The sequence below is a fragment of the Ancylobacter polymorphus genome (assembly GCF_030813495.1).
GTDB classification, from domain to species: domain Bacteria; phylum Pseudomonadota; class Alphaproteobacteria; order Rhizobiales; family Xanthobacteraceae; genus Ancylobacter; species Ancylobacter polymorphus.
Genome location: NZ_JAUSUI010000002.1, coordinates 450489 through 563529, shown reverse-complemented (window position 1 = coordinate 563529; position 113041 = coordinate 450489). Strand labels below are relative to the sequence as shown.

General features: G+C 68.9%; 103 protein-coding genes and 1 other RNA gene (2 of these 104 only partly in view). 43 read left to right on the top strand and 61 right to left on the bottom strand.

Annotated features, from left to right (window positions below):
* The 3 genes in view from J2S75_RS06855 to ampC are tightly spaced (at most 50 nt apart) and all read left to right on the top strand, a layout consistent with a single transcriptional unit that may run on beyond the window.
* On the top strand, positions 1-187 hold the final stretch of the coding sequence (locus J2S75_RS06855; protein WP_307019051.1) for a linear amide C-N hydrolase. 875 nt of this gene lie to the left of the window's left edge; only the last 187 of its 1062 coding nucleotides appear in the window; its start codon lies beyond the left edge, outside the window; it ends in the stop codon at positions 185-187.
* A 50-nt stretch (positions 188-237) separates the two neighbouring features.
* On the top strand, positions 238-1191 hold the full coding sequence (gene pip / locus J2S75_RS06850) for a prolyl aminopeptidase (RefSeq protein WP_307019050.1): 954 nt from the start codon (positions 238-240) through the stop codon (positions 1189-1191).
* Positions 1192-1221: 30 nt separating this feature from the next.
* Entirely contained in the window at positions 1222-2400 is a 1179-nt protein-coding gene (gene ampC / locus J2S75_RS06845) for a class C beta-lactamase (protein WP_307019049.1), read from the top strand.
* A gap of 10 nt (positions 2401-2410) precedes the next feature.
* On the opposite strand, the gene J2S75_RS06840 is transcribed toward ampC, so the two are convergent.
* Positions 2411-3784, bottom strand: a complete 1374-nt coding sequence (locus tag J2S75_RS06840; protein ID WP_307019048.1) for an APC family permease — start codon at positions 3782-3784, stop codon at positions 2411-2413.
* Positions 3785-3866: 82 nt separating this feature from the next.
* Entirely contained in the window at positions 3867-4766 is a 900-nt protein-coding gene (locus J2S75_RS06835; RefSeq protein WP_307019047.1) for a class I SAM-dependent methyltransferase, read from the bottom strand.
* A 312-nt stretch (positions 4767-5078) separates the two neighbouring features.
* Between J2S75_RS06835 and ffs the strand changes: the two genes are divergently transcribed.
* From ffs to J2S75_RS06815, 4 genes are all read left to right on the top strand, one after another.
* Positions 5079-5176, top strand: an RNA gene (gene ffs / locus J2S75_RS06830) — signal recognition particle sRNA small type.
* A gap of 192 nt (positions 5177-5368) precedes the next feature.
* The gene (locus J2S75_RS06825) at positions 5369-7348 is read left to right on the top strand and encodes an autotransporter outer membrane beta-barrel domain-containing protein (protein ID WP_307019046.1); all 1980 of its coding nucleotides are present in this window, start codon (positions 5369-5371) and stop codon (positions 7346-7348) included.
* A 123-nt stretch (positions 7349-7471) separates the two neighbouring features.
* A complete protein-coding gene (locus J2S75_RS06820; RefSeq protein WP_307019045.1) occupies positions 7472-9436 on the top strand; it encodes a DNA polymerase III subunit gamma/tau in 1965 nt (654 codons plus the stop codon).
* Positions 9437-9452: 16 nt separating this feature from the next.
* Positions 9453-9773 carry a YbaB/EbfC family nucleoid-associated protein gene (locus J2S75_RS06815; protein WP_307019044.1) on the top strand — a complete coding sequence of 107 codons (321 nt, stop codon included), beginning with the start codon at positions 9453-9455 and terminating at the stop codon, positions 9771-9773.
* A 256-nt stretch (positions 9774-10029) separates the two neighbouring features.
* Here J2S75_RS06815 and J2S75_RS06810 read toward each other — a convergent pair whose 3' ends face one another.
* From J2S75_RS06810 to ccoN, 11 genes are all read right to left on the bottom strand, one after another.
* Complete coding sequence (locus J2S75_RS06810; protein WP_307019043.1) at positions 10030-10665, bottom strand: TetR/AcrR family transcriptional regulator; 636 nt, start codon at positions 10663-10665, stop codon at positions 10030-10032.
* On the bottom strand, positions 10662-14069 hold the full coding sequence (locus tag J2S75_RS06805) for an acyl-[ACP]--phospholipid O-acyltransferase (protein ID WP_307019042.1): 3408 nt from the start codon (positions 14067-14069) through the stop codon (positions 10662-10664). The genes J2S75_RS06810 and J2S75_RS06805 overlap by 4 nt, the downstream gene beginning before the upstream one ends.
* Positions 14070-14195: 126 nt before the next feature.
* On the bottom strand, positions 14196-15353 hold the full coding sequence (locus tag J2S75_RS06800; RefSeq protein ID WP_307019040.1) for an MFS transporter: 1158 nt from the start codon (positions 15351-15353) through the stop codon (positions 14196-14198).
* A complete protein-coding gene (ccoS, locus tag J2S75_RS06795) occupies positions 15350-15550 on the bottom strand; it encodes a cbb3-type cytochrome oxidase assembly protein CcoS (protein ID WP_307019039.1) in 201 nt (66 codons plus the stop codon). The genes J2S75_RS06800 and ccoS overlap by 4 nt, the downstream gene beginning before the upstream one ends.
* A complete protein-coding gene (locus J2S75_RS06790; RefSeq protein WP_307019038.1) occupies positions 15547-17805 on the bottom strand; it encodes a heavy metal translocating P-type ATPase in 2259 nt (752 codons plus the stop codon). Before J2S75_RS06790 ends, ccoS begins: the two co-directional genes overlap by 4 nt.
* A 117-nt stretch (positions 17806-17922) precedes the next feature.
* Complete coding sequence (locus J2S75_RS06785) at positions 17923-18420, bottom strand: FixH family protein (RefSeq protein WP_307019037.1); 498 nt, start codon at positions 18418-18420, stop codon at positions 17923-17925.
* 21 nt (positions 18421-18441) lie between these two features.
* Positions 18442-19911: a cytochrome c oxidase accessory protein CcoG gene (gene ccoG, locus J2S75_RS06780; protein ID WP_307019036.1), complete on the bottom strand. Its 1470-nt coding sequence runs from the start codon at positions 19909-19911 to the stop codon at positions 18442-18444.
* Positions 19912-20072: 161 nt separating this feature from the next.
* Positions 20073-20957 carry a cytochrome-c oxidase, cbb3-type subunit III gene (gene ccoP / locus J2S75_RS06775; RefSeq protein WP_307019035.1) on the bottom strand — a complete coding sequence of 295 codons (885 nt, stop codon included), beginning with the start codon at positions 20955-20957 and terminating at the stop codon, positions 20073-20075.
* 2 nt (positions 20958-20959) lie between these two features.
* Positions 20960-21115, bottom strand: a complete 156-nt coding sequence (locus J2S75_RS06770; protein ID WP_244379205.1) for a cbb3-type cytochrome c oxidase subunit 3 — start codon at positions 21113-21115, stop codon at positions 20960-20962.
* Between the two features lie 10 nt (positions 21116-21125).
* Positions 21126-21881, bottom strand: a complete 756-nt coding sequence (gene ccoO / locus J2S75_RS06765) for a cytochrome-c oxidase, cbb3-type subunit II (RefSeq protein WP_244379207.1) — start codon at positions 21879-21881, stop codon at positions 21126-21128.
* 12 nt (positions 21882-21893) lie between these two features.
* Entirely contained in the window at positions 21894-23528 is a 1635-nt protein-coding gene (gene ccoN / locus J2S75_RS06760; protein ID WP_307019167.1) for a cytochrome-c oxidase, cbb3-type subunit I, read from the bottom strand.
* 454 nt (positions 23529-23982) lie between these two features.
* On the opposite strand from ccoN, the gene J2S75_RS06755 reads away from it, so the two are divergent.
* From J2S75_RS06755 to cysG, 5 genes are all read left to right on the top strand, one after another.
* Entirely contained in the window at positions 23983-24282 is a 300-nt protein-coding gene (locus tag J2S75_RS06755) for a hypothetical protein (RefSeq protein WP_307019034.1), read from the top strand.
* Between the two features lie 93 nt (positions 24283-24375).
* A complete protein-coding gene (msrA, locus tag J2S75_RS06750) occupies positions 24376-25029 on the top strand; it encodes a peptide-methionine (S)-S-oxide reductase MsrA (RefSeq protein ID WP_307019033.1) in 654 nt (217 codons plus the stop codon).
* 169 nt (positions 25030-25198) lie between these two features.
* On the top strand, positions 25199-25927 hold the full coding sequence (locus J2S75_RS06745; RefSeq protein WP_307019032.1) for a hypothetical protein: 729 nt from the start codon (positions 25199-25201) through the stop codon (positions 25925-25927).
* A gap of 180 nt (positions 25928-26107) precedes the next feature.
* A complete protein-coding gene (locus J2S75_RS06740) occupies positions 26108-26605 on the top strand; it encodes a TIGR00645 family protein (RefSeq protein WP_244379215.1) in 498 nt (165 codons plus the stop codon).
* Positions 26606-26693: 88 nt separating this feature from the next.
* Positions 26694-28196, top strand: coding sequence for a siroheme synthase CysG (gene cysG / locus J2S75_RS06735; protein WP_370874093.1), 1503 nt, complete (start codon positions 26694-26696; stop codon positions 28194-28196).
* A gap of 232 nt (positions 28197-28428) precedes the next feature.
* Here cysG and hisG read toward each other — a convergent pair whose 3' ends face one another.
* On the bottom strand, positions 28429-29400 hold the full coding sequence (gene hisG / locus J2S75_RS06730; protein WP_307019031.1) for an ATP phosphoribosyltransferase: 972 nt from the start codon (positions 29398-29400) through the stop codon (positions 28429-28431).
* On the bottom strand, positions 29397-30515 hold the full coding sequence (locus J2S75_RS06725) for an ATP phosphoribosyltransferase regulatory subunit (RefSeq protein ID WP_307019030.1): 1119 nt from the start codon (positions 30513-30515) through the stop codon (positions 29397-29399). The genes hisG and J2S75_RS06725 overlap by 4 nt, the downstream gene beginning before the upstream one ends.
* A 208-nt stretch (positions 30516-30723) precedes the next feature.
* Between J2S75_RS06725 and J2S75_RS06720 the strand changes: the two genes are divergently transcribed.
* On the top strand, positions 30724-30951 hold the full coding sequence (locus J2S75_RS06720; RefSeq protein WP_307019029.1) for a hypothetical protein: 228 nt from the start codon (positions 30724-30726) through the stop codon (positions 30949-30951).
* A 92-nt stretch (positions 30952-31043) separates the two neighbouring features.
* Here J2S75_RS06720 and hisS read toward each other — a convergent pair whose 3' ends face one another.
* The 3 genes from hisS to J2S75_RS06705 all read right to left on the bottom strand — a co-directional run bounded on the left by hisS (position 31044) and on the right by J2S75_RS06705 (position 35813).
* Positions 31044-32645 carry a histidine--tRNA ligase gene (gene hisS, locus J2S75_RS06715; RefSeq protein WP_307019028.1) on the bottom strand — a complete coding sequence of 534 codons (1602 nt, stop codon included), beginning with the start codon at positions 32643-32645 and terminating at the stop codon, positions 31044-31046.
* A 96-nt stretch (positions 32646-32741) separates the two neighbouring features.
* Positions 32742-33857, bottom strand: coding sequence for a TIGR03364 family FAD-dependent oxidoreductase (locus tag J2S75_RS06710; RefSeq protein ID WP_307019027.1), 1116 nt, complete (start codon positions 33855-33857; stop codon positions 32742-32744).
* 96 nt (positions 33858-33953) lie between these two features.
* Positions 33954-35813, bottom strand: coding sequence for a tetratricopeptide repeat protein (locus tag J2S75_RS06705; RefSeq protein ID WP_307019026.1), 1860 nt, complete (start codon positions 35811-35813; stop codon positions 33954-33956).
* A 303-nt stretch (positions 35814-36116) separates the two neighbouring features.
* On the opposite strand from J2S75_RS06705, the gene aptA reads away from it, so the two are divergent.
* The 4 genes from aptA (at position 36117) to J2S75_RS06685 (ending at position 41335) form a co-directional block, all read left to right on the top strand.
* Positions 36117-37454 carry an omega-aminotransferase AptA gene (aptA, locus tag J2S75_RS06700; protein WP_307019025.1) on the top strand — a complete coding sequence of 446 codons (1338 nt, stop codon included), beginning with the start codon at positions 36117-36119 and terminating at the stop codon, positions 37452-37454.
* Between the two features lie 419 nt (positions 37455-37873).
* A complete protein-coding gene (locus J2S75_RS06695; RefSeq protein WP_307019024.1) occupies positions 37874-38287 on the top strand; it encodes a hypothetical protein in 414 nt (137 codons plus the stop codon).
* 49 nt (positions 38288-38336) lie between these two features.
* Complete coding sequence (gene hrpB, locus J2S75_RS06690; protein ID WP_307019023.1) at positions 38337-40823, top strand: ATP-dependent helicase HrpB; 2487 nt, start codon at positions 38337-38339, stop codon at positions 40821-40823.
* 332 nt (positions 40824-41155) lie between these two features.
* The gene (locus tag J2S75_RS06685; RefSeq protein ID WP_307019022.1) at positions 41156-41335 is read left to right on the top strand and encodes a hypothetical protein; all 180 of its coding nucleotides are present in this window, start codon (positions 41156-41158) and stop codon (positions 41333-41335) included.
* A gap of 108 nt (positions 41336-41443) precedes the next feature.
* Here J2S75_RS06685 and J2S75_RS06680 read toward each other — a convergent pair whose 3' ends face one another.
* Positions 41444-42763 (bottom strand): hemolysin family protein, encoded by a 1320-nt coding sequence (locus tag J2S75_RS06680; RefSeq protein WP_307019021.1) that lies wholly within the window; start codon positions 42761-42763, stop codon positions 41444-41446.
* A gap of 157 nt (positions 42764-42920) precedes the next feature.
* Here J2S75_RS06680 and aroC point away from each other — a divergent pair, with 157 nt between their 5' ends.
* The 3 genes from aroC to J2S75_RS06665 all read left to right on the top strand — a co-directional run bounded on the left by aroC (position 42921) and on the right by J2S75_RS06665 (position 47128).
* A complete protein-coding gene (gene aroC, locus J2S75_RS06675; RefSeq protein WP_307019020.1) occupies positions 42921-44033 on the top strand; it encodes a chorismate synthase in 1113 nt (370 codons plus the stop codon).
* Positions 44034-44854: 821 nt separating this feature from the next.
* Positions 44855-46159: a 3,4-dihydroxy-2-butanone-4-phosphate synthase gene (ribB, locus tag J2S75_RS06670; protein WP_307019019.1), complete on the top strand. Its 1305-nt coding sequence runs from the start codon at positions 44855-44857 to the stop codon at positions 46157-46159.
* Positions 46160-46321: 162 nt separating this feature from the next.
* Entirely contained in the window at positions 46322-47128 is an 807-nt protein-coding gene (locus tag J2S75_RS06665; protein ID WP_307019018.1) for a DUF1194 domain-containing protein, read from the top strand.
* A 6-nt stretch (positions 47129-47134) separates the two neighbouring features.
* Here the strand turns inward: J2S75_RS06665 and J2S75_RS06660 are convergent, their stop codons facing one another.
* Positions 47135-48394: a class I SAM-dependent RNA methyltransferase gene (locus tag J2S75_RS06660; protein WP_307019017.1), complete on the bottom strand. Its 1260-nt coding sequence runs from the start codon at positions 48392-48394 to the stop codon at positions 47135-47137.
* Between the two features lie 214 nt (positions 48395-48608).
* On the opposite strand from J2S75_RS06660, the gene J2S75_RS06655 reads away from it, so the two are divergent.
* Entirely contained in the window at positions 48609-49145 is a 537-nt protein-coding gene (locus tag J2S75_RS06655; protein ID WP_307019016.1) for a DUF1097 domain-containing protein, read from the top strand.
* A 35-nt stretch (positions 49146-49180) separates the two neighbouring features.
* Here the strand turns inward: J2S75_RS06655 and J2S75_RS06650 are convergent, their stop codons facing one another.
* Both J2S75_RS06650 and dxs read right to left on the bottom strand, forming a co-directional pair.
* Positions 49181-49936, bottom strand: coding sequence for a TlyA family RNA methyltransferase (locus tag J2S75_RS06650; protein ID WP_307019015.1), 756 nt, complete (start codon positions 49934-49936; stop codon positions 49181-49183).
* An 18-nt stretch (positions 49937-49954) separates the two neighbouring features.
* Entirely contained in the window at positions 49955-51877 is a 1923-nt protein-coding gene (dxs, locus tag J2S75_RS06645) for a 1-deoxy-D-xylulose-5-phosphate synthase (protein ID WP_307019014.1), read from the bottom strand.
* A 208-nt stretch (positions 51878-52085) separates the two neighbouring features.
* Here dxs and J2S75_RS06640 point away from each other — a divergent pair, with 208 nt between their 5' ends.
* From J2S75_RS06640 to J2S75_RS06630, 3 genes are read left to right on the top strand one after another with little or no spacing between them, the layout of a single operon-like run.
* On the top strand, positions 52086-53417 hold the full coding sequence (locus J2S75_RS06640) for a hypothetical protein (RefSeq protein ID WP_307019013.1): 1332 nt from the start codon (positions 52086-52088) through the stop codon (positions 53415-53417).
* Positions 53418-53432: 15 nt separating this feature from the next.
* Positions 53433-54020 carry a protein-S-isoprenylcysteine O-methyltransferase gene (locus J2S75_RS06635; RefSeq protein WP_307019012.1) on the top strand — a complete coding sequence of 196 codons (588 nt, stop codon included), beginning with the start codon at positions 53433-53435 and terminating at the stop codon, positions 54018-54020.
* A gap of 16 nt (positions 54021-54036) precedes the next feature.
* Positions 54037-54288: a DUF1272 domain-containing protein gene (locus J2S75_RS06630; protein WP_307019011.1), complete on the top strand. Its 252-nt coding sequence runs from the start codon at positions 54037-54039 to the stop codon at positions 54286-54288.
* On the opposite strand, the gene J2S75_RS06625 is transcribed toward J2S75_RS06630, so the two are convergent.
* The 3 genes from J2S75_RS06625 to J2S75_RS06615 form a co-directional block, all read right to left on the bottom strand.
* The gene (locus J2S75_RS06625; protein ID WP_307019010.1) at positions 54254-54715 is read right to left on the bottom strand and encodes a DUF1284 domain-containing protein; all 462 of its coding nucleotides are present in this window, start codon (positions 54713-54715) and stop codon (positions 54254-54256) included. The genes J2S75_RS06630 and J2S75_RS06625 overlap by 35 nt on opposite strands.
* Before the next feature lie 28 nt (positions 54716-54743).
* A complete protein-coding gene (locus J2S75_RS06620) occupies positions 54744-54989 on the bottom strand; it encodes an exodeoxyribonuclease VII small subunit (protein WP_307019009.1) in 246 nt (81 codons plus the stop codon).
* A gap of 65 nt (positions 54990-55054) precedes the next feature.
* Entirely contained in the window at positions 55055-55984 is a 930-nt protein-coding gene (locus J2S75_RS06615; RefSeq protein ID WP_307019008.1) for a histone deacetylase family protein, read from the bottom strand.
* A 247-nt stretch (positions 55985-56231) separates the two neighbouring features.
* Here J2S75_RS06615 and J2S75_RS06610 point away from each other — a divergent pair, with 247 nt between their 5' ends.
* The 3 genes from J2S75_RS06610 to J2S75_RS06600 all read left to right on the top strand — a co-directional run bounded on the left by J2S75_RS06610 (position 56232) and on the right by J2S75_RS06600 (position 59550).
* Positions 56232-57212, top strand: a complete 981-nt coding sequence (locus J2S75_RS06610) for an L-threonylcarbamoyladenylate synthase (protein ID WP_307019007.1) — start codon at positions 56232-56234, stop codon at positions 57210-57212.
* 181 nt (positions 57213-57393) lie between these two features.
* A complete protein-coding gene (locus tag J2S75_RS06605) occupies positions 57394-58668 on the top strand; it encodes a cell wall hydrolase (RefSeq protein WP_307019006.1) in 1275 nt (424 codons plus the stop codon).
* Between the two features lie 309 nt (positions 58669-58977).
* A complete protein-coding gene (locus J2S75_RS06600) occupies positions 58978-59550 on the top strand; it encodes a carbonic anhydrase (RefSeq protein ID WP_307019005.1) in 573 nt (190 codons plus the stop codon).
* A gap of 367 nt (positions 59551-59917) precedes the next feature.
* On the opposite strand, the gene J2S75_RS06595 is transcribed toward J2S75_RS06600, so the two are convergent.
* The 7 genes from J2S75_RS06595 to J2S75_RS06565 all read right to left on the bottom strand — a co-directional run bounded on the left by J2S75_RS06595 (position 59918) and on the right by J2S75_RS06565 (position 67551).
* Positions 59918-60400, bottom strand: a complete 483-nt coding sequence (locus tag J2S75_RS06595) for a F0F1 ATP synthase subunit B family protein (RefSeq protein ID WP_307019004.1) — start codon at positions 60398-60400, stop codon at positions 59918-59920.
* A gap of 10 nt (positions 60401-60410) precedes the next feature.
* Positions 60411-61013, bottom strand: a complete 603-nt coding sequence (locus tag J2S75_RS06590) for a F0F1 ATP synthase subunit B (protein WP_307019003.1) — start codon at positions 61011-61013, stop codon at positions 60411-60413.
* Positions 61014-61100: 87 nt separating this feature from the next.
* On the bottom strand, positions 61101-61328 hold the full coding sequence (locus tag J2S75_RS06585) for a F0F1 ATP synthase subunit C (RefSeq protein WP_131833791.1): 228 nt from the start codon (positions 61326-61328) through the stop codon (positions 61101-61103).
* A 65-nt stretch (positions 61329-61393) separates the two neighbouring features.
* A complete protein-coding gene (locus J2S75_RS06580) occupies positions 61394-62143 on the bottom strand; it encodes a F0F1 ATP synthase subunit A (protein WP_244450779.1) in 750 nt (249 codons plus the stop codon).
* A gap of 130 nt (positions 62144-62273) precedes the next feature.
* The gene (locus J2S75_RS06575) at positions 62274-62660 is read right to left on the bottom strand and encodes an AtpZ/AtpI family protein (RefSeq protein ID WP_307019002.1); all 387 of its coding nucleotides are present in this window, start codon (positions 62658-62660) and stop codon (positions 62274-62276) included.
* A gap of 251 nt (positions 62661-62911) precedes the next feature.
* Positions 62912-66364 (bottom strand): chromosome segregation protein SMC, encoded by a 3453-nt coding sequence (smc, locus tag J2S75_RS06570; protein ID WP_307019001.1) that lies wholly within the window; start codon positions 66362-66364, stop codon positions 62912-62914.
* Positions 66365-66480: 116 nt separating this feature from the next.
* A complete protein-coding gene (locus tag J2S75_RS06565) occupies positions 66481-67551 on the bottom strand; it encodes an FUSC family protein (RefSeq protein ID WP_307019000.1) in 1071 nt (356 codons plus the stop codon).
* Between the two features lie 97 nt (positions 67552-67648).
* On the opposite strand from J2S75_RS06565, the gene J2S75_RS06560 reads away from it, so the two are divergent.
* Positions 67649-68824, top strand: a complete 1176-nt coding sequence (locus J2S75_RS06560) for a site-specific DNA-methyltransferase (protein WP_307018999.1) — start codon at positions 67649-67651, stop codon at positions 68822-68824.
* Positions 68825-68897: 73 nt separating this feature from the next.
* Here J2S75_RS06560 and J2S75_RS06555 read toward each other — a convergent pair whose 3' ends face one another.
* The gene (locus tag J2S75_RS06555; protein WP_307018998.1) at positions 68898-69086 is read right to left on the bottom strand and encodes a CsbD family protein; all 189 of its coding nucleotides are present in this window, start codon (positions 69084-69086) and stop codon (positions 68898-68900) included.
* A gap of 87 nt (positions 69087-69173) precedes the next feature.
* Positions 69174-70283 carry an A/G-specific adenine glycosylase gene (mutY, locus tag J2S75_RS06550; RefSeq protein WP_307018997.1) on the bottom strand — a complete coding sequence of 370 codons (1110 nt, stop codon included), beginning with the start codon at positions 70281-70283 and terminating at the stop codon, positions 69174-69176.
* 66 nt (positions 70284-70349) lie between these two features.
* Here mutY and J2S75_RS06545 point away from each other — a divergent pair, with 66 nt between their 5' ends.
* On the top strand, positions 70350-70862 hold the full coding sequence (locus tag J2S75_RS06545) for a DUF721 domain-containing protein (protein WP_307018996.1): 513 nt from the start codon (positions 70350-70352) through the stop codon (positions 70860-70862).
* A gap of 132 nt (positions 70863-70994) precedes the next feature.
* On the top strand, positions 70995-71651 hold the full coding sequence (locus J2S75_RS06540; RefSeq protein ID WP_244379285.1) for a DsbA family protein: 657 nt from the start codon (positions 70995-70997) through the stop codon (positions 71649-71651).
* A 103-nt stretch (positions 71652-71754) separates the two neighbouring features.
* On the opposite strand, the gene J2S75_RS06535 is transcribed toward J2S75_RS06540, so the two are convergent.
* A complete protein-coding gene (locus J2S75_RS06535; protein WP_370874098.1) occupies positions 71755-72198 on the bottom strand; it encodes a VOC family protein in 444 nt (147 codons plus the stop codon).
* A gap of 80 nt (positions 72199-72278) precedes the next feature.
* The gene (locus tag J2S75_RS06530) at positions 72279-73394 is read right to left on the bottom strand and encodes a PA0069 family radical SAM protein (RefSeq protein ID WP_307019164.1); all 1116 of its coding nucleotides are present in this window, start codon (positions 73392-73394) and stop codon (positions 72279-72281) included.
* A 336-nt stretch (positions 73395-73730) separates the two neighbouring features.
* Here J2S75_RS06530 and J2S75_RS06525 point away from each other — a divergent pair, with 336 nt between their 5' ends.
* Positions 73731-74318: a glycosyltransferase gene (locus J2S75_RS06525; RefSeq protein ID WP_307018995.1), complete on the top strand. Its 588-nt coding sequence runs from the start codon at positions 73731-73733 to the stop codon at positions 74316-74318.
* A gap of 3 nt (positions 74319-74321) precedes the next feature.
* Here the strand turns inward: J2S75_RS06525 and moaB are convergent, their stop codons facing one another.
* The 4 genes from moaB to J2S75_RS06505 all read right to left on the bottom strand — a co-directional run bounded on the left by moaB (position 74322) and on the right by J2S75_RS06505 (position 77519).
* Complete coding sequence (gene moaB, locus J2S75_RS06520) at positions 74322-74885, bottom strand: molybdenum cofactor biosynthesis protein B (protein WP_307018994.1); 564 nt, start codon at positions 74883-74885, stop codon at positions 74322-74324.
* An 8-nt stretch (positions 74886-74893) separates the two neighbouring features.
* Positions 74894-75790: a KPN_02809 family neutral zinc metallopeptidase gene (ypfJ, locus tag J2S75_RS06515; protein ID WP_307018993.1), complete on the bottom strand. Its 897-nt coding sequence runs from the start codon at positions 75788-75790 to the stop codon at positions 74894-74896.
* A 103-nt stretch (positions 75791-75893) separates the two neighbouring features.
* Positions 75894-76526 carry an alpha/beta hydrolase gene (locus tag J2S75_RS06510; RefSeq protein WP_307018992.1) on the bottom strand — a complete coding sequence of 211 codons (633 nt, stop codon included), beginning with the start codon at positions 76524-76526 and terminating at the stop codon, positions 75894-75896.
* Positions 76527-76586: 60 nt separating this feature from the next.
* Positions 76587-77519, bottom strand: a complete 933-nt coding sequence (locus tag J2S75_RS06505) for a ring-cleaving dioxygenase (protein ID WP_307018991.1) — start codon at positions 77517-77519, stop codon at positions 76587-76589.
* A 189-nt stretch (positions 77520-77708) separates the two neighbouring features.
* On the opposite strand from J2S75_RS06505, the gene J2S75_RS06500 reads away from it, so the two are divergent.
* Positions 77709-78674, top strand: a complete 966-nt coding sequence (locus tag J2S75_RS06500) for a LysR family transcriptional regulator (protein WP_307018990.1) — start codon at positions 77709-77711, stop codon at positions 78672-78674.
* Here J2S75_RS06500 and J2S75_RS06495 read toward each other — a convergent pair.
* On the bottom strand, positions 78664-79113 hold the full coding sequence (locus J2S75_RS06495) for a MarR family winged helix-turn-helix transcriptional regulator (RefSeq protein WP_307018989.1): 450 nt from the start codon (positions 79111-79113) through the stop codon (positions 78664-78666). The genes J2S75_RS06500 and J2S75_RS06495 overlap by 11 nt on opposite strands.
* A 173-nt stretch (positions 79114-79286) precedes the next feature.
* Between J2S75_RS06495 and J2S75_RS06490 the strand changes: the two genes are divergently transcribed.
* Together J2S75_RS06490 and J2S75_RS06485 are read left to right on the top strand one after the other, a co-directional pair.
* Entirely contained in the window at positions 79287-80309 is a 1023-nt protein-coding gene (locus J2S75_RS06490; protein ID WP_307018988.1) for a sugar-binding transcriptional regulator, read from the top strand.
* Positions 80310-80429: 120 nt separating this feature from the next.
* Positions 80430-81779, top strand: a complete 1350-nt coding sequence (locus J2S75_RS06485) for an NAD(P)H-dependent oxidoreductase (RefSeq protein ID WP_307018987.1) — start codon at positions 80430-80432, stop codon at positions 81777-81779.
* Between the two features lie 78 nt (positions 81780-81857).
* On the opposite strand, the gene J2S75_RS06480 is transcribed toward J2S75_RS06485, so the two are convergent.
* From J2S75_RS06480 to J2S75_RS06450, 7 genes are all read right to left on the bottom strand, one after another.
* Complete coding sequence (locus J2S75_RS06480) at positions 81858-82139, bottom strand: hypothetical protein (RefSeq protein WP_244379300.1); 282 nt, start codon at positions 82137-82139, stop codon at positions 81858-81860.
* A 74-nt stretch (positions 82140-82213) separates the two neighbouring features.
* Positions 82214-85648: an error-prone DNA polymerase gene (locus J2S75_RS06475; RefSeq protein WP_307018986.1), complete on the bottom strand. Its 3435-nt coding sequence runs from the start codon at positions 85646-85648 to the stop codon at positions 82214-82216.
* Between the two features lie 7 nt (positions 85649-85655).
* On the bottom strand, positions 85656-87092 hold the full coding sequence (locus J2S75_RS06470) for a Y-family DNA polymerase (RefSeq protein WP_307019163.1): 1437 nt from the start codon (positions 87090-87092) through the stop codon (positions 85656-85658).
* A gap of 64 nt (positions 87093-87156) precedes the next feature.
* Entirely contained in the window at positions 87157-87999 is an 843-nt protein-coding gene (locus tag J2S75_RS06465) for an ImuA family protein (RefSeq protein ID WP_307018985.1), read from the bottom strand.
* Between the two features lie 78 nt (positions 88000-88077).
* Entirely contained in the window at positions 88078-88512 is a 435-nt protein-coding gene (locus J2S75_RS06460; RefSeq protein ID WP_307018984.1) for a GtrA family protein, read from the bottom strand.
* Between the two features lie 40 nt (positions 88513-88552).
* Complete coding sequence (locus tag J2S75_RS06455; protein ID WP_307018983.1) at positions 88553-90316, bottom strand: glycosyltransferase family 39 protein; 1764 nt, start codon at positions 90314-90316, stop codon at positions 88553-88555.
* The gene (locus J2S75_RS06450) at positions 90313-91350 is read right to left on the bottom strand and encodes a glycosyltransferase family 2 protein (RefSeq protein WP_307018982.1); all 1038 of its coding nucleotides are present in this window, start codon (positions 91348-91350) and stop codon (positions 90313-90315) included. The genes J2S75_RS06455 and J2S75_RS06450 overlap by 4 nt, the downstream gene beginning before the upstream one ends.
* Before the next feature lie 199 nt (positions 91351-91549).
* Between J2S75_RS06450 and J2S75_RS06445 the strand changes: the two genes are divergently transcribed.
* A complete protein-coding gene (locus tag J2S75_RS06445) occupies positions 91550-92389 on the top strand; it encodes a ChbG/HpnK family deacetylase (RefSeq protein ID WP_307018981.1) in 840 nt (279 codons plus the stop codon).
* On the opposite strand, the gene J2S75_RS06440 is transcribed toward J2S75_RS06445, so the two are convergent.
* Complete coding sequence (locus tag J2S75_RS06440; protein ID WP_307019162.1) at positions 92372-92782, bottom strand: DUF983 domain-containing protein; 411 nt, start codon at positions 92780-92782, stop codon at positions 92372-92374. The two genes, J2S75_RS06445 and J2S75_RS06440, sit on opposite strands and share 18 nt — an antisense overlap.
* Before the next feature lie 346 nt (positions 92783-93128).
* Between J2S75_RS06440 and J2S75_RS06435 the strand changes: the two genes are divergently transcribed.
* Positions 93129-93341, top strand: a complete 213-nt coding sequence (locus J2S75_RS06435; RefSeq protein WP_307018980.1) for a hypothetical protein — start codon at positions 93129-93131, stop codon at positions 93339-93341.
* 30 nt (positions 93342-93371) lie between these two features.
* On the opposite strand, the gene J2S75_RS06430 is transcribed toward J2S75_RS06435, so the two are convergent.
* Positions 93372-94034, bottom strand: a complete 663-nt coding sequence (locus J2S75_RS06430) for an exopolysaccharide biosynthesis protein (RefSeq protein WP_307018979.1) — start codon at positions 94032-94034, stop codon at positions 93372-93374.
* Positions 94035-94434: 400 nt separating this feature from the next.
* Here J2S75_RS06430 and J2S75_RS06425 point away from each other — a divergent pair, with 400 nt between their 5' ends.
* On the top strand, positions 94435-95721 hold the full coding sequence (locus J2S75_RS06425) for an Hsp70 family protein (protein ID WP_307018978.1): 1287 nt from the start codon (positions 94435-94437) through the stop codon (positions 95719-95721).
* On the opposite strand, the gene J2S75_RS06420 is transcribed toward J2S75_RS06425, so the two are convergent.
* A complete protein-coding gene (locus J2S75_RS06420) occupies positions 95684-97069 on the bottom strand; it encodes an aldehyde dehydrogenase family protein (RefSeq protein WP_307018977.1) in 1386 nt (461 codons plus the stop codon). The genes J2S75_RS06425 and J2S75_RS06420 overlap by 38 nt on opposite strands.
* Before the next feature lie 243 nt (positions 97070-97312).
* Here J2S75_RS06420 and J2S75_RS06415 point away from each other — a divergent pair, with 243 nt between their 5' ends.
* On the top strand, positions 97313-98794 hold the full coding sequence (locus tag J2S75_RS06415) for a sensor domain-containing diguanylate cyclase (RefSeq protein WP_307018976.1): 1482 nt from the start codon (positions 97313-97315) through the stop codon (positions 98792-98794).
* Positions 98795-98816: 22 nt separating this feature from the next.
* Here J2S75_RS06415 and J2S75_RS06410 read toward each other — a convergent pair whose 3' ends face one another.
* A complete protein-coding gene (locus J2S75_RS06410; RefSeq protein WP_244379316.1) occupies positions 98817-99242 on the bottom strand; it encodes a VOC family protein in 426 nt (141 codons plus the stop codon).
* A 197-nt stretch (positions 99243-99439) separates the two neighbouring features.
* Here J2S75_RS06410 and J2S75_RS06405 point away from each other — a divergent pair, with 197 nt between their 5' ends.
* Positions 99440-100213, top strand: coding sequence for a ferredoxin--NADP reductase (locus tag J2S75_RS06405; protein WP_307018975.1), 774 nt, complete (start codon positions 99440-99442; stop codon positions 100211-100213).
* Positions 100214-100255: 42 nt separating this feature from the next.
* Here J2S75_RS06405 and J2S75_RS06400 read toward each other — a convergent pair whose 3' ends face one another.
* Complete coding sequence (locus J2S75_RS06400) at positions 100256-100567, bottom strand: hypothetical protein (protein WP_307018974.1); 312 nt, start codon at positions 100565-100567, stop codon at positions 100256-100258.
* Between the two features lie 159 nt (positions 100568-100726).
* Between J2S75_RS06400 and J2S75_RS06395 the strand changes: the two genes are divergently transcribed.
* Complete coding sequence (locus tag J2S75_RS06395) at positions 100727-101212, top strand: GNAT family N-acetyltransferase (protein ID WP_307019161.1); 486 nt, start codon at positions 100727-100729, stop codon at positions 101210-101212.
* Between the two features lie 66 nt (positions 101213-101278).
* Here the strand turns inward: J2S75_RS06395 and ahcY are convergent, their stop codons facing one another.
* The 6 genes from ahcY to J2S75_RS06365 all read right to left on the bottom strand — a co-directional run bounded on the left by ahcY (position 101279) and on the right by J2S75_RS06365 (position 106861).
* Positions 101279-102685 (bottom strand): adenosylhomocysteinase, encoded by a 1407-nt coding sequence (gene ahcY, locus J2S75_RS06390; protein ID WP_307018973.1) that lies wholly within the window; start codon positions 102683-102685, stop codon positions 101279-101281.
* Positions 102686-102908: 223 nt separating this feature from the next.
* Positions 102909-103196 (bottom strand): HPr family phosphocarrier protein, encoded by a 288-nt coding sequence (locus J2S75_RS06385; RefSeq protein ID WP_307018972.1) that lies wholly within the window; start codon positions 103194-103196, stop codon positions 102909-102911.
* A complete protein-coding gene (locus tag J2S75_RS06380) occupies positions 103193-103594 on the bottom strand; it encodes a PTS sugar transporter subunit IIA (protein WP_244379328.1) in 402 nt (133 codons plus the stop codon). Before J2S75_RS06380 ends, J2S75_RS06385 begins: the two co-directional genes overlap by 4 nt.
* Before the next feature lie 183 nt (positions 103595-103777).
* Positions 103778-104242: an HPr kinase/phosphorylase gene (locus tag J2S75_RS06375; RefSeq protein ID WP_307018971.1), complete on the bottom strand. Its 465-nt coding sequence runs from the start codon at positions 104240-104242 to the stop codon at positions 103778-103780.
* Positions 104243-104250: 8 nt separating this feature from the next.
* Positions 104251-106155 (bottom strand): sensor histidine kinase, encoded by a 1905-nt coding sequence (locus J2S75_RS06370; protein ID WP_307018970.1) that lies wholly within the window; start codon positions 106153-106155, stop codon positions 104251-104253.
* Positions 106156-106162: 7 nt separating this feature from the next.
* The gene (locus J2S75_RS06365) at positions 106163-106861 is read right to left on the bottom strand and encodes a response regulator transcription factor (protein WP_244379333.1); all 699 of its coding nucleotides are present in this window, start codon (positions 106859-106861) and stop codon (positions 106163-106165) included.
* A 187-nt stretch (positions 106862-107048) separates the two neighbouring features.
* Here J2S75_RS06365 and J2S75_RS06360 point away from each other — a divergent pair, with 187 nt between their 5' ends.
* Both J2S75_RS06360 and J2S75_RS06355 read left to right on the top strand, forming a co-directional pair.
* Positions 107049-107801 (top strand): HugZ family pyridoxamine 5'-phosphate oxidase, encoded by a 753-nt coding sequence (locus J2S75_RS06360; protein WP_307018969.1) that lies wholly within the window; start codon positions 107049-107051, stop codon positions 107799-107801.
* Between the two features lie 117 nt (positions 107802-107918).
* The gene (locus tag J2S75_RS06355; protein WP_307018968.1) at positions 107919-109403 is read left to right on the top strand and encodes a phosphoenolpyruvate carboxykinase (ATP); all 1485 of its coding nucleotides are present in this window, start codon (positions 107919-107921) and stop codon (positions 109401-109403) included.
* Between the two features lie 15 nt (positions 109404-109418).
* Here J2S75_RS06355 and J2S75_RS06350 read toward each other — a convergent pair whose 3' ends face one another.
* Positions 109419-110870, bottom strand: a complete 1452-nt coding sequence (locus J2S75_RS06350) for a sodium:proton antiporter (protein ID WP_307018967.1) — start codon at positions 110868-110870, stop codon at positions 109419-109421.
* Between the two features lie 229 nt (positions 110871-111099).
* Between J2S75_RS06350 and recR the strand changes: the two genes are divergently transcribed.
* Complete coding sequence (recR, locus tag J2S75_RS06345; protein ID WP_244379339.1) at positions 111100-111705, top strand: recombination mediator RecR; 606 nt, start codon at positions 111100-111102, stop codon at positions 111703-111705.
* 16 nt (positions 111706-111721) lie between these two features.
* Here the strand turns inward: recR and J2S75_RS06340 are convergent, their stop codons facing one another.
* Positions 111722-113041, bottom strand: the 3' portion of a protein-coding gene (locus tag J2S75_RS06340; RefSeq protein WP_307018966.1) for an AmpG family muropeptide MFS transporter. Its footprint extends 27 nt past the window's final position; the window shows 1320 of its 1347 coding nt (coding positions 28-1347); the start codon falls outside the window, past its right edge; its stop codon occupies positions 111722-111724.

The following is a 113041-nucleotide window of genomic DNA, read 5'->3' as shown; positions in this document are numbered from 1 at the left end:
GTATTTCTTCGAGTCCGCGCTGACACCGAACACGTTCTGGGTCGACCTGAAGCAGATCGATTTCTCCCCCGAAACCGGCAAGGTGAAGAAGCTCGAACTCGGCCCGAGCCAGGACATCACCTATGACGGCGATGCCACGTCGCAGTTCAAGGAATCCGCGCCATTTCATTTCATGGGGGTAAACTAGCGGGTGAGTCGGCCCCGCGCCGGCGCCCATCCCCAACACGCACGGCCCCCATGAGCGAACTGCGCAGCCTCTACCCGCCGATCGAACCGTTTGAGACCGGCATGCTCGATGTCGGCAACGGCCATTCCATCTATTGGGAGCGCGTGGGAACGAAAGGCGGCAAGCCCGCCGTGTTCCTGCATGGCGGGCCGGGCGGCGGCATCTCGCCCGCTCATCGCTCGCTGTTCGACCCCACCCGCTATGAGGTGATCCTGTTCGACCAGCGCGGCTGCGGGCGCTCCACCCCCTATGCCGAGCTGGAACACAACACCACCTGGGATCTCGTCGCCGATATCGAGCTTCTGCGCGAGACCTTCGGCTTCGAGAAATGGCAGGTCTTCGGCGGGTCCTGGGGCTCGACGCTGGCGCTCGCCTATGCCGAGACCCATCCCCAGCGTGTCAGCGAACTGATCCTGCGCGGCGTCTACACCCTCACCCAGGCCGAACTCGACTGGTATTACCGCTTCGGCGTCTCGGAGATGTTCCCGGACAAATGGGAGCGCTTCCTTGGCGTGCTGAAGACGCCGGAGGAGCGCGCCGACCCCGTCACCGCCTATCGCGCCTTGCTCACCGGCGCGGACGAGGCATCGAAGCTGGAAGCGGCCAAGGCGTGGTCGAGCTGGGAAGGCGAGACCATCACCCTGCTGCCGCATGCCGGCTACTCCGCCGACTTCAGCGACGGGCATTTCGCCCTCGCCTTCGCCCGCATCGAGAACCACTTTTTCGTCCACAAGGCCTGGCTGCGCGAGCGCCAGCTGCTCGACGACGCGCATAAGCTCAAGGGCATTCCCGGCGTCATCGTGCACGGGCGCTACGACATGCCCTGCCCGGCGCGCTATGCCTGGGAACTGGCGAAGATCTGGACCGATGCCGAGCTCTATCTGATCGAAGGTGCCGGCCACGCCTATTCCGAGCCCGGCATTCTCGACCGGCTCATCCGCGCCACGGACACATTCGCCCGTTAGGGCGGGAGTGTCCGTGCCAAGGAGCCTTCCATGATCCAGCTGTCCCGCCGCGCTTTGCTCGCCTCGGCCCTGCTGCCGCTCGGCGCCGCCGTGGCGCCGGCCCGCGCCCAGACCGCCGCCGCCCCGGCCGATTTCGGCAAGGTGGCGGCGCCCCTCTTCAGCGCGCTGGCCAAGACCCATGGCATTCCCGGCCTCGTGGTCGGGATCACCCGCAACGGCCAGCACGAAATCCTCGCCATCGGCCAGACCGCCCGCACCGACGGCAGACCGGTGGACGGCGACACGCTGTTCGAGCTCGGCTCAGTCAGCAAGACCTTCAACGTGACGCTGGCGGCACTGGCGGCGGAGCGCGGGCGGCTCGATCTCAACGCGCCGCTCGACAAGGTGGCGCAGCGCCTCACCGGCACCGCCTTCGGCGCCCTCACCCCGCTCGATCTCGCCACCCATGCGACGGGCGGCATGCCGCTGCAGGTGCCCGACAGCGTGCGCAACGAGAAGGAACTGGTGGAGTGGCTCGCCGCCTGGAAGCCGGCTGCGGCCCCGGCGACGCGCCGCGCCTATTCCAATATCAGCATCGGCGTGCTCGGCCTCGTCACCGCCACCGCGCTCGGCACCAGCTTTCCCCGCGTGGCGGAGAACGACCTGTTTCCGGCCCTCGGCCTCAGCAGCACCTTTATCGACGTGCCGGAAGCGGCGATGGCGCGCTACGCCATGGGCTATACCGCCGCGGACAAGCCGACCCGGGTGACGCCGGGCGTGCTGGCGCCGGAAGCCTATGGGGTGAAATCCACCGCGATCGACATGCTCACCTTCCTCGACGCCAATATGGGTGTCGGCAAGGTGGCGCCTGAGATGGCGCGGGCGCTGGCCCGCACCCATACCGGCTATTACGAGACATCGAGCTATGTGCAGGAGATGGTGTGGGAGCGCTATCCCTGGCCGGTGACGCGCGACCGCCTGCTGGCCGGCAATGCGCCGGACATGGCGCTGAAGCCGCAGCCGATCAAGAAACTCGACCCACCCTCCCCGCCGGCCCCGGTGAGCTTCATCAACAAGACCGGCTCGACCAGCGGCTTCGGCAGCTATGTGGTGATGCTGCCGGCGGAAAAGCTCGGCATCGTCGTGCTGGCCAACCGCTATTACCCCAATGAGGAGCGGGTGAAGGCGGTGTATGCGCTGGTGGAGGGCCTGCTCGGCGGCGCGGGCTGACCCGCGGCCCTCACGCCGCCCGTGCCGGCGCGCCGCCCCAGCGGATGAAGGGCACGCCCGCCAGCAGCACGGCCACCCCGACAAGGGCGCCATAGCCGGTATAGGCGATGCTGGCATAAAGCAGATAGGCGCAGGTGAGGCAGAACAGCGCCGGGGTGAGCGGGTAGAGCGGGGCGCGGAAGGCCCCTTCCCGCCCGCCCTCGCCCCGGCGCAGCAGGAAGAACGACACCCCCACCAGCAGCAGGAAGAACCAGAACACCGGCGCGGTATACTCCACCATGGCCTGGAAGCCGACGCGGGTGCCCGCGCCGAAGGTCACCAGCGCCAGCGCGATGGCGCTCTGCGCCAGAATGGCGTTGACCGGCATGTTGCTGCGCTCCTCCCACAGGCCGATACGGCCCAGCACCGGGAGTTCGCGCCCCAGCGAGTAATACAGCCGCGCGCCGGTGAAGATGGTGGCGTTCATCGTGCTCAGCGCGGCGAAGCACACCAGCAGCGCCACCGCCAGCGAGGCGCCGGGGCCGAACAGACGCTGCAGCGTATCGGCGGCGACCACGTCGCTGGCGCGCAGCCCCTCAAGGCCGAGCACGTTGAGATAGGCGAGGTTGACGAGGAAATAGAGCCCGGTGATGACCGCGACGCTCACCACCAGCACGCGCGGCATGTTGCGCCGCACATCCTTCATCTCGCCGGAGAGATAGGCCACCTCGTTCCAGCCGCCATAGGTGAGCAGGATCAGCACCATGGCGAGGCCGAACGCCCCGCTCGCCGAGCCCGCTTCCGACACCGGCGGCAGGGAGGGGGCGCTGCCGAGCGCGAGGCCGAAGCCGGCAATGGCCAGCACGGCGAGAAGGGTGAGGATGGTGAAGCCGAGCTGCAGCCGCCGGCTCTGGCGCGAGCTGGTCAGGTTGATGGCGGTAAACACCAGGATCGCCCCGGCGGCATAGAGCGCCGGCCCCCAGGGCCCGAGCGGCAATATGCCCTGCGCGTAGTCGCCGAACACGAAGGCCACCGCCGCAATGGCGCCGGTCTGGATCACGGTGAGCCGGGCCCAGGCGAACAGCAGCGCCACATGCCGCCCGAGCGCGCGGCGCAGATAGTGATATTCGCCGCCGGCATGGGGATGGGCCGAGCCGAGTTCGGCATAGACAAAGGCGCCGATGAGGGTGACCAGGCCGCCGATCACCCAGAAGCCGACAAAGGCCCATTCGCTCGACACGTTGAGCGCGACGATCTGCGGGGTGCGGAAAATGCCGATGCCCACCACGATGCCGACCAGCATGGCGATGCCGTCGAGCGCGGAAAGGGCCGGTTTCGGCATGCCCTGCACGGGGGCGCGGCCGGCGGCCACAGCGGAATCGCGCGCGATCGCGAGGGGCTTCACGGGGCTCTCCATGTCGGAAGGGATGGCGCGGGCGCGGCGCCCGGCCGGCGGCGCGGGCCGGGGCGACACTCGCGCGCAGGGTCTAGCTGCGGATGGCGGTCCAGTTTTTCACCGGCCCGTCCGAGGCGGTGCCGGACAGGCTGTTGCCGACCACCGTGCCGACATAGTCGATACCGTCGACGGTGAAGCGCAGTTCCTTGCCGACGACGCGGCCCTGCTCGATCGGCGTGCCGCCGAGGTCGCCGGTGACCTTCTGGTAGCTCTGCTTGAGCCGCAGCGGCTGTTCGCCGAGCTGCCACGCGCCCTCCACCTTGGCCGGCACGATCCACATCAGCGCCGTGCACCAGCGGGCGCAATTGTCGTCGAGACGATCGACCCGGTCGGCCTCCCAGTCACCCATGTCGAAGCTGTTGGAGACGACGCGGGTACCCGGTTCGAGGTCGAGAATCTGCGGCCGCAGCCGCTCGTTCAGTTCGGGCAGCAGGAACAGGGTCAGCACCTGCGCCTTGCTGAAATCGGTCTCGAAGATGTCGGCCTGCTCGAAGCTGGCGCGGTCGGCGACCCCGGCCGCCTCGGCCCGCCGCTTGGCGAGCTCCACCAGTTCGGGATTATATTCGATGCCATGCGCTGTGAGGCCGCGCTGGGCGGCGGCGATCACCGTGCGCCCGTCGCCGGAGCCGAGATCGATGAGGTGGTCCTGCGGCGTCACCTCGGCCATGTCGAGCATGCGCTCGACCAGCGTGTCGGGCGTCGGCACCCACACCACATCCTTGCCCGGCTGGCCGGATTGGGGCGCATAGCCTTCCTCGGCCGAGGTCGTGACCTCGGGCGGGGAGTTCACCGGCGGTGCCGTTTGCGCCGCGGCCGGGCCGTCCAGAGCGAGCGCACTGGCGGCGACCAGCGCGGCGAGGCCGGCGGCCGTGACGTATCTCCGCCGCGCCGCGCGCTCCTGGCTTTGTCCCGCATTGGCGAACGATGACACAACGAGCCGCGCCGAATGATGACAATCAGATGAATTCTCGTCGAATGCACGTAGCAACTTACCTCTCCTTCGGTTGATACTTGCTCTATCGACTCCTACAGATACCTTCCTCTTGGTAACATCTGATATTCAACGCGACCACTCAATTAACCTTGACGCCCCAGGGGTCACAACGGTTTGAGCGAGCACTTTCCGCAGCGCAGCGACGCCCTAGGCGCCTCGCCTCGAAGACCCAATCCCCGCCCCGACACAGGCCGCCCGCACAAACGTCGCCCCCTTGCATCCCCCGCGCATCTGGACGATATAGGCGGCGGGAGGTTGGCGGTGGACGAGCCACTCGCCAACCGGGTCAGGTCCGGAAGGAAGCAGCCCCAACGAGCCCGGATCGGGTCTCTGTCCAGCCTCCCACCCCACGCCGCCTCCTTCGGGAAAGATGCCAGCCGCTCTTTCCCGGCACGCGGAGCCGGGCGACCCTTCGGCTTCAGCCAAAATTCGATAGCGCCGAACGTGTGAAGTGCGCCCGCAACCGGGTTGCGCCTTGCCGCGCCCGCCGTCATTTTCGGCGCCGAGGAACCACAGAAGGAAACCTTGGGGAGATCGGCGTGCGGGAAGACAGGGAACGGCGTAGCGCGTGTGCGACGGGCGGGCTGGCGGCTCTCATCGGCGCGCTCCTCCTCTCCCCGGCGGCGCAGGCGCAGTCGATCTGGGACCCGCTCCTCAGCAACAGCTACTGGTATGTGACCGTACCGCAGATGCTGGCCTATGCCGCACCCAGCACCAGCTTCGCCAACCCGTTCCCCATCGGCGACCAGACGCTGTGGGCGCTGGGCACCTCCACCGACGGCGTGTTCACCGGCACCAGCACCGGCACGCTGGCCATCGGCCCCATCGTCTCCACCTCGGAACTGACCATTCAGGGCACGGTGACGCCGGCCGGACAGATTTCCATGGTGTTCACCTCCACCGATGGCGGCCCCGGCACCATCGGTCTCGGGCGGATGGTGCCGATCGGCGACACGATCAGCATGGAAATGCAGATGATCATCGGCACCGACCTGCTGGTGAGCCACTGGGCCTATATGCTGCCCTATGATCCCGACGTCTTCACCCCGCCGGAAGCGCAGGTGGTGCCGAGCAATCTCTCGCCGCAATGGGCGTGGTCGCAGGGCACGCCGTGGCGGATCGTCAGCCCGGAGGCCTTCGGCACCACCCAGCCCGGCACCTTCATCATCACCGGCTACAAGAGCGGCTATTTCTGGGGCGAGGGGCTGCGCCCGGACGGCACCGCCTTCACCCTGCTCGGCTCGATCACGCCGGAAGGGCGGGTGCTGTTCAACACCATCACGAATGGCGAGCTCACCAGCCTCTATGGCGGCATCGAGGGCGACGCATTGAGCGCGCACATGCTGCTCGGCACCTATGATTCCTCCGCCATTTTCACCGGCGACATCACCAATGCCAGGGTGGTGCGGCCCTATGCGCAGACGGTGGCGGCGACCGGCACCACCGCCGCCCTCGGTGCGGCCCGCACGCTCTATGCCGTCGCCGGCACCACGGACGGGCTGTTCGGCGCCATGGCGCCGGTGACGCTCACCCTCAACGATCTCGCCGGCCCCGCTCTGTCGGGGGCGATCAGCCAGACGCTGCCGGTTCTGGCCGGCGCCACCACCGAGGCGACGGCGAACGTCCAGCGCATGCTGGGGCAGGTCGTGACCGACCGGCTGGACACGGCGCCGGAGACCAGCCAGGCCTGGGTGCGCCCGCTCGGCGGCGGCGGCCATCAGGGTGCCATCGGCGGCGTGCCGGGCTACAGCTTCGACGGCGGCGGCGCCGCTTTCGGCGTCGACCGCCATTTCGATGGACCGTTCCGCGCCGGCGCACTGTTCGCCTTCACCTCCACCAGCGTTTCCGCCGACACCGACGCCGCGCGGGCCAATCTCGCCACCGGCACGGCGAATCTGCATGCCTACACGCTCGGCGCCTATGGTTCCTACGCCCTGACGGAGACGCTCGACCTCAGCGCGCAGGCCAATGCCGGGCTGGTCGACACCGACACCACCCGCAGCATCGGCTTCATGGGCACGCAGGCGCAGGCCGATTATCAGAGCCGCGTGCTGCAGCTCGGCGCGCGGCTGCGCGGCACCCTGCCGGCCGGCGAGGGGCTGACGCTGATGCCGGCGCTAAGGCTGGATTTCCTCGGCGTCGACACGGACAACTACCGCGAGACCGGCGCCGGCCCGCTCAGCCTCGCGGTGGACGGCGCGACGTATCGCGAACTCTTCCTCTCCGGCGAACTCGCTCTGCGCTACGCGCTCACCGAGACGCTGGCGCTGACGGCGCGCGGCAGCGTCGGCTATGATCTCATCGGCGACACCGGCGGCGTCACCGCCGCCTTCGCCGGCGGCGGCAGCCCCTTCGTCACGCCCGGCGCCGACCTGTCGCCCTGGCTGTTCACCGCCGGGCTCGGCCTTCAGGCCCGCCATTCCGAGACACTGACCTTTGAAGCCCGCTATGACGTTGAGGCGAGCCCCTCCGACTATCTCAACCAGACCGGCTCGCTCGCGGTGAAATGGCGGCTGTAGCGCGCCGCACGCGCCTGCCGGGCGGGGAAAGGCCGGCACGCCGGCCGTCCCGTCCCCGGAAATTTCCCGCGCGCGTCACTGCGCCGTTGTGCCCGGCACCGCCCGCGATGCTATGAAGGGGCCATGAGCGCCGACACCCCCGACATGCCCGACCTGACGCACCCCGGCGATGACGGGCCGGCCTTCGACCTTGGGCCCGCGCCGCACGTGCCGGCCGTGGCCCCGGCGGCGGCCGCCGCCCCCTATCGCGTGCTCGCCCGCAAATACCGGCCGCAGACCTTCGCCGATCTGATCGGCCAGGAGGCGATGGTGCGCACGCTGGGCAACGCCTTCGCCTCCGGGCGCATCGCGCAGGCCTATATCCTCACCGGCGTGCGCGGCGTCGGCAAGACCACCACCGCCCGCATCCTCGCCCGCGCGCTCAATTACGAGCCGGCCGATGGCCCGGCGGGCGGCGGCGCGCCGACGCTCGACATGCCCGTGCTCGGCCGCCACTGCCGCGACATCATCGAAAGCCGGCATGTCGACGTGCAGGAAATGGACGCCGCGTCCAATACCGGCATTGGCGACATCCGCGAGATCATCGAGGCGGCGCGCTACAAGCCGGTGCTGGCGCGCTACAAGGTGTTCATCATCGACGAAGTGCACATGCTCTCCACGGCGGCCTTCAACGGCCTCTTGAAGACGCTGGAAGAGCCGCCCGAGCATGTGAAGTTCATCTTCGCCACCACCGAAATCCGCAAGGTGCCGGTCACGGTGCTCTCGCGCACCCAGCGCTTCGATCTGCGCCGGGTCGAGGCCGGCACGCTGGCGCGCCATCTCCAGGGCATCTGCACGGCGGAAGGGGTGGGCATCGACGCCGAGGCGCTGAGCCTCATCGCCCGCGCGGCGGAAGGCTCGGTGCGCGACGCGCTCTCGCTGCTCGATCAGGCCATCGCCCATTCCGGCGGCCAGGCGACGGGGGGCATGGTGCATGGCGAGCAGGTGCGCGCCCTGCTCGGCCTCGCCGATCGCGGGCGGGTTATCGACCTGTTCGAGGCGCTGATGCAGGGCGACATCGCGCAGGCGCTGACCGAACTGCGCGAGCAATATGATTCCGGCGCCGACCCGGCGGTGGTGATCGCCGATCTCGCCGAATTCACCCATCTCGTCACCCGGATGAAGATCCTGCCCGAGACGGCGGACGACGCGGCGCTGGTGGAGGCCGAGCGCCTGCGCGGGCGGGAGTTCGCCCGTGGCCTGTCCATGCGGGTGCTCTCGCGCGCCTGGCAGATGCTCACCAAGGGCCTCGGCGAGGTGCAGCAGGCGGCCAAGCCCATGCAGGCGGCGGAGATGGTGCTGGTGCGCCTCGCCTATGCCAGCGATTTGCCGACCCCGGACGAGGCGCTGCGGCGCCTGCGCGACGGGGCACCCGAGGCGCCCGCCGCCCGGCCTTCCGGCGGCGGCACCGCGATGAGCGGCGGTTCGGGCGGTGGCGGTTCGGCGATGGCGGCGACCGCGCCGCGCAGCTTCCCCGCGCCCTCGAACGCCCCTTCCGCCGCGCCCACTGCCGCCAGCCACCTGTCCGTCGCCTCGCGCGCCACGCCGCGCCCGGCCGCAGCGGCACCCGCGCCCACGCCCGGCCTCGCCGTGGCGAGCTTCGAGGATCTCGTGGCCCTCGCCGCCGCCCGGCGCGACCTCAAGCTGAAATTCGCGCTGGAAAACAGCGTGCGCCTCGTCGCCTTCGAGGACGGGCAGATGGAAGTGGCCCTCGCCCCCGGCGGGGCGCCGAACCTCATTCAGGAACTGCAGTCCAAGCTGTCGGAATGGACCGGCCGGCGCTGGCTGGTCGCCCTTTCGCGTGAAGAGGGCGAGCCGACACTGGCCGAGAAGGCCGCCGCCCAGCGCGACGCGATGATGACCGGCGTGCGCGCCGACCCCTTGGTGGCGGCGGCGCTGGCGCGTTTTCCCGGCGCCACCATCGTCGATGTGCGCTCCCTCGCCCCGGAGGAACCGGCCAGCTTCACCGGCGATGCCGACATGACCGACGCCGATCTGATGGCCGCCCGCGACGACGGGCCGGGCGCGGATGACGAGATCGAATTCTGATGACAGGAGTTTCCCGATGAAAGACCTTCTCGGCATCATGTCCAAGGTGAAGGAAATGCAGTCCAAGATGGAGCAGCTCCAGGCGGAGCTTGAAGCCATCGAGGTCGAGGGCGCCGCCGGCGGCGGCATGGTCACGGTGCGGGTGTCCGCCAAGGGCGCGCTCAAGGCGATCCATATCGACCCGAGCCTGCTCAACCCGGACGAGGCCGAAATCCTCGAAGACCTGATCGTGGCCGCCCATGCCGATGCCCGCGCCAAGGGCGAGCGCATCGTGCAGGAAAAGACCCAGGCGATCACCGCCGGCCTGCCGATCCCGCCCGGCATGAAGCTGTTCTGAGACGGGCCGGCGACCTCTCCCCGACGGGGTGAGGTGAAGAACGGCAGGGCCCGTTTCGACGCCGGGCGCCGCCGCCCCCTTTCCCCGACGGGGGAGAGGGCTGGGGTGAGGCGAGCGGGCCATCCATTGGCCGTCATTCCGGCCAAGCGAAGCGCGCGCCGGGATCGCTCCCCGCCCTTCCTGCGCGCGATCCCGGATCGGTCCTGCGGACCGTCCGGGATGACGGACGTCTGAAACGGCCCGCATTCGCGCCGCCCTATCCCGCCTTCGCCCGTTCCACCACGCCCAGCACCGCCGCCGCGATCGCCTCCGCCTGCGCCGCCAGCGGCCCTTCGATCCGGCCATAGAGCGCGAACACCGCCGGCTGCACCACGCAGCCGAGCGCCATGGCGCTGGCCAGTGTGACGCGCGCGGGCGGCACCCCGGCGCCGCGCAGCATCTGCGCCACCGCCTCCACCACATTCGCGTCCGGCGCATCCGGCACGGTGCCGAGATGCTCGTGCTGGTGGATGAGCAGATAGGCGAACAGCGCCGGCTCGGCGTCGAACAGGCCGCAGGCCAGCCGCACCACCGCCCGCAGCTTCGGCTCCAGCTGCGGCTCGGCGGCGTCGAGCTGGCAGATTTGCGCCGCAAGCCCGGCATAGCGGGTGAGGAACAGCTCGCGCGCCAATTGCTCCTTGGAGGGGAAATGGCGGTAGAGCGCCCCCTCGCTCACCCCGACGCCGAGCGCGATGTCGCGCACCGAGGTGCCGGCGACGCCCTTCTGCGCGAAGAGTTCCAGCGCCACCGCCTCGATGCGCGCGCGCGTATCGGCGCCCCGCGCCCGCGGGTCGGGTCCCCGCGCGCGGGCCGCCCCGCCCTCGCGCCCGCGCCGGGCGGGGGCCGCCCTCATGCCCCGTCTCCGGCCGGCGCGCGGGCGGCGAGCATTTCCAGCGCGATGCCGCGCGCCTTGGTGAAGTCCACCTTGCCCGAACCGAGCAGCGGCAACACGTCCATGCGCAGGATTTCCGCCGGGATCATCAGCTCGGTCACCGCCCGCTCGCGGCCATAGGCCTGAAGCGCGGCGCGGGTGAGGTCGGGCGCCGTGGTCATGAGGATGATGCGCTCACCCCGCCGCGCATCCGGCACCGCCACGGCGACATGCTCGGCATCGGGCCGCAGTGTCGCCACCATGGCGTCGATGGCGGCGAGCGAGATCATCTCGCCGGCAATCTTGGCGAAGCGCTTCACCCGGCCGCGAATGGCGACGAAGCCTTCCTCGTCAAAGCTGACGATGTCGCCGGTGTCGTACCAGCCATGCTCCGGCGGCTCGATCACGCCGGGCTTCTCCGCGCGGAGATAGCCCAGCATCACATTCGGCCCGCGCACCTGCAGCCGCCCGCCTTCCTCAATGCCGGCCATGGTCTCCAGCCGGTGATGGATGCCCGGCAGCATGCGGCCCACCGTGCCGACGCGGTTGAACATCGGCGTGTTCACCGCCAGCACCGGCGCGCATTCGGTGACGCCGTAGCCTTCCAGAATGCGGTGACCGAACTTCTCCATCCACACCCGCCGCGTTTCCGCCTTCACCGGCTCGGCGCCGGCCACCACGAAGCGCAGCGAGCGGAAATCATAGGGGTTGGCGGTGCGGGCATAGCCCATGAGGAAGGTGTCGGTGCCGACAATGGCGGTGGCGTTGGTGGCGTAGACCAGTTCCGGGATGATCCGGTAGTGCAGCGGCGAGGGGTAGAGATAGGTCTTCAGCCCCGACACCATCGGCAGCACCAGCCCGCCGGTGAGGCCGAAGGAATGGAACACGGGCAGCACGTTGAACATGATGTCGGCGGGGGAGAAGTCGATCCGCGCCGCCACCTGCGCCACATTGGTGAGGATGTTGCGGTGGGAGAGCACGACGCCCTTCGGCGTGCCTTCCGAGCCTGAGGTGAACAGCACGAAGGCCGGGTCATCAGGGTGGGCGGGCTTGGGCGCGGGCAGCGGCAGCATGGCGCGGATCTTGTCCGGCGTGGTGACGGAAGCGCGGATATCCTCGCTCATCAGCACCCGCACATGCTTTTCCAGCTCGGCCACCTCCGCCTCCAGCCGCGCCTTCTCGATGAAGGCGCGCGAGGCGACCACCAGCTTCACCTGCGCCGCCTTGCAGGCGATGACGAGATTGGTGGCGCCGGCGGTGTAGTTGAGCATGACCGGCACGCGGCCATGGCGCGAGAGCCCCATCAGCACCACGGCGATGCCGGCGGCGTTGGGCAGCAGCACGCCGACCTTCTCGCCCGGCGCGGTCTCCCGCGCCAGCTTGTCGCCGAGGATCTTCGCCCCGAGCAGCAGTTTGCGATAGGACAGGATGGTGCCGAGCGGGTCTTCCAGCACGATGCGCTTCATGCCGAGCCGCACCGCCGCGTCCTCCACCGCCTGATAGATGGTGACATTGGTGTGGCTGGTCTCGAAGACGAGATCGCTCATCACGTCATACAGCGCCGCGCCCGCCGCCCGCCGGCGCTTGCGGCCGAACAGTTCCTTGTCGACCTTCAGCTTGCGCGGCGGCAGGATGGTGACGCGGACCTTGGGAAAAAGGCGCTTGCGGGTCTGGTGGCCGTCGAGGCGGGAGAAATAGGTCTGCTCCAGCCCCTCGATGCGCACCGGCACCACGGGGGCGTCCGCCTTGTCGGCGATCAGCGCCGAGCCGTCATAGATCTTCATGATCGAGCCGGTGACGGTGATGCGCCCCTCGGGGAAGATCACCAATTGCTCGCCCTGCTGCACCTGGCGGATCAGGTCGCGGGTCGCCATCGGCTTGGTCGGGTCGAGCGGGAAGGCGCGCACCAGCTTGAGGAAGGGCTTCACCCACCAGGCTTCGGCAATGGCGCGGTCGACGGCGAAGACCGGGTCATTGTCGAGTAGCGCCATGATCAGCGGCGCATCGAGAAAGCTCACATGGTTGATGGCGATCACCGAGCCGGGGCCGGCGGCTTTCAGATGCTCCGCCCCCGTCACCTCGACCCGGAACAGCACCCGGAACACCAGCTTGATCAGGTCGCGCAGCACCTGCCCCTGAAAGGCGCGGCCGGCGAGGATGGCGACGACGAGGCTCGCCGCGCCGATCAGCCCGAGCAGCGCCGGGGCGGTGAAGCCGGCGAATTGCAGCGCGGCGACGATGACCGCCCCCGCCACCATGAAGGCGGCGTTGAGCACATTATTGCCGGCGATCACCCGGGCGCGCCGGTCCTCGCCCGCCGCCGCCTGCACGAAGGCGAAGGTCGGCACCACGAAGGCGCCGCCGGCCGCCGCAAGGCCGATCAGCCCGATGGCGGCGTGCACGCCCGCGCCCGAGGTGAGGAAGTCGTACCAGCCGATCGGCTGCGCGGCGGGGGCGAGCGTGCCCATGAGCAGCGCCAGATCGAGCGCGAACACGCCCATCAGCAGCCCCGCCGCCGGCACCAGCGCCAGCAGGATGCGCCCCTCCGACAGTTTCGCCGCCAGCGTCGAGCCGATGGCGACGCCGATGGTGAACAGCACCAGGAACAGGGTGACGACGCTTTCCAGCCCGCCGATATTGTCCTTCACCAGGGTGGGCAGCAGCGAGAGCACCACGCCGCCGACCAGCCAGAACCAGGAGACGATCAGCGCCCCGCGCCAGATCGGCGTCTCGGCGCGGATATCGGCGAGCAGCGTCATCGTGCTGCGCCAGATGTTGGGGTCGATCTTCAGGTCCGGCGCGCCGGCCAGCGTCGGGGGGATGGCGCGGGCGGACAGCCAGGCGATGACGGCGAGCACGAAGGTGAAGCCGGCCACCGCCCATTCGCCGGTATGGGTGAAGGCCAGCGCCCCGCCCACCGTGCCGCCGAGAATGGCGGCGAAGGTCGCCATTTCGATCAGCGCATTGCCGGAGACCAGCTCGTCCTTGGCGAGGTGGTCGGGCAGGATGCCGTATTTCACCGGCCCGAACAGCGCGCTCAGCGTGCCCATGAGGAACAGGCCGACGAACAGCAGCGGGATCGACTGGATGACGAAGCCGGCGCTGGCGATCAGCACGATCCAGATTTCGGCGAACTTCACCCGCCGGGCGATCAGCGACTTGTCGTAGCGGTCGGCAAGCTGGCCGCCGAGCGAGGAGAACAGGAAGAAGGGCAGGATGAACACGCCGCCCGCCAGCGTCACCAGCGCGCCGCCATTCACATGGGCGATACCGTAAAGGATCAGCAGCGCCATGGCGTTCTTCACGAAATTGTCGTTGAACGCCGCGAAAAACTGGCACCAGAACAGCGGCGCGAAGCGCCGTGCCGTCATCAGCCGCGTGAACATGCCCGATCCCTCACCGCAATGTCAGTGAACGATCACTTACATAAAGCATCGCGGGCGTCAATATCGCGAAAACGGCCGTCATCCCGGATCGGCCGGCGCCGTCCGGGATGATGGGAGCTGTGAGGGCTAGACCAGCACGCCGAGCAGCGCGGCGCCGAGCAGCAGGCCGTCATGGGCGGCGAGTTGCAGCCGGGACGGCGTGCCCGCGCCATGCAGCATCAACGTGGTGGCAAGGCTCGCCAGCGCCCAGCCGGCGCCGACCGTGAGAAAGGCGGCAGAGATCATCACCGCGTCGGTCGCCCACCCCACGGCGAGTGCCGCGCCGAGGCACAGCGCCAAGGCGAGCAGTGCCAGCGGCGGCGCGCCGATCCACCGCGCCAGCACCCCGCCGGCCAGCGCCGGCGCATACATCGCCACCACATGCCAGGCGACGACGCCCGAGATCAGCGGCACGCCGACGCCGCAGCCGGCCAGCGACAGCGGCGCGCCGGCCATGGCTGACGTCATCGCCCCCCAAGCCAGCGCGCCGATCAGCGTCGGCAGGATCAGCGCCCGCCAGGCCAGCGGCGCGGGGCGCGGGGCTGGGGCCGCGACGGTCATCGCCTCCACGGTGAGATCGGCATGGGAAAAGCGCGCCTCGGGCAGCAGCACGGCGAAAGCCAGCGCACCGAGCTGCGCCAGCGCGGCGAGCAGCAGCGTGCCGGCGAAGGTGTAGGGTGCGAAGGCCGCTTCCGCCGCCCCCGCCAGCAGCGGCCCGGCAAGGCCCGCCAGCGCCCCGGCGCCGATGAGGCGCGCCACCATGCCCGCCCGCGCCCCGGTCGCGGCGCCGAACGCCGCCGCGTGGCGGTAGAACATGCCGAAACCCTGCGCCGCGCCGAGCCAGGCGGCGCCCAGCACCAGCATCGGGAAGGCGCCGAGCGCCATCGCATAGGCCGCCATCAGCCCGCCGGCGACGCCGAGGCTGGCGCCGAGCGCGAAGGCGGCACGCCGGCCGAACGTGTCGAGCAGAAAGCTGGCGGGAAGGCTCGCCAGCGCCGCGCCGAGCAGCAGGGCGGCGAGTGGCAGGGCGGCGAGCTCCGGGCGCGGGGCCAGCATCGCCCCGGCGAGCGGCAGCGCGCCCAGCGTCAGCGCCTGCGCCAGCACTATGAGGGCGAAGCCGCCGGCCAGCCGCCCGATGCCGAGCGAACGGCGCAGCGCGCGCGGCGCGTCTTCCGGGCAGGCGCAGCCGAGCCGGCCGGCGCGGGCCGCTTCCGCTTCAGCGTCGAAAAAATCACTCGCGCTCATGCCCGCGGCTCGCCGGTCAGGGCGTTGCGGTCCGGGCGCTCATGCGCCGCCTCGTGCAGATCGTCATCGGACAGCACGCGCACCGCCGCGCCCTCGATATCGTCATACTGACCGCTGCGCAGCGACCAGAGGAAGGCCACCAGCCCGAGCAGGCCGAGGCTCAGCGCCGCCGGCACCAGATAGAGCAGCACGCTCATGCCGCCTCCTTTTCCCCGGCGGCAAAGCCGCCCTGCCGCGCGCGGAGCGCGTTCAGCGTGACGATGACCGACGAGCCGGACATGGCCAGCGCCGCCACCAGCGGGGTGACGTAGCCCGCCACCGCCAGCGGCACGGCGATGAGATTATAGACCACGGCGATCATCAAATTCTGCCGCATCAGATGCCGCGCCCGGCGCGCCACCTTCAGCGCGATGGCGACAGGGGCCAGCTTCTCGCCGAGAAACACCGCGTCGGCCTGCGCCCGCGTCACATCGGCGGCGCTGATCGGGGAAAGCGAGACATGGGCGCTGGCGAGCGAGGGTGCGTCATTGATGCCGTCGCCCACCATCAGCACGCCGTGCCCTTTGGCGTCGAGGCTCTCCAGCACCGCGATCTTGTCGCCCGGCCGCATCTGCGCCCACCAGTCGGTGACGCCGAGTTCGCCCGCCACCGCTGCCACCGCCGCGCGCCGGTCGCCCGAGAGCAGCACCACCTTCAGCCCGGCGACGCGCAAATCGTCGATCACCGCCCTGGCATCGCGGCGCAGCGCCTGGCGAATGTCGAGCACGGCGCAGGCTTCCCCCAGCCGCACCGCCACCAGCGAGGCCTCAGGGCTCAGGGCGGCACGTTCGGCCGCGAGCGCCTCGCAGCCGCAAAAGGCCGGGCTGCCGAGCCGGGCCGTCACCCCGTCGATCTCCGCCTCCACCCCCGCGCCGGGCACTTCCCGCACAGTGTCGAGCGGCCGTGCGTCGGGGTGCGCGGCGGCGATCGCCCGCGCCAGCGGGTGGGTGCTGGCCAGCGCCAGCCGGGCGGCGGCGGCGAGCAGCGGCGCCGGCACATCGCCCGCGTCGGAAAGGCTCGGCTCCGGCAGGGTCAGCGTGCCGGTCTTGTCGAAGGCGACGGTGTCGATCTCGGCGAGGCGCTCGAAGGTGTCGCCGGAATGCAGCAGCATGCCGGCGCGCATCAGCGTGCCCGCCGCCACCACCTGCACCGCCGGCACGGCCAGCGCCAGCGCGCAGGGGCAGGTGATGATGAGCACCGCCACCGCAATCAGCACCGCCTGGTGCAGCGAGGCACCGGCGATGAGCCAGCCGAAAAGCGCCAGCAGCGCCGTGGTGTGGACCATCGGCGCGTAGAGCCGGGCGGCGCGGTCGGCGAGGCGGATATAGCGCCCGCGCGCGGTCGAGGCCTTGTCGAGCAGCCGCTCGATCTCGTCGAGGAAGGTGTCCTCGCCGGCCGCGACGGTCTTCAGCCGCAGCACGCCGTCATGGATGAGGCTGCCGGCATGCACCGTGGCGCCGACGCTGAGGCTGCGCGGCAGCGTCTCGCCGGTGACGAGGCTTTCATCCACCGCCGCCGTGCCGGACAGCACGATGCCGTCCACCGGCGCGCGCTCGCCCGCCCGCAGCATCACCTCGTCGCCCGGCTTCACCGCGGCGGCGGGCACGGTGACGAGCCGCCCGTCCGGCTCGATGCGGTTGGCGGTGACCGCCTTCAGCGCGGCGAGATTGCCCGCCTCCGCCCGCGTGCGCCGGCGCATCGCGTGGTCGAGATAGCGCCCCGCCAGCAGGAAGAACAGCAGCATGACAGCCGAATCGAAATAGGCGTGCTCGGCATGGTGCAGCGTCTCGAACACCGAGACGCTGAGCGCCAGCAGCACGCCGAGCGTGATCGGCACATCCATGTTGAGCGACCGCGCCTTCAGCGCCCGCAACGCGCTCTGGAAGAAGGGCTGGCCGGCATAGGCGGCGGCGGGCAGCGCGATCAGCGCCGAGAGCCAGTGGAAGAAATCGCGCGTCTCCGGGGTGATGTCGGTGACATTGCCCGACCACACCGACACCGAGAGCAGCATGATGTTCATCGCCGCGAAGCCGGCGACGCCGAGGCAGCGCAGCAGATGCCGCGAGGTGGAGTTGTCGATCTCCTCCAGCCGGTCGGCCTCGAAGGGATAGGCGCGGTAGCCGGCCTTGGCCAGCGCCTCCAGCACCCGCGCCGGGGCAGGCTCGGCCTTCGCCTCCCAGCCGATGGTGAGGCGGTGGGTAGTGTAGTTCAGCCGCGCCCGGGCGATGCCGGGCAGCGCCTCGCAGCCATCCTCGATCTCGTCGATGCAGGCGGCGCAGTCGATGCCCTCCACCGCGAAGGCCATTTCCGCCTGCCCGGCCGGATCGCGGCGCAGGAACAGCGAATAGTCCTGCGCCACCGGCGTGGCGGGCAGGGAAGCGGTCGCCGGGAGAGAAAGAGCCTGCGCGCCCATGGGATGCCTCCGGCCTGGAGCGTTTTCGAGCGAAGTGAATACCGGATTGCGTGAAGAAAACGCGATAAAACAAAGAACGAGAATCGCTTCACCGTTTCCGCGAAACGGTGAAGCGACCTAACGGATGACGACGCGGTTGGTGGAGCGGAACAGCCGCTCGCCGTCGCGGGAGAGTTCGATCACCAGCTCCCACTGGCCGGCATTGATGGTGTCGCTCGCCCGCCACTGGCCGGCGCCGACCTTGACCGGATCGAGCGTCACGTCGAAGCGGCGGTCGGTGGGGTGGCGCAGCGTGGCGCTGAGCGCGACATCGGTGAGCGGCCGGCCGGCGGCGTCGCGGGCGGCGACATCGAGCCGGCCCGGCTCGACATGGGCGTCGACCTGCCAGTGGCGCGCGGCCTGCGCGGCGGCGGCCTCGCTCTCGGCCTTGAAGGCGAGCCCGGCCTTGTAGGAGCTTTCCGTCTCCACGCCGCCGAAGGTGCTCAGCGCCGCCCGCACCAGGAAGAAATTGGCGGTGAACACCACGCCGAAAAAGGCGATGAAGCACATCAGCACCGTCCGGCCGGTGAGCGGCCGGACCTTGCCGTCGTCGCGCGCGGTCATGAGCGTGGCCATGCGGGTTCTCCGGTCGGGGCGTCAGGGGCCCTTGAAATGGTCGGGAGCGGTCGTGGTCTCGCCGCCGACCACGTCGGTGACGGAGAAAGTGACCGGCAGCGAGGCATTGGCCGGCAGCTTGGCGGAGGTGGAAACCAGCGCCCGCAGCTCATAGGTCTGGTCCGGCCCGACCTCGACCACGGGATGGCCGTTCTCGGTCACGGAAATGCCGCCCACCACTTCCAGCCGCGCCTCCGGCACGCCGTCCACCGCGATGGCGAAGCGGCGCGGCAGCGACTGCTTGTTGACGATGCGCAGCGTGTAGGCATTGCGCAGCGAGCCGTCGGAGAGCCGCACGAACAGCGGGTTGCGGTCATGGATGACTGACACGCCTTCCGAGCCGCGCATCGCCAGCGTCGCCACCATGATGCCGCCGACGATGACGATCAGGCCGGCATAGAGCAGGGTACGGGCGCGCAGCACCTTGGTGACGGGTGCCAGCCCCTTCATGCGGCGCTCGACATTCATCTCGGTGTCGTAGGCGATCAGCCCGGTGGGGCGGCCCACCTTGTTCATCACCGTGTCGCAGGCGTCGATGCACAGGCCGCACTGGATGCAGGCGAGCTGGCTGCCGAGGCGGATATCGACGCCCGTCGGGCAGGCGGCGACGCATTGCTTGCAGTCGATGCAGTCACCCGCCGGCACGCCCGCCGCGCGCAGCGCCTCGGTCTTCTTGAACGAGCCGCGCGGTTCGCCGCGATCGTAGCGATAGGTGACGTTGAAGGCGTATTCGTCGGTGAGCGCCGCCTGGATGCGCGGCCAGGGGCACATATAGGTGCACACCTGCTCGCGCATATGGCCGGCGAGCACATAGGTGGTGAAGGTCAGTATGGCGATCCAGAGATAGGCCACCATCGGCGCGGTGCCGGTGAACAGCTGCCACACCAGCGTCGGCGCGTCGGCGAAATACAGCACCCAGGCGCCGCCGGTCCACCACGCCACCATCAGCCACAGCGTGTGCTTGGACGCCGCCTCAAAGGCGCGCCGGCCGCGCGAGGCGGTCTTCAGCTTCTCGCGCCGCTCGCGCGGGTCGCCTTCCACCATGCGCTCAATGGCCTGGAACAGGTCGGTCCACACGGTCTGCGGGCAGAGATAGCCGCACCACAGCCGCCCGGCCACCGCGTTCATCAGGAACAGCACGAGGGCGGCCAGGATCAGAAGCCCGGTGACGTAATAGATTTCCTGCGGCCAGATTTCGATGAAGAAGAAATAGAACCGGCCATTGGCGAGGTCGACCAGCACCGCCTGCGAGGGGGCGTTGGGCCCGCGGTCCCAGCGCAGGAAGGGCAGGAGATAATAGATGCCGAGGGTGACGATGAGCAGCGTCCACTTGATCTTGCGGAACGTGCCGTGGACGGCGATGGGGTAGATCTTGCGCCGGGCCTCGTAAAGCGGGGCATCGTCGTCATATTCGGGCTCGTCGAGCCGTTCCACCTTGGTCGCCATGTTCATGTCGGTCCCCGAAACCGTGCGCTCTGCGCCTCTCATGGAGGCTTTCTAAACCCGTGCGCGGGGAGCGTTGATCCGGGGCTTGCCGGGCGGAAAAATGCTTATGCGGCGGGACGCCGCTGAGACGCCCCGCCGCATGGCCTCAACCCGTCAGGGTGCGCGCGCTACTGTCCCCCACCGAGCGCATGCACATAGACGGTGAGGGCCTTGATGGTGGTCGGGTCGAGACGCCCCGCCCAGGCCGGCATGATGCCGGCGCGGCCATTGGTCAGGGTGGCGATGATGCTGTCGCGGTCCGAACCGTAGAGCCAGATGCCGTCGGTGAGATTGGGCGCGCCAAGCTCGATATTGCCCTTGCCGTCGGCGCCGTGGCAGGCGGCGCAATTGGCGGCGAACACTTCCTTGCCCTTGGCGAGGTCGGGCGTCACGCCCTTCGGCACCGGCAGGTCGGAGAGCGAGCGCACATAGTCCGCCACCGCCACGATTTCCGGACGCTGCAGCAGGCCGTCGCGGCCGAAGGCCGGCATGTCGCCGACATGGGCGTCGGCATCGGTGGAGCGGATGCCGTGCAGGATGGTCTGCTGGATCTGTTCCAGCGAGCCGCCCCACATCCAGTCGTCGTCATTCAGGTTCGGATAACCCTTGGAGCCGGCGGCACCCGAGCCATGGCACGGGGCGCAATTGTCGCCGAAGGCGGCGCGGCCCTGAGCGCGGGCGAAGGCCAGAAGTTCGGGGCTGGCCTCGATCTGTTCGAGCGAGGCGGCTTCCAGCTTCTCGGCGAAGGCGCCGCGCTGGACGCGCAGGTCCGCGAGTTGCACCTGCACCGCCTCGCGCGACTTCCAGCCGAGCACGCCTGACGTGTAGCCGGAGACGAGCGGCCAGGCCGGGTAGGCGATCCAGTAGAGGAAGGCCCACACGATGGTGGCGTAGAAGGTCCACAGCCACCAGCGCGGCAGCGGGTTGTTCAGTTCGCGAATGCCGTCCCACTCGTGGCCGGTCGTCGAGACGCCGGTGACGGCGTCGACTTCGTTCTTGTGATGCTCGGCCATGATCAATCCTCGCGCAGCGGCATGCGGGCAGCGTCCTCGAACTGCGCCTTGCGCCGCGGCGAGAGCGCATAGGCGAGCACGCAGAGGAAGATGCCGACGAAGTAGAGAAGCCCCCAGGTCTGAGCGAATTCGGCGAGGGCGCGATAGGTCTCGTTCATCCCAGCCTCCTCAGCGGATGTTTGCCTTGTCGTCGTAGAGCTTGAAGTCGACCATGGTGCCGAGCGCCTGGAGATAGGCGATCAGCGCATCCGCTTCCGACAGCAGTTTGGGATTGCCGTCGAAGTCGCGCTGCTGCGCGCCGGGATAGCGTTCCTTCAGCCCGTCGGCATCGGCGTCGGGGTTGGCCTGCGCCCGAAGGTCCGCCAGCGCTTCCGTGACCATCGCCTCGGAATAGGGCACGCCGAGCACGGCGTTCACCTTCATGTCGTCGGCGACCTCATAGGTCTTGAGCGGGGTCTGCGCCAGGAAGGGGTAGCCGGGCATGATCGAGCCCGGGACCACCGAGCGCGGATCGGCGAGGTGCTGGCGCTGCCATTCGTCGGAATATTTGTTGCCGACGCGGGCGAGGTCCGGCCCGGTGCGCTTGGAGCCCCACTGGAACGGGCGGTCATACATGCTCTCGGCCGCCAGCGAGTAGTGGCCGTAGCGTTCCACCTCGTCGCGCAGCGGGCGCACCATCTGCGAGTGGCAGTTGTAGCAGCCCTCGCGGACATAGATGTTGCGGCCGGCGAGTTCCAGCGGCGTCCAGGGACGGATGCCGGAGACCTTCTCGATGGTGCTTTTGAGGTAGAACAGCGGCACGATCTCCACGAGGCCGCCAATGGCGACCACGAGCAGGATGCCGATGACCAGCCAGATCGAGTTCTTCTCGAGAAAGGCGTGCTTGGCCCAGAGGGATTTCTTCGGAGCGACGGCTTCAGCCATGATCTTGCCTCCTCACTCGGCCGGCACGAGGGACGGGTTGGGGACGCCGGTGCCGGCTTCCGCCAGATCCGGCTGGCGGATGGTCATGATCAGGTTGAAGGCCATGATCAGCCCGCCGATCAGGAACAGCACGCCACCCACCGCGCGGATGATGTAGAAGGGGTGCATCGCCTCGACCGTCTCGATGAAGGAGTATTCGAGGAAGCCGAGCGAGGTGTAGGCGCGCCACATCAGGCCCTGCAGGATGCCCGCCACCCACATCGCCGAGATGTAGAAGACGATACCGATGGTCGAGATCCAGAAGTGCCAGTTGACGAGGCGGAGCGAATACAGTTCCCGCTTCTGCCAGAGCCACGGCACGAGGCAGTAGATGGCGCCGAAGGAGATGTAGGCGACCCAGCCGAGCGCACCGGAATGCACATGGCCGATGGTCCAGTCGGTGTAGTGGGAAAGCGAGTTCACCGCCTTCACCGACATCATCGGGCCTTCGAAGGTCGACATGCCGTAGAATGCGACCGACACCACCATCATGCGCAGCACCGGGTCGGTGCGCAGCTTGTCCCAGGCGCCCGAGAGCGTCATCAGGCCGTTGATCATGCCGCCCCAGGAGGGCATCCACAGGATGATGGAGAAGGTCATGCCCAGCGTCTGCGCCCAGTCCGGCAGCGCGGTGTAGTGCAGGTGGTGCGGGCCGGCCCAGATATAGATGAAGATCAGCGCCCAGAAGTGGATGATCGACAGCCGGTAGGAATAGACCGGCCGGTCGGCCCGCTTGGGGATGAAGTAGTACATGATGGCGAGGAAGCCGGCGGTGAGGAAGAAGCCGACCGCGTTATGGCCGTACCACCACTGCACCATCGCATCCTGCACGCCCGCCCAGACGATGTAGGATTTGGGCGAGAACACCGAGACCGGGATCGTCGCGTTGTTGCCGAGATGCAGCATCGCGATGGTGACGATGAAGGCGAGATAGAACCAGTTGGCGACGTAGATGTGCGGTTCCCTGCGGCGCCACAGCGTGGCGAGGAACACGAGCAGATAGGTCACCCACACCACGGTCAGCCACAGATCGGCGTACCATTCCGGCTCGGCATATTCCTTGCCCTGGGTGATGCCCAGGAGATAGCCCGTGCCGGCGATGACGATGAAGAAGTTATAGCCCAGCACCACGAACCACGGCGCGAGATAGCCGGCGAGGCGGGCGCGCGAGGTGCGCTGCACCACATAGAACGAGGTGCCGATCAGCACGTTGCCGCCAAAGGCGAAGATCACCGCCGACGTGTGCAGCGGCCGCAGCCGGCCGAAGGCGGTCCAGGGCAGGTCGAGGTTCAGCCAGGGGAAGGCGAGCTGGAAGGCGATGATGACGCCGACCAGAAAGCCGGCGATGCCCCAGAACATCGCCGCAATGGTGGCGAACTTCACCGGGCCGAAATTGTAGTTCGGCTTGCCGTCGATCTCCAGCGCCGGCAGGGCCGCCGGGCGGTCCACATAGCGGTTGAGGATGACGAACACCGCCGCCAGGCTGGCGAAGGCCGAGAGATAGGCGTGGAAGGCATAGGCGGCATCGTGCGTCTTTGCCGCGACGGTGATGCAGGACAGCGCCAGGACCGCGAAGACGAAGGCGAGGCCGCCCTCGCCGAAGGTCATCTTCTTTCCGCTCTGATCGACGCCCGGCTCGGTGGCACCCGAGCCGCGTCCAGCGGAGCTTTGTAGCTGCGTCATTCGACCCTCCACGTTCCGATCGGCCGATCTGGAACGACTCCATGATGTGGAGGGAGCTTTCGCGCCGCGGGCGAGCGACAACCTTGATCCACATCAAGGCTAAGGGTCTTCACGGACGCGAGAGCCCGGCGGCGCAATGCCGCGCGCACAGGGCCACTCACCGGCCGGCCGCTCGCCTCGCGCACCGGTCATCCCGGCTGGAGCGAGGCGGAGAGCCGGGATCGCTCTCCCATTGGGGAAACGGTCCCGGACCGGCCTGCGGCCGTCCGAGATGACGCCCGCAGGACACCCCTCGCGGACCTGCGCCCTTGCAGCCTTTCGGCGATGGCGTCTAAGACGGGCATGCCGCCGGCGAGGCGGGGTCAGGAGACCGGCATTCATGATCCGCTTTCTCTTCCGCTTCGTCGGCCTGTGGGTTCTGGCCGGGGCCTTCGTGGCGCTGGTGCTGGACGGCGTGCGCTCCATCGCCTCGGCGGAGATCGTCACCACTCCGCTCGGCGTCACCTGGCTCGCCGTGGGACCGGACTCGCTGACGCGCTTTCAGGCCTTCGTCACCCGCACCCTCTCCGCCACGGTGTGGGATCATCTCGCCGTGCCGGTGCTGGGCGCCCCGCTCTTTCTCGTGCTCGGCGTCGCCGGCGCGCTGCTGCTCTTGATCGGCCGCCGCCCGGCGGCGTGATGCCGCGCGCGTGAACAGCGCGGCACGGCTCCGCCCTCGCGCGAAGCGGCGTCAATCCCCATATTGCCGCCATTCCAGCAAGGGATTTGCCCCATGTTCTTCTTCAAGAAGAGTATCGACCTGCCGACCCCCGCGCAGGCGCTGCCCGGCCGCGCCCGCCCGCTGCCCACCGCCGAGACCCATTTCGTCAATGGCCACAAGCTGAAGGGCCCCTACCCCGAGGGCTTGGAGACCGCGATTTTCGGGCTTGGCTGCTTCTGGGGCGCGGAGCGCAAGTTCTGGCAGACGCCGGGCGTGTATGTGACCGCCGTCGGCTACATCAACGGCATCACCCCGAACCCGACCTATGAGGAGACCTGCACCGGGCTCACCGGCCATGCCGAGGCGGTGCTGGTCGTGTTCGATCCCGCGAAGGTCAGCTATGGGCAGCTGCTCAAGCTGTTCTGGGAGAGCCACGACCCGACCCAGGGCATGCGCCAGGGCAATGATGTCGGCACCACCTACCGCTCCGGCATCTATGTCACCTCAGCCCAGCAGCGCGCGGAGGCCGAGGCGAGCAAGGCGGCCTATGAGCCGGCGCTGAAGGCGAAGGGCTTCCCGCCCATCACCACCGAGATCGTCGACGCCCCGGTGTTCTACTTCGCCGAGGATTACCACCAGCAATACCTCGCCAAGAACCCGAACGGCTATTGCGGGCTCGGCGGCACCGGCGTCTCCTGCCCCATCGGCACCGGCGTCACCGCCTGACGAGGCCTGGCGCGGCGGGTTTTCCCGCCGCTCCCTTCGCGCCCGTCGGCGGCGTGTGCCTGTCTGTTCTTTGCCTGTCTATTCTTGGTCGCATCGCCGGGCGCGTCTTCCGCCCGGTGCGCAGGTGGGGGTAGCTTCCCGCCACCTGCCCCGACCGAGGATGTTGCCCATGTTCGCCCGGCTTCCCACGCTCACCCGCTCCGCCCTTCTCGCCCTCGTTCTGCCGCTCTGCGCGACGGCGGCGCTGGCGCAGCAGCCGACGCCGGATGTCACGCCGAAGCTGCCGGCGGTGCTGCGCGACGCGCGCTATTGCGAGCTGGTGGCGGTGCATCTCACGCTGGACGGCCTCAAGGCCTCGGTGTTCAACACGCTCGGCTTTGATGACTGCCCCGCCGACAAATGGGACGCGCTGACCCGGCGCGAACTGCTCCGGGAGTTTGACACGCTCGCCGTGGTCATGAACGGCCCGCGCCATTTCATCATGGACGGCATCACCGCCACCGGCGACACCAAGACCGGCGAGGTCATCACGGTGGGCGGCATCGTGATGGCCAAGCGGGCGGAAGTGTCGCTGTCGCTGCATCAGGCGATGGGCCCCTCCTATACCGAGCAGACCATCGACCGCGAGACCACCTATCGCTTCGACGCCGGCAAGCCGGTGTTCCAGCTCACCGCCCCGGACGGCGCGGTCTATGTGATGCAGTCCTACGCCCAGATCGTCGACCCGACGCTCAGCTATGCCGACCTCGCCGGCCTCGGCAGCCGGCTCAAACTGCCGGCGGGCTGGAGCTACAGCACCCGCACGCCGCAGCAGGACCTGCTGCTCGCCGCCAAGGGTACCGCCATCGTCATTCAGGACGAGCTGAAGAACACCTATCAGAAAGTGACGGCGAACTGACGCTCCGTCACCCAGCGAGGGGTGCGCGACGCCCCGCGCGCGCCCCTCGCGCCCCTTCGCGCACGCCCGCATGCGTCTTCGCCGGCGCGCGCCCTTTGCGCTCCCCCTTGCCGCCGTCGCGGCGCCGTGGCACCCCTCTCGCACCCGCGAGAGGCGGGGTCAGCTCAAGGCGACGGACGCATGGAAAAGGTCATCGAACGCTTCATCTTCGTCAGCCGCTGGATCATGGCGCCGTTCTATCTCGGGCTGGTGATCGCGCTCGCGGTGCTTCTGTTCAAATTCGGCGTCGAACTCCTGCATTTCGTCACCCACGCCAATGAGTTCGACGAGGCCGACACCATTCTCGGCATATTGGCGCTGATCGACCTCACCTTCACCGGCTCGCTGGTCATCATCGTCATCTTCTCCGGCTATGAGAATTTCGTCTCCAAGATCGACGCGTCCGGCCATTCCGACTGGCCGGAATGGATGACCAAGGTCGATTTCTCCGGCCTCAAGCAGAAGCTGCTCGCCTCCATCGTCGCCATTTCCGCCATCGCGCTCCTGAAAGCCTTCATGAATCTCGACCGCGGCGTCGACGAGAAGCAGCTGATGTGGCTCGTCATCATCCATGTCGTGTTCGTGCTCTCCGGCGTGGTGCTGGCCTGGACCGACAAGCTGTCGGAAAAGGCGCACTGACATTTTCCGCAAAATTCCCGTCCATTGACTTTAATCGACGGGAATTTTGTGTGATAAGTCATCCAGCCCCTTTCGGACAACCGCCGCGATGACCGATTCCGCCTCCCCCACCCCGCCCGGCGAGCGCCGGGCCCGCCGCGCTTCCGGGCGCATGGACCCGCTCGCCCGTCTGCCGGTGTTCTTCGCGCTGGCCGGGCGCCGCGTCGTGCTGGCCGGCGGCTCGGAGGCGGCGGCGTGGAAGGCGGAGCTGCTCTCGGCCGCCGGGGCGCGGGTGGAGGTGATTGCCCCCGCCTTCTGCGAGGATCTGGTCGAACTCGCCGCCGCCCCGCCCGACGGCCCGCTCCTGCTCATCGCCCGCGACTGGTCGCCGGCCGACCTCGACGGCGCCGCGCTCGCCATCGGCGCGATCGAGGAGGACGGGGAGTGCGCGCGTTTCGCCGAGGCCGCGCGGCGCGCGGGCGTGCCGGTGAATGTGGTCGACAAGCCCGCCTTCTGCGATTTCGCCTTCGGCGCCATCGTCAACCGCTCGCCGCTGGTGGTCGGCATTTCCACCGACGGCGCCGCCCCGGTGTTCGGGCAGGCGGTGCGGGCCAAGATCGAGGCGGTGATCCCGCAGGGTTTCAAGCGCTGGGCGGAAGCCGCGCGCAGCTGGCGCCCGGCGGTGTCCGCCCTCGCCCTCTCCTATCAGGGCCGCCGCGGCTTCTGGGAGCGCTTCACCCGCGCCGCGCTGGAGACGCCGGAAGCCGAACCGACGGAGGCTTTGCGCGAGAGCCTGCTCGGCCGCGCCGAGGTCGAGCGCTCCGACACGCCCCAGGGTTCCGTCGCGCTGGTCGGCGCCGGCCCGGGCGACCCGGAACTGCTCACCCTGAAGGCGGTGCGCGTGCTGCAATCCGCCGATGTCGTGCTCTATGACGACCTCGTCGCCCCGGCAGTGCTCGATGTCGCCCGCCGCGAGGCCCGCAAGATGCTGGTCGGCAAGACCGGCTACAAGGCTTCCTGCAAGCAGGATGACATCAACGCGCTGATGGTCTCACTGGCCAGGCAGGGCAAGCGCGTGGTGCGCCTCAAGGGCGGCGACCCCATGGTGTTCGGCCGCGCCGGGGAGGAAATCACCGCCGCGCGCAATGCCGGCCTGCCGGTGGAAGTGGTGCCCGGCATCACCGCGGCGCAGGGGGCGGCGAGCCGGCTCACCACCTCGCTCACCCATCGCGACCATGCGCGGCGGCTGCAATTCGTCACCGCCCATGCGCGCGACGGCAAGCTGCCGCGCGATCTCGACTGGCAGGCGCTCGCCGATCCCGCCGCCACCACGGTGGTCTATATGCCCCAGCGCACCTGGGGTGAACTGGCGGGCAAGGCGATGGCGGCGGGGCTCGATCCGGCGACGCCGGCCATCGCCCTGTTCTCCGCCACGCGGCCGGAGGAACGGCAGGTTCCCGCCACCGTCGCCACGCTGCAGGCGGCGCTGGAAGCGGCGGTGGCGGACGGCGCCAGCGGGCCCTGCCTTATCCTGTTCGGCCATGCCATTGGCGAGGCGGCGGCGTTCGCGCAGCCGGAAGTGGCGGAGACGGCGCAGGCCGCGCGGGGCTGATACCCGAACATCGTCATCCCGGACGGCCGAAGGCCGATCCGGGATCGTTACCGGAATGGCGAGCGATCCCGGCTCTCGCTCCGCTCGGCCGGGAAGACGACTCCCTCCCCCATCCCCGGGCTTGCCCCGGGGATCCAGCCTTTGGAGCCGTCAAAGCGGCTCTCTTTCCGGCGGCGCCGTTTCCGGGTGGCCGGGTCAAGCCCGGCCATGAGGAGGCAAGGGTGGCGAAGACCTACCCGATCCGCTCTGCCAGCTTCTCGTAAAGCGGGTTCTCGGCGGCGAACACATAGTCGAGCGGGCCGACCGAGACGGTGGCCGCCCCCTGGTCGCGCAAAAACACCGCCAGAGCGTGCAGCGTGTCCGGCGGGCAGTGCAGCGTCACCATGCCCGACGAGGTCGGCGCGCCGAAGGGCGCCACGGCGCGGAAGCGGCGCACCGCCTCCTGCACCACACCGGCATCGCAGGCGGCAAAGCGCGTCTTCACCTCGCGCATGGTGGCGGCGCGCTTGGCCGCCGTCACCCGGTCGAGCAGCGCCCGCGCCGCCGCCCGCGCCTGCGGGTTCCAGTCCGCGTTGAGCGAGGCGACCAGATTGGCCTCCGAGCGCAGCATCACACCGTCGTCGATCACCTTCAGCGCGTTGGCCGCCAGCGTCGAGCCGGTCGTGGTGATGTCGACGATCAGCTCCGCCGTGCCCGCCGCCGGCGTGCCCTCGGTGGCCCCGAGACTCTCCACGATGCGGTAGTCGACAATGCCGTGGCGGGCGAAGAAGCCGCGCGTGAGGTTGAGATATTTCGTCGCCACCCGCACCCGCCGCCCGCGCGTGGCGTGGAAATGCGTGGCGACATCGTCGAGGTCGCGCATGGTGCGCACGTCGATCCAGGCCTGCGGCACCGCCACCACCACATTGGCATGGCCGAAGCCGAGCCCTTCCACCAGCAGCACCTTGGAATCGGCGTCCGGGATGCTCTCGCGCACCAGATCCTCGCCGGTGACGCCGAGATGCACGGCGCCCGCCGCCAGCTGGCTGGCGATCTCGGAGGCCGAGAGATAGGCGACTTCCACCCCCTCCACCCCGTTCAGCGTGCCGCGATAGTCGCGCGCGCCGCGCGATTGGGTGAGCGACATGCCGGCGCGGGCGAAGAAGCCGGTGGCGTTTTCCTGCAGCCGGCCCTTGGACGGCACGGCGACGATCAGCGCGCTCATAGACGGGCCTCCACGGCATCGAGCCGGCCGAGCCAGACGGCGAAACCGACGGCGGGAATGGGCTCCCCGGCGCCGAGCCGGCCGAGCAGCCCGTCATAGCGCCCGCCGGCGACGAGCGGCGCACCCGCGCCATTCTCATGCAGCTCGAACACCATGCCGGAGTAGTAATCCAGCGGCCGGCCGAAGGCGGTGGCGAAGGAGAGGCGCTCGGGCTCGATGCCCTGCGCGGCGATGAAATGGGTGCGGGTCTCGAAGGCGTCGAGCGCGCCGTCCAGCTCCAGCCCCGCCTCCTCCGCCAGCGCCCGCAGCCGCGCCGCCGCCTGGTCGGGCGTGCCGGCAATGGCGAGATAGCGCTCGATCACCGCCACCTTCTCCGCCGACAGCCCCTCGGCATCGCCCGGCGCGGCCTGTTCGAGAAAGCGCTCGGCGATTTCCGAGACGGAACGCCCGCCGACAGTGGAAATGCCGGCGATGGAGAGCAAATCCGTCACCAGCGCCCGCGCCGCCGCCGGGTCCGAGCCCGCCAGCGCCGAGAGCACGCCGGCATGGGCGGTGACGCCGCCGGCCTCGGGGCGCTGCTTCAGCAGCGCGAGATCGGCACCGAGATCGCCGGAGCGGGCGAAATCCTTGATGAGGCGCCGCCGCCACACGGGTGGCAGGGCCAGCGCGTCGAGCAGCGTGGCGAACAGGCCGGCATCGCCGAGCCGGATGGTGGGGTCGATCACCCCCCACAGCGCCGCCGTCTCCAGCCCCAGCGCCAGCACATCGGCGTCCGCCGCCTCGCGGTCGTGCCGGCCGAGGGATTCGACGCCCGCCTGCAGCAGCTCGCCGCCCGCCACATCCGAGCGGAACACCGGGCCGAGATAGGCGAAATCCCGCGGCTGGGCGGCGCCCTCAGTGATGTAATGGCGGCACACCGGCAGGGTCAGGTCCGGGCGCAGGCACAGTTCGCGCCCTTCCGGGTCCATGGTGATGAACATGGTGCGCCGCATTTCCTCGCCCGAGAGGTCGAGAAAGGCATCGGCGGGCTGGAGCACCGGCGGCTCGACGCGCGTGAAACCGGCGCGCGCATAGAGCGCGAGCAGTTCCTCGGCGTGGCTTTGGTCGGCGGGCATGAGGCGGGTCCGGTCTGCGGGAAACGGGGCGTCGAGAAGCTGCGCGCTTCTAGCAAAGCCCCGCGCGCGGGTCCATGCGCGGGCGGCGAGATGGTTTCGGGGTGGGCGAGGCGCCGCCCGTTCCCGTGCGCCTCTCGCCCCTCTGGCATCCCGGCGGGTCCGCGCCTATCTCCTCGCCGCATTGTGTTTACTGCCAAGGACTTCCGCGATGAAAGGCGCCCTCAGCGAACTCTCCGCCTGGCTTCAGGCCAACGGCCTCAACCCCGCCGATTTCCGCCTGCGGCTGGAGGCGAAGACCATCACCGCCCAGCGCGACGCGCTCAAAGCGTTCAAGACCGAGGTCGAGCCCCACCTCGCGCCCCCCGCCGCGCCCCACCGCAAGGGCACGCTGAACGGGGTGGAAATCTCCGTCGAAGGCCCGCTGCACGGCTTCTGATAGGATGACGGTGCGCGCAATGACCGCCCGTCCGCACGCCCGTCATGCCGAGGTGCCCGGCACAGCCGGGCGTCGACGCACGCAGGCCGCCCTCAGCCTCGCGCCGCCCCGTGCGGCACGCCGTGATGGTCGAGCAGCTCGCGCACCTTCTCCACCAGCTCGGCCTCCGCGCAGGCGAACTGCGCCGGGCGGGCGCTGCGCCATTCGGCATTGTCGGTGATGGCGGCGGCGGCCTTGGCGCCTTCGATCAGATCCTTGATCTGCACCTGACCGGCATTGCGCTCGTCCGAACCCTGGATGACGACGCAAGGCGAATTGCGGCGGTCGGCATATTTGAACTGGTTGCCGAGATTCTTCGGGTTGCCGAGATACATCTCGGCGCGGATGCCGGCCTGCCGCAGCGTGGCGACGAGGCCCATATAGTGCGCCGTCTGGTCGCGATCCATCACCACGACCACCACGGGCCCGAATTCCGGCTTGGCGTCGGTCTTGAGGTAGGACAGCGCGGAAGCCAGCCGCGAGACGCCGATGGAGAAACCCGTAGCCGGCACCGCTTCGCCCCGGAAGCGGCCGACCAGCCCGTCATAGCGCCCGCCACCGCCGACCGAACCGAAGCGCACCGGGCGGCCCTTCTCGTCCTTCACCTCGAAGGTCAGCTCGGCCTCGAAGACCGGGCCGGTGTAATATTCGAGACCACGCACGACGGAAAGATCGACGCAAATCTTCTGGGAAGTGTAGCCAGCGGCTTCAGTTAAGAGAACAATCTCTTCCAACTCGCGGATACCTTCCTGCACAAGCGGGTAGGACGGCAAACTGGAGCGAAGCCCCTTTATCGTTTCGGCGTTGGAGTATCGAACGAACCAAGGCTCTCCATCCGTGTCTTTACCGAATGGTTTTGCACCGATGGCATCTGCAGGAACGTTCTCCATGGGAGTCGGCCGTACAACGAATGCCAATAGGATCGTATCGATCTGCCCCTCATCCAGCCCCGCGCCCTTGGTGAAGTCGCCGCTCTTGGCCTCGGGGTTCTCCCAGCGGCCTTCGCCCAGCAGGTCGCGCACGCCCGAGATGCCCACCTTGTCGAACTTGTCGATGGCGCGCAGCACGGTCAGCCGGCGGCCGGCATTCTCATCGCCGCCGAGGCCGATCGCCTCCAGCACGCCGTCCAGCACCTTGCGGTTGTTCACCTTGATGACGAACTTGCCGGCAAGCCCCAGCGCGTCCAGCGTGTCGGCCATCATCATGCAGATCTCGGCGTCCGCCGCGACGGTCGGGGCGCCCACCGTGTCGGCGTCGAACTGCATGAACTGGCGGAAGCGCCCCGGGCCGGGCTTCTCGTTGCGAAACACCCAGCCGGCGCGGTAGCTGCGGAAGGGCTTCGGCAGCTTGTCGAAATTCTCCGCGACATGGCGGGCGAGCGGGGCGGTCAGGTCATAGCGCAGCGACAGCCACTGCTCGTCATCGTCCTGGAAGGAAAACACGCCCTCATTCGGCCGGTCCTGGTCGGGCAGGAACTTCCCCAGCGCGTCAGTATATTCGATGAAGGGAGTTTCCAGCGCCTCGAAGCCGTAGAGCTCATAGACCTTGCGGATGGTCTCCAGCATCGCCCGCGTCGGCGCGAGGTCGCCCGGCCCGCGATCGGCGAAGCCGCGCGGCATGCGGGCGCGAAGCTTGGTGGGTTTGTCCTTGGCCATGGGCGCCGTCCTTCTCGAAGTACGGCGCGGGTTTAGAGGATGGGGCGACGTGCGGCAATGGCTTGGAGGCTGTGGCTTGCCGGCAATGGCGGCGCTTCAGTCGAACAGCTCCGCCACCGCTTCCTCAGCAATGGCGAAGCCGGTGGAGGCGCCGGTGCCGCTGGTCACCACCACGAGCCGGATATGGTCGTGCGGCCGGTCGATGAAGGCGAGGCGGTCGGCGGCGGAGGCATAGGTGCCGATCCAGCGCTCGGCGACCGCAGGCCGGCGGCCGAACAGGGCTTCATATTCGTCGAGGATCAGCTCATCGACGAAAGCCGGGGCGAAGGGGTCCGGCGTCGCGGCGTAGTGATGGCTGTCGCCGACCACGAGCGAGCCATCGGCCGACTGCACGACGATGAGATGCACGCCGTGCTTGAGATGTTCGGCCTGCTCGGCCTCCAGCACGCGCTTCAGCGCCTCCGCTTCGGGCAGTTCGGCATAGCCGAGATAGCGCCCCAGAGAGAGGTCGGTCATGACCGAGCCCGGCAGCCGGCCGAGCGCCGGGTCGGTCACGCGCAGCATGTGCAGCTTGCAGCGGGTGACGCCATAGGATTTGAAACGGTCCTCGAACAGCGTGTGGAAATCGTCGCCCGGCGCCACCACGATGCGCGCGGCCGAAATCGTGCCGGAGGAGGTGACGACGCGGCCCGGCTCGACGGCGGTCACCGCGCTTTCGCGGCGGAACGCCACGCCCTCGCTCGCCAGCCAGGCGGCGAGGCGGGGAATGGCGTCGCGCGATTCCACCCGCATGTCGTGCGGGCTCCACAGGCCGCCGGAAAGCGCGCCCGTGAGCGCGGGCAGCCGCTCGCGCGCCGCCTCGGGCGTGAGCAGTTCGCAGCCCTCGCCCATCTCGGTGGCGCGGAAGGCTTCCAGCACCGGCATCGCCTCCGGCCGGCGCACGGCGACCAGCAGGCCGCGATGCTCCACCGCGATGCCCGCCTTCGGCGCCACCTCGGCCCAGATGTCGCGCGAGCGCATGGCGCGGCGCCAGCATTCGCCGCGCTGCTGGCCGGTGACGGTGACGAAGCCGAAATTGCGCACCGAGGCGCCATTGGCCTGCGCGTCGCGGTCGATGACGACCGTCTTCAGCCCGCGGCGGCGGGCGGCAAGGGCATGGCCAAGGCCGACGACGCCCGCACCGACAATGGCGAGATCGAAACTGTCCGACATGAGAGGGGTCCGCGTGGAAGGAGGGTATCCGGGCGGACAAAGCCTATAACCCCTCCCGGCCCGTCCTGCCACGCGTTCCTGTGCGCAGGCGGGTTATCAATTCGCGGCCGCGGAATTCGTGTGCTTCAGGCCGAGATCGGCAAGATCGGCCCGCACCTTGCGGGCGACGCCGGCATCGGGGAAGAAGCGGGCGATCATGGTGTCGGGGTCGCTGCCCCAGGCGGGGGCGAGCGCGACGAGCTTGGACACATCGGCCCGCGCCTCCTCATCCTCGCCGGCGAGATGGCTGGCCAGCGCCCGCGCCAGCAGCCCCGGCGCATAGCCCTCGCCCATGAGGTGATCCGCCGCCGCCATTGCTGCCACCGCGTCGCCCCGGACATAGGCGGCGATGACGCGGTGATACTCCACCCAGGGCGGCATGCCCGGCGCCGCCTGCGCCGCCTGCGCCAGCATGGCCTCGCCGCGCGCGGTCTCGCCCAGCGCGATCAGCCGGCCGCCGAAATCGGCGATGATGTCGACATCATAGGGGTTCAGCTCCAGCGCGGCGGTGCCGGCCGCCAGTGTCGCCGCGCGCTCGCCACGGAAGAAATGCACATCCATCAGCACACGCCGGGCGAAAGCGCTGGTGGGCGCCAGCTCCACCGCCTGCTCGGCGGCGGCGAGGGCGCGGTTGAGCGTCGGGGTGGCCGCGCGCATCGGAGCGCCGGCGCGGATTTCGTCGAGCGAGAGTTCGGCGAGCAGCGCATAGCCGAGGGCGAAGGTGCGGTCCTCCGCCACCGTCTTTTCCAGGCATGCCAGCGCCGCCTCATGCTCGGCCGGGCGATAGGAGCGCCAATAGGAATAGGCCATGAGCACGCAGCCATAAGGCCCCGCCACCGCCGGGCCGCCGGCGGCGGTGACACGGGCCCGCGCCCGCGCCTGGATGACGCCATAGGGCTCGGCGATCGCCGCCATGATGTCGCGCACCAGGCCGATTTCCAGTGCCGTGGCGTCGCCGCCGCGCTTGAGGCTGTCGAACTCGCGCGACCAGACGATGGTGCCGTCGCACAGGTCGGAAAGCCGCAGCAGCACGGAGAGCGTGCCGTCGTCATGGTTTTCCACCAGCCCGCCGAGCGCAAAGGCGGAACTGGCAGACGCGCCCTCGCCGGAACAGCGCAGCGCCGGCCGCGCATCCGGGCTCGCCAGCACGTCGAGCAGGTCGAACCGGGCCAGCGCGTCGCGCACCCGCACCTCGATCCCCTCGGCGGTGAAATCGCCGCTGGCGGCAGCGCCGGGGGCCCTGGCCGCGCCGCCGGTGGTCTCGAAACCCCGCACCTCGATCATCGGAATGCCGAGCCGGTTGGTCCGCTCCAGCGGCTGCCAGCCCGAACCGGCGATCAGGCCGCGCAGGCCCAGCGGGTCATGGCTGCCGGTGACGAGGCCCGCCACGACGACGGCGCACGCCAGCAGCAGCAGGGCGAGCCCAAGGACACGGCCGAGGCGCGGCCGGCCCGGCGGCGGCAGGGCGGCGGGTGCGGGCATCGATCCGTCCGGCAGGCCGGCATTCGCGGGGGCGCGCGCCCCGGCCTCGCCGTCGCTGACAAACGCCTCGTCCTCGCCCTCCCCGGCCGGCAGGCGCGGCAGGAACTGCGGCACATAGCTGCCGCGCGGAATGGCGATTTCGATCTCGTCGCCCGCCCCGGCGCCGGCATAATAGCGCTCCAGCGCCCGGCGCAGCCTGGTGGCCTCCACCCGCACGATCGGGTCGGCCTGCGGGTCGAAGGAGGCGTCGCGGCCCAGAGCCTCGACGGCGATGGTGTAGCCCTTGATCGCCTCGCGCCGTCCTTCCAATGTGGCTTCGACGACGAAGCGCAAGATGTTGCCAAGCTGCGGCGAGGAGCGCAGCTCGTCGGAGCCGAGCACGAGCGCCAGCGCGTGCCGTACCGCTTCCGGGGTGGCGGCACCGGCGTCGGGCATCTCGATTGTCGTGCTCTCCGGCACTGCAACGTCCTATCCTGCGCCGCCCCGGGGTCCCCCCTCCCGCAACGGCCGAAACGCTCCACGGAAAGTATGCCGCGCGCCGCATGACGCAACGTGACCACTTTCCCCTCTGCCGCGCCTTGATGGCCGCGATGAGGCGGCGGGGTCAAGGTCCGTCGGGCGGCAGAAAGGAAAGTGATCACATCATGATTATTTCTCGTGAGCAGATCCTGCATAGATATTATACATGAATAAAAAAGCGCGGCCTGCCCTGATCGTCGTCCCCTGACGGAGTTTTCCATGCCCTCCTCTTCGTCCGCCATTGCCAGCCCGAACGACCTTGAGGCGTTCTTCATGCCCTTCACGCCCAACCGGGCGTTCAAGGCGCGGCCGCGGCTGCTGTCCCGCGCCAAGGACATGCACTACTACACGCCCGAAGGGCGCGGGGTGCTGGATGCCACCGCCGGTCTGTGGTGCGCCAATGCCGGCCACAACCGCGACCCGATCGTCGAGGCGATCCAGAACCAGGCGGCGGAGATGGATTTCGCCCCGCCCTTCCAGTACGGCCACCCCAAGGCTTTCGCCGTCGCCGCCCGCATCGCCGCGCTGGCGCCGGGCGATCTCGACCATGTGTTCCTGTGCAATTCCGGCTCCGAGGCCGGCGACAGCGCGCTGAAGATCGCGCTCGCCTACCACGCCACCACGGGCAACGCGACGCGCACCCGCCTCATCGGCCGCGAGCGCGGCTATCACGGCGTCGGCTTCGGCGGCATCTCGGTCGGCGGCATGTCGCCCAACCGCAAGATGTTCGGCTCGCTGCTGCCGGGCGTCGACCATCTGCCGCACACCTATAATCGCGAGAAGCAGGCCTTCTCCAAGGGCGAGCCGGAGTGGGGCGCCGAGCGCGCCGACGCGCTGGAGAACCTCGTCGCCCTGCACGACGCCTCCACCATCGCCGCCGTCATCGTCGAGCCGATGGCCGGCTCCACCGGCGCCATTCCCGCCCCGGTCGGCTATCTCAAGCGCCTGCGCGAGATCTGCGACAAATACGGCATCCTCCTGATCTTCGACGAGGTCATCACTGGCTTCGGCCGCCTCGGCTATGCCTTCGCCGCCGAGCGCTATGGCGTGGTGCCCGACATGATCACCTTCGCCAAGGGCGTCACCTCGGGCGCGGTGCCGATGGGCGGCGTGCTGGTGCGCAAGCACATTTACGACGCCTTCGTGAAGAGCGACGCGCCGGTCATCGACCTGTTCCACGGCTACACCTATTCGGCCCACCCGCTGGCCTGCGCCGCCTCGCTGGCGACGCTGGACCTCTACCGCGAGGAAGGCCTGTTCGAGCGGGTGCGCGCGATCGAGCCGGTATGGGCGGATGCGTTCCACTCGCTGCGCTCCAAGCCCGGCGTGCTCGACATCCGCACGGTCGGCCTCGTCGGCGCCATCGACTTCGCCTCGCGCGAGGACGGTGTCGGCCGCCGCGCCTATGAGGGCATGGAGCGGCTGTTCCACGACGAGGGCATGCTGGTGCGCACCGCTGGCGACACCTTCGCCGTCAGCCCGCCGCTCATCGTCAGCGAGAGCCAGATGGGCGAGATCGTCGAGAAGATCGGCCGCACGCTCGACGCGATCTTCTGAGCGGGCGGACTGCCGCCTCCCTCATCCCCGGGCCTGTCCCGGGGATCCAGCGGTCCCGGCTTGCGCCGCTGAAAAGCCTGGGTGGCCGGGTCAAGCCCGGCCATGAGGGCATTTGGCGCGGCCAGCCTCTCAACTCGACCAACGTCATGCTGAGGTGGCCGGCGATGGGCCGGCCTTCCAGCCGCCCTCATCCCCGGGCCTGCCCCGGGGATCCAGCGCTCCCGCCTTACACCGCTGAAGGCCTAGGTGGCCGGGTCAAGCCCGGTCCTGAGGGCACAGGGGGCAGCAGGCGTATTGGGTGGCGCCCGTTCCCGCGCTGGGCAACAGGCCGTATCGCCCTGCCTGCGACGCTTCCAATTTGCCGCCCTCCGCGTCGCCGTCCATCATCGCTCCCATGGACTAAGGCCGATGAGAACGAGATGCGCTGCAACTTTACGGTCAGAGATTTCATCCTGTTGCGTGGCGATCTCGGAGAGATCGACATCCACAATGCCTATGACCTCGCCTCCTATGAGTTGAGCTCACATGGCCGCGTTTTCCGTATGACCTTTGCGGGGAACAAATATCTCCTTCCAACTGGGCCGAAGGGCTTTGACATCAGGTTCACCGAGGTCGACACCCTCGAAATCACTGATGCACCGGCCGATTTGACCGACTTCTGCGTTCATGAGGTCGTCTTCATGGCTGCGGCAGAGCGCGGCTACGACGATCTGCCGGCGGGAGAGACGCCGGAGCCGGGACAGCACATGGTCTTTATCGGTGAGACTGCCAAAGGCGCGCGCGCAACGATCAGAGTGCACGCGGCCAGTGCCGAGCTTCTTCCACGCGCGTGAACCGACGGGCGGGATCGCACGCGAACCCTCGATTTGCTAAGCAGCGGCGATGCTGCCAAATCCCCTCCCCATCGACGACGCCCTGCCGGAACTCACCGCCGCCCTGCGCGCGGGCGCGTCCGCCGTGCTCGTCGCCCCGCCCGGCGCGGGCAAGACCACGCGGGTGCCGCTGGCGCTGCTCGGCGAACCCTGGGTGGCGGGGCGGAAAATCCTTGTGCTGGAGCCGCGCCGCCTCGCCGCCCGCGCCGCCGCCACCCGCATGGCGCAGACGCTGGGCGAGGAGGCCGGGCAGACGGTCGGCTACCGCGCCCGCTTCGGCTCGAAAATCGGGCGCGCGACCCGTATCGAGGTCATCACCGAGGGCATCTTCACCCGCATGATGCTGGACGACCCGGAGCTTTCCGAGGTCGCCGCCGTGCTGTTCGACGAGTTCCATGAGCGCAGCCTCGACGCCGATCTCGGCCTCGCTTTGGCCCTCGACGCGCAGGGCGCGCTGCGCGAGGATCTGCGGCTCCTGGTGATGTCCGCGACGCTGGACGGCGCCCGTGTCGCCCGGCTGCTCGCCGGCGCGCCGGTCATCGAGAGCCTCGGCCGCGCCTTCCCGGTGGCAACGCGCTATGCCGGCCGCCTGCCGGGCGCGCCGGTGGAGCGGCAGATGGCCGATCTCATCGCCCGCGCGCTGCGCGAGGAGACCGGCTCCCTGCTCGCCTTCCTGCCCGGCGCGTCTGAGATCCGCCGCACCGAGCGCTTTTTGCGCGAGACGGTGCACGACCCCGCCCTCGACATCGCCCCGCTCTACGGCGCCCTCCCCCCGGCCGAGCAGGACCGCGCCATCGCCCCCGCCCCGCCGGGCCGGCGCAAGGTGGTGCTCGCCACCTCCATCGCCGAGACCAGCCTCACCATCGAGGGCGTGCGCGTCGTCATCGACAGCGGCCTCGCCCGGGTGCCCCGCTTCGAGCCCGGCGTCGGCCTCACCCGGCTGGAAACGGTGCGTGTGTCCCGCGCCGCCGCCGACCAGCGGCGCGGCCGCGCCGGGCGCACCGAGCCCGGCGTCTGCCTCAGGCTGTGGAGCGAACCGGAAACCGCCAGCCTGCCGGCCTTCGCCACGCCGGAAATCCTCGCCGCCGACCTCTCGCGCCTCGTGCTCGACCTCGCGGTGTGGGGCGTGCGCGATCCCGCCAGCCTCGCCTTTCTCGACCCGCCCCCCACCCCGGCGGTGAAGGAGGCGAAGGCGCTGCTCACGGCGCTCGGCGCCTTTGACGCCGACGGTCAGGTGAGCCCGCTCGGCCGCGCCATGGCCGGGCTGCCGCTGGAGCCGCGCCTTGCCCGCATGGTGATCGAGGGCGCGCGGCGCGGCGCGGGGGAAGAGGCCGCGCGCATCGCCGCCCTCGTTTCCGAGCGCGGCCTCGGCGGCGACGCCCCCGACCTCGCGCACCGGCTGATGGACTTTTCCCGCGACCGCTCCCGCCGCGCGGAGGAGGCGCGCCGTCTGGCCGAGCGCTGGGCCGGCGAGGCGGAACGGCAGGTGGCCGGGACGCGGAGGGCTGGGACGCGGGCGGCGGGCGAGACCCCCTCCCCCGCCGTGCTGCTGGCGCTCGCCTTCCCGGACCGGGTGGCGCGCGGGCGCGGCGACGGGCGGCGCTTCGTGCTGGCGAATGGGCGCGGCGCGGCGATCGACCCCGCCACCTCCCTCGCCCGCGCCCGTTTTCTCGCCATCGCCGAACTCACCGGCACGGCGGATGAGGCCCGCATCCTGCTCGCCGCCGAGCTCACCGAGGCGGAGATCGAGGCCGAATTCGGCGACGCCATCACCGAGGGGGTGGAGACCGCCTTCGATGCCGCCGCGGGCGCCCTGCGCGCCCGCCACATCCGCCGGCTCGGCGCGCTGGTGCTGGCCGAACGCACTGCCGCGCTGAAGCCGGGCCCGGAGACCGCCCGCGCCCTGGCCCGCGCCGCCGCCGCGCGCGGGCTGGAGCGGCTCACCTGGTCGGAGGCGCAGCGGCAGTTTCTCGACCGCGCCCGCTTCCTCCACGCCAGCGCGCCCGACCTCTGGCCGGACCTGTCGTGGAAGGCGCTTGCGGAGAGCGTCGAGGACTGGCTGGCGCCTGTGCTGGACGACATCACCAGCCTCGGCGCGCTCGACGCCGACCGGCTCGGCCGCGCGCTGTCGGGCCTGCTGCCGTGGGAACTCTCGCGCGGCATGGAGGCGGCGGCGCCCACCCATTACGAGGTGCCGACCGGCTCGCGCCTGCCCATCGACTACGCCGCCGAGGGCGGGCCGACGCTGCATGTGCGGGTGCAGGAACTGTTCGGCCTCACCACCCACCCCAGCATCGCCGGCGGGCGGGTGCCGCTGATCCTGTCGCTGCTCTCCCCCGCGCACCGGCCGATCCAGCTCACCCGCGACCTGCCCGCCTTCTGGGCCGGCTCCTGGCGCGATGTGCGCGCCGACATGCGCGGGCGCTACCCGCGCCACCCCTGGCCGGAAGACCCGGCGCAGGCCGAACCCACCCGGCGGGCGAAGCCGCGCGGCTAGAGCACGTTCCGATCTGATTGCATCGCAATCCGATCGGTAAAGCGTTCTCTATCAATATTTTAGAGACTGATTCACCGATCAGGTTGATCCAACCCGATCGGATCAGGCTCTGAGTGCCCGCCGCGACAAAGTATTAACCATGCCGTTCCGGCAAACATTAACCACAGACCAAGAGGATGAGCGCGCAAGGCTGGCTTTAACGCGTGGTCAAGGTGTGAGGCGCAAGCTGACCCCACAACAAAATCTGTCCCAAGACAGATGTCACGTGGATGATTTCAAGCAGAGACAGGCCCATGCGCGAAATGGTGGAACGGGAAATGGTCGGACAGTCGATGGCATCGCGCCGTCGCACCGCCGTCGCACGCCGCCCCCAGGGCACAGGCCTTGAATATGGCCTGATCGCCGCCGCGCTCGCGGTCGCCATCGTCACCGTCGTCGTCGGCGTCGGCACCCGCTATGGCGGGCTGCCGGCGTCGGCCCCGGCGCTGTCGGTCGATGTGATGGTGCGCTGAAGCGTTTTCGAGCGAAGTGGATACCGGTTCGCGTGAAGAAAACGCGATAAAACAACGAATTAGATCATTTCACTGTTTCCGTGAAACAGTGAAATGATCTAAGGCCGGTCAGCCCAGCAGCGGCGCGCGGCGGCGCGGCACCACGGCGCGCGAGACCAGCAGCTTGTCGACGCGCCGTCCGTCCATATCCACCACCTCGAAGCGCCAGCCCATGGATTCGAAGGCCGCGCCCTCCTGCGGCAGCGCCTTCAGCTCATGCAGCACCAGGCCGGCGGCGGTGTGGAAGCCCGCTTCCTGCGGCAGCTGGATGCCGAGCACTTCGGCGAGTTCGTCCACCGGGGTCGAGCCGGCGACGAGATAGCTGCCATCCGCCCGCTCCACCACATCGGGCTTGGCAAGGCCGGCCTCATCCAGCACCACCGTGCCGGCGATGGCGTCGAGCAGGTCGGCCGGGGTGAGGATGCCGACCATCGAGCCATATTCGTCGACCACCAGCGCCAGCGGCGATTCCGCGTGGCGCAGCACCTTCATCGCATCGAGCGCGCCGGCGGTCTCCACCAGCACGGCGGCGGGCTTGACCAGGCTGCGCGGGTCCGGCGTCTCGCCATTGAGATAGGCTTCGAGCAGGTCGCGAATGTCGATGACGCCGACGCTCTCCTCCGGCGTGCCCTCGCAGGCCGGCATGCGGGTGTGGCGCGTCTCGCGTATGGTCTGGCGCACGGCGTCGGGGTCGTCGGTGAGGTCGATCCAGTCGACATCGGGGCGCGGCGTCATCACCGCGCGCACCGGACGGTCGGCGAGGCGCATCACGCCGGCGATCATCTTGCGCTCGTCCGGGTCGATCACGCCCGCCGTCTCCGCCTCCCGCACGATGGCGCGGATTTCCTCGTCGGTGACGTTGTTCTCCTCGCCCTTGCCGTGCTCGCCGAGCAGGCGCAGCACGAGGCGGGAAGAAATGTCGAGCAGCCACACCGCCGGCGCGCCGATGCGCGCCAGCATCACCATGCCCGGCGCCACCAGCGCGGCGAGCTTTTCCGGGCTCTGCAAGGCGAGGCGCTTGGGGATGAGTTCGCCGATGATCAGCGAGATATAGGTGATCGCCGCCACGACAAGCGAATAGCCGAGGCCGCCGGCAAGGCCCGGCGACATGCCCTGTTCCTGCAGCCATTCGCCCAGCATGGTGCCGAGCGTGGCGCCGGAGAAGGCGCCGGCGAGAATGCCGATCAGCGTGATGCCGATCTGCACGGTGGAGAGGAAACGGCCGGGGTCGGCGGCGAGCTGCAGCGCCATGCGGGCGCCGCGGGAGCCGGCATCGGCCATGGAGCGCAGGCGGGCCGGGCGGGCGGACACGACGGAAAGCTCGGCCATGGCGAGCACGCCATTGATCAGGACGAGCAGGACGACAACGGCGATTTCAAAAAGGGGCATCGGCTCGGTTTGACAATCACGAATGGCAGAGATGTAGCACGAACGCCGCCATTCGCCATGCGCCGGTCTCTCGGGCACGCGCAACGCGCTGTTTGACGCCCGCCGCGCGGGCGCCTAGAAGCGCCGTGACCCCTCCCCTGCCGCCGGCGGAACCGCTATGTCCTTCAACAGTTTCGGCCATCTCTTCCGTGTCACCACCTTCGGCGAGAGCCATGGCCCGGCGATTGGCGGGGTGATCGATGGCTGCCCGCCCGGCATCCGCTTCCGGCTGGAGGAGGTGCAGGCCGCGCTCGACCGCCGCCGGCCCGGCCAGTCGCGCTTCACCACCCAGCGCCGCGAGCCGGACGAGGTGCGCATCCTCTCCGGCACGCTGGCCGAGGACGACGGCACGCTCATTTCCACCGGCACGCCGATCGCCTTCCTCATCGAGAATGTCGACCAGCGCTCCAAGGATTATTCGGCGATTTCCGAGAGCTACCGCCCCGGCCATGCCGATTATGCCTATGACGTGAAATACGGCCTGCGCGACCATCGCGGCGGCGGGCGCTCCTCCGCGCGCGAGACGGCGGTGCGCGTCGCCGCCGGCGCCATCGCCGCCAAGGTACTGCCTGATGTGACGATCACCGGCGCGCTGGTGCAGATGGGCGAGATCGGCATCGACCGGGCGAACTGGGACAGCGCCGAGATCGGCCGCAACCCGTTCTTCTGCCCGGACGCCGAGGCCGCCGCGCGCATGGCGGATTATCTCGATGGCATCCGCAAATCCGGCTCCTCGGTCGGCGCGGTGATCGAGGTGGTGGCCGAAGGCGTGCCGCCGGGCCTCGGTGCCCCGCTCTATGGCAAGCTCGACGCCGACCTCGCGGCGGCGCTGATGAGCATCAATGCGGTCAAGGGCGTGGAGATCGGCGAGGGCTTCGCCAGCGCCACGCTCACCGGCGAGGACAATGCCGACGAGATGCGCATGGGCAATGACGGACGCCCGGTCTTCCTCGCCAACCATGCCGGCGGCGTGCTCGGCGGCATTTCCACCGGCCAGCCGGTGGTGGTGCGCTTCGCGGTCAAGCCCACCTCCTCCATCCTGACCCCGCGCCGCACGGTGACGCGCCATGGCGAGGATGCGGAGATCGTCACCAAGGGCCGGCACGACCCCTGCGTCGGCATCCGCGCCGTCCCGGTGGGCGAGGCGATGGTGGCCTGCGTGCTCGCCGACCATCTCCTGCGCCATCGCGGCCAGGTGGGCACCCCGCCGGCCTGGCCGTTCCCGCGCTGAGGCTGGCGCGTCCGGGCGGGGCGGGGGCGAAGCGGCAGCATCCATCGCCAAGCGTCGTCATCCCGGCCGAAGCGCAGCGGAGAGCCGGGATCGCCTCCCCCTCATGCGCCCGTCGTCATCCCGGCCGGAGCGTAGCGGAGAGCCGGGATCGCTCGCCCAATGTTGGCACGATATCGGCACGATCCCGGATCGGCCTGACGGCCGTCCGGGATGACGGCGCGCGCCCATTAAAGAATAAAATCCTAGACAGGGATGTTTTCCTCTGCCATCCTTGCCCCACCTCATCCCGACGAAGGGGGCGCAACCGGAGCGGCCGGCTCGCGCGGGGTGGGGGCGGTGGCCGAGCGGCGGGGATAACGCACCCCAAGGCCCGGCGGCCCAAGCCATGCGTCCCCGGTCGGTCTTCCCACCGGCCACGGGGCGACGCGCGCCGACCCGTCCGACAAGGGCGCGCCGGCGCGTCAAGCACCCCACAGGGGAGGATAGAAAGCGACAGTCCTCCCGGGCGCGCATGGAGCAAGCCTAGAAACACCGCGTTGCGGGGCGCCGGAGGCGGCGCGTCGGACGGTTGACGACCTGCTTGCACCACCTTTTCACACATGGTGCAGGCGACCGCCGGGGTTTCCGCCCCGGCGCCCCGCACGCCCCTTTTCGGGGCGGCAGGCGACGTGCCGGCCCGCAGCTCCGCGCCCGAACCGGCGACGGGGTGCTTCCGGCTGCCCGCGCGGCCTTGGCCTGCCCGCGCGCGCCCCTTTCAGTATCACTGAAAACTCCACATCTTTTCATTGCGAACGAAAGCGGGGCGGCCTAGCCTGTCGGTCATGAAACTCGCGGACTGGCTCACCACCTCAGGCACGACCAAGAGCGCCTTCGCGCGCGCCGTCGGCCTGTCGCCCGCCAGCATCACCGCGCTGTGCAAGGACGAGACGGCCTGGATCTCGCGGGAAGCGGGCGCGCGCATCGCCGCCGCTACCGGCGGCGCGGTGACGCCGAACGATTTCCTCGGGCTGGCGAGCGTGGAAGCGACCTTCATGAGCGATAATCTGCAGGCCCGCGTCGAAGCGGCCATCGAAGCCTTTGCCCGTGGCGAGATGCTCGTCGTCACCGATGACGACGACCGCGAGAACGAGGGCGACCTCATCGTCGCCGCCCAGTTCGCGACGGCGGAAAAGCTCGCCTTCATCGTCCGCCACACCTCGGGCATCGTCTGCACCCCGCTCACCGCCGAGCACGCCAAGCGGCTGCGACTGAACCCGATGGTGACGGATAACGACGCCCCCCACGCCACTGCCTTCACCATCTCGGTGGATTACCGCCACGGCACCACCACGGGCATTTCCGCCGAGGACCGCACCGCCACCGTGCGCGGCCTCGCCAACCCCAATGCCGGCGCGGTGGATTTCGTGCGCCCCGGCCACATCTTCCCGCTCATCGCTCGGGAAGGCGGCGTGCTCATGCGCTCCGGCCATACCGAGGCGGCGGTGGATCTGTGCCGCCTCGCCGGGCTGGAGCCGGTCGGCGTCATCTGCGAACTGGTCAATGACGACGGCACGGTGATGCGCGGGCCGAAGGTCGCGGACTTCGCCGCCGCGCACAAACTCACCCGCGTCTCGGTGGCCGATCTCATCGCCTATCGCCAGCTGCGCGAGAAGCTGGTGAGCCGCACCGCCGAATTCGCCGCCCCCACCATTGTGGGCGAGATGCACGCCATTTCCTATGTCACGCCGTTCGAGCCGGTGAACCATATCGCCCTCGTCTACGGCAAGATCGGCGACGGGCGCGACGTGCTGGTGCGGCTGCACCGGGCCGACCCGATCGGCGACGTGTTCACCGGCGGCAAGGCGCTGCGCGCCTCGCTGGAGCGCATCAAGGCCGAAGGGCGCGGCGTGCTGGTCTATCTGCGCGACGGCACGACCGGCGTGCCGGTATCCACCGTCGGCGGCGAGGACAGGATCGAAAGCGCCAAGCTGCGCGACCAGAACTGGCGCGAGGTCGGCCTCGGCGCGCAGATCCTGCGCGATCTCGGCATTTCCTCCATCCGCCTGCTGGCGTCGCGCGCGCGCACCTATGTCGGCGTCGCCGGCTTCGGCATCGAGATTCTGGGCACGGAGATGCTGGACGGCTGAACGGCGGCGAGCGCGGCCCTATCCCCGTAGAGCCCGCTCACGCGAACGGCATCGCCCGGGCGCTTCTGCCTGCACTTTCGGCTTCTGGCCGGGAAAGGCCCGTGTCACCATCGTGACGACGCGTCTCTGACACGTCGAGACCCGTCAAGGACGGAGGTCGCGATGGCGTGTGTGCGTGCCTTTGCCGCCCTGGTCGCGGCGCTGTTGGGTGTGAGCGCGCCGGCTGCCGCCCGCGCCGACACGATCGTCGATGTCGAATTGGTGCTGGCGGTCGACGTGTCCTACTCCATGGACCTCGACGAACTCGCTCTCCAGCGCGAGGGCTATATCGCCGCCGTCACCTCGCCGGAATTCCTGAGCGCGTTGCGGCTCGGCCCGCATGGCCGCGTCGCCATCGCCTATGTCGAATGGGCGGGGGCGGATGAGCAGAAGCTGGTGGTCGACTGGATGCTGATCGGCAGCCCCGGTGAGGCCCGCGCTTTCGCCGACGCGATCAGCCGGGCGCCGTTGCGGCGCGTCTACCGCACCTCCATTTCCAGCGCCATGACCTTCGGTGCCGACCTGATGGAGGGCAACGGCATTCGTGGCCTGAGACGTGTGATCGACATATCGGGCGACGGCACCAATAATCAGGGGCCGCTGGTGGATGTCACCCGCGACGCGGTGGTGGCGCGCGGCATCACCATTAACGGCCTGCCGCTGATGCTGAAGGAGGCCGGTGGCTCGCTGCTCGATATTGGCGACCTCGACATCTATTACGAGGACTGCGTGATCGGCGGGCCGGGCGCTTTTGTCATTCCCGTGCGCGGCACGCACGAATTCGCCGACGCCATCAAGACCAAGCTGGTGCTGGAGATCGCCGGCATCCGCCCGCCCGCCGCGCCGCTTTTGCGGCCCGCCTCCGCCGCCGAGCCGCGCGTGTCCTGCTCCATCGGCGAGCGCATGTGGATGGAGCGCTGGGGCAATTGACGCCGTTCAGCGCAGGAATACCCCCACCAGTTCCACATGCGAGGAATAGAGGAACTGGTCGACCGGGGTGACGCGCTCCAGCCGGTAGCCGCCCTCGGTGAGGATCTGCGCGTCGCGCGCGAAGGTGACGGGGTCGCAGGACACGCCGATCACCAGCGGCACCGCGCTCGCCGCCAGCTCGCGGGCCTGCGCCTCGGCCCCCTGGCGCGGTGGATCGAACACCGCGACATCCACGCCTTTCATCTCCTGCGCCAGCAGCGGCCGGCGGAACAGGTCCCGCACCTCGCCGGCCAGCGGCTTGAGCCCCGCCGCCCCCCGCACCGCCTTGTTCAGCGCCTCGATGGCGGGGGCGGAGGATTCATAGGCCGTCACCCGTACCCGCTCGGCCAGCCGCAGGGCGAAGGTGCCGACACCGGAGAACAGGTCCACCGCCCGCGCCGCGCCGCGCGCGTCGTCCACCGCTGCCATCACCAGCCGCGCCAGCGCCGCCTCCCCCGCCGCCGTCGCCTGCAGAAACGAGCCCGGCGGCAGGGCCACCCGCGCCCGGCCCATGGTGAGCAGCGGCGGCTCGCGCTGCAGCACCAGTTCGCCATGACGGGTGAGACGCGCCAGCCGGTGCGCGCCGGCGATCTGCGCCAGAGCGGCGACGCGGTCCGGCTTCAACGGGCCACTGCCGCGCACATCCATGTCGAGCCCGGTTTCGGTCGCCGTCACCTGAAGGTCGAGCGGCTTGGCCAGCGGCACCAGTTCCTGCGCCACCGCCCAGGCGGCCGCCAGCGCACCATCGAGTCCCGGCGCCAGAATGGGGCAGGCGTCGATGGCCACCACCGCGTGGCTGCGCCGTCCGGCAAAGCCGACCGCCAGCGTGTCACGCCCTTTCGGCGCGCTGCCGCCAGTGCCCCGGGCGTGGAAGGTCGCCCGGCGACGCCCGTCGCCATGCGCGGGGAGCAGCGGCGCCACCTCGGTGGCGAGCCCCGCCCGCGCCAGCGCCTCGACCACGAGGCTGCGTTTCCAGGTTTCATAGGGCGCCGGCGCCCAGTGTTGGAGCGCACAGCCGCCACACAGGCCGACATGCGGGCAGATCGGCTCCACCCTTTCGGGACTCGGCGTGCGGATGGCGAGCAGGCGCGCCCGCTCCTGCTCGCGCGCCACCTCCACCCTTTCGCCGGGCAAGGTCAGCGGCACGAAAACCGGCCCCTCCGGCGTGTCGGCAATGCCGTCGCCACGGTGGCCCAGGCGATCGATGTCCAGCGTGACGACCTTCATGCGCGGCGCAACTCCATCATGCGTTATGGGTTATAATGTATTGAAACTATTGGCATGCGACAAAAGCGCACAAAAACGTTCGCGGTCCATTCTTATTCAAAGAGACTCATGTATTTTGGTAGAGGTCGACTCCATCGTACCAGATGGTCGTCCGTTTCTACTTAGCATCTGCACATAATAATAAGTATCCAAATCCAGAAAAAAGGGGAAACGCATGTCGCTTGTTTCAGCTCTGGCCATCAGTGTCGGCGTCCTTGGGGGCATCGCCACCTGGCTGTTTCTCGGCCCGCTGGCCGGGGGTCTGCAAATCTGGGCCGCCTTCATCGCCTGGGCCTGCTACTTCCATTGCGGTGGCAAGGAGGCCGGTCTTAAGGCAACGGTGCTGGCGAACATCGCCGGCGCCGTCATGGCCTGGCTGACGCTTCTGGCCGTCAGCCGGGGCGGGTTTGGCGAGACGCTCGGCCTGCCCGTCTGGGCCGGCCTCTGCGTCGGCGTCGGCGTGCTGGTGATGATCCTGCTCGGCCACCTCCCGGCCTTCGCCGCCATTCCAGCGATGGTCTATGGCTTCGCGGCGACCGCAGGCTACGCGCTGCTCACCACCGACGGGCTTGCCAACCTCACGGCCGCCGGCCTCGCCAACCCGCTGGTGACAATCGTGCTGTCGATGATCGTAGGCGCCGCCTTCGGCTATGTCTCGGAGAAACTTGCCGGGATGCTGGTCGCCAGCGGCAGCCAGACGCGCCGGGCCTGAGCGGTAGCGCTCCCCGGGGAGAGGCGCGGACGGTTTCACGCCGCCCGCGCCGCCACGAGCAGATATTCCTCATTGCCGTCGCCACCGAGAATGGGCGATGGCAGACGGTGCACCACCTGCCAGCCGTGATCCTGCAACAGTGCGACGACCCGCTCGACCGCCTCGCCGCGGGCACCAGCATCTCTCACGATCCCGCCCTTCGAGAGCTTGTCGCGTCCCACCTCGAATTGCGGCTTCACCAGCACGACCAGGCGCGCTGCCGGCGCCGCATGCCGAAGCACCGCCGGCAGCACCTGCTGCAGCGAGATGAACGACACGTCGATGGTGATCATCCCTGCGGACGGCACCGCGCCGGGAGAGAGGCCACGTATGTCGGTGCCTTCCAGCGACACCACGCGGGGCTCGTCCCGTAGTCGCGCGTGCAATTGCCCGTGGCCAACATCCACCGCATGCACACGCGCCGCTCCGCGCGCCAGCAGCACCTGCGTGAAGCCGCCGGTTGAGGCGCCAACATCAAGCGCCTCCACGCCCTCGACGGAAAGCCCCGCCGCGTCCAGCGCCGCCTCCAGCTTCAATCCCGCCCGCGACACCCATTCATAGGCTTCGCGCGCCTCAATCGCGGCGTCGGCGGCGATGGTTTCCGAAGCCTTGGCGACCGGCTTGCCGGAGGCGGTGACGAGCCCGGCGGCAATGGCCGCCTGAGCGCGGGCGCGGCTGTCGAAGAAGCCTCGCGCCACCAGCACGCGGTCGGCGCGGTCCCGGCCGGCGGGAGAGGAAGGGGGCGACACCATGCCGGGCGCGCGGCCGGATCAGCCGCGCAGCAGCGCGAGCGCGGCTTCTTCCTCGCGGCCCAGAGCATTGAAGACACCGCGCACGATTCCTTCCGCATCGAGGCCAGCCTCATGCATCTGGCTGGCCGGGGAATCCTGCTCGATGAAGCGGTCCGGCAAGGCGAGCGTGCGCACCTTCAGTCCCCGGTCGAGCGCGCCGGCTTCGGCCAGCAAGGTCAGGACATGGCTGCCAAAGCCGCCGACGGCGCCCTCCTCAACCACGACGAGCACTTCATGCTCGCGGGCCAGACGCAGCACCAGATCGCGGTCGACCGGCTTGGCGAAGCGCGCATCGGCCACCGTGGTCGACAGGCCAAAGCCGGCGAGCTGGTCGGCGGCGCCGAGGCAAGCGGCGAGCCGGGTGCCGAGCGACAAAAGGGCGATCTTCGAGCCCTCGCGGACGACCCGCCCGCGCCCGATCTCCAGCGGCGTACCGCGGGCCGGGCGTTCCACGCCCACGCCCTCGCCTCGGGGATAGCGGAAGGCGATCGGCCCCTCGTCGAAGGCCGCGGCGGTGGCGACCATGTGGACGAGTTCCGCCTCGTCGGCGGCCGCCATCACCACCATGCCGGGCAGAGTGGCGAGCATCGGCACATCGAAGGCGCCGACATGGGTCGCTCCATCCGCCCCGACGAGGCCGGCGCGGTCGATGGCGAAGCGCACCGGCAGGCGCTGGATTGCCACGTCATGGACGATCTGGTCGTAGGCGCGCTGAAGGAAGGTCGAATAGATCGCGCAGAACGGCTTGTAGCCCTCGGTCGCCAGCCCGGCGGCGAAGGTCACGGCATGCTGCTCGGCGATGCCGACATCGAACGTGCGCCCGGGAAAGGCCTCGCCGAACAGGTCGAGCCCGGTGCCGGCCGGCATGGCGGCGTTGATGGCGACGATCTTGTCGTCGTGCCGGGCCTCCTCGATCAGGCTGTCGGCGAAAACGCGGGTGTAGCTCGGCGCATTGGACGCCGCCTTCTTCTGCGCCCCGGTGGCGACATCGAAGCGCTGGACGCCGTGATATTTGTCGGCGGAGGCTTCGGCGGGCGGGTAGCCCTTGCCCTTCTGGGTCACGACGTGGACCAGCACCGGGCCGGTCTCGGCGTCGCGCACATTGCGCAGAATGGGGAGGAGATGGCTCAGATTATGCCCATCGATCGGCCCGACATAATAGAACCCCAGTTCCTCAAACAGCGTACCGCCGGTCCAGAACCCGCGCGCGAACTCCTCCGCCCGCGCCGCCTGGCGACCGAAGAACTTCGGCAGGCTGCCGGCGAGCTGCTTCGCGGTCTCGCGCAGCGAGCGGTAGGTGCGACCGGAGAGAAGCCGCGCCAAATAGGCCGACATCGCGCCAACGGGCGGGGCGATCGACATGTCATTGTCGTTGAGAATGACAATGAGGCGCGAATCCATCGCCCCGGCGTTGTTCATTGCCTCATAGGCCATACCGGCCGACATCGCGCCGTCGCCGATGACGCAGACCACGTTGCGGGCATCGCCCGCGAGATCGCGCGCCACCGCCATGCCGAGCCCGGCGGAGATCGAGGTGGAGGAATGGCCGGCACCGAACGGGTCGTAGACGCTCTCAGCACGGTTAGTGAAGCCCGAGAGCCCCCCGCCCTGGCGCAGCGTGCGCATGCGCTCGCGTCGTCCGGTCAGAATCTTGTGCGGGTAACACTGGTGCCCGACATCCCAGATCAGCCGATCATTGGGCGTGTCGAAGACGTGATGCAGCGCCACGGTCAGCTCGACCACGCCAAGCCCGGCGCCGAGGTGACCGCCGGTCACGGAAACCGCGTCGATCATCTCCTCGCGCAGTTCCGCCGCGATCTGCGGCAGCTGGTCCTCCGGCAGGCGGCGCAAATCGGCCGGCTCGCGGATCGTGTCGAGTAGCGGCGTGGAGGGACGGGTCAAGAACGGCTCCGAAAACACATCCGCCGAGGCGCGCACAGGCGCGCGCGCCGCCGAGCGAAGTTCAACGGCATACACAAGGATAGCGAGGGGCGCAACGCACGCCCGCGCGACCGCAAAGGCCGGCCAACCGCCCAACCGCATGTGGAGACAGGACGGACACACCCAGACGACATTGGCCTCACACCCCGGCTTACTCTAGAAAAGCGGCATGGAAGCACGAGTCACCGCCACGACGGACAGGGATGACGGACCGGACGCCGCCGCTGGGGGCGCCGCGCCCGATGTCCCCGCCCATGGGGCCGTCGTGGCGCCCGGCGCCGCCCCGCAGGCGGGCCGGACCTTTCGCCGGCTGATGCTGTTCTTCCCCGGTCATGACCCGACCGAGATGGACTATCATCACGGCCGCTTCGCCAATCAGGCCGAGCGCTTCGGCGCACTGTGGTCGGTCAAGGTGATAGTATCGCCCCGGCTCGACAATGGCGCGCAGCCCTATGCCCGCTGGGAAGTCGACGCTAACGGCCCCAATTGGTCGACCCGAACCGACTACCGAATCCTGCGCTGGGAGGACATCATCCAGACGCTCGACGCCCGGTCCGACCCGGTGCGGTTGTGGCGCGGCTTCGGCGGGCTCTGGGATTTTCTGCGCGGCGGCGCGGCGCGCGGCTATTTCCGCGCGAGCCCCCGCTACGGCGCCTTCTTCTTCTTTCCCTATCTCATCGCCGCGCTGTTCCTCACCGCCGGGCTCGCCGCGGGCGGGCTCGTGCTGTGGGGCGCCGGCCTTGTCCTGCCGGCCCCGCTCGCTTGGGCCGCTGCGCTCGGTGCCGGCATCGCCACCTTCTTCAGCCTCTTCCGCCGGCCTGGACGCGACTGGCGCCTGCATCAGGCGCTCGACGATTGGGACCTTGCCCGCGACTACCTTCACGATGCCACGCCTGCAGTCGATGCACGGCTTGACCGCTTCGCCGAGGTTCTGGTGGAGGCGGTGCGCGCCGGCGACCAGGACGAGATCATCCTCGTCGGACACAGCCTCGGGGCGACGCTGATACTCGGCGTGATCGACCGGGCCCTCGACCGCGAACCCGCCTTGGCGCAGGGGCGGACGCGGGTGAACCTGCTCACCTGCGGCGCTACCATTCCCAAGCTCGCCCTGCATGCCAAAGGCGGCAAGGTGCGCCGGCAGGCCGCCCGCGTCGCGCAGACCCCGGGGCTTGCCTGGGTCGAATATCAGGCGCGGCACGACGCGATCAATTTCTACAAATTCCACCCGGTGACGCTGCGCCGCGCCAGCTTCGATCAGCCTGAAGCCAGCCAACCCCTGCTGCGCAACGCCAATATCAAGGAAATGCTCACCCACGCCAAGCTGAGGCGGCTGCGCTGGCACGCCATGCGGCTGCACTACCAGTTCCTGCTGGCGAACGAGCAGAAGGCGCCCTACGACTATTTTATGTTCGCCCTCGGCCCGCTTACCTTCGCCGACCTGTCCTCACGCCCGGAGGGCCCGGTCGGCCGCTTCGCGGCGGATGGCTCCCTGATCGCCTGAACCAACGGACGCTTCATGAACCTTCTCCTCGCCGCCAAGATCGTGTGGGCCGCCGGCTGTATCGGCTGGTACGTCATCCGCCTGCCCTTCGAACGCAAGGTGAAGCGCGAGCGCGTCGTCGACGCCCGCGATCGGCTGCGCGAGCTCATCCTGCTCTCCTGCTCCACCGCCGGCCTCGGCATCGTGCCGCTGCTGTGGGCAACCTCGCGGGTGTTCGATTTCGCCAACTATCCCTATTCGTCCCTCCAGTTCGCGCTCGGCACCCTGACCTTCGTGCTGGCCTTGTGGCTTTTCCGCCGCACCCATCGCGACCTCGGCAAGAACTGGTCGGTGACGCTGGAGATCAAGGATACGCACAAGCTGGTCACCGGCGGCGTCTACCGGCATGTGCGCCATCCCATGTATTCCGCCTTCTTCCTGTGGGCGCTGGCGCAGTTGATCCTGATCCCGAACTGGGTCGCCGGCCCGGCGGGATTCATTGGCTTCGGCATCCTCTACGCCTTCCGCATCGGCCGCGAAGAGAAGATGATGCTGGATACGTTCGGCGATGAATACCGTGCCTACAGCGCCCGCACGGCACGGCTGATCCCAGGCGTCTACTGAAGGAAAGGACCTGCCCATGCTGGAGCTTCGGCCGGGCTGCGAATGCTGCGACCGCGATCTCGCGCCGGACTCGCGCGAGGCGATGATCTGCACCTTCGAATGCACCTTCTGCGCAGACTGCGCGGGGGCGGTACTGGGCGGCATCTGCCCGAACTGTGCGGGCGAGCTGGTGCGCCGCCCGGTACGCCCGCCGGCGGCGCTGGCCCGCCACCCGGCCTCATCCGTGCGGGTATTCAATCCGGACTGCCAGAGCCGGCGGGCGGGCTGATCCGCACGCCGGAAAGCCGCGTTCCCGCAAACCCCTGCCCGGCGATGTCTGTGCAGAACGCCGCCCACTCGCAGCCAGTGCAGGCAGCTCGCACCGCGCCTTCGGCATAGGCCGCGCGCATCTGCGACAGCCTTTCGGCGGTCAGGACGAACCGTCCGCCCTGTTCCAGCACCAGGCCCAGCCGTTGCGCGAGTGCGGCGCGGGCCTGCGCATCACGCTCCGCCACGCTCTCAGTGCGGCAATGGGAGCCCTGCTCCTTGAGCATCGGCGCGCAGATATCGTCCGGCCCCTCCACCAGCTCGGCCGGCTCGCCCGCATTCAGGCGGGCAACAACGCGCAGGTAATTGGCGGTGAAAGCGGGCGTATACCCCCTGCCGACAAAGCTCAGCACACAGAGCAGATGGTGGGCGCGCAGGCGCACAGCCATGGGCGGTGCCTCGCGCTGAGGGTTCGGCTTACTCACCGTCCAGCGGCTGGATGCCGGTCGGGCGGCCATCGGCGCCGAGGGTGATCTTCTCGACCCGCGCTTCGGCGTCCTTGAGCAGCGCATCGCAGCGGGCTTTCAGCGCCTCGCCGCGGGCATAGAGCGCGATCGACTCCTCCAGCGGGACATTGCCGCCCTCGAGCTTGGCGACGATGGTCTCCAGTTCCGCGAGGGCCTTTTCAAAGCTTAGCGCGTTCACGTCCGCCGCGTCGGTCATCGCGTTCTCCTTGAGATGAGTCGCCCCCTTATACAGGGCGCACGCGCCGCACTCACCCCTCGCGGTTAGCCGCGCATGAGCGCCATGACATGGGCAGAGGCGGAGCGCGCCAAACCTTCGAGGTCGTAGCCGCCCTCCAGCACCGAGACAATCTTGCCGCCACAATGCTTGTCGGCAATGTCCATCAGCTTCTTCGTCACCCAGGTATAATCGTCTTCCAGCAAGTTGATGTTGCCCAGCGGGTCGCGCGTATGCGCGTCGAAGCCGGCGGAGATGATGAGCAGTTCCGGACCGAAGGCCTGCAGGCGCGGCAGGATGCGGCTCTCAAAGGCTTCGCGGAAATGCACGCCATCGTCGCCGGAGCGCAGCGGGGCGTTGACAATGTTGTCGGTCGTGCCGCGCTCGCCCACCGCGCCGGTGCCGGGAAAGAGCGGCATCTGGTGGGTGGAGGCATACATCACGCTCGGATCGGAGAAGAAGATCTCCTGCGTGCCATTGCCGTGATGCACGTCGAAATCAACGATGGCGACGCGGCCGATGCCGTACACCTTCTGGGCATGGCGGGCAGCGATGGCGACATTGTTGAACAGGCAGAAGCCCATCGGGGTCCGCGTCTCGGCGTGGTGGCCGGGCGGTCGCATCGAGACGAAGGCATTGTCCACCTTTCCGGACAGAACCTCGTCGACCCCGAGCACCGCGCCGCCGACGCCGCGCCAGATCGCCTCGCCGGTGCCGGGCGACATGACCGTGTCGCCGTCGATCCGCACCATGCCTTCATCCGGCATCGCCTCTTCCAGCGCGGCGACGTAATCTTCGGGATGCACCCGCACAATGTCCTCGCGCGCGGCCACCGGCGCCTGCTCGCGCGCCAGCGTGGCGAACTGCTCGCCTTCGAACACCCGATTCAGCACGCGCACCCGATCCGGCCGCTCGGGATGACCGGAGGGCGTGAGATGGTCAAGGCAGGCGTCGTGGGCGATCAGCAGCGTGGTCATGGCGTTCCTTTGGCGTCCTTGGTCGTTCCGGCCGTTCATTGTTCAGGCCCGGCGGCTGGTGGACGATATGCCACGGCGCCGTGGGGGGCCAGCCTTGCACCTGCGGATTCCGGGCAGACCCAGCGCGCGGGAGCGAACCGGACCCGCCGTTGACCGGCCCGGCGTGACGTCCTATCGGAGCGCGCCTGAGCGGGAGATGCAAGCGGTGGACGAGAATAGCAGCGACGAAACGGAGATGACCGTGCGCATGACACGCGTCATCCCGGCGGACGCCGCCGGCATCGCCGAGGCCGCGCGCCTGCTGCGCGCCGGCGGGCTGGTGGCACTGCCGACGGAGACCGTTTACGGCCTCGCCTGCGACGCGACCGATCCCCGCGCTGTTGCAAGCCTCTATGCCGCCAAAGGGCGGCCGAGATTCAACCCGCTGATCGCCCATGTGCCGGACCTCGCGGCGGCGGGGCAGGTCGGGCTCCTTACCCCCGCAGCGGATACGCTTGCCCGCCATTTTTGGCCGGGCCCGCTGACTCTGGTCGTGCCGGCGCTGGAGGAGGCCACCTGCGCCCTTGCACGCGCCGGCCTCGCCAGCATCGCCCTGCGGGTGCCGGCACACCCGGTCGCGCAGGCGGTGCTGGCGGCCGCCGGCCGCCCCATCGCCGCCCCCAGCGCCAACCGCTCCGGCCATGTGTCTCCCACCACGGCGGCACATGTTTATGCCGATCTCGACGGACGTATCGATCTGATTCTTGACGCCGGCCCCTGCTCGGTCGGGGTCGAATCCACCATTCTCGACTGCACCGGCGAGAGCCCTGTGATGCTGCGGCCCGGCGGCCTGCCGCGCGAGGCGATTGAAGCGGCGCTCGGCAGCCCCCTCGCCGACCGTGCTGCCGAGGCTGCGGCCCATGACGACGCGCCGCTCGCCCCCGGCATGCTGGCCTCGCATTATGCCCCTTCCGTGCCGGTGCGGCTGGACGCGCAGGAGGTGCTGCCGGGCGAAGCCGTGCTCACGTTCGCCGGCGCCCGCCCCGCGGGTAGCGAAAGGGCGGCCGTGGTGCGCGATCTCAGCCCGGCCGGAGACCTGGTGGAGGCGGCGGCCAACCTCTTCGCCTTCCTGCGCGATCTCGACCGTGTAGGCGCACGCGGCATCGCGGTGGTGCCTCTGCCCGGCCATGGACTCGGGGAGGCGATCGCCGACCGCCTGCGCCGCGCGGCCGCCCCCCGCCACAGCTGACCGCCACACGCCTGCGTTTCCCAAAGCGTCATTAACGGTCGGGCAAGGTTAATGCGCGACAACTGAGACGCCGGACGCACCCGCCCTTGCCTGTGGCAAAGCGGGCACGCGGAGGCTTCCGACGGGTCGAGTGGCGTTAAGGCGGCGGGCGGACATGCGGTTCTCAGCGCGCGTTCACAGGATGGGGGTTACCGGTGCGTGCGCGCTGGCCCTCTTCGTCGTCGGCGCGACGAGCATCGGCCGTCAGGATATATTGAGCCGACTAACTCACCAGCCCGGCGTTGCCGAACGCGCCCGCATTTCGGTCCTCGGCGAGCCCGTGCGGCTGCTGAAGGCCTCCACCTTCGCCTGGCCGAGCCGCTCCGCCCTGCTGGCCCCTACCGAGATCGCTTCCCCGCCGCAGGCGGCACTTGCCATCGACATCAACCGGGCCCGCAAAGCCGACCGGCTGGCGCTCACGCCAATGGCGCCGCTCGATGTCGATCCGCTCGCGGTCTCCGGCGTGGCCACGCCGGCGAGCCTCGCCGGGGCCGGCACCGCAACGCCCTCCGAAGGCGCCGGCTTCACCGCTACCGGCACCAGCATCGGCACAGAGCCAGCCGGATTTGCCGGCACCGGCACCGATCCACTCGACGCCGATGACGCCGGCCCGCTGGCGTCGTCCGATGACGAGGAATTCTACGCCGTACCGGCCGGCGACCCCACGGGCGATCCCGCCCAGCTGGAACAGCACGCCGCGCTCCTCGGCGCCGTGGACGAAGGAACAGTGTCGCTGCCCTCTGATGGTGCGGTCGCCGCTGCGCTCGACGGCCCTGCGCCGGTTTCATCTTCGGCCGATGAGGCCGACCCGGCGCTGCCGCTTTACCGCCAGAGAGCCTTCATCTTCGGCCTCACGGAGAATGCCCTGCCGCCGCAGCCCTTCCTGCACATGACCGCGCTGCCCGGCGGCGACGCCGGCACCACCGAGGCGCAGAAAGCGGAGGACAAGCTCGCGCGTAACATGCTCGGACCGACGCCGGCCGAACGGCTCGGTCTCGCTGGCAAACGCCGGGTGCGGGCGGAGAAATGTCTGGCCGAAGCGGTCTATTTTGAGAGTCGGGGCGAGCCCTATCGTGGCCAGGTGGCGGTGGCGCAGGTGGTGATGAACCGCGTCTTCTCCGGCTATTATCCCGCCGACATCTGCCGGGCCGTCTACCAGAACGCCCATCGTCGTTTCGCCTGTCAGTTCACCTTCGCCTGCGACAATGTCCGCGACGTGGTCACCGAGCCGGCGCTGTGGGATCAGGCGAAAGAAATCGCCAGCGACATGCTGGAAGGCCGAGTCTGGGACGAGAAGGTGGGGCGCGCCACGCACTACCATGCGCGCTCGGTGCGGCCGAACTGGATCCGCGAGATGCGCAAGCTTGATCGCATTGGCGAGCACACTTTCTACCGCCCCCGGCGGTGGACCAGCTGAGTCGCCACTCTGCGCGGAAGTCAGCCTAGGGGAAGCCTCGCCGCGCATCTTGGCCGCTACGGCGGCGTGACCTGACGAGTTGGGATCGGCACCGCCGTCCGCGCCAACCCTCAGTCGCGCCGCGTCCTGCAGGGCCGGCGTCAAGGACGCCATCCCATGTGCCAAGAATGTCGGACCCGGTCCCCCCTCTCGCGCCGAACGTTCCTGTGGGGCGCAACCTCCATCGCTCTCTCCGCCAGCGCCTTGTCTTGGGCGGGCCAGGCTGCCGCCACGATCACCCCCTCGACTGCACCATCGCCCGATCAGGTGATGAAGGATCTGGCGGCCGGCAATGCCCGCCATGTGCGCGGCGTGCAGACCTGTACGGATTTCCTCGCCAACCGCGCCGCACTGGCCGAGGGCCAGCATCCGGTCGCTATCGTGCTCGCCTGCGCCGATTCGCGCGTCGCCCCCGAATATGTGTTCGACCAGGCGCCGGGCCGGCTGTTCATCATCCGCGTCGCCGGCAATTTCGTCGATGAGGAGGGCCTCGCCAGCATGGAGTATGCGGTCGAGCATCTTGGCGTGCCGGTCATCGTCGTGCTCGGCCACTCGAGCTGCGGAGCTCTCACCGCCGCGGTAGCCGTCGAGCAGAAGCACGAAACCCTTCCCGGTCATCTTCCGGCGCTGGTCGAGCATCTAGGCGTACCGGTCCGTACCGCCCTTGCCGCGGCTCCTGCCGACCCCGTGGCCGCCGCTATACGGCAGAACGTCGTCTATTCAATGGAGCGGCTGGCGAAGGAGCGCTCGTTGGTTTCCAGCGCCGTGTCGGAGGGCAAGGTGCGAATAGCGGGTGGCGTTTACGATCTCGCCACGGGCGACGTCGCCTTTATGGGCAGCTGACATGCGAGGCAGCGCAGTCCCAGCGGCAGCGCCGCCCGCCAGGCCGATCATTCACCGCAGGTGGCGCATTGCGCGATCACGGCCTGACCGAGTCGGCGCGCCAGAAGCGCCGCCTCTTCGCGGGTCTCGACGCCGTGCCAGCGTGCGTTGGGATCCGGCGCGCTAGCCTTTAGGCCGCGCCCATTATTGCACATGCAGCAGTTCCGGCGATGGACACGGACATAGCTATGTGTCCGGTTCTCATAGACCCAAAAATCGGCCATCGCTCAATCCAGCATCCAATCGCAGTGGCAACATAGCACCATTCTCGCGACAAGAAAAAGCCCGGCGCGAAACCGGGCTTTCCCTATTCAACAGCCTCGAAAGCCTAGTTGAGCTTCGACTTCACCTCGGCCACCGCAGCGTCGAGAACCCGGTCGGCGTCGCGGCCAGTGAGCTGCGCGGCCAGCAGGATTTCCGAAGCCTTAACCGCCGCGTCGGCGGCGGCGGCCTTCACTTCGGCAAGCGCCTGCGCCTCGGCCTGAGCGATCTTCTGCTCCGCCATCTTGGTGCGGCGAAGGATCAGATCTTCGAGCTTCTGCTTGGCCTCGGAAGCGAGACGCTCGGCCTCGGCCTTGGCCGTGGTGACGATCGCCTCGGCTTCTTCCTCGGCCTCGCGCTGGCGCCGCTTATACTCGGCGACGAGCTTCTGCGCCTCTTCCTTCAGCCGGCGCGCCTCTTCGAGTTCGTGGCGAATGCGATCGCCGCGGGAATCGAGCTTGGCGGCTATGCCGGAGAAGGCACCCGCCCGGGCGAGCAGGAGGAAGAAGATGACGAAGGCGACGGCGACCCAGAAAGTATCGCTACCCATGGTGCGCTCCTCAGCCCTTTATGGCGGTGTCGACCGCCTCCTCGACCGCGCTCGGCGCGGGCGTGGTGCCGATCAGCGTGTTGACGATGGCGCCGGCCGCGTCGACCGCGATGCCGCGGACATTGGCCATAGCCGAGGTCTTGGTGGCGGCGATCTGCACTTCGGCGGCGGCGAGCTTGACGTTCAGCTCGGCTTCCAGCGCCTTGCGGCGCGCTTCGGCATCGGCCGCCAACCTGTCGCGGGTCTCCGTGGCAATGCCATGGGCCTTGTTGCGGGCGCTGGCCAGCGCCTTCTCATAGGCTTCGGCCGCCGCTTCGCTTTCCGCCTTCAGCTTGCCGGCTTCCTCGATATCGTCGGCGATGCGGTCATGCCGCTCTTCGAGAATCGTGGCGATGCGCGGCAGGGCGATGCGGCTCATCAGCAGGTAGAGCGCGGCAAACGCAATCACCAGCCAGAGGAGCTGCGAAGGAAAGGTGTGAACGTCGAAGGGAGGGAAGTTGCTACCGTGTGCTTCTGCTGCGGGCACGGCAATCTCCACACCACTCGCGGCCGGCTGTGTGCCGGGCGACGCCTGGGCGACAATGATAGCGGCCGGACCGTTGGGCTCGGACATGGGTTCAGACTTCCTCGATCAGGGCTGATGACGTCTCGTCCCGCCCGCGCGGAGCCCGCTGAGGCCCGCGCAGGTGGGGGAGAAGCATCAGACCACGAAGAGGAGGACGAGGGCGACGACGAGCGAGAAGATGCCCAGACCTTCGGCGAGCGCCGCACCGATGAAGGCGCGGGCGAACTGGCCGTCAGCCGCCGACGGGTTGCGAAGGGCGCCCGAGAGGAAATTGCCGAAAATGGTGCCGACGCCGATGGCGGCGAGACCCATGCCGAGCGTGGCGAGACCGGCGCCGAGGAACTTGGCGGCTTCCGCTTCCATGATCTTCTCCTGTTGGAATAGTCAGATTGGTTGAAAGGCTGGATGGGTGTCCCGCGACGCGCGGCTCAGTGACCGGGGTGCAGCGCGTCGTTGAGATAGATGCAGGTCAGCACCGCGAACACATAGGCCTGCAGGGCGGCGACCAGAAATTCGAGAGCCGTCAGCGCCACCACCATGAAGAGCGGCAGCACGGCGCCGAACCAGCCGACCACGCCGGAGGCCGTCATCATCACGATGAAGCCGGCGAACACCTTCATCGCGATGTGGCCGGCGAGCATGTTGGCGAAGAGACGCAGCGAAAGGCTGATAGGCCGGGAGAGGAAGGAAATGACCTCGATCACGACCATGAAGGGCAGCAGGAAAGCCGGCACGCCCGACGGCACGAAGAGATGCAGGAAATGAGTGCCGTGACGTACGAAGCCGTAGATGATGACCGTCAGGATGACGAGCAGCGCGAGGGCGGCGGTGACGATCAGATGGCTGGTGACGGTGAAGGCATAGGGGATCATACCGACCATGTTGGCGGTCAGCACGAAGATGAAGAGCGAGAAGACGAGGGGGAAGAACTTCATCCCCTCATTGCCGGCCGAGCCGCGCACGGTGGAGGCCACGAACTCATAGGAGAGTTCCGCCATCGACTGCAGCCGGCCGGGAACCAGCGTGCGGCCGCGGGTGGCGAAGGTGAGGAAGAAAAACACCAGCGCCACGATGCCGAACATGAAGGCGGCGGAATTGGTAAAGGCGAGCTCGACGCCGCCAGGCTGCCCCAATTCCACGATCTTGTGGATCTGGAACTGATGGATCGGATCGATCACGTTGCCGCTGGCCATCGCCGGTCGCTGCCCTCAACACGCGGCGCCATGGGCGCCCGCCCCCATCTCAAGCACCGCCGAGGCGGCACCGTCTTGTTCTTTGGCGCCCGGCACAGGCCGTCACCGAGATCTCTCAGGCGCCACCTTGCGGCGGACCCTTGCGGCCGAACTCTCCGGCCGCGCGCATCATGTTCACAATGCCCGCGCCGAAGCCGAGCAGAATGAAGACAATCATTCCCCACGGCGCGACGCCGAGGAAACGATCGATCGCCCAGCCCAGACCGGCGCCGACCAGCACACCCGCGACGAATTCGGCACCGAGCCGAAACGCCAGCGCCATGCCGGCCGAAGAGGATGCCCTGTCCGCACCGGCGGAAGCCTTCTTTTCGGCTTGCCGCTCGGCCTGCACCTTGTCCAGCGCACTGCCCAGCCCGCGCAACCGGCCGGATAGCTCAGCGTCGGAAACATCCGGCTGCCCCGAGTCGCCATGGCCGTCCGTCTTGTCTCGGTCGTCCATCATCCGCACTCAAGCCTGACCGGAGAAGGATTTCCCGACCCCGAAGACGGGCGCACCATAGTGTTCGCCCCTAGGGGTGTCAAGGATGTGATCGCATCTTTTAAGTCATTGCAAAACAATGACAAAAGCAAAGTGTGGACGCTCTGTCGCAGGCGTTTCGATCGCTTCCCGCACCAAGGGAAGGGGGCAGCCATGTTTTTGGCATGCCAGCTGTGCATCCGAAATTACCCGTACCCGAGCCGCGTATGGCGCGATCAACTCGCCTCAAGGAAGCGCTCTGCGGTCGCAAGGTCGACGGAGACCAGCTTGGAGACCCCGCGCTCGGCCATGGTGACGCCGAACAGCCGGTTCATCCGGCTCATGGTGATGGGGTTGTGGGTGATGGTGACGAAGCGCGTCTCGGTGAGGCGGCGCATCTCGTCGAGCAAATTGCAGAAGCGCTCGACGTTGGAATCGTCGAGTGGCGCATCTACCTCGTCCAGCACGCAAATCGGCGCAGGATTGGTGAGGAACACGGCGAAGATCAGCGCCATCGCGGTCAGCGCCTGTTCGCCGCCGGACAACAGCGAGAGCGATTGCGGCTTCTTGCCAGGCGGCTTGGCAATGATGTCGAGGCCAGCTTCCAGCGGATCGTCCGAATCGGTGAGCACCAGTTGCGCCTCGCCGCCGCCGAAAAGCGTGGTGAAGAGTTGGCGGAAATGCCCGTCGACGACATTGAAACTGGCCTGCAGCCGCTCGCGCGCCTCGCGGTTGAGGCTGTAAATGCCCTGGCGCAGCCGCTTTATCGCTTCGGTGAGATCGTCGCGCTCGCCGGTGAGGCCCTTCTGCTGGGTCTCGATCTCGGCCAGTTCCTCTTCGGCGCGCAGATTCACCGCGCCGAGCCGCTCGCGGTCGGCCCTCAACCGGCCGAGTTCGGTTTCCAGCTCCGCCAGCACCGGCATCGGGCTATCGGGTGCGAAGCCGGCGATCTCGCGGGCGGTCTCAGGCGGGCCGTCGAGCGCCTCCGCCATCTCACGCGCAAGCGCCTCCCGGCGCTGGCGCGCCGCCTCGACCCGCGCCTCGGCACGGGCGCTTTCCTCGCGCGCGGCGGCCAGCGCGTCGAGCGTGGCACGGGCGAGCTTGTCGCCCTCCACCTGCAGCGATTCGGCGCTCGCCAGCCGGTCGGCCGCCTCGCGGCGCGCCGCTTCCGCGCGGGCAATCTCGTCGAGCAGAGCGCGCCGGCGGGCGGCGAAGCGCACGGGCGCATCGTCCAGTTCCTCGCGCTCATGGGCAGCTTCCGCGAGGCGCGCCTCGAGCGCGGCAACGCGCGCGCCCGTGCCGCCGGCCCGCGCTTCCCAGGAGGCACGCTCCTGGGCGATGAGCGCGAGGCGCCGCAGACGCTGGTCACGCTCGCGCACCAGCGCATCCGCGCGCACGCGCGTTTCCGCCAGCACCGCGCGGTCCTGAGCGACGCGGGCGCGAATCTCCGCCAGTTGCGCCTCGCCTTGCGCCGGTGGAGGCTGGTCGGCCATATCGGCGCGCGCTTCCTCCAGCGCTATCGCGGCAATCTCGCGCTCTTCCTGCAGCCGCGCCAGATTGGTACCGAGCGCGGCGAGCCGGGCTGACTGCTCGGCGGCGGCGCGTTCGGCACGGGCAAGTTCGTCCCGTGCACCCTCCATCGCCCGCAGGCTCGCGCGGCGGGCTTCGCGGGCGGCGTTTTCGCGGGCACCGGCGGCGCGCAGCGCGGCCTCCGCCGCCTCCAGGCCGCGGCGATGCCGCGTCACTTCAAGACGGGCGCCTTCAAGCTGCGCTTCGATATCGGCGAGGCGATTGCGCTCCGCCAGCCGCCGGGCTGCGGCGGTGGGCGCGTCGGCGGCGGCAACGAGGCCGTCCCAGCGCCACAGGTCGCCCTCGCGGGAGACGAGGCGTTGTCCGGCCTTTAGCTGGACGGCGAGGCGCGGGCCGTCATTGCGATCGACCACGCCGATCTGGCCCAGCCGGCGGGCGAGCACCTTGGGTGCGACCACATGGTCGGCAAGCGGCTCGGCGCCCTCGGGCAGCGGCGCGTCGCCGAGGGGGGCGACCAGAGTCCAGTGCACCGGCGCCTCGCTGTCGGAGGGTGCATCGAGATCATCGCCGAGCGCGGCGCCAAGCGCGGCCTCATAGCCCCGTGCCACCTCGATGAAGTCGAGCACCGGCGACCAACGCCGCGGCGTGCCGACATCCAGCAGCTTGGCGAGGGTGCGCGCTTCCGTATCAAGCCGTTGGGCCGCCCGTTCCGCCTCTGTGAGCGGACGGCGGGCCTGGTCGAGCGCGGCGCGGGCCACCGCATGGGCGTTCTCGGCCTCCTGCGCCGCCGCCTCGGCGGCTGCGAAGGCGTCCTGCGCCGCTTCGGCACGCTCGCGACGCTCGTCGAGGCGGGCGGCATCGACATGGGATTCCAGCTGCCGCTTCTGGCCCGCCAGCACGTCTACATCGCGGTCGAGCCGCGACAGGCGCTCGCCTGCCTCGCGCAGCGCGCGTTCCATCGCCCCGCGCCGCGCGGTCGCTTCAGCATTGGCAGCCGTCGCATCGGCAAAGGCGCGCTCGGATTCCGCAAGACGCGCCACCGCCTCGCCATTGCGGGCCAGCGCCTCGTCTTCCAGCTGCGCCGCCTGCTCCTGGGCGATGGCGAGTTCCTCGGCCTCCTGGGCGAGGCGCTCCAGCATCTCGCCCGCGTCCTGTTCCAGTGCCCGCTCGCGCTCCATGTCGCCGCCGAGTTGAGCGAGGCGGCGGTCCAATTCCTCCCGGCGGGCTCCGGCCCGCGCTTCTTCACGGTCGAGTTCGCCACGGGCAAGGGTCAGCCGCTGAAGCGCGGCGGCGGCCGCCGCATCGGCCTCGCGCAGAGCGGGAATGCCGTGCGCGGCCACGGCGGCGGCGCGGGCGGCTTCGCCCTGCTGCACGGTCCGGGCGGCAACTTCGCGCACGGCGAGATCAAGCGCCCGGCTCGCTTCCCCGAGCCCTGCCTCCGCCTCCAGCCAGCGTAACCACAGCAGTGCGGCTTCGGCCTTGCGTATATCGGCGGAGAGCACCCGGTAGCGCGAGGCCTGCCGCGACTGGCGGCGCAGCGCGTCGAGCTGGCCGGAAATCTGGCCGATGACGTCCTCAAGCCGCGTCAGATTGGTTTCCGCCGCCCGCAGGCGCATTTCCGCCTCGTGCCGGCGCGCATGCAGGCCGGCGACGCCGGCGGCTTCTTCCAGCAGGCGGCGCCGGGCGGTGGGCTTGGCGCCGACGATTTCGCCGATCTGCCCCTGCCGTACCATGGAAGGCGAACGCGAGCCGGAAGAGGCGTCGGCGAACAGGATCTGCACGTCGCGGGCGCGCGCCTCGCGCCCGTTGATACGGTAGGAGGAACCCGCCTCGCGCTCGATGCGGCGGGAAATTTCCAGCATGTCCGCATCGTTGAACACGGCCGGGGCCGAGCGGTCGCCATTATCGACCACCAGCACCACCTCGGCGGTATTGCGCGCCGGGCGCGTGGTGGAGCCGCCGAAGATGACGTCGTCCATCCCTTCGGCACGCATCGCCTTGTAGGAGCTCTCGCCCATCACCCAGCGCATGGCCTCAACAAGATTGGACTTGCCGCAGCCATTCGGGCCCACAATGCCAGTAAGGCCGGGCTCGATCAGCATTTCGGTCGGCTCGACGAAGGTCTTGAAGCCGGTGAGACGCAGGCGGGTGAATTTCATGGGCCTAAGGTGCCGGCCGCCGGCCACAAGTTCAAGTGGCGGAGCGCGCCCGATCCACGACATGTTGCGGTTTGCTGGCTATTTCGCGCCTCGGGCCGGCGCGGCGCCCGCTGCGGTCACGCCTCCTCCCAGCCGCGCCAGCGGCGCAGGCGCGCATTGATCACCAGCGCTGCCAGTGCGAAGGCACAGCCGAGCGTGATGTCGGCCACGCGATCCCCTGCCGCGTGCATAGGCACATGCATCAATGTGCCCACCAGCTGCAGCAGCAGGATGACAAAGGCCGCCATCGCCGCCATGCCCAGCGCACCGTGCAGATTCTGCCCCGGCCAGCGCACCAGGGCGGCAAGGGTGAGCCCGACCATGAGCCCGGCGGGGGAGGTCACCAGCCCGCCATAGACAACCGCTGCCCCCGCGCCGAGCACCGTGCCCAGCACCAGATCGATCATCATGCGGCGGCTGAACTGGGTGTCGTCGCGCAGCACGATCACCACCGCGAACACCGCCCAATGCGGATGCGGCAGGCCGAGCAGCCGCCCCGTCATGAAGGCGAACGCCACGGCCAGCGCGACGATGCCGGCGAAAAGCAGCCGCTCCTGCTGCGTATCCCTGACATGGGCGAGGATCGCGGCCAGCGTCGGCGCGGTCGAGGGCCGCCACAGTCCGGTCGTCACATCCCATCCCACCGAGACCAGCCACGCATAGAGCGAGAACACGGCCACCACGCCGATATCGCCGGGCTGAAACGGCACGTCGAGCGCGGCGATTGCGGTGGCAAGACAGAAGAAACGTGCCGCGAAGGCGGCGCTCGGATGCACCGCCTCCACCAGCGCATAGAGCGCGGCGGTCACGACCAGCGCCGTCGCCGTCAACCAGACGTGGCCCGCAACGCCGCTACCAAGCGTGGCGCCAGCGAGTATCACGGCCCCGGCCACGGCGAACAGCACCGCGCGGTGACGGGCCGAGCCGCCCGTATCGAGCGTGAAGCCGAGAATGCAGGTGAGGAGGGCATAGCCGACCCAGTAGTTCTGGTGCAGCGCCAGCCCGGCCGCCATCGGCGCCATGACCGTCACGGTGAAGCGCAGCGAGCGGCCGAGCAGGCGGTCGCCATGCCAGCGCTGCGGGGTCGCGCCGATGGGATGCGAGGCCGTCGCCGCGGATGCCCCGGCGCCCGGCTTCGATGAATGCACTTTTGGCGGCATCGCTTTACCCGGTCTTTACCCTGTCCGGCGGAGATTGTGGATACACGAGTTCCGTTGCGTCCTGTACGAGTAGGGTAGAGCGTTCATGAAGGTCGTTCGCAACGGGGAGGCCCAAAGGGCTCCCCGATCCGGCATTGCCCGTTCCGCTGGCCTGCCCTCCCAGCTGCCCCTCGACAGCATCATCCGCGGCGATTGCGTCGCCGCTTTGTCGCGGCTTCCCGCCGCGTCGGTCGATCTCGTCTTCGCCGATCCACCCTATAATCTCCAGCTTCAGGGCGAACTGAAGCGGCCCGACGACAGTCGGGTCGACGCAGTCGACGATGCCTGGGACAAGTTCGACAGTTTCGAGGCTTATGACGCCTTCACCCGCGCCTGGCTGCTGGCGGTGCGCCGGGTGCTCAAGCCCACAGGCACGCTGTGGGTGATCGGCTCCTATCACAACATCTTCCGGGTCGGGTCGCTGCTGCAGGACCTCGATTTCTGGATTCTCAACGACATCGTCTGGCGCAAGACCAACCCGATGCCGAATTTCCGCGGCCGGCGCTTCACCAATGCGCATGAGACGCTGATCTGGGCGGCCCGAGAGCCGGGCGCCAAGGGCTACACGTTCAATTACGAGGCGCTGAAGGCGGCCAATGAGGATGTGCAGATGCGCTCCGACTGGCTGTTCCCGATCTGCTCGGGCCATGAGCGGCTGAAGGATGAGACCGGGCACAAGGTTCATCCGACGCAGAAGCCGGAGGCGCTGCTCGCCCGCGTCATCCTCTCCGCGTCCAAGCCGGGCGATGTGGTGCTCGATCCCTTCCTCGGCTCGGGCACGACGGCGGCGGTAGCCAAGCGGCTGGGCCGGCATTTCGTCGGCATCGAGCGCGATTCCACCTATGCCGACGCCGCGCAGGCGCGAATCGACGCGGTGGAGCCGCTGCCCGATCTCGCTCTGGTGCCGGCACCGACGGCGCGCGAGGCGCCGCGCATCGCTTTCAACGCGCTGGTGGAACGGGGCCTGCTGGCCCCCGGCACGCTGCTGACCGACGCCAAGGCGAAGGTCCGCGCGCTGGTACGGGCCGACGGCACGCTGTCGCTGGAGACGGCGCCGGGGCTGGGGCAGATCGGCTCCATCCACCGTGCCGGTGCGATTGCGCAGGGCATCGAGGCCTGCAATGGCTGGACCTATTGGCACATCGCCACCCGCGAAGGGCTGCGCCCCATCGATTCGCTGCGCGCGGTCGTCCGCTCGGAAATGGCAATGGCGGCGGAATAGGCGGCTCTTCCCATCCTGGACACAAACAAAAAGGCCGCCCATCCGGGCGGCCTTGGCATTAAAGGTGTGCGGTTCAGAGATTGCCGGCCTTCTTCACCGATTCCTTGATCTCGCCCTTGGCCTGCTGGGCCTCACCCTTAAGTTCCTGCACCTTGCCTTCGGCCTGAAGACGCTCGGAGCCGGTCGCCTTGCCGACGCCCTGCTTCACATTGCCCATGGCCTCGTTGCCCATCCCCTTGGTCTTGTCCATCGTGCTACCCATGGTCGTCATCTCCTGTTTTGATCCGCTCGTGCGGCTTGCAGGAACAACGATCCCGGAGCGCAAAGGTTCATTCACACCGGCGTAATCCTATCTCGCCGGCGCCGGTGTCGAGCCGGCATGGGCCAGAATCTTGCGCATGACCGACGGAAACGCCTCGGCATCGAAACCCTGCGGCGCGACCCAGCGATGGCCCGCCGGCGCGGGCTGGCCGGCCGGCAGGTCCGCCCGCCAGAGTTGCAGTTCCAGCGCGAAATGGCTGAACACATGGGTGACGGTGGCGTTGAGCGCCGTCCACGACGCCTTGACCGGAGCATGCGCCGCGGGAAGGGCGACGCCGCCGGGCTCCCAAGGCGTCGACGGCACCTCGCTCATCCCGCCCAGCAGGCCTTTCGGCGGCCGCGAGCGCACCAGCACAGCACCATCCGCCCGCACGGCGAGGAAGGCCACGCCCTGGCGGGTCGGCCGCGCGGCCTTCGCGGCTTTCACGGGATAACGCTCCGGCGCGCCGCCGGCGCGGGCGGCACAGCGGCTCTGCCACGGGCAAAGTGCGCAGGCCGGCTTGCGCGGCGTGCAGATCGTGGCGCCGAGGTCCATCATCGCTTGGGCGAAATCGCCATGGCGCGCGGCCGGCAGCAGGCTGACCGCCAGCGGGCGCAGCCGGGCGCGCGCCTTGGGCAGCGCCTCTTCAACCGCGAAAAGGCGGGACACCACCCGCTCCCAATTGCCGTCGACCGGCGCGGCGCGGCGCTCGAAGGCAATGGCGGCAATCGCCGCCGCCGTGTAGGGGCCTATGCCCGGCAGGGCGAGAAGCGCCGCCTCCTCGGATGGGAACTGGCCGCCATGGTGCTCGACCACGGCTCTGGCGCAGGCATGAAGATTGCGGGCACGGGCATAATAGCCAAGCCCCGCCCAGGCGGAGAGCACCTCCTCCAGCGGCGCCGCCGCCAGCGCGGCGACCGTCGGCCAGCGGCGCAGGAAGTTCGCGTAGTATGGCGCGACCGTCACGACGGTGGTCTGCTGCAGCATGATCTCGGAGAGGAACACCCGGTAGGGGTCCTGCTGCGTGCCGGGCGCCGCGCGCCAGGGAAGGCGCCGACGATGCCGGTCATACCAGGCGAGCAGCGCGCCGGGATCGGGAACGGCAAGGGCAGCGGCGGACGCGGCGGCGGGGGCGGCTGGATTGGCGGCGGCGGGCATGCGATCCTCAGGCAGAACGCCCGCACCGTGGCCGCTTCGGCCGCGCCGGGCAAGACATGAGTTGAGATGGCCCCGCGCTCCCACACCCGTCCTCTCGCCGACCTGATCGACGGCGCCATTGCCGAATGCTGCCGCCGGCGCGGCCTCGCTTCGGTGGAGATCGTCACCCGCTGGGCCGATATTGTCGGCGACGCGCTGGCGGCGCGGGCGGTGCCGATCAAGCTCGCCTGGCCGTCACGACCGGACAGCGGCGAGCCCGGCGTGCTGCATATACGCGTGGAAGGCGGCTTCGCCATCGAATTGCAGCACGACGCGCCGGTCGTCATCGACCGGGTCAACCGCTATTTCGGCTGGCGCTGCATCGGCCGGCTGGCGCTGAAGCAGGGCCCGGTGCCGCGTCCGCGCCCGCGCTTCCGCTTCCAGGAGCCGGACGCGGCCGAATGCGGCGCCGCCCGGCAGCGAATCGCCGCGACCGCCGGCTCCTTCGAGGACGACGCGCTCGCCACCGCCCTCGCCCGGCTCGGCGCGCTGGTGACGCGGGAGAAGCGGGGCACGGGACGGGGCTTCACGCAGCGGTGAGGCGTGCGCCGGCACCCCCCCGTTGCCATGACGCCGCCCTGGCTGTACGCGCTAGAAGAAGGGCGCAAGGCGCGGGCCTACGCACAGACATTCAGGCCGGCGGACATGTCCGGCTGCTTCTGGAGACCGACAATGATCGACCGCCGTCGCTTCCTCGAAGGTGTTGGCACCCTCGCCCTCTCCCTTGCCGCCTTCGGTACCCTCGCCGGAAGCCTGATCGGGCGCGCGGAGGCGCAGACGGTCGACACAGCCAAACTGATGGCGCCCGGCGCCCTGCCCGACCAGGTGCTGGGCAAGGCCGACGCGCCGGTGACCATCGTCGAATATGCCTCGATGACCTGCGGTCACTGCGCGCATTTCCACGAGACGACCTACCCGGTGCTCAAGGAGAAATATATCGACACCGGCAAGGTGCGCTTCATCCTGCGCGAATTCCCGCTCGACATCGTCGCCAAGGCGGCGTTCATGCTGGCGCGCTGCGGCGGCGAGGGCAAATATTACCCGATGACCGACACGCTGTTCGAAACCCAGAAGAACTGGGCGTTCTCGAACAATCCGGCGCAGGCACTGCTTGCCATCGCCAAGCAGAGCGGCATGACCGAAGAACAGTTCAACGCCTGCCTCAACGACACCAAGCTGGCCGGCCAGATCGACGAGGTCGCCAAGCGCGGCGCCGAGCTCGGTATCGACTCGACCCCGACCTTCTTCATCAACGGCAAGAAGGTGTCGGGCGCGATGAGCCCGGAGCAGCTCGACAAGGAACTTGCCCCGCTGCTCGGCGGCAACTGAACCTCACGGGCGGTAGCCCGCCCGGCCTCTCCCGGCTCGGTGCCGCCGGAGCGACACGCCGGCCGCCCCGTCGATGCGGACCCTACATGAGCGCGCTGCCGGCTCAGTCCGGCAGAACGATGCGGCCGGCCGCATCGAAGGGAAAGCCGGGATTGTGGGCGATCTCCCAGGGGTGGCCGTCGGGGTCGGCGACATAGCCGGAATAGCCGCCCCAAAAGGTCGGCTGCGCCGGACGCAGCGGCCGCCCGCCCGCCGCCACGGCGCGGATCAGAGTCGTGTCCACCTCCGATCGGCTCGCCCGGTTGCAGGCGAGTGCGATGCCGCCGAACGCCCCGGGACGGCCTGCGACCACGCCGGCATCAGCGGCGAGTTCCACGCGGGGATAGAGCGATAGCACCACGCCGCCGGCATCGAAAAAGGCCGCCCCGGTGGCTTCCTTCACGCGTCGCACAAGGCCCAGCGCCTCATAGAAGGCGACGGCGCGCTTCAGATCCGCGACGCCCAGCGTCACCAGCGAGAGCTGCAGTGGCGGCATGACACGCGCCATGCCTTTCGGCTCGGACAACGGAACACCGTCGTCAGCCCCAGGCGCTTCCAGCACGCCCGGATTCATCCCCATATTCCCGCTCATGCGCCTTCTCCGAACAGTGACAATTGCTCGCCCTTCTGCGGCGGGCGGGTGAAATGACGGGTCGAGAGGCGCGTCGGGCGACGGTTCAGACCCAGCCTCTCCACCGCGATCTCGAAGCGGCGGGCCAGCGTCCACGCATAGGGGCCGGTGCCGGTCATGCGCTGGCCGAAGGTGGAATCATATTCCCGCCCGCCATGCAGTTCCTTCAGCAGCGACAGCACATGGCGGTAGCGGTCGGGGAAATGGGTGAGCAGCCATTCGCGGAACAGGTCGCGGATTTCCAGCGGCACACGCAACATGACATAGCCGGCTTCCGACGCGCCGGCCGCCGCCGCCGCATCGAGAATGCGCTCCATCTCGGCATCGGTGACGGCGGGTATCACCGGCGCCACCAGCACGGCGGTCGGCACGCCGGCGTCGGAAAGCCGGCGCAGCGTGTCCAGACGCCGCGACGGCGTCGCCGCGCGCGGCTCCATCAGGCGCGCCAGCTTGGGGTCGAGCGTGGTGATGGACAGCGCCACCTTCGCCAGCCCCTTCTCCGCCATCGGCCCCAGAATATCGAGGTCGCGCACCACCAGCGCCGATTTGGTGACGATACCGACGGGATGGCCGAAATCGCGCAGCACTTCGAGAATACGGCGGGTCAACCGCCACTCGCGCTCGATCGGTTGATAGCCATCGGTGTTGATGCCGAGCGCGATGGTGCGCGGCTCATAGCCGGGCTTCGACAGTTCCTTGGCCAACAGCTCCGGCGCGTCGGGCTTGGCGAACAGCTTCGTCTCGAAGTCGAGCCCGGCGGACAGGCCCTGATAGGCGTGGGTCGGCCGTGCGAAACAATAGACGCAGCCATGTTCGCAGCCGCGATAAGGGTTGATCGAGCGGTCGAACCCGACATCGGGCGAATCGTTGCGGTTGATGATGGTGCGCGGCTTCTCCACCGTCACGCTGGTGCGGAAGGCCGGCAGGTCGTCCAGTTCCTGCCAGCCATCGTCGAAGCGCTCGCGGCTGTGCGGCTCAAAGCGCCCGGCCGGATTGGAGAGCGCTCCCCGCCCGCGCCGCCGCTCACCCTCCACCAGCCAGTCAGGCATCGGCGAGGGCGCCACGGCGTCCATGTCGGACAGGCCGGTGAGGTCGCGCGCCGCCTCCGCCCGCTCCTGCGCGCGGACATCGCGGCGCTGCTGCGCCAGCCGTCCAAGATGGCGAGGAGCGGCGGGCGGCGCGGCCGGGCCGGAAGGGCGATCGGGGACGGAGCGTTGCATGTCGGGGCCTCTCGCGGAGACTGTTCTTTACGCCAGCATTGAGAACATATCAAGAACATTGACCGAATTGCGACGGCCGGACTGTACGGGCGCCGAAGCGTGGGTTAGGCAGGAAAAGCTCTTTCCCCTCAGGCTCGGGGCGCCTCCCCGGCCGTTCCCAGACCCGGATCCTTCAAGGGTGGCCACGGCGTGATCTCGGTCGTCATTCCCACAAGTGCGGGCGCCAAGCGGCTGATTCCCACCCTTTCCTCGCTGGTGCCGGGCGCTGCCGCCGGGCTGGTACGGGAGGTGCTGCTGGTCGATTCGGGCAATGCGCCGGATGTGGCGGAAATCGCCGACGCCGCCGGCTGCGAATATCTCGCCGGCCCGGCCGACACCGGCGCAAGGCTGCGCCAAGGCGCGGCGGCGGCACGCGGCTCCTGGCTGCTGTTCCTCGAACCGAGCGGCCTGTTGCAGGAAGGCTGGGCGCGCGAGGTGCGCAACTTCACTGACCAGATCGAGCGCACCGGCGCCGCCGAGCGCCGGGCGGCGACCTTCCGGCTGGCGCTGGACGGTTTCGGCATCTCGCCACGGGTGAGGGAGGCGGCGGCAATGCTGCGTCACGCGCTCACCGGGCGCGCACGCCCGGAACAGGGCCTGCTGCTGCACCGCCGTCTCTACGAGACGCTCGGCGGGCATACGCCGGGACCCAACGCCAATCGCCGCCTGCTCTCCCGCGTGGGCCGCAAGCGGCTCGTTCTGCTGCGCTCGCAGATCCTGCTGCCGGAAGAAGGCTGAAGCTTAGCCCGTCGGACCGACCGGCGCGCGCAGCTTGCCGCGCTTCAAATGCTCATCAAGGCGCGGAAGAATCTCGACGAAATTGCAGGGCTTGTGCCGGATGTCGAGCTGGTGGACCAGAATCTCGTCCCATCCGTCACGGCAGGCGCCCGGGGAGCCCGGCAGGCAGAACACATAGGTGGAATTGGCGACGCCGGCTGTGGCGCGGCTCTGCAGGGTCGAGGTGCCGATCTTGCCGAAGGAGACCATGTGGAACACGGTCGAGAAGCCTTCCATCCGTTTCTCGAACAGCGGCTCAACCGCTTCCGGCGTCACGTCGCGGCCGGTAAAGCCGGTGCCGCCGGTGGTGATGACAACATCGATGGCGGGATCGGCGATCCAGCCCGCCACCTTCGCGCGGATCGTCTCCACATCGTCCGGCACGATGGCGCGGTCGGCGAGCCGGTGACCCGCCGTCCCCACCCGCTCGGCAAGGGTGTTGCCGGAGCGGTCTTCGGCCAGCGTGCGGGTGTCGGAAATGGTGAGCACCGCGATGGCAAGCGGCACGAACGGCGTCTGGTCGGTCATCGTCTCTCTCAGATCGAGCCCTTGAAGGTGTTGCACTGCGCCAGCGAACCTTTGGCGAGGCCCTGCCGGAACCATTTCACCCGCTGGGCGGAGGTGCCATGGGTGAAGCTGTCGGGCACGACATAGCCCTGCGCCTGCTTCTGCAGCCGGTCGTCGCCAATGGCGGCGGCCGCGTTCATCGCCTCTTCGATATCGCCGTCTTCGAGAATGCGCCACTGCGCATCGGCATGATGCGCCCACAGGCCGGCGAGACAATCGGCCATAAGTTCGACCCGAACGGACAGGGCGTTGGCTTCCGACCGCGAGGCCTGGCGCTGGCGGGCCTGCACTTTTTCCAAGAGGCCGATCTGGTTCTCCACGTGATGGCCGACCTCATGGGCGATGACATAGGCGGCGGCGAAATCGCCCGGCGCGTTGAAGCGCCGCTTCAGATCCTTGAAGAAAGAGGTGTCGAGATAGACCTTCTGGTCGCGTGGGCAATAAAACGGGCCGACGGCGGCATCTGCCGCGCCGCAGGCCGAGCGCGTGGCGCCGGTGAACAGCACCATGCCGGGCTCGCGATAGGTCGCCCCCTCGCCCCTGAAGATCGGTTTCCACACATCCTCGGTCTGTGCGAGCACCACGGCGGCGAAATCGCCGAGCTTCCGGTCCTCGGCGCTGAGGCTGCGCGGGGGCGCACCCTGGCGCTGGGGAGAGGTCTGGCTGGACGGGCTGCCGTCGCCGAGCAGGATTTCAGCGCCGCCGATCAGCACGGCCGGGTTGATGCCGGTGGCCCAGGCGATGAGGCCGACAATGATCAGCCCGCCAATGCCGAGGCCTCCCCGGCCCATGCCGCCGCCACCACCAAAACCGCCTCCGCGCCGGTCCTCGACATTGCCGCTCCGGCGGAAATCCTCCCAACGCATCCTCACCTCCCGCACGGCCAGCGCCACGGCACAAGTGTGAAACACCCGTGCCGTGGCAGCAATGCGCCGGGAGGCATCCGGTTCCGCCGGGGATGGCGGGTCGTCAGGCAGCCGTTCGCGCCGGAGCCCGCAGAAAGTCGCGGGCAAGCGTCAGGTCGGCCTGGGAGAGCCCGTGACCGGCCGGGAGGGTGCGGTGGTCGAGCGCCGCGCCAGCCGTGCGCAGCTGGCCGGCGAGGCGGGCAGCGTTCTCTTCCGGCACGATCGGGTCCATCGCGCCGGAGAGCAGCAACACGCGGCGCCCGGCGAGATCGGCCGGGGGCGGCACGGCCAGGGGTACCATGGCGCGCATCAGCACCGCACCGGCCAGCACGTCCGGCTGGGTCAGCAGCAGCGCGGCGGCAATGTTGGCGCCGTTGGAAAAGCCGACCGCAACCGGCGCGGCAAGGCCATAGGCGGCGCGCGCCTCCGCGATGAAGCCGGCGAGTTCGGCGGCGCGAGCGCGCACATCGTCCTCGTCGAACACGCCCTCGCGCAGGCGGCGGAAGAAGCGCGGCATGCCGCCCTCCAGCACCTTGCCGCGCGGCGAGAGCAGCGCGGCGCCCGGCGCGATCATGCCTCCGAGCGAGACAAGGTCGTTCTCGTCGCCGCCAGTGCCGTGCAGCAGCAGAAGCGGAGCGACACCCGCCTCGCGGGCGGGCTCATAACGATGCACGAAGGAAAGCGCGGCGTCGGTCATGACGGCCTCCTCGTCAGGGATGGAAAGGGGACGCCGCCCGCCGGGGCGGCGCCACTTCGTTCAGGCGATCTCGGGCAGTACGGCCTCGATCTGGCTGCGGCGGCGCTCAAGGAAGCCCGGCAGCTTCAGCGCCTCGCCCAGGGTCGCCGCCGGCTCGTCGGCCGCGAAGCCGGGAATGTCGGTAGCGATCTCGAACAGCACATGGCCGGGCTCGCGGAAATAGACGGACCGGAAATAGTTGCGGTCCTTCTGCTCCGTAGTGGCGATGCCATGGTTCTCGTTCAGCTTCTTCACCATGGCGAACTCGGCCGCGTCGTCGGCAGCGCGGAAGGCGATGTGGTGCACCGAGCCGCCGCCCATGCGGGCGGGCAGGAAACCGCCGGCCTCGTGGATATCGACAATGCCGCCGATGTCCGTCCCTTCGGCCTTGAAGCGCACCAGCGTGCCCTCGCGGCCGATCTCCGTGAAGCCGAACACGTCGGTGAGGATCGCCCCGGTGGGGGCCGCCTCGGCCAGCAGAAGGTTCACGCTGTGAAAGCCGCGAAGGGCGTTCTCGGCGGGAACGTCGGTGCCGAGCCAGGCAGGCTCGTTCTCGGCCCCGGCGACGCCGACCAGCGCCAGACGGGTGCCGTGCGGGTCCTTGAACGCCAGAACGGTTTCGCCGAAGCGCTTCACCGGCGCGCTATGCGCCACGCCCTTCTCAACGAAGCGTTGCGTCCAGTAACCGATGGAGCCGGCGGGCACACGGAACGCGGTCTCCTGCGTCTCACCGATGCCGACGCGGCCCGGGGCGACATGATCCCAGGGGAAGAAGGTGAGGATAGTGCCGGGCGAACCGGCTTCGTCGCCATAATAGAAGTGGTAGGTGCCGGGATCGTCGAAATTGACGGTCTTCTTCACCAGCCGCAGGCCGAGCGTCTTCGTGTAGAATTCAACGTTGCGGCGCGCATTGCCGGCGATCGCCGTCACATGATGGATGCCATTGCGGTTCATGATGTTGCCCTCCTGTGAGCGCCAACCGCGCTCCGTTGCGACAAGAGATAACCCGGCAACAGCGCAATGCCAGACCCTATCAATTGCGTTGACGCAATCTCATCTGTGCTGCTATCGTTCGTGCGTGGCAGGCGGGCCTGAGAGGCGCGCGTGCGCCGCCATCCGTCATCGCCACATTCGGGGAGCAGCATGGCCGAACCGTTCAAAAATCTCGGATGGGACGATTTCCGGCTGATCAAGGCGGTGGCGGATGCGAAGGGCCTGCCGGCGGCGGCGATGACGCTGGGGGTCAACCATTCCACCGTGTTCCGCCGGCTCAAGCAGATCGAAGAGCAGCTCGGCACGGTGCTGTTCGAGCGCCACCGCACCGGCTACGCGCTCACCCCCGCCGGCGAGGAGATGGTGGCTCTCGCCAACCGGCTCGATGAGGAAATCACTGCCGTCGGCCGCAAGCTGGCCGGCCGTGAGCCTGCGCCCTCCGGCGAACTCCGGGTGACCACGCCGGATTCACTGCTGATCCATCTGTTGATGCCGATGCTCGCCACCTTCCGCGATCGCTACCCGGAAGTGCGGCTCGACATCGTGCTCAGCAATCAGCCGCTCAATCTCTCCAAGCGCGATGCGGATGTCGCCATTCGCGCCACCGATAATCCGCCGGAAAATCTCGTCGGCCGCCGCGTCGCCCGCATCGCCTGGGCGCTGTATGGTCGGGCTGCCGATTTCCCCGAACCGCGGGCGGTGACGCCGGAGCAGCTGGAAACATGCAACTGGGTGTCGCTCGGCGACAGCCTGGGCTCGCTGAAGACGGTGAAGTTCGTTCAGGAAAACGTCGCCGCCGACAAGGTCGCTTACAAGATCAACAGCGTGCTCGGCCTCGCCGAGGCAGTGGAGGCGGGGATCGGCATCGCGCATATTCCCTGTTTCATCGGTGATGCCCGGCCCTCGCTGGTGCGGCTCGGGCCGCCGGATGATGACTATGCCGCCGATCTCTGGCTGCTCACCCATCCCGACCTGCGGCACTCACCGCGCGTGCGTGCCTTTCTTGATTTTCTCGCCGGGGAGATCACGCGGCATCGCCGGTTCATCGAAGGTCAGATCGAACTGGAAGCGGAAGCCTTGCCGGTGCCGGACGCGCCGTCCGGCGCTACGGCTTGAGCCGCGTCAGCAGCCGGTCGCGCAGCCGGCTGAGGTCGTCGGTCAGGGCGCGCAGATTCTCGGTTTCATGGTCGAGGCAGACGCCCATCTCACCGGGAACCCGCTCGGCCTCGTGCCGCAGGGCGCGCCCTTTGTCCGTGAGATAGACCCGCACCTGCCGCTCATCGGCCGCGTCGCGCAGCCGCCGCACCAGCCCGGCCGCTTCCAGCCGCTTGAGCAGCGGGGTCAGCGTGTTGGTCTCCAGCAGCACCCGGTCGCCGATCTGCCCGACGGTGAGCCCCTCCTCCGACCACAGCGTCACCATGGCGATGTATTGCGGGTAGGTCAGGCCCAGCCGGTCCAACATCGGCTTGTAGACGCGGTTGAACGCGTGGTTGGCCGAATAAACCGCGAAGCAGAGAAAATCCTTGAGCTGAAGCGTCTCGTCAGTGCTGGACATCGTGCAACCATGCGTACCCCGAGCCGATAGGGTGCGCCCGCCGGGGACTGCGGACAAGCGGGTTTTTGCGTAACGTCAGCCCATTTCCCCGCGTCGCCGAGGCGCCTGGTTTGAAGATGGCGCGCGGCTCCTCTATAGCAACCGGGAGACTTTCGTCGGGGGGTGAGGTGTTCATGTCGGGTGGAGCTGCGACGACCAGGCCGGGCAGCCTGAGCGAGACCCCCTCACTCGCCGATCTCAGCCCGACCGGACGGCGCTCGGCGCGGCTGCGGCTGCGCGCGGCCTGGATGTATTATGTCGAGGGCATGACCCAGAGCGCCATCGCCGAGGCGCTGGACATTGGCCGCGTCACCGTGGTTCGCCTGCTCGCCGATGCCCGCCAGCTCAACGAGGTAAAGATCTCGCTTTCACGCGAGATCGCCGAATTGCCCCGGCTGGAAATGGGGCTGCAGAAAGCGTTCGGGCTGCGCGAGGCGGTGGTCGCCCCCGTCTCCGGCCCGTTCGCCGACGCCACCAGCGCCATCGGCGCGGCGACCGGGCTGTTCATCTCCGACCTCATCCGCTCCGACATGAAGATCGGCTTCGGCTGGGGCCGCACGCTGATGCGCGCGCTCGGCTTCATCGACGAGAAGACGGTCTCCAACCTCCAGGTCATCTCGCTGCTCGGCGGCATCACCAAGGCCAAGCAGTACAACCCGTCGGAATTCGCCTGGCAGCTGTCGCGGCTGTTCCAGGCCGACTGCCACCTCATCGCCGCCCCCGCCATCGTCGACAGCATCGCCACCAAGCAGGCGCTTATCGAGCGCTGCGGCCTCGGCACCGTCTATAACCTCGCCCGCGAGATGGACGCGGTGGTGCTCAGCGTCGGCGAGATGGATTCGGAAAGCACCTCGCTACGCTTCGGCTTCTTCTCCGAGGCCGACTGGGCCTCGCTGATCGCCGCCGGCGCGGTGGGCGATGTGGTCTATAACTTCATCGATATTGAGGGTCGGCCGGTCGACCACCCCATCAACACCCGCGTCATGTCGATCCCGATCGAGACACTGCAGGCGACACCCGAGCGCATTCTCACCTCCGGCGGGCCGGGCAAAGCCAGGGCGGTGCTTGCCGCTCTGCGCATGCTGCGTCCCACCGTGTTCATCACTGACGAGATCACCGCTGCGGCGGTACTGGAAGAGGCCGGCGCCGCCTATTGAAACGCGGAAGCGCGGGATGCGGTCGCACGCGCTCTTTGCCTCGGAACAAATGTCGAGTACCGAAGAACAATGACGCTTGCGCCGAAAGCCGCAGGCGCGCCTCAGGGAAGGATTGGGCGTATGCTCGGTGCAAACAGGTTCGGTGCTGGCGGGATCGTGCGGACGGGGATCGCCGCCGAACTGGAACAGTGGACCGCCAAGCATGGGCCGGTAACGATCGGCCTCGCCGGCGCCGGCCAGATGGGCACCGACCTCATCGTGCAGGCAGCGCTCATGCCGGGCGTGCGCATCGGCGCCGTCACCGAATTGAACGCGCAGGCGGCAATCGACGCCGCGCTCATGGCCGGGCACCGCCGCGAGGACATCGTCACCGCCGGGACCAGCGCCGCGATCGATCGCGCCATCGAAGCCGGGCACTTCGTCATCACCGACGACTACACCGCCATGTGCGCTTCCGGCCATATCGACGTGGTGATCGACGCCACCGGCAGCCCGAACATCGGCACGCTCGTCTCGCTGGAGGCCATCCGCAACGGCAAGCATGTGGTGCTGTTGAGCGTGGAGGCCGACATCACCATCGGCCGCTATCTCAAGCAGGAGGCGCGCGCGGCGGGCGTGGTGCTCACCGGCGCGGCGGGCGATGAGCCGGCCGCCACCATCGAGCTGATCGGCTTCGCCCAGGCTCTGGGCTTCGACATTGTCTGTGCCGGCAAGGCCAAGAACAACGCCTTCAAGCCGGACGCCATTCCCGACGAGTTCGAGGAAGAGGCGCGGGCGCGCAACATGAATCCGCGCATGCTGGTGGAGTTCGTCGACGGCTCCAAGACCATGGTGGAGATGACGGCGCTGGCCAACGCCACCGGCCTCGTGCCCGACGTGCCCGGCATGCACGGGCCGCATGCCGACCGCGACGTGCTGGCGCAGGTGCTGTGCACCAAGGAGGATGGTGGCATCCTCTCGCGCTCCGGCGTGGTCGACTTCACCCTCGGCAAGGGCGTGGCGCCGGGCGTGTTCTGCATCGTCAAGCCGCGCCATGACCGGGTGATCGAGCGCATGGCCGACCTCAAGGTCGGGCCGGGCCCCTGCTTCGCGCTGATCCGTCCCTACCATCTCACCAGCCTGGAAGTGCCGCTCTCGGCGGTGCGCGCGGTGATGCACGGCACGCGCGACATGGAGGTGCTGGATCATCCCGTCGCCGAGTGCACGGCGGTGGCCAAGCGCGACCTCAAGCCGGGGGATGTCCTCGGCAAGATCGGCGAATATGATTATCGCGGCTACACAATGAGCTGGCGCGATGCGCGCGACAGCTTCGCCTTGCCGCTGGGCCTTGCCGAACGGGCGCGGGTGCTGAAGCCGGTGAAAGCCGGCGAGCGGCTGACCTATGACAACTGCCTGCCCGACGAGCAGCTCATCGTCACCCAGATCCGCCGCCGCCTCGACCAGACCGACGCGCAGTTCCTCGCGGCGTAGCGGGGGCTGACAGCACGCCGCCTCACACCGGACAGCCCGCAGGGCCGCACCGGGACCGGGCCGTGCGAGGCCGGCGCCTCAGGCGTTGCCGGGGCGCGAGGTGGCGAGGTTGGTGAAGCGGGCATCCGCGAGGCGCGCTTCGGCCTCGGCCAGGGCTTCGGCCAGCTGCCGCACCTGGGCGGGATCGAGCACCAGTTGCAGCGCCGGCACCGGCTCGCCGGGCTTGGGCTGCTGGGTGCCGATCTCCAGCCGCAGGCCCACCTTGTCGGTGCCGAAAAGGGCGGTGGTGAAGGCCAGCATCGGCCACACCTTCAGATGGCCCTTGTCGTCCTTTTCCCAATCGTCGAAGCGCTGCGCCATGGATGCCTCCTCCTATGTCGCTCCCCGTCTAGCACCGAACCGGCCGCACGCGACAGGCCGGGCGGGCGGGGCCTTCAATGGAAATCCCGCGATTTTGGCAGCACCCGCACCTGCCGGGGATGGCCCTGCCCGGAACGGCGGCCGGCGAGCAGATGCCCGGGCGGCGAGGATTTTCCCTGCCCCCGCACATCTTCGCCCGGATCGGCCTGCGGCGAGGGCATGGCGCGCACATCCTCGAACAGGCGGGCAAGTTCGGCCGTGCGGTCGAACACCCGCTCGCCCATCACATGCACCACGCCCTCCTTGCTCTTCTGCACCCGTCCCTCCACCACGACGAGCCGGGCGCCCATCACTTCCGCCCGGTAGCGCTCGAACTGGCGGGTCCACAGCAACACGTTGACGATGCCGGTCTCGTCCTCCAGCGTCATGAAAATGGCGTTGCCCTTACCCGGCCGCTGGCGCACCAGCACGATGCCGGCCGCGCGCAGCCGCACCCCGTCCCGCGCCGCCGCGACCTCGGCGCTGGAGGCCACGCCCTCGGCCGCGAACACCGGCCGCAGCATGCCCATGGGATGGCCCTTCAACGACAGGCGCGTGGTCTGATAGTCCACCGCGATCTGCTCGGGCAAAGGCATGAGCGGCAGATACGCATCCGCATCGCTGCCGAGTTCGCGCGCCTCGGCCGCGGCGAACAAGGGCAGCGGCGCATCGTCCGGCAGGCGGCGCATGGCCCAGGCGGCCTCGCGCCGGTCGAACCCCATGGAGCGGCAGGCATCGGCATCCGCCAGCTTGGCGAGCGCCGCCGCCGGGAGGCGGGAGCGGTGGGCGAGCGTCTCGACATCGTGCAGGAAGCCGCGCGCCCGCGCCTCAACCAGTTGCTCACTCCATTCCTCCTTGAAGCCGTCGAGCTGGCGCAGGCCGAGCCGCAGCGCCAGCGGCACGCCCGGCGCGTCACGCTCCAGCGTGTTGTCGTGGAAGCTGAAATTCACGTCCGGGCCACGGATCTCCACGCCGTGCTCGCGCGCATCGCGCACGATCTGCGCCGGGGCATAGAAGCCCATAGGCTGGGAATTGAGCAGCGCGCAGGCGAAGATCGCGGGATAGCGGCATTTGAGGAAGGCGGAGATGTAGACCAGCTTGGCGAAGGAGGCGGCGTGGCTTTCCGGAAAGCCATACTCGCCAAAACCCTTGATCTGCTCGAAGCAGCGGGCGGCGAAGGCGGGGTCGTAGCCGCGCGCGCTCATGCGCTCCACCAGCAGCTTCTGGAAAGTGCCGATGGTGCCGTTATGGCGGAAAGTGGCCATGGCGCGGCGCAGCCGGTTCGCTTCTGCATCGGTGAACTCTGCCGCCACCATGGCGAGGTGCATCGCCTGTTCCTGGAACAGCGGCACGCCGAGCGTCCGCTCCAGCACCTCGCGCAGTTCGCCCGGCGGGTTCGGCGGGGCCGGCGAGGGATACTCCACCGTCTCCAGCCCGTCGCGTCGGCGCAGATAGGGGTGCACCATATCGCCCTGGATCGGGCCGGGACGGACGATAGCCACCTGGATGACGAGATCGTACAGCCGGCGCGGCTTCAGGCGCGGCAGCATGTTGATCTGCGCCCGGCTCTCCACCTGGAACACGCCGATGGAATCGCCCGCGCAGAGCATGTCGTAGACATCGGGCTGCTCGCGCGGCACTTCGGCGAGGCCCCAGTCGATTTCCTCATGCGCGCGCAGGAGATCGAGCGACTTGCGGATGCAGGTGAGCATGCCGAGCGCCAGCACGTCGACCTTGAGCAGGCCGAGCGTATCGATATCGTCCTTGTCCCACTCGATGAAGGTGCGGTCCTTCATCGCCGCATTGCCGATCGGCACCGTCTCGTCCAGCCGGTGCTGGGTCAGCACGAAGCCGCCGACATGCTGGGAGAGGTGGCGGGGAAAGCCGAGCAGGCGTGTGGCGAGGCCGATGGCCCGCGCCACCATCGGGTTTGACGGGTCGAGCCCCGCCTCGCGCGCCTGGCGCTGGTCGATCTCCTTGCCCCAGCTACCCCACACCGTGCCAGCGAGGCGGGCGGTAATGTCCTCGGTGAGACCGAGCGCCTTGCCGACATCGCGGATCGCGCTTTTCGGGCGGTAGGAGATGACGGTGGCGACGATGCCGGCCCGCTCCCGCCCATAGCGCGCATAGATGTACTGCATCACCTCCTCGCGCCGCTCATGCTCGAAATCGACATCGATATCGGGCGGCTCGTTGCGCTCGCGGGCGATGAAGCGGGAGAACAGCAGGTTGCTGGTCGCTGGGTCGACGGCGGTGATGCCGAGCACGTAGCAAACGGCGGAATTGGCCGCCGAGCCGCGCCCCTGGCACAGAATGCCCCGCCGCTCGGCAAAATCGACGATGTCGCGGATGGTGAGGAAATAGGGGGCGTAGCCGAGCTCGCCGATCAGCCCCAGTTCCACCTTGAGCTGGCGTTCCACCTTGTCCGGCACGCCCTCGGGATAGCGGATGGCGGCACGCTGGAAAGTCAGTTCCTCCAGCCGCTGCTGGGGGGTGTAGCCGGGAGGCACAGGCTCTTCCGGATATTCGTATTTCAGTTCGCCGAGGGAGAAATCGAGGCAGGCGAGATAGGCGGCGGTCTCCTCCACCGCCTCCGGCGCCGCGCGGAACAGCCGTACCATCTCCCCCGGGCCTTTCAGATGACGCTCGGCATTGGCCTCCAGCAGCCGCCCAGCGGTCTCGACGGTGACGCCCTCGCGGATGCAGGTGAGCACGTCCTGCAGATCGCGCTCATCGGGATGATGGTAGAGCACGTCATTGGTGGCGAGGAGCGGCACGCCCGCCTTGGCCGCCAGCGCTTTGAGCCCCGCCAGCCGGCGCCGGTCGTCGCCCCGGCGGCGCATGGTGGCACCGAGCCACAGCGCGCCAGGCGCCGCTTGCCTCAGCCGGGCCAGAAGTGGCATCAGATCGGGTAGATTCTTAGCCGGCATATCATGTGGCGGCATGACAATGAGCGAAAGTCCGCCGGCATCGGCCAGAAGGTCGTCGAGGAGCAGCCGGCACTCCCCCTTGCCGACCCGCAAATTGCCCTGTGTGAGCAGCCGGCAGAGCCTTGCCCAGCCGGCGCGCGAGCGCGCATGGGCGACGATGTCGGGCGTGCCGTCGGCAAAGACCAGCCGCGCGCCCACGGCGAGGGTGAAGGGCAGCGCCGCCGCGCGCCCGGCATCGGCGGCCGCCTCCGCCCGGTGGCGCAACACGCGGGTGAGGAGATCGTCTTCCTCCACCCCCGCCGGCGCGGGGGGTGGATGCCCGTTCCGCCGCGCGGTCCAGAAGGCGGCGTAGCGCTCGGCGAGTTCCTTCACCGCCGCATGCGCCCGGACCACGCCGGCGACGGTGTTGCGATCGGCGAGGCCGAGCCCGGCATGGCCGAGCAGCAGCGCCTGCGCCACCAGATCGCCGGCGGCCGAGGCGCCGCGCAGAAAGGAGAAGTTCGAGGCGGCGACGAGTTCGGCAAAGAAGGGCGCGCTCATCCCCGCCTCACGGAAACAGGCCGTGCAGGAACCAGCGCGGCTGGCCGGCGGGGCCCGCCGCCTCGCGGCCGTAAAGACCGGCGCGGAACAGCCAGAAACGCCGGCCCTCGCGGTTCTCCACCCGGTAATAGTCGCGCGTCGGGGCCGCCGCCGGCTGGCGCCACCATTCCGGAGCGAGCCGCTCCGGCCCTTCGGCGCGGGCGACTTCGTGCACCACCCGCCGCCAGCGGAAGCGCAAAGGCGGGCCGTCCGGAACCTCGGCCAGCGCCTCCACCGGCTGCGGCGGGTCGAACAGGGTGAGCGGGCGCGCCAGCACATCCGGCGGGGTCGCCGATGGCGCGGGCGCGCCGCCCGCCGGCACCAGCACGCTGGCGCGATCGGGGTCATGGGTGTCGCGCTGAAGAAAGCGCAGCACCCGCTCGCGGCCCAGCCGCACGCTGAGCCGGTCGATCAGCGCGGCGACCTCCTCTTCCTCCACCGCACGGCCGTCGAGGCTCACCTGCGCCGGGGTGAGGGGTTCGGCCCGCAACACGCCGAGCCGCACGAGATCGAAGCCGAAGCCGGGATCGAGCGGGTCGGCCAGCGCCTCGATCCGCTCGCGCCACAGCCGGGCAAGCGCCGCCCCGTCGCGCAGCGGCCGTGCGGTTTCGATGCGCAGCCGCCGCACGGCGCCATCGGTGCGGAAGAAGCCGGCCTCGAAGGCTCGCCCGCCCTCTCCGCGCGCCTCCAGCATCAAGGCGAGGTCGTCCACCAGCAAGGCGAGCGTCGCCTCGATATCGGAGGTGCGGGCGATAGGCTCGGCGAAGCGCCGCTCGGCAATGCATTCCGGCAGCGGGCGGCGCGGCACCAGCCGCACATCCTCGCGTCCCAGCGTGCGCGCGAGACGGGTCAGCAGTTCCATGCCGAAGCGGGCGGCGAGCGGCGTGCCGGGGCGGGCGGCGAGGTCGCCAATGGTCTTGAGCCCGGCGCGGGACAGTCCGGTGACGATTTCCGCGCCCACCCCCAGCCGGGCGACGGGCAGGCCGGCGACCGCCGACGCCTCTCCGCCCGGCGGCACCACGCCGCCTTTGCCGGAACGGGCGAGCGCCCGTGCGGCATCCGGCGTGCCGGCGATGACGGCAAGCGCCCCGAGGCCATGGCGCTGGAGATGGGCGAGCAGCCGCGCGCGCAGTGCTGCCTCGCCGCCGAACAGATGCGCGCAGCCGGTAATGTCGAGCATCAGCCCATCCGGCACGCCGTCGGGCATGTCGAGCGCCACCAGCGGCGTCCAGCGGTCGCAATCATCCGCCACCTCTTCCAGAAAGGCGGCATCGGCGGCGGGGTCGTGGTCGAGCACGGCGAGATCAGGCACGCGCGCGCGCGCATCCGCCAGCGTCAGCCCGGGCGCGAGCCCCGCCCGGCGTGCGGCCCGGTCGAGCGCGGCGAGGCGCAGCGCGTTCTGCACCTTCTCGACGAAGACCAGCGGCGAGGATGCCAGAGGGCCTGCCGGAGATAAGGCACTCCCGTCCTCAGCCGGTACGGCGCAGCGCGACGACCTCGCCCCCCCGCGCTTGCGCCGCAGCCGCTCGATCCTGTCGGCCGGCAGGAACGGGAACCATAGCGCGAGATAGCGGGTCGAGGTCGCGGAAGGTAAAGGCCTCATGGTCCCACTCCAGTTTCCAGTCGCCGCCCTCTACCGGCCGCCCGCCCTCGCCGCCGCGATGGCGCAGCAAGGTGGCGTGGAAGGCCGGGGCGCCCGGCGCGTCCTCCTCCAGCGGAAAGGAGGCAGCCGGCGCCACCTGCCAGCGCGTTGCCACCGCCGTCGGCGCGGCCTGCGCCGCCCGATGCAGCAGAAAGCTCGTCACCCCGGAGGACGCCGCCCGCAGCCCGAGGCGGCGCGTCGCGGTAAGGTCCAGCGCCTTCGGCGTGCCCCAGATTTCGATCAGCAGCCCGCCCAGCCCGGCGCAACGCACCGCGTCCCCGGCCGCGCGCAGCGCCTCCGCCCCGTCGCGCGCCCGCACCAGGATGAGGCGGGCCGGGTCAAGGCCGAGCGCGGCAAGGCCGGGCGCGTCGAGCCGGCCGAATTCGGCATCCGCCATGTCCTGGCGTACCCAGAGCAACGGCCGCCCCTCCCCCGCGCCGTCGCGGCGCAGGGCCCGCAGAGCCAGCGCCAGCGCGAATCCGGTCGCGGCCGGCATGTCGGCGCTGGCCCGCGCCTGCACCTCGTGCAGGGCGCCGCGCGCGAGGCGCACGCCGCCTTCCTCCGGCCCGGCGGCGCCAAGGGAGAAGAACTGTTCGACGCCGGGCAGACGCTCCGCCTCCAGCCCGGCGAGCATCTTCCGCAGCGCCGCCACATCGCGGATCGGGTCCATGGGGCGCTCATATGTTCATGCTTTGTTCCATCTAAAACGACTCCATCCGCGCCGAGAGTCAAGCCGTGTTTAAAAGGCTCACCCCTGCTTCGGGGGTTGCGCCGCCCGGAATGTCCACAAGGCGTTGCCGGCATAGTGCCAGAGCACCAGAAGCCCGGTGACAAGGATTTGCGCCGGCAGATAGGGCGCGGCCAGCGGCCCGGTGAGCAGCGTCATCAACAGCGCGTTCAGTGCCAGACCGATGCCGGCAACGGTGAAGAACTTCGCCATGGCCTCGCCATGCGGCTTTGAAGAGTTGAACACCAGCCGCCGGCCGAGCTGGTAGTTCACCAGCCCGCCGATCACGAAGCCGGCGCAGGAACCGACCACTGGCCCGGCAAGGCCGCTCTGCACCAGCACAATGAGCACGACATATTGCGCCAGCGTGCCGACACCGCCGAGCGCGGCGAACAGAAGAAGATGACGCAGCCGCGCGAGAAGCGCGGCCTTCCGGCCCATCGTCGCTTCGCTCATGCCGGGCTCCGTGTGGAACGATGCCTCATGAAGGGTTCGCTCACGGCTTGGCCTTGGCGACCTGCGGCCCCGCACCCTGCGGGCCGCCATTCTGCGAGACGACAGGCGCATCGCCATCGGGGGCGCTGAGGTCCGGCCCGTCATCGTCCTGGTCCGGCACCTCCACCGGCATGTGCCGCAGACGCTGGTCCCGCACCGAAGCGAAAGCGAGCCCCATGCGCCTCACCGTCGCATAGGGCAGGCCCGGCGCCGCATCGCAGCCGACATGGCGAGCGGTCAGGATGAAATCGGCGTCCTCCCAGTCCTCCACCGCTTCGAAGCGAGGACCGAGATAGGTCAGCGCCTGCACGTCCTCGGCGCAGACCGAGACCTTGTAGGGATGGGCCGGCGGCTTCTCGCGCTCCATGCCGTGGCGCAGCGCCAGCGCCGCCTCGCGCAGGCTCGACGACCAGTAATCGCCCTCGAAGCGTCCCCACGCCCCCGGCGTGCCGCCGACGAGCTGGTTATAGGCGACATATTCGTAAGGGTGCAGGCGCCACAACACCGACGCGTTGAACAAAAACAGCCCCAGCGCCGCCAGGGCGAACGCCGCCCCGGCCAGCCGCGCCTGCCGGCTCAGCGCATGGAAGGCGCCAACCAGTCCGAGCGAGGCCAGCACCGTCACCGGCGGCAGCACGAAGAGGAAATGCCGGATGCCGTTGTAAAGCGGCGGATCGGTCAGCACCGCGACCGCGACCGGCACCAGGATCGCCAGCGCCAGCGGCAAAGCGAGGAGCAGGTGCTGCGGCGACAGGCCGGTGGCGGCCAGACCTGCGCGGATACGCGGCGCGCGCAGGCGCGTCACCAGCGCCCAAGCCGCCAGGGCCAACCCGGCGAGCAGGCCGAACAGCGTCACCTCCGGCAGCTTGATGAGGAGATATTCCGGCATATAGGTCGCCGGCAGCTGGTCGATCGGCAGCAGCTGACCGTTGATCAGCGTCTTGAGATCGAAGCTGAAATGGCTGAAGGCGCCCAATGCCTTGAACAGGTTGGTCGGCGGCAGCAGCGACCAGGGCCAGGTCACCGCCATGATGGCGAGCGCGACCAGGCCCGCAACCAGAAGCCGCGGCAGCAGCCGCACGAACAGGCGCGCATCCCGCAGCAGCAGCATCGCCGCGCCGAGGGTCACGGCGAGATAGAGAACCGCGAACACCCCGCCAACCCGCAGCCCCAGCGCGCAGCCGATCGCGACGCCGAGGCCGAGCATGGTGCGCCAGCGCGGCACGGCCGGCATTTCGCCCGCGAAGGCGGTGATGAAATACAGGCTCCACACCATGGCGGCGGCGAAGGGCACGTCCTTGGTGTGGGTGAACATCGCCCCGCCATACATACCGGTGACGGCGAGCAGCAGCACCGCCACCACCCCGGCCCCCTCGCCGCCGAGGCGGGTCGCCAGCCGCCATGTGCCGATCAGGCCGACAAAGCCGAAGCCGGCCGCCAGCAGATGGCGCCATTCATAGAGCGGCAGCGGCACATAGGGCTCAAAGCCGGCCGCGATCAGATCGAACAGCCCGCCATAGAGATAGAGGTTGATGTAGTGGAACGCCCGGTCATCGGTAAAGCCGCTCGCATACCAGGCCAGCAGCAGCTGGCCATAGGTATGCTGCACCGGCTCGTCATTGCTGATGCCGTAGTCGCGGAAGGTCAAGACGATGAAGGCCGCCACCGCCGCAAAGACGGCGAGACTGGCGAGGCGGGCCAGAGAAGGGGAGCCCAGTCTGGCGGACGGGGCAACGCGAAGATCGGACGTGGGGGAGAAGGTCACGAGGCGAAGCCCTCGGGAACCAGCGCCGGCGCGGTTCGGACTTCGGCATGCAGCGACGCGGCCGGCAGCGCCGCCGGCGGGGCGAAGCCGATCTCGTCGGCGATGAGATAGAGCGGACGACGCTTCACCTCGGTGAAGATACGCCCGACATATTCGCCGATGACGCCGAGGCTTATGAGCTGCACGCCGGAGACGAACAGCATGCTGACCATGATGGTGGGGAAGCCGGGCGTGCGCACGCCGAAGACCAGCGCCTCACCCAGCAGATACAGCCCGTAAAGCCCCGACAGGCCGGCGAGGATGACGCCAGCGAGCGACCACACGCGCAGCGGCACCATGGAGAAGGAGGAGAGGCCGTCGACAGCATAGCGCAGCAGTCGCAGCGTGTTGAACGAGCTCACCCCGCCGGCGCGCTCGGCGACCTCGAACTCGACCTCTTCCTGACGGAAGCCGACCCAGCTGGTGATGCCCTTCATGAAGCGGTTGCGCTCGGGCAGAGCGTTGATGGCGTCGACCACCCGGCGGTCGAACAGGCGGAAATCGCCCGCGCCCTCGGGAATCTCGACTTCGCACAGCGCGTGGAAGAAATGATAGAAGCCGCGCGAGAACAGCCGGCGCCCCAGGGGATCGGTGCGCCGCGAGCGGCGCACCGCCGTCACCATCTGTGCGCCACCGCACCAGCGCTCGATCATCTCGGGGATGACCTCCGGCGGGTGCTGCAGGTCCGAATCCATCAGCACCACGATGTCGCCCACCGCCGCCCGCAACCCGGCAGCCATCGCCGACTCCTTGCCGAAGTTCCGGGCGAAGCGCAGCGCCTTGACGGCGGGGTCCTGCGTGCCCAGCGTCGCCAGCAGCTCGAAGCTGCCGTCGCAGCTGCCGTCGTCGACGAAGACGAACTCCCGCTGCAGGCCGGGATAGGCATCGAGCACCGCACACAGGCGCGCATGCAGCGCCGCCAGGCAGCGCGCCTCATTATATACAGGCACCACGATCGAGATCAGGCCCGGCCACCTAGGAGAAGCTGTCATCATGTTTTCAAGCTGATTTTACTTGATTGCGGACCCGCCAGCGGCGATGTTTACGTCAGGTAAGACACTCTTACCTATAGTAAACACGTGCCAACTTTCGCGAAGCTTGCATTGAAGTAGGCGCCGATTGTGAACTTTGTTTGTCGGCCGAGACAGGGGCAAAATTCTGAAACCAATTGTCATCTGTGCCGATGATTACGGGTTGAGCGATGGCGTCAGCACCGCGATCGAGGAGCTTATCGAACGTGGCCGGCTCTCCGCCACCGGCGCCATGACCGGGCTGCCCGGCTGGAAGCGGCGAGCGTCCGGGCTGAAGGCGCTGGTGGCGCGCCACCCCGCCGATATCGGCCTGCACTTCACCCTCACCGGCCAGCGCGCACTCTCACCGGCACGGGGCCTCGCACGGGATGGCCGCCTGCCGGAGATCGGCCCGCTGGTGCTGCGTGCGCTCGCCGGCGCCTTGCCGCGCGCCGCGTTGCGGGACGAACTGCGCGCCCAGCTCGATGCGTTCGAGGATGAATGGGGCGCGCCACCGGATTTCATCGACGGCCACCAGCACGCCCATGCGCTGCCGGGCATCCGCGCCATCCTCATCGCCGAACTGACGCAGCGCTATGGCGCCCGCCTGCCCTGGCTGCGCAATTGCACGGAGCCCGCCTCATGGGCGCGCCAGCGAAAGCTCGGGCTGCGCAAGGCGCTCATCGTCGGCACGCTTGCGGCCGGCAGCGCGCCGCAGGCGGCCAAGGCCGGCATCGCCACCAATGACAGTTTTCGCGGCCTCTACGGCTTCACCGCCGATCCGCCCTATCGCGCCGTGTTCCGGGCAAGCCTCGCCGGCCCCGGCACGCGGGTGCTGGTGCATTGCCATCCCGGCATCGTCGATGACGAACTTCGCCGGCTCGACCCGTTGCTGGAACCCCGTGAGCGGGAACTCGCCTATTTCCGCTCGGAAGCCTGCGAGGAAGATCTGGCGGGCGCCGGTGTGCGGCCGGCCCGCTTCCACGAGACCGCGCCGGCATCCGCTTCAGTCGCGGGTGGCTGAGCCGGCCTCGGGAGCGTCGCCGGTGACGAGGCGCCCCTCCTCGGCCTTGTAGTAATACTGGCTCGCCACCAGCCAGCCCTTGAGCGGGCGCAGCGGCGGAATGCAGGTGAGGAGCAGCACCGGCAGGGTGGTGACCAGATGCACCCAATAGGGCGCCTGGAACGCCACCTCCAGCCACAGGCCGAAGATCACCGCCGGCACGCAGACAAAGCAGATGACGAAAAAAGCCGGCCCGTCGGCGGGATCGGCGAAGGAATAATCGAGCCCGCAGGATTCGCAGCGCGGCGCCAGCTTGAGGAAGCCGTCGAACAGCCGGCCCTGTCCGCAGCGCGGGCAGCAGCCCCGCATGCCGCATTCAAAGGGCGACAGCTTGGGGTAATGGCGGTCGGCCACCGGCACGGAGGGCAGGCGGACGGACTGCATCGGCACGGTCGAGGGACGGGCACCCGACGAACCGACGGTGGAAGAACGGACGGTAGAAGAACGGACCGACATGGCGGCACTCCTGCACGCCAGCGCACCACGCGCACGCGACGTTACAGTCAAGAAATAATCCGCCCGCATTCAATGTCAATACAATCTAGTATTGTATGCACATTGACTGCATTACAACGCTCTCCGCGCTTCCCCGGCATCGTCGCGCCGAGCCGGTAATGGGAGCGGGTCATTAACCAATTCCGGGCATGTTTCCGGGGATAAACGCCAAGGCGATTCGCCCGAACCCGAGTCTTGAAGTCGCATGAGTAACGTTGTTCCGTTCCCCGTCCGCGTCCCCGCCCCCGAGAGCGAAGGCGAGTTCGACATCGACCTCATCACCGCCGTCGATGTCGCGATCCGCGACCTGCGCGACATCGCTTTTCGCCTACGCGGCGATGTGAGCGGTCAGGAACAGGCGCATGAATGCCTCGACATGCTGACCCGTGCGCTGGAAAACGCCCGCGCCCAGGGCTGAAGCCGCAGCGCCCGCAAGCGTGCCGCTACTTCAGCCGATCAGCTGGTGCAGCAGGTAAAGGCCGGCCTTGATGAAGGCCCAGACAACGCCGGAGACGACGCCGAGCGACGCCACGGCGATCGCCATGCCGGCGAGGATCCACACCCCGTCGCGTTCCAAAATGCCGAGCGCCAGCACGCTGATGGCCAGCGCCGGCAGCATGTTGCCGAGCGGGATCGGCAGCACCAGGATCAGCGCCAGCACGAAGCACATCACCCCGACGATATTCTCCGCCGGCGGGTGCGCCAGCCCACCGAAGCGCGGCCGCAGCAGCTTCTCCGCGCGGGCCAGCCAGGGCGTCGCCTTGCTGACAAACGCGGCGAAGTCCTTGCGGGCGATGGAGCGCCGGGCGATGAGCGGCGGCAGCCACGGCGACCAGCCGAGCGCCAGCTGCGCGGTGAGAAACACCAGCGGCGCCCCCAGCACCGAAGACGTGCCGGGCGGAGTCGGCAGCACATTGGGCAGGGCGAAGATCAGCATCAGCGGCCCGAAGGCGCGCTCCCGCATCACCTTCAGCAGGTCGCCCACGGCGATGCGCTCGCGCGTCTCATCTGCCGCAATGGCGCTCAGCACCTCGGAAAGGCGAAGCGTCGCATCCGGCTCGGCGCCCGGCCGGGCATCGGCGCTTTCGTCGGTGGGCGGCGGGGACAGCACGGCGGGCGACACTCCTCCCGGGAACCATGAGACCGGGGAGCGTGCCTGCCGCCGCACGAGGGCGGGTCTGGCACTCCGGATCAGGCCCGCAGCGGGACCTTGCCTTCACATAGGGACGGAATGTGACGTTAGCCAGAACATCGGGGCAGAAGCCGGAACCTGCGGACAGGCCCCCGCCTGCCTGTCAGGTCCAGCTGAAAAGGAAGGCGCCGACGGCTACCAGCGTGATTACGACCACAGCGATCGAGTGTTTCATCGTCCAATTATGCAGCGTCACGGCGTTTCCCCACTGAATTGTCGTCCAGAAGTGGCCTCTCCGGCCGGCGGCGTCAACATCATGTCAGTTGAACAGCGCAGACGAAGCCTTTAGGAAGGCGCCCCTTCCGGCGGGAGCCTTCCAATGCGTTTTTGCGGCCTCGACTTCGGCACGTCCAACACCACTCTCGCCTTCTGGCGCGACGGCGCCCCGGTGCTGGCCGCGCTGGAGGCGGACAAGACCACCGTGCCGAGCGCCGTATTCTATGACCGGCAAGGCCAACTCACCATAGGCCGCGCCGCCATGGCCCTCTATGTCGGCGGCGAGGACGGGCGGCTGATGCGCTCGCTCAAGGCGGTGCTGGGCAGCGCGCTGATCGAGGAAAAGACGCAGATCGGCAAGCGCGCCATCGGCTTCCGCGATGTGATCGCCGATTATCTCCGGGCAGTGAAGGCGCGGGCCGAAGCGGATGCCGGCACGGCGCTCACCCGCGTCGTGCTCGGCCGGCCGGTCTTCTTCGTCGATGAGGACGCGGCCGCGAATGCCAAGGCGGAAGACACACTGCGCGCCATCGCGGCGGAGATCGGCTTTGCCGATGTCTCCACCCAGTTCGAGCCCATCGCCGCCGCGCTCGACTATGAACAGCAGACACGTGCGGAGGAAATCGCGCTGATCGCCGACATCGGTGGCGGCACCTCGGATTTCTCCATCGTCCGGCTCGGCCCCGCCCGCCGGGCGCGGGCGGATCGCAGCGGCGATATTCTCGCCAATGACGGCGTGCGGATCGGCGGCACCGATTTCGACCGCACGCTCAGCCTCGGCACGCTGATGCCGCTGCTCGGCTTCCGCAGCCCGATGAAGCGCCCCGGCCGCGACGTGCCGAGCGGCTATTTTCACGAGCTGGCAACCTGGTCGAGCATCAACCGGCTCTACACCCAGAAGACCCTGCGCGAGCTCAACGAGGTGAGGCGCGAGGCGGCGGAGCCGCATCGGGTGGAGCGGCTGATCCGGGTGATCGAGGAGCAGCGCGGCCACACGCTGGCCATGGAGGCGGAAGCGGCGAAGATCGCGCTGGCCGAGGTGGCGGAGGCCCGGGTCGATCTCGGCTGGCTTGAGGCGGGCCTTTCCGTCGGATTGACGCCGGCGGAACTCGTCGCCCACACGCAGGGCCTGGCCGAGCGCATCGCCCGCCGCGTCGACCTCTGCCTCGATCAGGCCGGGCTGGGCGCAGGCGACATCGATGCGCTGTTCCTCACCGGCGGCTCGACACGGCTCGCCCATGTGCGCACCGCCATCCGCGCCGCCGTGCCGCAGGCGCGGGTGGTGGAAGGCGACACGTTCGGCTCGGTCGGCACCGGCCTCGCCATCGAGGCCGCCCGGCGCTACGGCTCGCTCAGCCGTGGCGCAGATGGAACGATTTCGGCCGCGTGAGCATCTCGAAGCCGATGCGCGAGAGCGAAGCCCCGCGCCCGGTGTCCTTCACCCCGGTCCAGGCGAGGCCGGGGTCGAGATAGTCGCAGCGGTTCATGAACACGGTGCCGGTCTCGATCGCGTCGCCCAGCCGCTCGGCCGCCTCAAGGTCGGTGGTCCAGACCGAGGCGGTGAGGCCGTAGATGCTGTCATTCATCAGCGCCAGCGCCTCCTCGTCGCCGCGCACCTTCATGATGCCGACCACCGGGCCGAAACTCTCCTCGCGCATGACCGACATGCTGTGGTCGACGCCCGTCAGCACCTGCGGGGCGAGATAGGGCGTACCCTCCTTGTCCGCCGGGAAGCCGGCGGGGTCGATATGGGCCTTCGCGCCCTTGTCCACCGCCTCGCGGATCTGGCCGCGAATGAGGTCGGCGAAGCGCTTCTGCGCCATCGGCCCCAGCGTCGTCGCCTCGTCCAGCGGATTGCCCAGCACATAGCGCGAGGTCAGGTCAACGAAGCCGTCGACGAAGCGGTCATACAGGCTCTCATGCACATAGATGCGCTCGATGCCGCAGCAGCACTGGCCGGAATTGTAGAAGGCGCCGTCGACCAGATTGCCCACCGCGAAGTCGAGATCGGCATCGGCGCGCACATAGGCGGGATCCTTGCCGCCAAGTTCCAGCCCCAGCGGCGTGAACGTGCCCGCCGCCGCCCGCTCGATGGCGCGCCCGCCTTCCACCGAGCCGGTGAAATTGACGAAGTCCACCGCGCCCGAGCCGATCAGCCGCGAGGTCTGGTCGTGAGTCAGCACGAGATTGGTGAACAGGCCCGCCGGCAGCCCGGCGCGGTCCATCGCCGCCTGGAAGCGCTCGCCGACGAGAATGGTCTGCGCGGCATGCTTGAGCAGCACCGCATTGCCGGCGATCAGCGCCGGGGCGATGGTGTTGACCGCGGTCAGATAGGGGTAGTTCCACGGCGCCACCACCAGCACGAGACCGAGCGGGTCGCGCTTGATGTAGCGGGCGAAGCCGGGCCGGGCGTCGTGCGGAATGACCGGGGCCAGCGCCTCCTCTGCCATGTCGACGACATAGCGCACCCGCTCCTCGAAGCCGCCGAACTCGCCGCCATAGCGCACCGGCCGGCCCATCTGCTGGGCGAGTTCGGGCACGATTTCCTGGCTCATCGCCAGCATGGCATCGAGGAAGCGCAGCACATGGCTGGCGCGCTCGGCGATCGGCACCTGCCGCCACACGCGCTGCGCCGCGCGCGCATCGGCCACCGCCCGCGCGATCGCCGCCTCCGAAGCCGCCGGTCGACGCGCCAGTTCCGAGCCGTCAATCGGCGAAATACAGACAATATCGCTCATGCCACACCTGCATCGGCTTCGCGGAGGGGTCCCCGCGCCGGAGGGGAAGATATAAGATACCAGTGGCGCGTACAGCCCCGACCTTGCGGGGGCTCATCACGGGTTGCAGGCGCTGCGAATCTCGCTTAATCCGGCCTAATTCATAGCGAGCGGCCCTATGCTACCGCCGCGCCGTGATTGGAATGGGTCAGGGTACCGATGACCGCCTCAACCTCTCCTCATGAACATGGTCGGTATGCCGCGATGAAGCCGAACAAGTCGAGCGTGTCGCCGCTGGGGCCCCGCATCGCCGCACGGGCGGAGCCGAGCGAGCATGAATCCATGTTCGAACTCGCACCCATTTCGCTGTGGCTGGAGGATTTCAGCGCGGTGCGCGCGCTGTTCGACCGCTGGCGTGCGGAGGGGGTGACCTCGCTGCGCGAACATCTGCGGGGCCATCCCGAACGTGTGGCGGAATGCTCGGCGCGCATCGAGGTGCTCAAGGTCAACCAGCGCACGCTCAGCCTGTTCGAGGCCAACAGCCTGTCGCATCTCGTCGCCAATCTCGACAAGGTGTTCCGTGACGACATGCTCGTCACCCATATCGAGGAGCTCTCCCAGCTCTGGGACGGGCACACCAGCTTCTCCAGCCAGGCGGTGAACTACACGCTGGGCGGCCAGCGCCTCGATATCCAGCTCAAGGGCACGGTGCTTCCCGGCTATGAGGAAAGCCTGGGGCGTATCCTGCTTTCGGCCGAGGACGTGACCGCGCGCGAGACCGCGCGCCGCCAGGCCGCCAATGCCGAGCGCTATGCCACCGGCCTGTTCCAGCACTCGCCCGTGTCGCTGTGGGTGGAGGATTTCTCCACCATCAAGCAGTTGATGGACGATCTGCGCGCCCGCGGCATCGAGGATTTCCGGGTGTTCACCGATGTGCACCCGGAATTCGTCGAGCGCTGCCTCAGCGAGATCCGCGTGATCGAGGTCAACCGGCACACGCTGGACATGTTCGGCGCGTCCAGCACCGCCGAACTTGTCGACAACACCGCCGAGATCTTCCGCGACGACACGCACCGGCATTTCCGCGAACAGCTGATCGAGCTCTGGAACGGCCGGCTGTTCCACACCCGCGAGGTGGTGAACTACACGCTTTCCGGCGAGATGCTGCACGTGCATCTCCAATTCTCGGTGCTGCCGGGGCATGAGGGCGATTGGTCGCTGGTGCAGGTGGCGCTGACCGATATCACCGCCCGCAAGAAGGCCGAGGCCTATCTCGAATATCTCGGCAAGCACGATGTGCTGACCAAGCTCTACAACCGCAGCTTCTATGTTGACGAGCTGAACCGGCTGGAACGCCGGGGGCCGTTCCCCGTCACGCTCATCTCCATTCACCTCAATGGCCTGCGACGGGTGAACGAACAGCTCGGCCAGGCGGCAGGCGACATGCTGCTGCGCCGCGCCGGCGAGGTCATCGCCAAGGCGGTGGACACGCAGCATTGCGCCGCCCGCATTGCCGGCAATGAATTCGCCGTGCTGCTGCCGGGCACCGATGCGGAGATAGGCCACACGGTGATGGAGAACATTCGCGAACTGGCCCTGCTCAACAACCAGTTCTATTCCGCCACCACGCTCAGCCTGTCGCTCGGCCTCGCCACCAGCGCGCCCGGCGAAAGGCTGGAAGCGGTGGTGCGCCGGGCCGAGGCCGCGCGCGAGGCCGATCGCCAATCTTCCGATCTCGGCCTCTGACGCCACCACGGCTAGGCGCGGCTCAGGCGCCGCCGCGCACGGTCAAGTCCTCCAGTTCGGCGAGGTGGACGAAACACAGCTTGTTGCCCTCGGGGTCTCGGCCATAGGCACCGTAATAGTCGGGGGCATAGTTCGGCCGAAGGCCCGGCGCGCCCTCGTCGATCCCGCCATGGTCGACCAGCGCCCGCCAGGCCGCATCCACCGCCGCCGGGGAGGGGGCCGCGAAGCTGACCTGGGTGCCGTTGCCCCAGCTGGCGGGAAGTCCGTTGAACGGCAACTGCACAAAGAACTGCGGCCAGCGCCGCCCCGGCATCACCCACATGGAACCGGGCGGGCCACCATCGGAGGGCTCGTCCACCCGCACCAGACCGAGCGGCAGCAGCACCGCGTCATAAAAGGCGGTCAGCCGGTCGAGATCGCGGGCGCCAAGAATGATGTGGCTGAACATGGGGTCTCCTTGATCCTACGCATGGCACCGTTCGGCCGGCGGGCGATGGTTGTCGCTCGGCCCGTTTCGCGCAAGCCGTCATCGCTGTCTCCTCGCGCGAGAGAGGGTCGACACCGGCGCGAATGCGCAGTAAACCGAGGCCAAGAATTACATCAGCTTCCAGTTTGTTTGGAAGTTTTCACTTGTATGGATTGTAAATGAGCAATCTCCACACCGAACGCGTGCTTTCGGTCCACCACTGGACCGACAATCTGTTCACCTTCACCACAACGCGCGACCCCGCGCTGCGGTTCAAGAACGGCCAGTTCGTGATGATCGGCCTTCAGGTCGAGGGCAAGCCGCTCCTGCGCGCCTATTCCATCGCCAGCGCCAATTACGAGGAAACGCTGGAGTTCTTCTCGATCAAGGTGGCAAATGGCCCACTGACCTCGCGCCTGCAGCACCTGAAGGTCGGCGACGAGGTGATCGTCGGGCGCAAGCCAACCGGCACGCTGCTGGTGGATTATCTCGTGCCTGGCCGGCGGCTCTATCTGCTGTCCACCGGCACTGGTCTCGCCCCGTTCATGAGCCTCATCAAGGACCCGGAGACCTATGAGGCGTATGAGAAGGTGATCCTTGTGCACGGCGTGCGCACAGTGGGCGAACTGGCCTATCAGGACTTCATTGAGAAGGAGCTGCCGGACAACGAGTTCTTCGGCGAGCTGGTGCGCGAGAAGCTGGTCTATTACCCCACGGTGACTCGCGAGCCCTATCGTAACCAGGGCCGCATTACCGATCTCATTACGTCCGGCAAGCTGTTCACCGATCTCGGCCTGCCCCCGCTCGACAAGGAAGACGACCGCGTCATGCTGTGCGGCAGCCCGCAGCTGCTCGACGACATGCGCGTCATCCTGAAGGAGAAGGGCTTCGAGGAAGGCTCGACCACGGAGCCGGGCGACTTCGTGATCGAGAAGGCCTTCGTCGAGAAGTAGCAGCCTGGCACCAAGGCCGGCGGCCGCACGGGCCGCCGCGCTCTAACGCACCCGGCGGTCCGCGTCCCAGCGGTCGCGGTCGGCGCGCGCCGCCTCTTCCGGCGACAGCACCCGGTATTCCGCCTCGATGATCTCGGGGCCGGACGTACCCGCCGCGCGCCGACGCCCGCCGAACAGGCGGTAGGCAAGGCCGGCGATGACAATGATGGGAAAGACCACGAGGAACACGCTGGCCGCCACAAGGGCCAGAGCCGTGCCGAGCGCCAGCGCCACGGCGACGACGAGCGCCACCTGCCACCAGCTCACTTTTCGGACGGTGAAACGCACGCGATCGAACGGGTCGGTCGAGCTCATCCTTTAGGTCTTTCCTCCTGGCGCGGTCTTCCCGCGTCTAAGCGATATGGGGAGCCGGCGCGCGGCATGCCAGCGCCGCCCGTGTAATTTCAATGACACGGAAGCGCGATCGATTTTCAATGACGTTCGCTGGCCCGGACCGGCGCCACGGGGAACATGATGCTACGCGACGCAGTGGAAGACGACCTCTCCGGCATTCTCGCCATCTATAACCATGCCGTGCTGAATTCGACCGCCATCTGGAACGACACGCCCGCCGATCTCGCCGCGCGCCGCGCCTGGCTGCGCGACCGGCAGGGGCGCGGCTATCCCGTCATCGTCGCGGCGGAAGGCGGCGAGGTGCTGGGCTATGCCAGCTTCGGCGATTTCCGTCCCTTCGAGGGCTTCCGCATCAGTGTCGAGCACTCGGTCTATGTCGCCGAGGCCGCGCGCGGGCGCGGGCTCGGGCGGGCGCTGGTGGAAGCGCTGTTCGCCCCGGCGCGCGCGCTCGGCAAGAAAGTGATGATCGGCGGCATCACCGGCGGCAACGACGCGTCCCTCGCCCTGCACGCCCGGCTCGGCTTCGTTGAGACCGGCCGCATGCCCGGCATCGGCACCAAATTCGGCCGGCGCCTCGATCTCGTCTTCGTGCAGAAGGAACTGTGACGGCCCAGCCCTGCAAAAAAGGCCGGGACAAGCCCGGCCTTCGCGTGTTCCCGATAGCCGGAGCGCTCAGTAGCGGTAATGGTCCGGCTTGAACGGGCCTTCCACCGGCACGCCGATATAGTCCGCCTGCTCGGGCCGCAGCTTGGTCAGCTTCACGCCCAGCTTTTCCAGATGCAGCGCCGCCACCTTCTCGTCGAGCACCTTCGGCAGGGTGTAGACCTTCTTGTCGTACTTCCCGACATTCGCCCAGAGTTCGATCTGCGCCAGCGTCTGGTTGGAGAACGACGACGACATCACGAAGGACGGATGGCCCATCGCATTGCCGAGATTCACCAGCCGCCCTTCCGAGAGCAGGATGATGCGGTTGCCAGCGGGGAACTCGATCTCGTCCACCTGCGGCTTGATGTTGGTCCACTTGAAGTTCTTCAGGCCGGCGACCTGAATCTCGTTGTCGAAATGGCCGATATTGCAGACGATGGCCCGGTCCTTCATCTGCCGCATGTGATCGACGGTGATGATGTCCTTGTTGCCGGTCGCGGTGACATAGATGTCGGCGCGGGAGAAGGCGTCCTCGATGGTCGCCACCTCATAACCTTCCATCGACGCCTGCAGGGCGCAGATCGGATCGACTTCCGAGACGATGACGCGCGCGCCGGCCTGACGCAGCGAGGCGGCCGAACCCTTGCCGACATCGCCGAAGCCGGCGACGAAAGCGACCTTGCCGGCCAGCATCACGTCGGTGCCGCGGCGGATGGCGTCGACCAGCGATTCACGGCAGCCATAGAGGTTGTCGAATTTCGACTTGGTCACGCTGTCATTGACGTTGATCGCCGGGAATAGCAGCTTGCCCTGCTCGGCCAGCTTGTAGAGGCGGTGAACGCCCGTGGTGGTTTCTTCCGACACGCCCTTGATCGAGGCCGCGACTTCGGCGAACCAGCCCTTCGGCTTCTCCGCCAGCAGCTTCTTGATCAGGGCGAAGAAGATCTCTTCCTCTTCCGAGCCGGGCTGGTCGAGGAAGGCGGTGTCGCCCTGCTCGGCGCGCAGGCCGTAATGCACCAGCATGGTGGCGTCGCCGCCATCGTCGAGGATGAGGTTCGGCACGCCGCCTCCATGCCAGTCGAACAGCTTGGCGGTGAAGTCCCAGTACTCGGTCAGCGTCTCGCCCTTGAAAGCGAAGACCGGCGTGCCGCCGGCGGCGATCGCGGCGGCGGCGTGGTCCTGGGTGGAGAAGATGTTGCACGAGACCCAGCGCACATCCGCGCCGAGCGCTTTCAGGGTCTCGATCAGCACCGCCGTCTGGATGGTCATGTGCAGAGAGCCGGCGATGCGCGCGCCCTTGAGCGGCTGCGCCGGGCCGTATTCGGCGCGGATGGCCATGAGGCCGGGCATTTCGGCTTCGGCGAGGTCGATTTCCTTGCGGCCGAAATCGGCGAGGCCGATGTCCCTAACGATGTAGTCGGTGGCGATGGCCATGAAAGTCTTCCTGACGGGTGTGACGGGTTCGGCACGCGGTTTAGCAGCTACAGCCTGACACAGCAATAACGACATAAAGATGTCTTTATGTCGCGTGCCGACCCAGAGGCTCGATGCGGTTTTACCGGCACGACGAAGCCCGCGCCATGCGAGACGCTTCCAGTCCGGAGCCATTTCGGATGTGCGGCGAGGCAGCGTGCGGGCGCCAGCGCCCGGCCGCCGCCTATTCGTCCTCGCCGAACCGCTCGGCGATGAGGCGGGTAAGGGCCTCCAGCACCGCCTGCGCTTCCCGGCCGGAGGCGGCGACCTCGATGGTGGTGCCAGGCGCGGCGGCCAGCATCATCAGGCCCATGATGGACGTGCCACCCACCGTCTCGCCGCAGCGCGTGACGCGCACATCGGCATCGAAGCGCTCCACGGTCTGCACGAATTTGGCGGAGGCGCGGGCGTGCAGGCCGCGCTTGTTGACGATGGGCAGTTCGCGGGTAAGGACGACCGAGGTGTCCATCATTTGCCCGCGAGCACCCGGCTGGCGATGTTGATGTATTTGCGGCCGGCATCCTGTGCCTGCACCACCGCCTCTTCCATCGGCACCTCGCCGCGCACCGTGGCAAGCTTGACCAGCATCGGCAAGTTGATGCCCGCGACCACCTCGATATCCGGGGAGGTCATGACGGAGATGGCGAGGTTGGAAGGCGTGCCGCCGAACATGTCGGTGAGGATCACCACGCCGCCGCCGGTATTGACCGTCGCCACCGCGTCGACAATGTCCTGCCGCCGCCGCTCGATGTCATCATCCGGCTCGATGGTGATCGCCTCGATCTGGGACTGCTTCCCCATCACATGTTCGAGCGCGGCGCGGAATTCGCTGGCAAGGCGTCCGTGCGTTACGAGTACGAGACCTATCATCTTGCTCCGCCGCACGCCGGTCCGGCGCGACTGCAATGCTTACTGCCGGAGGCATCGGAATAGGATCGCCCGCCGCCCCCTTTGCGGGGCGCACATCATCGTTGCGCTGCACATGAATGGCAAGTACCGCTGGGGAAAATCCGCACGGGCCCGCATACGCTTGATGTTACCGTTGACGGGAAGCTAATCGGGCCCCGGCGCGGTAAGCAGCAGCGCCAGCACCTGCTGCACCCCATCGCCACCGGCAAAGAGCGGCAGGCGCTCGATTTCCACCCCCTCGATCGCCGCCCGGCGCGCCGCCGGTTCCGGCAGACGGGCCGCATCGGCGGCGCCGAGATCGACCACGAGGTCGACCGTCACCTCGGCCGCGAAGGGCAGACGCCGCAGCCCGACCCCACGCACCTCGATCAGCCCGGCGAGCGCGTGCGGTGCGGCAGCGAACAGCGCGGCCCCGCGCCGCGTCAGAAGCACCCGGTCATCCGCCACCAGTTCCACCGGCGGCACCAGGCCGCCACGCCCGGCGAGGATGAGCGCGAAGGCGAGGCGCGACTTGCCCGCCCCCGACGGCCCCCGGATCAGCACGCCCCGATCCCCGACCCGCACGCAGGACGCATGCACCGTCGGTTGAAGGGCGTCTGCCGGTGCCATGGCGTGCCTCAATTGGCCGGCAGGCGGACGATGAAGCGGGCGCCGCCGAACAGCTTCGGCGCCGCCGGCACCGTCTCCTCCGGCGCGGGCGCCTCCTCCGTAACCGCCGCCTTGGCCTTGGCACGCGAGGCGCGCGGCTTCTTCGGCGCCGGCTCGGGCGGGCGCGCCTCCGCCGGACGGTTCTCCGCCCAGATGCGGCCGCCATGCGCCTCGACGATCTGGCGCGAGATCGACAGGCCCAGGCCGGAATTCTGGCCGAAGCCCTGCTCCTCCGGCCGGTCGGTGTAGAAGCGCTCGAAAATCCGGCTCAACGCATGCGGCGGAATGCCCGGCCCGTCATCGTCGACGAGGATGTCCACTGTGTCGCGATTGCGCCGGCAGGTGACGCGCACCTCCCCGCCCTTGGCGGAGAAGGAGCGGGCATTGTCGATCAGATTGTTGATCACCTGGCCCAGCCGCGAATCATGGCCGGAAATGACATAGGCGGCCCCGGTGCCCGGCGGCGGCTCGAAGGCGAGGCTCACCCTCACCCCGTCGCCGCGCACCACGTCATTGTGCACGCCGGTGACGGTGTTGAGCAGGCGCACCAGATCCACCGGCTCGGATTCCTGCCGCTGCAATTCGGCATCGAGCCGCGAGGCGTCGGAGATGTCGGTGATCAGCCTGTCGAGCCGCTTCACATCGTGCTGGATGACTTCCAGCAGCCGGCCGCGCGACGTGTCGGACTTCGCCAGCGGCAGCGTCTCCACCGCCGAGCGCAGCGAGGTCAGCGGGTTCTTCAGTTCATGCGAGACATCGGCGGCGAAACTCTCGATGGCCTCGATGCGCGAATAGAGCGCGTCGGTCATGTCGCGCAGCGCGCCGGAGAGATGGCCGATCTCGTCCGAGCGGCTGGTGAAATCGGGAATCTCCACCCGCGAGCGGGTCCGCCGTCGCACCCGCTCGGCGGCGTCGGCGAGCTTGCGCACCGGGCCGGCAATGGTGCTGGCGAGCAGCAGCGACAGCACCACCATGACCGCCATGGCGACGAGGAACACCCGCACGATGACGAGCCGCTCGGCCGCCACCGCCTCATCGATCTCGCCGCCCTGGGTGGAGAGCAGCAGGGCGCCGAGAATGGCGCGGAAGCGCTGCACCGGCACGGCGACCGAGACGATCACCTGCCCGCGCTCATTCACCTGCACCGCGCTCGCTTTCTTGCCCTGCAGCGCTTCAATCACCGCCGGGTAGCCCTTGCCGTTGTTCGGCCCCAGCTCGCGATAGAGCGGCAGGTCGCCGCGCTCGAACCAGAACTTCATGCTGTTCCAGCCACGCTCCATCCAGTTGGGCTTGGGCGTGGTGGGGGCGGGCATGTCGAACCGCAGGATTTCGCCGCGCGCATAGAGCGAGCGGGAATCCACCAGCAGGGCGCCGTCGCGGTCATAGATGCGCGCGCGGGTGCCGGTGGGCTCGACCAGACGCTTCAGCACCGGGGCGATGCGCTCGGGATTGATCGGGAATTCGAGCGGGGCGAAGCCCTCTTCGCCCGGGCCGTAGCTCTCGCCCGCCTTCAGCTCCAGCAGCCGGTCGGGGTCGATGGTGATGGCGTTGGTTTCCACCTGCGCCGAGGCGGCGATGGCGCTGGCGATGATCTCGCCCTGCACCAGCAGGCTCTGCACCCGCGCGTCGATCAGCCCGGCGCGGAACTCGGAGAGGTAGAGAATGCCCGACACCAGCACGCACATGCCGGCGAGGTTGAGCAGCACGATCCGGCGGGTGAGGCTGGAAAAGCTCTTGAAGGCGACGAAATTGCGCGCCCGGCGCAAGGCGCCGAGAAGCCCCGCCCGCTCGGCAGAGCGGGGCGCTTCCCCCGTGTCCCCGTCCTCGGCCGCCGCCGGGGCGGCGCCGTTCCGGGTCAGTTCCGGATCGAGCAAGGGCTCGCTACTCCTTGAAGCGATAGCCGACGCCGTACAGCGTCTCGATCATCTCGAAATTGTCGTCCGCCACCTTGAACTTCTTGCGCAGCCGCTTGATGTGGCTGTCGATGGTGCGGTCGTCGACATAGACCTGGTCGTCATAGGCCGCATCCATCAGCGCATTGCGGCTCTTCACCACGCCGGGGCGGGTGGCGAGCGCCTGCAGGATGAGGAACTCGGTGACGGTGAGGGTGACATTCTCGCCCTTCCAGGTGCAGGTGTGGCGCTCGGGATCCATGCGCAGCAGCCCGCGCTCCAGCACCTTGGCGCTGTCGGTCTCGCGCGGCAGCGTTCCGTCCTTGGGCGCGAAGCGGCGCAGCACCGCCTTCACCCGCTCCACCAGCAGGCGCTGGGAGAACGGCTTCTTGATGAAGTCGTCCGCGCCCATCTTCAGGCCGAACAATTCGTCGATCTCGTCATCCTTGGAGGTGAGGAAGATCACCGGCATGTCGCTCTTCTGGCGCAGGCGGCGCAGCAGCTCCATGCCGTCCATGCGCGGCATCTTGATATCGAAGATGGCGAGGTCGGGCGGGTTGGTCTTGAAGCCGTCAAGGGCGGTGGCGCCGTCGGTGTACGTCTGGATACGATAGCCCTCCGACTCCAGGGCGATGGATACGGAGGTGAGAATGTTGCGATCGTCGTCGACGAGAGCGATGGTCGGCATCTGCGCACTTTCCTGTTCGGCGGCGGTACACGAAGCGGTGAACCCCGCCGGCGTGGCCACAATGTGACACGCAAACTGATTCAACGGAAATTAGCGCGTTTCGCGTCCGCCCGCCAATCCACACCGCCGGGTTGACGGCGGGCGCCGCCGCGCACACCTCTTGAGACCCGACAGGCGGAGCTTTCCCATGCCAGCGACCCCGACCACGCCCGACGCCTTCGACGCGGCCCGCGCCGTCAAGCGGCTCATCCGCGAGAGCCAGACGGGGGCACTCGCCACGCTCGATGCCGATGGCGCGCCCTATGCCTCGCTGGTGCAGCTCGCCACCCTGCCGGATGGCGCGCCGCTGCTGCTGCTCTCCCAGCTCGCGCGGCATACGGTCAATCTGCAGCGCGATTCCCGCGTCTCGCTGCTGGTCGACGAACACCGCACCGGCGACGAACTGCAGGGCGCGCGCGCCGGGCTGAAGGGGCGCATCGCCGCGCTGACGGAGCCGGAAGCCATCGCCACCGCGCGCCGCCGCTTCCTGGCGCGGCACCCGGACGCGGCCGGTTTCGCCGACTTCAGCGATTTCGCCTTCTACCGGCTGGAGGTGGAGAGCGCCCATCTCGTCGCCGGCTTCGGCCGCATCAAGGATGTGGACGGGGCCGCGCTCGCCACCCGCATCGACGACGCCTCCGGGGTGCTGGCGGCCGAGGAAGGCGCGGTCGCGCATATGAATGCCGACCATGCCGACGCCATCCAGCTCTATGCGCTCCACCTCATCGGCACCGGCCCCGGCCATTGGAAGCTGGTCGGGCTCGATCCCGAGGGCTGCGACCTGATGGACGGTACGCAGGTCCGCCGGCTCGATTTCGGCCGGCGCGTCACCAATGCGCAGGAAATGCGCGCGGCATTGGTCGAGCGTGCCAATGCCGCGCGCGCCTCGGCGGTGCAGTGACACCTTGAAAGGCGCATAATCCCCGGTTTGGCCACATAATCGACCCGGAATTTCGCGCAAAACGCCCCTTTGGCCTCCCATGGTCCCGCCTCCTGTCATGCGTAGGAGGAGCCGACCGTGAAGCAAACCGGCACGCAGAGCGACCATTCCGGCCTTGAGGGACTCGATCCCGCCGGCACCGGACGGGTGTTCTGGAATCTGGGCAGCGCCTATCTGTGCGAACGGGCCGTGGCGCGCGGCGAGGTACGGCTGTCTCATACCGGCGCGCTGGTCGTCACCACCGGCCCGGCCGGGCACCCCCTCGCTCTCGCGCGCGTCGACGACGCGGCAGAGGGCGGGGAGCCTGCCGGCGCGACGGATGCTTGGGCGCTGACCCGCGCGCAGTTCGAGGCGCTGAAGGCCGACCTGCTCGCCTATGTCGCCCGCCGTACCCTGTTCGGTCAGGATGTCAGCGTGGAGGCCGGTCCGGCCGGCGGCATTGCCCTGCGGATTCTGTCGGATCAGGCCTGGCACGCGCTGGCCGTGCGCCATCTCCTGCGCCCGCGCGCGACGGCGGCGGACGCGGGCGCGCCGGGCCTCACCGTGCTGTGCGCGCCGGGCTTCCGCCCCACGCCCGAAACGCATGGCGTCCCGGCCGAGGGCGTGCTCGCGCTGGATCTCGCCAACGGCCTCGCACTCATCGCCGGCACCGGCCGCAGCGCGGCGCTGCGGGCGGCGCTCGCCCATCTTCTCGCCGAACCGCTGCTGGCGGCGGGGGTACTGCCGCTCGAAGGCGCCGTCCGCACCGGGGCGGACGGCGCGATCTCCCTGCTGCTCGGCGCCTCCGGTGCCGGCAAGAGCGCGCTGGCACAGGGCACGGCGGAAGAGGACGGCGCGCTGCCGCGCCTCGACGGCGCGCTCGGCTGGGGCGACGAGGGGCTCATCGCTTTGGAAGCCGGCACCTTTGCGCACCCGGCGGACCTTGCCGCCACGCCGGAGGCGGCGCGCTTCGGCACCGTGCTGGAGAATATGGCGCTCGACCCGGCGACGCGGGTGCCGGACCTTGACGCGACGGGCGCCGACGCCCGGATCATCCTCCCCGCCGCCGCCGCGCCTGCGCAAACTCTGGGCGCGCCGGCGCATCTGTTCATGCTGGTGCGGGATGAAGAGGGCGTGCTGCCCGCCCTCGCCCGGCTGAACCCGGAGCAGGCTCCCGGCGCTTTCCTTTCGGCCACCGGCCTCGCCGCGCCGCACCTCGCACGGCTGCACGCGCTGCTGGAGCGCCATGCGCCAATCTGCTGGCTGGTGAATACGGGCCGGACAGGCGGCGACGCCGAGCGCCGCGTGCCGCTGGAGATCAGCCGGCGGCTCGTCGCCGCGGCGCAGACGGGCGAACTGGCGTCGGGCGAGTGGCGCACCGACCCGCCTCTCGGTCTTGAGGTGCCCGCCGCTGTGGAGGGCATCGACCCGGCCCTGCTCGATCCTGCTAGAGGATGGGCGAACCGTGGCGATTATCTCGCCGCCGCCCGCCGCTGGACGCAGCGCCTCGCCGCTGCGCCTGCCGAAAAGGAAACCGATTCCGGCACTGACGCGACGCCGGGAATGGCGGTGGCGGCGGAGTAGCGCCGCCGCCCGGCGTCAGAGGAAATACAGCCAGGTGAGCAGCGCGAAGCAGGGCAGCAGGAACACGCCCGACCACGCCATGTAGCCGAAGAAGCTCGGCATGGCGACGCCGCGCCCCTTGGCGATGGCCAGCACCATGAAATTGGGGGCGTTGCCGATATAGGTCAGCGCCCCCATGAACACGGCGCCAGCCGAGATCGCCTCAAGCGTCACCGGCAGGCGCGTCATCAATTCCTGCGCGTCGCCACCGGCGAGGTTGAAGAAGACGAGATAGGTCGGCGCATTGTCGAGGAAGCCGGAGAGCAGGCCGGTCATCCAGAAATAGCCGGCATTCACCGGCCCGCCCGCCGCATCCGTCACCAGCGCCACCAGCGGGGAAAGCGCCCCCGCCGAGCCCGCCCGCAAAATGGCAATGACCGGAATGATGGTGAGGAAGATCGCGGCGAACAGTTTCGCCACTTCGCGGATCGGCTCCCAGTCGAAACCGTTGCGCTCGCGGATGAAGGCCGGCGTGATGGCGATGGAAATCCCCGCCAGCACCAGCAGGCTCAGATCGCGGGCGATGGAAGGCAGCGGCACATGGGTGCCGAGAATGTTGAACTCGATGCCCGGCTTCCACAGCGCGCTCATCAGAATGGCGGCGATGACGCCGGCCAGCAGAGGCAGGTTGCGCAGGCCCCGCAGGCCGAGCCGCTCCGTGTCCGGCGTCGGGTCAGGCTTTCGCGGAAGCTTCTCCTCGCGGGAATAAAAATAGCGGTCGAGCAGATAGAACGTGCCGAGCAGCAGCGCCGCCACCAGCGCCGTGTCGTGGAACAGATGCTGGGTGGTCCAGAAGAAATCGACGCCCTTGAGGAAGCCGAGGAACAGCGGCGGATCGCCGAGCGGGGTGAGCGAGCCGCCAATATTCGACACCAGGAAGATGAAGAACACCACGGTATGAACGTTGTGGCGGCGGTCGTCATTGGCACGCAGCAGCGGGCGGATCAGCACCATGGAGGCGCCGGTGGTACCGATCAGGCTCGCCAGCACCGTGCCGATGGCGAGCAGCGCGGTGTTTACCCCCGGGCTGCCGTGCAGATTGCCGGTGAGCAGGATGCCGCCGGAAATGGTGAAAAGCGCGAACAGCAGGATGATGAAGGGGATGTATTCGAGCAGCGCCGCATGCGCCACCTCATAGGTCGCGAGCCCGGCGCCATGGGTGGTGACGAAGGGCACCAGGAAGGCCAGCGCCCAGAACAGCGCCACCTTGCCGTAATGATGGTGCCAGAACGCGCCCGCGATCAGCGGGATGATGGCGATGGAAAGCAGCATGCCGACGAAGGGAAGGCCCCAGAGCAGCGGCAGACTCGCCCCGTCAATGCCCATGCCCTCGGCCGCGTGGGCCGGGCCACCCATCGCCAGCAAGGCGGGAGCGCAGGACGCGGCAAGGCATGCAAGGGCGCGGGCGGCGGCTTTCGTCGTCGTCATCTTCTTCCCCGGTCGGCTGGCGTCACAGGGTTCGGGGTTAGCAACCCCCTCGCCGGGTGTCGAGCAAAACCGCAATCCCGACAGTGGATCGGGCGGAGCCCTTTGCGGCCGGCGCCCGCCTGCGCTAGAGCACGTACCGATCTGACTGCACCGCAATCAGATCGGTAAAACGTTCTCTATGCATAGCTTAGAGACTGGCCGGCGGCCCCCGACCGGCGATGAGGATGCCATGCCCCGCGCCGTCGCCGGCCCCGAGATCGAACGCCTGATCCAGCTGCTCGCCCGCGTGCCGGGCCTCGGGCCGCGTTCCGCCCGCCGCGCCGCGCTGCACCTGATCAAGAAGCGCGAACAGCTGATGAGCCCGCTCGCCAGCGCCTTTGGCGAGGTGCTGGGCAAGATCTGCACCTGCCGCGTCTGCGGTAATATCGATGTGCGCGATCCCTGCTCGATCTGCTGCGACGACACGCGCGACCCGACGCTGCTGGTGGTGGTCGCCGATGTCGCCGACCTGTGGGCGCTCGAACGCGCGGCAGCGCTGAACGCCCGCTATCATGTGCTCGGCGGCACGCTCTCCCCGCTCGACGGCATCGGCCCGGAAGAACTCAACCTCGCCGCGCTGGTGGCGCGGGTGCAGGGGGGCGCGGTGAGCGAGGTGCTGCTCGCGCTCGGCGCCACGGTCGACGGCCAGACCACCGCCCATTACATCACCGAGTTGCTGCGCGAGACGCCGGTGAAGGTCACCCGCCTCGCCCATGGCGTGCCGGTGGGCGGCGAGCTGGATTATCTCGACGAGGGCACGCTCTCGGCGGCGATCCGGGCGCGCACGAGTTCCTGAAGCCGGCGTCCCGCCCTCAGCCCCTCGCCGCCGCCAGTTCGCGGAAATGGCCGCGCGCCTGCAGATAGGCGAGCAGCACCAGCCCCGGCAGGGCGGCGAGCGCGGTGATGGCGAAGAACACCATCCACCCCGTCGCCTCGGCCACGAAGCCGGCGGAGGAAGCGAGGAAGGTGCGCCCCACCGCCGCCAGCGCGGTCAGCAGCGCATATTGGGTGGCGGTATGGGCACGGTTGCCGCACAGCGCCGAGATATAGGCAACGAAGATCACCGTGCCGATGGCGCCGGTGAAGTTCTCGACCACGATGGTCGCGGTCAGCGCCGGCACATTCACCCCGACCCAGGCCTGCCAGGAAAAGGCGAGGTTGGAGAGCATCTGCAGCAAGCCCGCCACCCACAAGGCGGTGGCGAGCGGCAAAGCGCGGGCGATCACCCCGCCGGCGAAGCCGCCGAGCAGCGCCGCCGCGAAGCCCACGCCCTTCACCACCCCGGCATAGGTGGCCTTGTCGAAGCCGATATTGATGACGAACGCCCCGGTCAGCGCCCCGGCAAAGGCATCGCAGAATTTGAACAGGACGACGAACAGCAGGATGGCGATCGCACTGTTGCGGGTGAGGAACTCGGCGAAGGCGCCCACGGCCGTGGTGCCGATGCGGCGGAACACGCTTTCCTCGTGCCGGATCGCCGGCGCCCCGGCCGGCTCCTTCGCCAGCAGCGCGGCGAGCAGTCCGACGCCGACCATGGCAGCGGCGGCGAGATAGCCCCACGCCCACACATCGGCGCGCGGCACGCCCAGCACCTCGAACCACGCCACCAGCAGCACGACGCCCGCGCCCGAGGCCAGCATGCCGACGCGGTAGGCGGCGACATAGCCGGCCATGCCGGCGGCCTGTTCGCGCACCTCCAGGCTCTCGACGCGGAAGGCATCGACGACGATGTCCTGCGTCGCCGAGGCGGTGGCGACCAGAAGCGCGCCCAGCGCGACATGCCAGGGCGCGTTTACCGGGTCCTGAAAACCGAGCCAGGCGACGGCGAGGATCAGCAGCAGCTGGGTGAACACCAGCCAGCCGCGCCGTCGCCCCAACCAGCGCCCCAGCAGCGGCACGTCCAGCGCATCAACCAGCGGCGCCCAGATGAACTTGAAATTATAGGGCACCCCGACCAGCGCGAAGAGGCCGATCGTGGTGAGGTTCACCTGCGCCTCGGCCATCCAGATGGTCAGCGTGGCGCCGGAAAGCGCCAGCGGCAGGCCGGAGGAAAAGCCCAGCAGCACCACGATGAGCACGCGCCGACGCAGATAGACGGCGAGGCTGGCAAGAAAGCCGTCCTCGTCGCGGTC

Excerpts from the sequence above, each read along its gene's own strand:
- pip (WP_307019050.1), top strand. The coding sequence starts at position 238 with ATGAGCGAACTGCGCAGCCTCTACCCGCCGATCGAACCGTTTGAGACC.
- ampC (WP_307019049.1), top strand. The coding sequence starts at position 1,222 with ATGATCCAGCTGTCCCGCCGCGCTTTGCTCGCCTCGGCCCTGCTGCCG.
- J2S75_RS06820 (WP_307019045.1), top strand. The coding sequence starts at position 7,472 with ATGAGCGCCGACACCCCCGACATGCCCGACCTGACGCACCCCGGCGAT.
- J2S75_RS06815 (WP_307019044.1), top strand. The coding sequence starts at position 9,453 with ATGAAAGACCTTCTCGGCATCATGTCCAAGGTGAAGGAAATGCAGTCC.
- J2S75_RS06810 (WP_307019043.1), bottom strand. The coding sequence starts at position 10,665 with ATGAGGGCGGCCCCCGCCCGGCGCGGGCGCGAGGGCGGGGCGGCCCGC.
- J2S75_RS06805 (WP_307019042.1), bottom strand. The coding sequence starts at position 14,069 with ATGTTCACGCGGCTGATGACGGCACGGCGCTTCGCGCCGCTGTTCTGG.
- J2S75_RS06800 (WP_307019040.1), bottom strand. The coding sequence starts at position 15,353 with ATGAGCGCGAGTGATTTTTTCGACGCTGAAGCGGAAGCGGCCCGCGCC.
- ccoS (WP_307019039.1), bottom strand. The coding sequence starts at position 15,550 with ATGAGCGTGCTGCTCTATCTGGTGCCGGCGGCGCTGAGCCTCGGCCTG.
- J2S75_RS06790 (WP_307019038.1), bottom strand. The coding sequence starts at position 17,805 with ATGGGCGCGCAGGCTCTTTCTCTCCCGGCGACCGCTTCCCTGCCCGCC.
- J2S75_RS06785 (WP_307019037.1), bottom strand. The coding sequence starts at position 18,420 with ATGGCCACGCTCATGACCGCGCGCGACGACGGCAAGGTCCGGCCGCTC.
- ccoG (WP_307019036.1), bottom strand. The coding sequence starts at position 19,911 with ATGAACATGGCGACCAAGGTGGAACGGCTCGACGAGCCCGAATATGAC.
- ccoP (WP_307019035.1), bottom strand. The coding sequence starts at position 20,957 with ATGGCCGAGCATCACAAGAACGAAGTCGACGCCGTCACCGGCGTCTCG.
- J2S75_RS06770 (WP_244379205.1), bottom strand. The coding sequence starts at position 21,115 with ATGAACGAGACCTATCGCGCCCTCGCCGAATTCGCTCAGACCTGGGGG.
- ccoO (WP_244379207.1), bottom strand. The coding sequence starts at position 21,881 with ATGGCTGAAGCCGTCGCTCCGAAGAAATCCCTCTGGGCCAAGCACGCC.
- ccoN (WP_307019167.1), bottom strand. The coding sequence starts at position 23,528 with ATGACCTTCGGCGAGGGCGGCCTCGCCTTCGTCTTCGCGGTCCTGGCG.
- J2S75_RS06755 (WP_307019034.1), top strand. The coding sequence starts at position 23,983 with ATGATCCGCTTTCTCTTCCGCTTCGTCGGCCTGTGGGTTCTGGCCGGG.
- msrA (WP_307019033.1), top strand. The coding sequence starts at position 24,376 with ATGTTCTTCTTCAAGAAGAGTATCGACCTGCCGACCCCCGCGCAGGCG.
- J2S75_RS06745 (WP_307019032.1), top strand. The coding sequence starts at position 25,199 with ATGTTCGCCCGGCTTCCCACGCTCACCCGCTCCGCCCTTCTCGCCCTC.
- J2S75_RS06740 (WP_244379215.1), top strand. The coding sequence starts at position 26,108 with ATGGAAAAGGTCATCGAACGCTTCATCTTCGTCAGCCGCTGGATCATG.
- cysG (WP_370874093.1), top strand. The coding sequence starts at position 26,694 with ATGACCGATTCCGCCTCCCCCACCCCGCCCGGCGAGCGCCGGGCCCGC.
- hisG (WP_307019031.1), bottom strand. The coding sequence starts at position 29,400 with ATGAGCGCGCTGATCGTCGCCGTGCCGTCCAAGGGCCGGCTGCAGGAA.
- J2S75_RS06725 (WP_307019030.1), bottom strand. The coding sequence starts at position 30,515 with ATGCCCGCCGACCAAAGCCACGCCGAGGAACTGCTCGCGCTCTATGCG.
- J2S75_RS06720 (WP_307019029.1), top strand. The coding sequence starts at position 30,724 with ATGAAAGGCGCCCTCAGCGAACTCTCCGCCTGGCTTCAGGCCAACGGC.
- hisS (WP_307019028.1), bottom strand. The coding sequence starts at position 32,645 with ATGGCCAAGGACAAACCCACCAAGCTTCGCGCCCGCATGCCGCGCGGC.
- J2S75_RS06710 (WP_307019027.1), bottom strand. The coding sequence starts at position 33,857 with ATGTCGGACAGTTTCGATCTCGCCATTGTCGGTGCGGGCGTCGTCGGC.
- J2S75_RS06705 (WP_307019026.1), bottom strand. The coding sequence starts at position 35,813 with ATGCCCGACGCCGGTGCCGCCACCCCGGAAGCGGTACGGCACGCGCTG.
- aptA (WP_307019025.1), top strand. The coding sequence starts at position 36,117 with ATGCCCTCCTCTTCGTCCGCCATTGCCAGCCCGAACGACCTTGAGGCG.
- J2S75_RS06695 (WP_307019024.1), top strand. The coding sequence starts at position 37,874 with ATGCGCTGCAACTTTACGGTCAGAGATTTCATCCTGTTGCGTGGCGAT.
- hrpB (WP_307019023.1), top strand. The coding sequence starts at position 38,337 with ATGCTGCCAAATCCCCTCCCCATCGACGACGCCCTGCCGGAACTCACC.
- J2S75_RS06685 (WP_307019022.1), top strand. The coding sequence starts at position 41,156 with ATGGCATCGCGCCGTCGCACCGCCGTCGCACGCCGCCCCCAGGGCACA.
- J2S75_RS06680 (WP_307019021.1), bottom strand. The coding sequence starts at position 42,763 with ATGCCCCTTTTTGAAATCGCCGTTGTCGTCCTGCTCGTCCTGATCAAT.
- aroC (WP_307019020.1), top strand. The coding sequence starts at position 42,921 with ATGTCCTTCAACAGTTTCGGCCATCTCTTCCGTGTCACCACCTTCGGC.
- ribB (WP_307019019.1), top strand. The coding sequence starts at position 44,855 with ATGAAACTCGCGGACTGGCTCACCACCTCAGGCACGACCAAGAGCGCC.
- J2S75_RS06665 (WP_307019018.1), top strand. The coding sequence starts at position 46,322 with ATGGCGTGTGTGCGTGCCTTTGCCGCCCTGGTCGCGGCGCTGTTGGGT.
- J2S75_RS06660 (WP_307019017.1), bottom strand. The coding sequence starts at position 48,394 with ATGAAGGTCGTCACGCTGGACATCGATCGCCTGGGCCACCGTGGCGAC.
- J2S75_RS06655 (WP_307019016.1), top strand. The coding sequence starts at position 48,609 with ATGTCGCTTGTTTCAGCTCTGGCCATCAGTGTCGGCGTCCTTGGGGGC.
- J2S75_RS06650 (WP_307019015.1), bottom strand. The coding sequence starts at position 49,936 with ATGGTGTCGCCCCCTTCCTCTCCCGCCGGCCGGGACCGCGCCGACCGC.
- J2S75_RS06640 (WP_307019013.1), top strand. The coding sequence starts at position 52,086 with ATGGAAGCACGAGTCACCGCCACGACGGACAGGGATGACGGACCGGAC.
- J2S75_RS06635 (WP_307019012.1), top strand. The coding sequence starts at position 53,433 with ATGAACCTTCTCCTCGCCGCCAAGATCGTGTGGGCCGCCGGCTGTATC.
- J2S75_RS06630 (WP_307019011.1), top strand. The coding sequence starts at position 54,037 with ATGCTGGAGCTTCGGCCGGGCTGCGAATGCTGCGACCGCGATCTCGCG.
- J2S75_RS06625 (WP_307019010.1), bottom strand. The coding sequence starts at position 54,715 with ATGGCTGTGCGCCTGCGCGCCCACCATCTGCTCTGTGTGCTGAGCTTT.
- J2S75_RS06620 (WP_307019009.1), bottom strand. The coding sequence starts at position 54,989 with ATGACCGACGCGGCGGACGTGAACGCGCTAAGCTTTGAAAAGGCCCTC.
- J2S75_RS06615 (WP_307019008.1), bottom strand. The coding sequence starts at position 55,984 with ATGACCACGCTGCTGATCGCCCACGACGCCTGCCTTGACCATCTCACG.
- J2S75_RS06610 (WP_307019007.1), top strand. The coding sequence starts at position 56,232 with ATGACACGCGTCATCCCGGCGGACGCCGCCGGCATCGCCGAGGCCGCG.
- J2S75_RS06605 (WP_307019006.1), top strand. The coding sequence starts at position 57,394 with ATGGGGGTTACCGGTGCGTGCGCGCTGGCCCTCTTCGTCGTCGGCGCG.
- J2S75_RS06600 (WP_307019005.1), top strand. The coding sequence starts at position 58,978 with ATGAAGGATCTGGCGGCCGGCAATGCCCGCCATGTGCGCGGCGTGCAG.
- J2S75_RS06595 (WP_307019004.1), bottom strand. The coding sequence starts at position 60,400 with ATGGGTAGCGATACTTTCTGGGTCGCCGTCGCCTTCGTCATCTTCTTC.
- J2S75_RS06590 (WP_307019003.1), bottom strand. The coding sequence starts at position 61,013 with ATGTCCGAGCCCAACGGTCCGGCCGCTATCATTGTCGCCCAGGCGTCG.
- J2S75_RS06585 (WP_131833791.1), bottom strand. The coding sequence starts at position 61,328 with ATGGAAGCGGAAGCCGCCAAGTTCCTCGGCGCCGGTCTCGCCACGCTC.
- J2S75_RS06575 (WP_307019002.1), bottom strand. The coding sequence starts at position 62,660 with ATGATGGACGACCGAGACAAGACGGACGGCCATGGCGACTCGGGGCAG.
- smc (WP_307019001.1), bottom strand. The coding sequence starts at position 66,364 with ATGAAATTCACCCGCCTGCGTCTCACCGGCTTCAAGACCTTCGTCGAG.
- J2S75_RS06560 (WP_307018999.1), top strand. The coding sequence starts at position 67,649 with ATGAAGGTCGTTCGCAACGGGGAGGCCCAAAGGGCTCCCCGATCCGGC.
- J2S75_RS06555 (WP_307018998.1), bottom strand. The coding sequence starts at position 69,086 with ATGGGTAGCACGATGGACAAGACCAAGGGGATGGGCAACGAGGCCATG.
- mutY (WP_307018997.1), bottom strand. The coding sequence starts at position 70,283 with ATGCCCGCCGCCGCCAATCCAGCCGCCCCCGCCGCCGCGTCCGCCGCT.
- J2S75_RS06545 (WP_307018996.1), top strand. The coding sequence starts at position 70,350 with ATGGCCCCGCGCTCCCACACCCGTCCTCTCGCCGACCTGATCGACGGC.
- J2S75_RS06540 (WP_244379285.1), top strand. The coding sequence starts at position 70,995 with ATGATCGACCGCCGTCGCTTCCTCGAAGGTGTTGGCACCCTCGCCCTC.
- J2S75_RS06535 (WP_370874098.1), bottom strand. The coding sequence starts at position 72,198 with ATGGCGCGTGTCATGCCGCCACTGCAGCTCTCGCTGGTGACGCTGGGC.
- J2S75_RS06530 (WP_307019164.1), bottom strand. The coding sequence starts at position 73,394 with ATGGACGCCGTGGCGCCCTCGCCGATGCCTGACTGGCTGGTGGAGGGT.
- moaB (WP_307018994.1), bottom strand. The coding sequence starts at position 74,885 with ATGACCGACCAGACGCCGTTCGTGCCGCTTGCCATCGCGGTGCTCACC.
- ypfJ (WP_307018993.1), bottom strand. The coding sequence starts at position 75,790 with ATGCGTTGGGAGGATTTCCGCCGGAGCGGCAATGTCGAGGACCGGCGC.
- J2S75_RS06510 (WP_307018992.1), bottom strand. The coding sequence starts at position 76,526 with ATGACCGACGCCGCGCTTTCCTTCGTGCATCGTTATGAGCCCGCCCGC.
- J2S75_RS06505 (WP_307018991.1), bottom strand. The coding sequence starts at position 77,519 with ATGAACCGCAATGGCATCCATCATGTGACGGCGATCGCCGGCAATGCG.
- J2S75_RS06500 (WP_307018990.1), top strand. The coding sequence starts at position 77,709 with ATGGCCGAACCGTTCAAAAATCTCGGATGGGACGATTTCCGGCTGATC.
- J2S75_RS06495 (WP_307018989.1), bottom strand. The coding sequence starts at position 79,113 with ATGTCCAGCACTGACGAGACGCTTCAGCTCAAGGATTTTCTCTGCTTC.
- J2S75_RS06490 (WP_307018988.1), top strand. The coding sequence starts at position 79,287 with ATGTCGGGTGGAGCTGCGACGACCAGGCCGGGCAGCCTGAGCGAGACC.
- J2S75_RS06485 (WP_307018987.1), top strand. The coding sequence starts at position 80,430 with ATGCTCGGTGCAAACAGGTTCGGTGCTGGCGGGATCGTGCGGACGGGG.
- J2S75_RS06480 (WP_244379300.1), bottom strand. The coding sequence starts at position 82,139 with ATGGCGCAGCGCTTCGACGATTGGGAAAAGGACGACAAGGGCCATCTG.
- J2S75_RS06475 (WP_307018986.1), bottom strand. The coding sequence starts at position 85,648 with ATGAGCGCGCCCTTCTTTGCCGAACTCGTCGCCGCCTCGAACTTCTCC.
- J2S75_RS06465 (WP_307018985.1), bottom strand. The coding sequence starts at position 87,999 with ATGGACCCGATCCGCGATGTGGCGGCGCTGCGGAAGATGCTCGCCGGG.
- J2S75_RS06460 (WP_307018984.1), bottom strand. The coding sequence starts at position 88,512 with ATGAGCGAAGCGACGATGGGCCGGAAGGCCGCGCTTCTCGCGCGGCTG.
- J2S75_RS06450 (WP_307018982.1), bottom strand. The coding sequence starts at position 91,350 with ATGATGACAGCTTCTCCTAGGTGGCCGGGCCTGATCTCGATCGTGGTG.
- J2S75_RS06435 (WP_307018980.1), top strand. The coding sequence starts at position 93,129 with ATGAGTAACGTTGTTCCGTTCCCCGTCCGCGTCCCCGCCCCCGAGAGC.
- J2S75_RS06425 (WP_307018978.1), top strand. The coding sequence starts at position 94,435 with ATGCGTTTTTGCGGCCTCGACTTCGGCACGTCCAACACCACTCTCGCC.
- J2S75_RS06420 (WP_307018977.1), bottom strand. The coding sequence starts at position 97,069 with ATGAGCGATATTGTCTGTATTTCGCCGATTGACGGCTCGGAACTGGCG.
- J2S75_RS06415 (WP_307018976.1), top strand. The coding sequence starts at position 97,313 with ATGAAGCCGAACAAGTCGAGCGTGTCGCCGCTGGGGCCCCGCATCGCC.
- J2S75_RS06410 (WP_244379316.1), bottom strand. The coding sequence starts at position 99,242 with ATGTTCAGCCACATCATTCTTGGCGCCCGCGATCTCGACCGGCTGACC.
- J2S75_RS06405 (WP_307018975.1), top strand. The coding sequence starts at position 99,440 with ATGAGCAATCTCCACACCGAACGCGTGCTTTCGGTCCACCACTGGACC.
- J2S75_RS06400 (WP_307018974.1), bottom strand. The coding sequence starts at position 100,567 with ATGAGCTCGACCGACCCGTTCGATCGCGTGCGTTTCACCGTCCGAAAA.
- J2S75_RS06395 (WP_307019161.1), top strand. The coding sequence starts at position 100,727 with ATGCTACGCGACGCAGTGGAAGACGACCTCTCCGGCATTCTCGCCATC.
- ahcY (WP_307018973.1), bottom strand. The coding sequence starts at position 102,685 with ATGGCCATCGCCACCGACTACATCGTTAGGGACATCGGCCTCGCCGAT.
- J2S75_RS06385 (WP_307018972.1), bottom strand. The coding sequence starts at position 103,196 with ATGATGGACACCTCGGTCGTCCTTACCCGCGAACTGCCCATCGTCAAC.
- J2S75_RS06380 (WP_244379328.1), bottom strand. The coding sequence starts at position 103,594 with ATGATAGGTCTCGTACTCGTAACGCACGGACGCCTTGCCAGCGAATTC.
- J2S75_RS06375 (WP_307018971.1), bottom strand. The coding sequence starts at position 104,242 with ATGGCACCGGCAGACGCCCTTCAACCGACGGTGCATGCGTCCTGCGTG.
- J2S75_RS06365 (WP_244379333.1), bottom strand. The coding sequence starts at position 106,861 with ATGCCGACCATCGCTCTCGTCGACGACGATCGCAACATTCTCACCTCC.
- J2S75_RS06360 (WP_307018969.1), top strand. The coding sequence starts at position 107,049 with ATGCCAGCGACCCCGACCACGCCCGACGCCTTCGACGCGGCCCGCGCC.
- J2S75_RS06350 (WP_307018967.1), bottom strand. The coding sequence starts at position 110,870 with ATGACGACGACGAAAGCCGCCGCCCGCGCCCTTGCATGCCTTGCCGCG.
- recR (WP_244379339.1), top strand. The coding sequence starts at position 111,100 with ATGCCCCGCGCCGTCGCCGGCCCCGAGATCGAACGCCTGATCCAGCTG.